General features: G+C 71.6%; 73 protein-coding genes and 7 pseudogenes. 43 read left to right on the forward strand and 37 right to left on the reverse strand.

Features of this window, described 5'->3' with window-relative positions:
• Window positions 1–79 precede the first annotated feature (79 nt).
• The 3 genes from istA to K7G61_RS29685 are packed head-to-tail and all read left to right on the forward strand — an operon-like array spanning window position 80 to window position 2,454.
• Window positions 80–1,327 (forward strand): IS21 family transposase, encoded by a 1,248-nt coding sequence (istA, locus tag K7G61_RS29675; protein ID WP_225850140.1) that lies wholly within the window; start codon window positions 80–82, stop codon window positions 1,325–1,327.
• Window positions 1,327–2,031, forward strand: coding sequence for an IS21-like element helper ATPase IstB (istB, locus tag K7G61_RS29680; protein ID WP_308190737.1), 705 nt, complete (start codon window positions 1,327–1,329; stop codon window positions 2,029–2,031). The genes istA and istB overlap by 1 nt, the downstream gene beginning before the upstream one ends.
• 36 nt (window positions 2,032–2,067) lie before the next feature.
• A complete protein-coding gene (locus K7G61_RS29685; protein ID WP_225850141.1) occupies window positions 2,068–2,454 on the forward strand; it encodes a barstar family protein in 387 nt (128 codons plus the stop codon).
• On the opposite strand, the gene K7G61_RS29690 is transcribed toward K7G61_RS29685, so the two are convergent.
• The 3 genes from K7G61_RS29690 to K7G61_RS29700 all read right to left on the reverse strand — a co-directional run bounded on the left by K7G61_RS29690 (window position 2,448) and on the right by K7G61_RS29700 (window position 5,485).
• A complete protein-coding gene (locus tag K7G61_RS29690) occupies window positions 2,448–3,443 on the reverse strand; it encodes a site-specific integrase (protein ID WP_225850142.1) in 996 nt (331 codons plus the stop codon). The genes K7G61_RS29685 and K7G61_RS29690 overlap by 7 nt on opposite strands.
• A gap of 666 nt (window positions 3,444–4,109) precedes the next feature.
• Window positions 4,110–4,424 carry a helix-turn-helix transcriptional regulator gene (locus tag K7G61_RS29695; RefSeq protein WP_225850143.1) on the reverse strand — a complete coding sequence of 105 codons (315 nt, stop codon included), beginning with the start codon at window positions 4,422–4,424 and terminating at the stop codon, window positions 4,110–4,112.
• A complete protein-coding gene (locus K7G61_RS29700) occupies window positions 4,421–5,485 on the reverse strand; it encodes a tyrosine-type recombinase/integrase (protein WP_225850144.1) in 1,065 nt (354 codons plus the stop codon). Before K7G61_RS29700 ends, K7G61_RS29695 begins: the two co-directional genes overlap by 4 nt.
• 145 nt (window positions 5,486–5,630) lie before the next feature.
• Between K7G61_RS29700 and K7G61_RS29705 the strand changes: the two are divergent.
• The 6 genes and pseudogenes from K7G61_RS29705 to K7G61_RS29735 form a co-directional block, all read left to right on the forward strand.
• Window positions 5,631–5,780 (forward strand): annotated as a pseudogene (locus K7G61_RS29705) (ATP-binding protein); the annotation flags it as partial.
• 26 nt (window positions 5,781–5,806) lie between these two features.
• A complete protein-coding gene (locus K7G61_RS29710; protein WP_225850145.1) occupies window positions 5,807–5,950 on the forward strand; it encodes a hypothetical protein in 144 nt (47 codons plus the stop codon).
• A 273-nt stretch (window positions 5,951–6,223) separates the two neighbouring features.
• The gene (locus K7G61_RS29715) at window positions 6,224–6,445 is read left to right on the forward strand and encodes an antibiotic biosynthesis monooxygenase (protein WP_225850146.1); all 222 of its coding nucleotides are present in this window, start codon (window positions 6,224–6,226) and stop codon (window positions 6,443–6,445) included.
• Between the two features lie 17 nt (window positions 6,446–6,462).
• The gene (locus tag K7G61_RS36665; RefSeq protein ID WP_308190738.1) at window positions 6,463–7,584 is read left to right on the forward strand and encodes an FtsX-like permease family protein; all 1,122 of its coding nucleotides are present in this window, start codon (window positions 6,463–6,465) and stop codon (window positions 7,582–7,584) included.
• A complete protein-coding gene (locus K7G61_RS29730; RefSeq protein ID WP_374204287.1) occupies window positions 7,581–8,300 on the forward strand; it encodes an ABC transporter ATP-binding protein in 720 nt (239 codons plus the stop codon). Before K7G61_RS36665 ends, K7G61_RS29730 begins: the two co-directional genes overlap by 4 nt.
• 28 nt (window positions 8,301–8,328) lie before the next feature.
• Window positions 8,329–8,916 carry a TetR/AcrR family transcriptional regulator gene (locus K7G61_RS29735; RefSeq protein WP_225850147.1) on the forward strand — a complete coding sequence of 196 codons (588 nt, stop codon included), beginning with the start codon at window positions 8,329–8,331 and terminating at the stop codon, window positions 8,914–8,916.
• Between the two features lie 228 nt (window positions 8,917–9,144).
• On the opposite strand, the gene K7G61_RS29740 is transcribed toward K7G61_RS29735, so the two are convergent.
• Window positions 9,145–10,749, reverse strand: a complete 1,605-nt coding sequence (locus K7G61_RS29740; protein WP_225850148.1) for a VCBS repeat-containing protein — start codon at window positions 10,747–10,749, stop codon at window positions 9,145–9,147.
• Window positions 10,750–11,195: 446 nt separating this feature from the next.
• Here K7G61_RS29740 and K7G61_RS29745 point away from each other — a divergent pair, with 446 nt between their 5' ends.
• Together K7G61_RS29745 and K7G61_RS29750 are read left to right on the forward strand one after the other, a co-directional pair.
• A complete protein-coding gene (locus K7G61_RS29745) occupies window positions 11,196–11,849 on the forward strand; it encodes a pyridoxal 5'-phosphate synthase (protein WP_225850149.1) in 654 nt (217 codons plus the stop codon).
• Between the two features lie 319 nt (window positions 11,850–12,168).
• Window positions 12,169–13,710 carry an amino acid permease gene (locus tag K7G61_RS29750; protein ID WP_225850150.1) on the forward strand — a complete coding sequence of 514 codons (1,542 nt, stop codon included), beginning with the start codon at window positions 12,169–12,171 and terminating at the stop codon, window positions 13,708–13,710.
• Between the two features lie 67 nt (window positions 13,711–13,777).
• Here K7G61_RS29750 and K7G61_RS29755 read toward each other — a convergent pair whose 3' ends face one another.
• The gene (locus K7G61_RS29755) at window positions 13,778–14,446 is read right to left on the reverse strand and encodes a TetR/AcrR family transcriptional regulator (RefSeq protein ID WP_225850151.1); all 669 of its coding nucleotides are present in this window, start codon (window positions 14,444–14,446) and stop codon (window positions 13,778–13,780) included.
• A gap of 233 nt (window positions 14,447–14,679) precedes the next feature.
• On the opposite strand from K7G61_RS29755, the gene K7G61_RS29760 reads away from it, so the two are divergent.
• The 4 genes from K7G61_RS29760 to atzF are packed head-to-tail and all read left to right on the forward strand — an operon-like array spanning window position 14,680 to window position 21,573.
• Entirely contained in the window at window positions 14,680–15,501 is an 822-nt protein-coding gene (locus tag K7G61_RS29760) for an urea amidolyase associated protein UAAP1 (protein WP_374204289.1), read from the forward strand.
• A complete protein-coding gene (locus K7G61_RS29765) occupies window positions 15,498–16,232 on the forward strand; it encodes an urea amidolyase associated protein UAAP2 (RefSeq protein ID WP_263985027.1) in 735 nt (244 codons plus the stop codon). The genes K7G61_RS29760 and K7G61_RS29765 overlap by 4 nt, the downstream gene beginning before the upstream one ends.
• Window positions 16,229–19,816: an urea carboxylase gene (gene uca / locus K7G61_RS29770; RefSeq protein ID WP_225850152.1), complete on the forward strand. Its 3,588-nt coding sequence runs from the start codon at window positions 16,229–16,231 to the stop codon at window positions 19,814–19,816. The genes K7G61_RS29765 and uca overlap by 4 nt, the downstream gene beginning before the upstream one ends.
• A gap of 59 nt (window positions 19,817–19,875) precedes the next feature.
• A complete protein-coding gene (gene atzF / locus K7G61_RS29775; RefSeq protein WP_225850153.1) occupies window positions 19,876–21,573 on the forward strand; it encodes an allophanate hydrolase in 1,698 nt (565 codons plus the stop codon).
• Window positions 21,574–22,253: 680 nt separating this feature from the next.
• Here the strand turns inward: atzF and K7G61_RS29780 are convergent.
• The 5 genes from K7G61_RS29780 to heR form a co-directional block, all read right to left on the reverse strand.
• On the reverse strand, window positions 22,254–23,159 hold the full coding sequence (locus tag K7G61_RS29780) for an SAM-dependent methyltransferase (protein WP_225850154.1): 906 nt from the start codon (window positions 23,157–23,159) through the stop codon (window positions 22,254–22,256).
• 78 nt (window positions 23,160–23,237) lie between these two features.
• Entirely contained in the window at window positions 23,238–24,344 is a 1,107-nt protein-coding gene (locus K7G61_RS29785; RefSeq protein WP_225850155.1) for an NAD(P)-dependent alcohol dehydrogenase, read from the reverse strand.
• The gene (locus tag K7G61_RS29790; RefSeq protein WP_225850156.1) at window positions 24,341–25,750 is read right to left on the reverse strand and encodes an aldehyde dehydrogenase family protein; all 1,410 of its coding nucleotides are present in this window, start codon (window positions 25,748–25,750) and stop codon (window positions 24,341–24,343) included. The genes K7G61_RS29785 and K7G61_RS29790 overlap by 4 nt, the downstream gene beginning before the upstream one ends.
• A gap of 8 nt (window positions 25,751–25,758) precedes the next feature.
• Window positions 25,759–26,514, reverse strand: a complete 756-nt coding sequence (locus K7G61_RS29795) for a (5-formylfuran-3-yl)methyl phosphate synthase (protein WP_225850157.1) — start codon at window positions 26,512–26,514, stop codon at window positions 25,759–25,761.
• 536 nt (window positions 26,515–27,050) lie between these two features.
• Window positions 27,051–27,359: a heliorhodopsin HeR gene (heR, locus tag K7G61_RS29800; protein ID WP_225850158.1), complete on the reverse strand. Its 309-nt coding sequence runs from the start codon at window positions 27,357–27,359 to the stop codon at window positions 27,051–27,053.
• Window positions 27,360–27,687: 328 nt separating this feature from the next.
• On the opposite strand from heR, the gene K7G61_RS29805 reads away from it, so the two are divergent.
• Together K7G61_RS29805 and K7G61_RS29810 are read left to right on the forward strand one after the other, a co-directional pair.
• Window positions 27,688–27,864 (forward strand): hypothetical protein, encoded by a 177-nt coding sequence (locus K7G61_RS29805; protein WP_225850159.1) that lies wholly within the window; start codon window positions 27,688–27,690, stop codon window positions 27,862–27,864.
• A gap of 111 nt (window positions 27,865–27,975) precedes the next feature.
• Window positions 27,976–28,350: pseudogene (locus K7G61_RS29810) on the forward strand (toxin Doc).
• 54 nt (window positions 28,351–28,404) lie between these two features.
• Here the strand turns inward: K7G61_RS29810 and K7G61_RS29815 are convergent.
• Window positions 28,405–28,791, reverse strand: coding sequence for a cupin domain-containing protein (locus K7G61_RS29815; protein ID WP_225850160.1), 387 nt, complete (start codon window positions 28,789–28,791; stop codon window positions 28,405–28,407).
• A 127-nt stretch (window positions 28,792–28,918) separates the two neighbouring features.
• On the opposite strand from K7G61_RS29815, the gene K7G61_RS29820 reads away from it, so the two are divergent.
• Together K7G61_RS29820 and K7G61_RS29825 are read left to right on the forward strand one after the other, a co-directional pair.
• On the forward strand, window positions 28,919–29,170 hold the full coding sequence (locus K7G61_RS29820; RefSeq protein WP_225850161.1) for a hypothetical protein: 252 nt from the start codon (window positions 28,919–28,921) through the stop codon (window positions 29,168–29,170).
• A 1-nt stretch (window position 29,171) separates the two neighbouring features.
• Window positions 29,172–29,564, forward strand: a complete 393-nt coding sequence (locus K7G61_RS29825; RefSeq protein WP_225850162.1) for a hypothetical protein — start codon at window positions 29,172–29,174, stop codon at window positions 29,562–29,564.
• A gap of 592 nt (window positions 29,565–30,156) precedes the next feature.
• On the opposite strand, the gene K7G61_RS29835 is transcribed toward K7G61_RS29825, so the two are convergent.
• The 6 genes and pseudogenes from K7G61_RS29835 to K7G61_RS29860 all read right to left on the reverse strand — a co-directional run bounded on the left by K7G61_RS29835 (window position 30,157) and on the right by K7G61_RS29860 (window position 34,469).
• The gene (locus K7G61_RS29835) at window positions 30,157–30,390 is read right to left on the reverse strand and encodes a hypothetical protein (RefSeq protein WP_225850163.1); all 234 of its coding nucleotides are present in this window, start codon (window positions 30,388–30,390) and stop codon (window positions 30,157–30,159) included.
• Between the two features lie 96 nt (window positions 30,391–30,486).
• Window positions 30,487–30,672, reverse strand: a pseudogene (locus K7G61_RS29840) (transcriptional regulator); the annotation flags it as partial.
• Between the two features lie 55 nt (window positions 30,673–30,727).
• Entirely contained in the window at window positions 30,728–31,921 is a 1,194-nt protein-coding gene (locus K7G61_RS29845) for a PP2C family protein-serine/threonine phosphatase (RefSeq protein WP_225850164.1), read from the reverse strand.
• A gap of 529 nt (window positions 31,922–32,450) precedes the next feature.
• Window positions 32,451–33,107, reverse strand: a complete 657-nt coding sequence (locus K7G61_RS29850; RefSeq protein WP_225850165.1) for a maleylpyruvate isomerase N-terminal domain-containing protein — start codon at window positions 33,105–33,107, stop codon at window positions 32,451–32,453.
• A gap of 101 nt (window positions 33,108–33,208) precedes the next feature.
• Entirely contained in the window at window positions 33,209–34,165 is a 957-nt protein-coding gene (locus tag K7G61_RS29855; RefSeq protein WP_225850166.1) for a serine hydrolase, read from the reverse strand.
• 154 nt (window positions 34,166–34,319) lie between these two features.
• Window positions 34,320–34,469, reverse strand: a complete 150-nt coding sequence (locus K7G61_RS29860; protein ID WP_225850167.1) for a hypothetical protein — start codon at window positions 34,467–34,469, stop codon at window positions 34,320–34,322.
• 226 nt (window positions 34,470–34,695) lie between these two features.
• On the opposite strand from K7G61_RS29860, the gene K7G61_RS29865 reads away from it, so the two are divergent.
• The 3 genes and pseudogenes from K7G61_RS29865 to K7G61_RS29875 form a co-directional block, all read left to right on the forward strand.
• Window positions 34,696–35,262: a hypothetical protein gene (locus K7G61_RS29865; protein ID WP_225850168.1), complete on the forward strand. Its 567-nt coding sequence runs from the start codon at window positions 34,696–34,698 to the stop codon at window positions 35,260–35,262.
• 11 nt (window positions 35,263–35,273) lie between these two features.
• Entirely contained in the window at window positions 35,274–35,669 is a 396-nt protein-coding gene (locus tag K7G61_RS29870) for a hypothetical protein (protein ID WP_225850169.1), read from the forward strand.
• 45 nt (window positions 35,670–35,714) lie between these two features.
• Window positions 35,715–36,431: pseudogene (locus K7G61_RS29875) on the forward strand (DnaJ C-terminal domain-containing protein); the annotation flags it as partial.
• Between the two features lie 65 nt (window positions 36,432–36,496).
• Here the strand turns inward: K7G61_RS29875 and K7G61_RS29880 are convergent.
• Complete coding sequence (locus K7G61_RS29880; protein ID WP_225850170.1) at window positions 36,497–36,679, reverse strand: hypothetical protein; 183 nt, start codon at window positions 36,677–36,679, stop codon at window positions 36,497–36,499.
• Window positions 36,680–36,721: 42 nt separating this feature from the next.
• Here K7G61_RS29880 and K7G61_RS29885 point away from each other — a divergent pair, with 42 nt between their 5' ends.
• Window positions 36,722–37,234, forward strand: a complete 513-nt coding sequence (locus K7G61_RS29885) for a hypothetical protein (RefSeq protein WP_225850171.1) — start codon at window positions 36,722–36,724, stop codon at window positions 37,232–37,234.
• A 104-nt stretch (window positions 37,235–37,338) separates the two neighbouring features.
• Here the strand turns inward: K7G61_RS29885 and K7G61_RS29890 are convergent, their stop codons facing one another.
• On the reverse strand, window positions 37,339–38,199 hold the full coding sequence (locus K7G61_RS29890; protein ID WP_225850172.1) for an SDR family oxidoreductase: 861 nt from the start codon (window positions 38,197–38,199) through the stop codon (window positions 37,339–37,341).
• 126 nt (window positions 38,200–38,325) lie between these two features.
• On the opposite strand from K7G61_RS29890, the gene K7G61_RS29895 reads away from it, so the two are divergent.
• From K7G61_RS29895 to K7G61_RS29905, 3 genes and pseudogenes are all read left to right on the forward strand, one after another.
• Window positions 38,326–38,730, forward strand: a complete 405-nt coding sequence (locus K7G61_RS29895) for a helix-turn-helix domain-containing protein (protein WP_225850173.1) — start codon at window positions 38,326–38,328, stop codon at window positions 38,728–38,730.
• 463 nt (window positions 38,731–39,193) lie between these two features.
• The gene (locus K7G61_RS29900) at window positions 39,194–40,369 is read left to right on the forward strand and encodes a hypothetical protein (protein WP_225850174.1); all 1,176 of its coding nucleotides are present in this window, start codon (window positions 39,194–39,196) and stop codon (window positions 40,367–40,369) included.
• Between the two features lie 9 nt (window positions 40,370–40,378).
• Window positions 40,379–41,215: pseudogene (locus K7G61_RS29905) on the forward strand (IS110 family transposase); the annotation flags it as partial.
• A 134-nt stretch (window positions 41,216–41,349) separates the two neighbouring features.
• On the opposite strand, the gene K7G61_RS29910 reads toward K7G61_RS29905, so the two are convergent.
• Complete coding sequence (locus tag K7G61_RS29910) at window positions 41,350–42,621, reverse strand: hypothetical protein (protein ID WP_225850175.1); 1,272 nt, start codon at window positions 42,619–42,621, stop codon at window positions 41,350–41,352.
• 950 nt (window positions 42,622–43,571) lie between these two features.
• Between K7G61_RS29910 and K7G61_RS29915 the strand changes: the two genes are divergently transcribed.
• Window positions 43,572–44,816: a M48 family metallopeptidase gene (locus K7G61_RS29915; RefSeq protein ID WP_225850176.1), complete on the forward strand. Its 1,245-nt coding sequence runs from the start codon at window positions 43,572–43,574 to the stop codon at window positions 44,814–44,816.
• Between the two features lie 70 nt (window positions 44,817–44,886).
• Here the strand turns inward: K7G61_RS29915 and K7G61_RS37405 are convergent.
• Window positions 44,887–45,078, reverse strand: a pseudogene (locus K7G61_RS37405) (SpoIIE family protein phosphatase); the annotation flags it as partial.
• Between K7G61_RS37405 and K7G61_RS37410 the strand changes: the two are divergent.
• The gene (locus tag K7G61_RS37410; protein WP_374204292.1) at window positions 45,029–45,175 is read left to right on the forward strand and encodes a hypothetical protein; all 147 of its coding nucleotides are present in this window, start codon (window positions 45,029–45,031) and stop codon (window positions 45,173–45,175) included. The pseudogene K7G61_RS37405 and the gene K7G61_RS37410 sit on opposite strands and share 50 nt — an antisense overlap.
• A 226-nt stretch (window positions 45,176–45,401) precedes the next feature.
• Here K7G61_RS37410 and K7G61_RS29925 read toward each other — a convergent pair.
• Window positions 45,402–46,232, reverse strand: a pseudogene (locus tag K7G61_RS29925) (LysR family transcriptional regulator); the annotation flags it as partial.
• Between the two features lie 70 nt (window positions 46,233–46,302).
• On the opposite strand from K7G61_RS29925, the gene K7G61_RS29930 reads away from it, so the two are divergent.
• The 3 genes from K7G61_RS29930 to K7G61_RS29940 all read left to right on the forward strand — a co-directional run bounded on the left by K7G61_RS29930 (window position 46,303) and on the right by K7G61_RS29940 (window position 48,526).
• Entirely contained in the window at window positions 46,303–46,620 is a 318-nt protein-coding gene (locus tag K7G61_RS29930) for a hypothetical protein (protein ID WP_225850177.1), read from the forward strand.
• Complete coding sequence (locus K7G61_RS29935; protein ID WP_225850178.1) at window positions 46,617–46,901, forward strand: hypothetical protein; 285 nt, start codon at window positions 46,617–46,619, stop codon at window positions 46,899–46,901. The genes K7G61_RS29930 and K7G61_RS29935 overlap by 4 nt, the downstream gene beginning before the upstream one ends.
• Before the next feature lie 1,157 nt (window positions 46,902–48,058).
• Window positions 48,059–48,526: a hypothetical protein gene (locus K7G61_RS29940; RefSeq protein ID WP_225850179.1), complete on the forward strand. Its 468-nt coding sequence runs from the start codon at window positions 48,059–48,061 to the stop codon at window positions 48,524–48,526.
• Between the two features lie 1,008 nt (window positions 48,527–49,534).
• On the opposite strand, the gene K7G61_RS29945 is transcribed toward K7G61_RS29940, so the two are convergent.
• Window positions 49,535–49,909 carry a hypothetical protein gene (locus K7G61_RS29945; protein WP_225850180.1) on the reverse strand — a complete coding sequence of 125 codons (375 nt, stop codon included), beginning with the start codon at window positions 49,907–49,909 and terminating at the stop codon, window positions 49,535–49,537.
• 76 nt (window positions 49,910–49,985) lie between these two features.
• Window positions 49,986–50,444 carry a hypothetical protein gene (locus K7G61_RS29950; RefSeq protein ID WP_225850181.1) on the reverse strand — a complete coding sequence of 153 codons (459 nt, stop codon included), beginning with the start codon at window positions 50,442–50,444 and terminating at the stop codon, window positions 49,986–49,988.
• A 116-nt stretch (window positions 50,445–50,560) separates the two neighbouring features.
• Here K7G61_RS29950 and K7G61_RS29955 point away from each other — a divergent pair, with 116 nt between their 5' ends.
• The gene (locus K7G61_RS29955) at window positions 50,561–51,268 is read left to right on the forward strand and encodes a sigma-70 family RNA polymerase sigma factor (protein ID WP_225850182.1); all 708 of its coding nucleotides are present in this window, start codon (window positions 50,561–50,563) and stop codon (window positions 51,266–51,268) included.
• Between the two features lie 531 nt (window positions 51,269–51,799).
• Here the strand turns inward: K7G61_RS29955 and K7G61_RS29960 are convergent.
• Complete coding sequence (locus K7G61_RS29960; RefSeq protein ID WP_225850183.1) at window positions 51,800–52,894, reverse strand: helix-turn-helix transcriptional regulator; 1,095 nt, start codon at window positions 52,892–52,894, stop codon at window positions 51,800–51,802.
• A 551-nt stretch (window positions 52,895–53,445) separates the two neighbouring features.
• Between K7G61_RS29960 and K7G61_RS37090 the strand changes: the two genes are divergently transcribed.
• Both K7G61_RS37090 and K7G61_RS29975 read left to right on the forward strand, forming a co-directional pair.
• Window positions 53,446–53,880, forward strand: a complete 435-nt coding sequence (locus tag K7G61_RS37090) for a LysM domain-containing protein (protein WP_308190739.1) — start codon at window positions 53,446–53,448, stop codon at window positions 53,878–53,880.
• Between the two features lie 58 nt (window positions 53,881–53,938).
• Entirely contained in the window at window positions 53,939–54,970 is a 1,032-nt protein-coding gene (locus K7G61_RS29975; RefSeq protein WP_225850184.1) for a hypothetical protein, read from the forward strand.
• A 213-nt stretch (window positions 54,971–55,183) separates the two neighbouring features.
• On the opposite strand, the gene K7G61_RS29980 is transcribed toward K7G61_RS29975, so the two are convergent.
• The 5 genes from K7G61_RS29980 to K7G61_RS29995 all read right to left on the reverse strand — a co-directional run bounded on the left by K7G61_RS29980 (window position 55,184) and on the right by K7G61_RS29995 (window position 57,914).
• The gene (locus K7G61_RS29980) at window positions 55,184–55,855 is read right to left on the reverse strand and encodes a uracil-DNA glycosylase (protein ID WP_225850185.1); all 672 of its coding nucleotides are present in this window, start codon (window positions 55,853–55,855) and stop codon (window positions 55,184–55,186) included.
• Window positions 55,856–55,945: 90 nt separating this feature from the next.
• Entirely contained in the window at window positions 55,946–56,092 is a 147-nt protein-coding gene (locus K7G61_RS29985; protein ID WP_225850186.1) for an alpha/beta fold hydrolase, read from the reverse strand.
• A gap of 112 nt (window positions 56,093–56,204) precedes the next feature.
• Entirely contained in the window at window positions 56,205–56,330 is a 126-nt protein-coding gene (locus K7G61_RS36670) for a hypothetical protein (protein ID WP_263985028.1), read from the reverse strand.
• On the reverse strand, window positions 56,309–56,728 hold the full coding sequence (locus tag K7G61_RS29990) for a nuclear transport factor 2 family protein (RefSeq protein WP_225850187.1): 420 nt from the start codon (window positions 56,726–56,728) through the stop codon (window positions 56,309–56,311). The genes K7G61_RS36670 and K7G61_RS29990 overlap by 22 nt, the downstream gene beginning before the upstream one ends.
• A gap of 154 nt (window positions 56,729–56,882) precedes the next feature.
• Window positions 56,883–57,914, reverse strand: coding sequence for a medium chain dehydrogenase/reductase family protein (locus tag K7G61_RS29995; protein WP_225850188.1), 1,032 nt, complete (start codon window positions 57,912–57,914; stop codon window positions 56,883–56,885).
• Between the two features lie 126 nt (window positions 57,915–58,040).
• On the opposite strand from K7G61_RS29995, the gene K7G61_RS30000 reads away from it, so the two are divergent.
• Window positions 58,041–58,688, forward strand: coding sequence for a TetR/AcrR family transcriptional regulator (locus K7G61_RS30000; RefSeq protein WP_225850189.1), 648 nt, complete (start codon window positions 58,041–58,043; stop codon window positions 58,686–58,688).
• Window positions 58,689–59,362: 674 nt separating this feature from the next.
• On the opposite strand, the gene K7G61_RS30005 is transcribed toward K7G61_RS30000, so the two are convergent.
• On the reverse strand, window positions 59,363–59,668 hold the full coding sequence (locus K7G61_RS30005) for a hypothetical protein (protein WP_225850190.1): 306 nt from the start codon (window positions 59,666–59,668) through the stop codon (window positions 59,363–59,365).
• A 781-nt stretch (window positions 59,669–60,449) separates the two neighbouring features.
• Between K7G61_RS30005 and K7G61_RS30010 the strand changes: the two genes are divergently transcribed.
• From K7G61_RS30010 to K7G61_RS30020, 3 genes are read left to right on the forward strand one after another with little or no spacing between them, the layout of a single operon-like run.
• On the forward strand, window positions 60,450–60,977 hold the full coding sequence (locus tag K7G61_RS30010) for a hypothetical protein (RefSeq protein WP_225850191.1): 528 nt from the start codon (window positions 60,450–60,452) through the stop codon (window positions 60,975–60,977).
• 37 nt (window positions 60,978–61,014) lie between these two features.
• On the forward strand, window positions 61,015–61,806 hold the full coding sequence (locus K7G61_RS30015; RefSeq protein ID WP_225850192.1) for an inositol monophosphatase family protein: 792 nt from the start codon (window positions 61,015–61,017) through the stop codon (window positions 61,804–61,806).
• Window positions 61,807–61,825: 19 nt separating this feature from the next.
• Entirely contained in the window at window positions 61,826–62,809 is a 984-nt protein-coding gene (locus K7G61_RS30020) for an Lrp/AsnC family transcriptional regulator (protein ID WP_225850193.1), read from the forward strand.
• A 63-nt stretch (window positions 62,810–62,872) separates the two neighbouring features.
• On the opposite strand, the gene K7G61_RS30025 is transcribed toward K7G61_RS30020, so the two are convergent.
• Entirely contained in the window at window positions 62,873–63,529 is a 657-nt protein-coding gene (locus tag K7G61_RS30025; RefSeq protein WP_225850194.1) for a TetR/AcrR family transcriptional regulator, read from the reverse strand.
• A 272-nt stretch (window positions 63,530–63,801) separates the two neighbouring features.
• Between K7G61_RS30025 and K7G61_RS30030 the strand changes: the two genes are divergently transcribed.
• Window positions 63,802–64,770: a zinc-binding dehydrogenase gene (locus K7G61_RS30030; RefSeq protein WP_225850195.1), complete on the forward strand. Its 969-nt coding sequence runs from the start codon at window positions 63,802–63,804 to the stop codon at window positions 64,768–64,770.
• A gap of 135 nt (window positions 64,771–64,905) precedes the next feature.
• On the forward strand, window positions 64,906–65,106 hold the full coding sequence (locus tag K7G61_RS30035; RefSeq protein WP_374204291.1) for a transposase family protein: 201 nt from the start codon (window positions 64,906–64,908) through the stop codon (window positions 65,104–65,106).
• A gap of 43 nt (window positions 65,107–65,149) precedes the next feature.
• On the opposite strand, the gene K7G61_RS30040 is transcribed toward K7G61_RS30035, so the two are convergent.
• Window positions 65,150–66,205 carry a helix-turn-helix domain-containing protein gene (locus K7G61_RS30040; protein ID WP_225850196.1) on the reverse strand — a complete coding sequence of 352 codons (1,056 nt, stop codon included), beginning with the start codon at window positions 66,203–66,205 and terminating at the stop codon, window positions 65,150–65,152.
• Between the two features lie 198 nt (window positions 66,206–66,403).
• On the opposite strand from K7G61_RS30040, the gene K7G61_RS30045 reads away from it, so the two are divergent.
• The gene (locus tag K7G61_RS30045) at window positions 66,404–67,261 is read left to right on the forward strand and encodes a polysaccharide deacetylase family protein (protein ID WP_225850197.1); all 858 of its coding nucleotides are present in this window, start codon (window positions 66,404–66,406) and stop codon (window positions 67,259–67,261) included.
• Window positions 67,262–67,524: 263 nt separating this feature from the next.
• On the opposite strand, the gene K7G61_RS30050 is transcribed toward K7G61_RS30045, so the two are convergent.
• Window positions 67,525–75,873 (reverse strand): SpvB/TcaC N-terminal domain-containing protein, encoded by an 8,349-nt coding sequence (locus tag K7G61_RS30050; protein ID WP_225850198.1) that lies wholly within the window; start codon window positions 75,871–75,873, stop codon window positions 67,525–67,527.
• A gap of 1,526 nt (window positions 75,874–77,399) precedes the next feature.
• Here K7G61_RS30050 and K7G61_RS30060 point away from each other — a divergent pair.
• A complete protein-coding gene (locus K7G61_RS30060; RefSeq protein WP_225850199.1) occupies window positions 77,400–78,713 on the forward strand; it encodes a DUF6317 family protein in 1,314 nt (437 codons plus the stop codon).
• Window positions 78,714–79,156: 443 nt separating this feature from the next.
• Here the strand turns inward: K7G61_RS30060 and K7G61_RS30065 are convergent, their stop codons facing one another.
• The 3 genes from K7G61_RS30065 to K7G61_RS30075 form a co-directional block, all read right to left on the reverse strand.
• A complete protein-coding gene (locus tag K7G61_RS30065; RefSeq protein ID WP_225850200.1) occupies window positions 79,157–79,786 on the reverse strand; it encodes a hypothetical protein in 630 nt (209 codons plus the stop codon).
• A gap of 358 nt (window positions 79,787–80,144) precedes the next feature.
• Window positions 80,145–80,702: an XRE family transcriptional regulator gene (locus K7G61_RS30070; protein WP_225850201.1), complete on the reverse strand. Its 558-nt coding sequence runs from the start codon at window positions 80,700–80,702 to the stop codon at window positions 80,145–80,147.
• Window positions 80,703–80,705: 3 nt separating this feature from the next.
• Window positions 80,706–82,922 carry a helix-turn-helix transcriptional regulator gene (locus tag K7G61_RS30075; protein WP_225850202.1) on the reverse strand — a complete coding sequence of 739 codons (2,217 nt, stop codon included), beginning with the start codon at window positions 82,920–82,922 and terminating at the stop codon, window positions 80,706–80,708.
• Between the two features lie 405 nt (window positions 82,923–83,327).
• On the opposite strand from K7G61_RS30075, the gene K7G61_RS30080 reads away from it, so the two are divergent.
• Window positions 83,328–84,416, forward strand: a complete 1,089-nt coding sequence (locus K7G61_RS30080; protein ID WP_308190740.1) for a MerR family transcriptional regulator — start codon at window positions 83,328–83,330, stop codon at window positions 84,414–84,416.
• The last annotated feature ends 477 nt before the right edge of the window (window positions 84,417–84,893 follow it).

Genomic DNA, 84,893 nt, shown 5'->3' on the forward strand with positions numbered 1-84,893 from the left:
TGAAAAGTGGACCAGTAGCGACGCTTGAAAGTTGACCCCTCCAAGGGGTCTGGCTCGTTGAGCCAGGCCGGGAGGAGTGGTGATCAGCGTGGAGGACTGGGCAGAGATCCGTCGGCTTCACCGGGCCGAGCACATGCCGGTGCGGGCGATCGCGAGGAAGCTGGGGATTGCGAGGAACACCGTCCGCAGGGCGATCGCGGACGACGCGCCGCCGAAGTACCAGCGGGCGCCGAAGGGCTCGATCGTGGACGCGGTCGAGCCGCAGATCCGCGAGCTGCTCGAGCGGTGGCCCGAGATGCCGGCGACGGTGATTGCCGAGCGGATCGGCTGGGACCGGGGCCTGACCGTGCTCAAGGACCGCGTCCGCGACTTGCGGCCGGCCTATCGGCCTGCGGATCCGGCCTCACGAACGGTCTATGAGCCGGGCGAGATCGGCCAGTGCGACCTGTGGTTCCCGCCCGCCGACATCCCGCTGGGCTTCGGCCAGATCGGGCGGCCACCGGTGCTGGTGATGGTCGCGGGCTACTCACGGTGGATCACCGCACGGATGCTGCCCTCAAAGTCGGCCGCCGACCTGATCGCCGGACACTGGCGGCTGCTGACCGAACTGGGAGCCGTCCCCAGGGCGCTGGTCTGGGACAACGAGGGCGCCGTCGGCTCATGGCGGCCGGGTGGTCCCCAACTCACGGAAGAGTGCGCCGCATTCGCGGGACTGCTCGGCATCAAGTTCCTGCTCTGCAAGCCCCGGGACCCAGAGGCCAAGGGCCTGGTCGAGCGAGCCAACGGCTATCTGGAGACGTCGTTCCTGCCAGGGCGGGTGTTCACCTCGCCCGCAGACTTCAACATCCAGCTCGCCGACTGGCTGACCAGAGCGAACCGGCGTATTCACCGCACCTTGCAGGCCCGCCCCTCGGACCGGCTGGAGGCCGACCGCTCCCGCATGCTCGCCCTGCCGTCGATCGCTCCACCAGGCTGGTGGAAGGCATCGCTGCGGCTGCCACGGGATCACTATGTCCGCCTGGACACCTGCGACTACTCGGTCCACCCACTGGCCGTCGGGCGCCGCATCGAGGTCGCCGCCGACCTGGACCAGGTCCTGGTGACCTGCGACGGAGTCGAGGTCGCCCGTCATGCCCGCAGCTGGGCCCGCCATCAGACCATCACCGACCCCGATCATGCGGCGGCTGCCGCAGCAGCCCGCAAGGCAGCCGTCGGCAAGAAGGCGGCACCGACGCCGGTCACAGTCGAAGAACGGCCGCTGGACACCTATGACCGGATCTTCGGCGTCATCGACGGCGGCCTCAGCACCGGCGAGGGAGTCGCGTGATGGCCACCAAACAGACGGTGAACAGCCGTGATGGCTCCTCCGAACTTGCTTATCTGACCGAGGCGATGAAGGCTCCGGCTCTGCGGGATGCGGCTGTCCGGCTCGCCGAGCGGGACCGGGACGAGGGCTGGAGCCACGAGGAATATCTGGCCGCCTGCCTGCAGCGTGAGGTCGCCGCCCGTGATTCCCATGGCGCCGAGGGACGCATTCGGGCGGCCCGCTTCCCCTCCCGCAAGTCGCTGGAAGACTTCGACTTCGACCACCAGCGGTCCGTGAAACGCGAGGTCATCGCCCACCTGGGGACGCTGGACTTCGTTGTCGGCAAGGAGAACGTCATCTTCCTCGGGCCGCCCGGCACCGGCAAGACCCACCTGGCCACTGGGCTCGGCATCCGGGCTTGCCAGGCCGGCCACCGGGTGGCCTTCGCCACCGCCGCCCAGTGGGTGACCCGCCTTGCCGAGGCCCACCAAGCGGGCAGACTCAGTGACGAGTTGGCCCGGCTGGGCCGAATCCCGCTGATCGTCGTTGACGAGGTCGGCTACATCCCCTTCGAACCCGAGGCGGCGAACCTCTTCTTTCAGTTCATCTCTGGCCGTTACGAACGTGCCTCGGTGATCGTGACCGGCAACAAGCCGTTCGGCAAAGCGCACATGTTCCGGCGAACACGTGCGAGGCAGCGCCTGAACAGCACGGGTTCAAAATGAAGGGAACGTCACGGAGCCGCACATATCCTGCAGACTGTGACCGCGATATACGTGCTGGACGGCAGCCAGATCAGGACTTTGGAAGACTTCTGGCGAGTCATCGGTGAGGCGATCAACGGCCCCGGTGGCTACTTCGGTAGAAATCTCGACGCCTTCGCCGACTGCCTCAGCGGTGGTTTCGGGGCGCCCGACGACGATGACTACGTGGTTGAGTGGCGGGACCATCAGGTGTCTCGCGGGTATCTGGGCTATCCAGAGACGGCTCGCCAGTTGCAGATCCGCCTGTCGCGCTGCCACCCCACGAACCGCCCAGCGGTCAGGGCCGATCTGGCCGCGGCGCGTGAAGAGCGCGGAACGACCGTCTTCGACTGGTTGATCGAGATCTTCGAAGATCGCGCCCCTGGCGTCCTGCGGCTTCAGTGATGGTGGACGCCCCGCTCCTCACCGCCTTCCATTCGTCCCTCGTCGACGCGGTCGGCGAGGAAGATCAGGGTGGCTTGCGGGCCCATGCCGAAGGCGGCGGCGACCAGCTTGGGGTCCATGGTGTTCACGAGGTCGAGGAGGCGGGTGCTGCGGATCATCCTGGGTGGGTAGCCACAGTCGTCAAGGACATGGGAAAGATAGGCAGTTGAGGCCGGGCTTCGCCCGGCCTTGGTTCCTTTGGTGACCATAACGTGCGGGTTGGCCGTCGGCCATGCTTCGCGGTGGGCCAGGCAGCGTTGCAGCACCGTCCAGGAGGCGGGATCCAGCGGGACGGTATGGGGTCGCTTGCCGAGCCGGACCGTCTGAGCCACCGCGTCGATGTCGGTGCTCTGCAGCATCCGGACCTCGGTGCTGGAGGCACCATGCAGTAGAGCGAGCATGCCGAGCAGAGCCTCGTGCGGGTGAACCTGATCGTCAGTCCTCCAGCGGCGAAAGAGCTCACGCTGCTGGTCAATCGTGAGAGTCCGGCCGCAGAAGCCGTTCCGTTCCTTCACGATCAGAGTGCGGGTCGGGTCGATCAACACGATGTGCTTGGAGCGGGCAAAGCGGAAGAACTGCCGCAGCACCACCAGACGGCGCTTGCGGGCCTTGGGCAAGGGGGCCACGAAGGCTTCGACATCCTGCACGTCGACCAGAGCCCAGTCGTCCTTGCCGCGCTGCTCAGTGAGGAAGCGGGCCAGGTCACGCAAGATGCTCAAGGCGGCTTCCAGGGTGTGGTTGCTGCGGGGGCGGGTGCCGGCCCGGCGGGCCCGGTCCTGGGCCCGCATGCGAGAGGCGTCGAAAGCGGCCACGGCCGGCCTGAGCGGTTCTGGGACGGCGCCGATGCGGCGCTTGCGCCGCCCGGCGGCAAGCCGTTCGGCCTGGTCAGTGGGCAGGGCCAGGCCGCGATGGGTGAAGAAGTCCTCAAGCGCGCGGGCGAAGGTGCCCATCGATCGTCCTGGTCGACGCGACCGTTCCAGAAGCGCCTGGGGTGAGTTGGAGTGCTCGTCCTGCAGGAGGCTGCCGAGGTCGGTGATCAGGCTGCAGGCCCTGGAGACGCAGAAGCGGGCCGCAACATGCCCAACGAAGTCGTCCAGCCACGCGGGCGGGTTCGCGAGTTGGTCGCGGAGGTGTTCGCCGCGGATGAAGGGGCGACCGGGGTGTTTCTGCCAGCAGGCTGAGCACAGGCCCAGGCCAGCATGCCGTCGCAGTTGCCCGCACTCGCGGCAGCTCCGCGGGGGCTGCTTGTCCTGCCGGGGCCGGGAGCAATGTCCGCACCAGCCGGTCTCCTCGCGGAGATATCCCTGCCTGCCACAGCGAGGGCAGGGCTGCTGGTCGGCGAGCCGCTCGGCCTTGCGCCGGCAGACTCCGCAGAACCGGTTATGGGCCGCACGGATCGAATGACCGCACTGTTCGCAGACGCGCGAGCAAGTGATGCAGCGGCCGGTGTCCTTGTGGAGCACGCGGTCCTTGCCGCAGGACGGGCATGCCGTCTTCGATGCCTGTTCCTCTATCCGGCGCCAACACCGGCAGCAGTGCTGGCGATCGAGATAGCCGACTGGGCCACCACAGGTGACGCAGTCGCGTTGTTTCTTGCCCATCGTGACGACCGCCAGTCACAGAGGCGGCATCGACCGGCCCCGGGCGGAGACGGCTTTCGGGAGGTCGGCGACGGGACGAGGTGGCGTGATGGGCCGCTCGACGGGAGCGGTGTCGACCTCGATCAGGTCGTTGGGAGTGCACTCCAGCGCGGTGCACAACGCGGCCAACGTGGTCATCTTCACCTGCGAGGGCTCCTTGCTGAACAGCGCGGACACCGACGCCGAGGACAACTCCAGGCCCGCCTTCTCCGCCAGCAGCCTCCGCAGCTCGGTCCCGGTCCACACCTCGCGCTGGGCGGCGGCCATCCTCAGCCGCCATCGGATCTTCATGCCGTGGTGTCCTTCCCGGTCAGCTCCGCCAGAGTGCTGGCGACCGCCCGCTGATAGGCATCCTCGATGAACGTCGCGGATGGCCGGACATACCGCATCGTCGAACTGACGGTCCAGTGACCAAGCATCTGCTGGATCGTCACAAGGTCGACGCCGCGTTCGTAGTTGTGGGTCGCGCAAGCCCTCCGCAGGGCATGCGGGCTGAACCTCGCGGCTGGCGGGCGTCCTTCGAGTTCCATCAGATGGCGGAGCCGGTTGCGGATAGTCCCGCGATGCAGGGCGCCGCCGGACTCATCCGCGAACAGCACAGGCGAGTTGGGAAACTTGGGCCGCACGTCGTCGAGGAACCATCGCAGCACCAGGTCCAGGCCGTCGAGCATGGGCACCCAGCGCGGACGCGGCCCGGAGGTGTGGGCTCCCTTGCCGAAGCGAACATGGAGCTTGCCGAAAGGACCGCGGGTGAAGTGCACGTCCGGCTTGTCCAGCAGCGATGCCTCCTCCGAGCGGAGTCCGGCGTGATACAGCGTCCGGAACATCGCACAGTCCCTCGCTGCGGGCCCGTACTTCCTGGCGGTGGCGATCCGCTGCTTCATGAAGTCGAAGAACTCCGCCACCCGCTCCGGCGTCGGCGGCGGCACCAAGGCCGGGCAATCGTCGCCGACATGCCGGGAAGCGTTGAACTCGTCGACCTGGCAGACCAGCCGGGCGCCGAACGCGGCCTCGATCTCGGCCGCCTTGCGGGCTTGCAGGAACCGGTGGAACCCCTTGAGGACCTGGACATACTCGCGACGCGTCGAGGTCTTGCGGCCCTTCACGGCGAGGTCGCCGACGACTCGGTCGATGTCCTCCGGGGTCACCTCCCACGCAGGCCGACCCAACGCGGCCAGCGTCCGCTCCAGAAGACCGATGTCGTTGTCGATGGTCACCGGGCTGAACCCGCGGGCCCGCCACGAAGCGACGAACGCGTCGACGCATGCGGTCTGGAACTGCCACGGATCCGTGACCAGCGGCTCCTGCGGAACGGCCCCGCTCGCGATGACCTGGAGTCTCGCCTCGGCCATCGGCACACCTTCCTCGCACCTGAATGGTTAAGGCAGCACCTTGAAAACCGGGGAGCCACCGCGAGAAGCAACGAGGACAGCAGGAACAGGAAACGGGCAGGCGGCAGCAGCAACTCTCGTGAGGGAACAAGTGCCAGCCCCAGATGAATGGGGACAAGCGTTCGGCGACGAGGTTCTGGCCACCGCCATCCTCGACCGGCTCCCGCACCACTGCGAAGTCGTCTCGATCAACGGCAACAGCTACCGGCTCAAGAACCGCCTCCAGGCCATCAAACGGGACACCGACGTGGCCTGAGCAGTGGTGCACACAACTTCGTACCGGTGGTGCACTCAAACGAGTACGCGGACAGCACCGATCCGAAGTGGGCGACCGTGCTGGTGCGGGCCCTGCTGGTCCTGACCAATCGGGAAGTCGCCCGCCGACCGGCGATCTCCACCGAAGTCACCGGCCCACCACCAGCGTGAACACCCCGACACCGACACACACCAGGCATGTGACCTGCTCCTTCACGATGCACACCGCCCACTGCGGTGAACGCCCGGGGTCCGGTCCGCGCTGGTGAACGTGATTTCGGCGACCATCCGCACGGCCCACTGCCTCGGGGCGTGAGTGCTCCTGGCGGCCACCGGAGGGATGCATCCAGCCGCACATGCTGACAGTGGCGTCGGGAACATGCCCTAGGATGCTGACATGAGCGTCGGCAAATGGTGTCGGCTCTTCGCCCGATCCGTGGAGTGATGTCAGAGATGTTTACGGTGATGAACCGGATCCCCGTTCCGGCGGCGGCTGCCTCTGGGTTCGAGGAGCAGTTCGCGGCGAGCATGGGTGCGCACCTGTCCGAGGAGGCGTTCACCGCCTGGAGGACGTCGGCTTCCTTCCGCGCCGCGCACCGGTCCTCGTCGCCGGGCATGGCCGGCGAGGTGGAGTCCTTCGAGACCGTCGTCGCCGTCGGCGCCTGAGCGAACGGGTCACCCACGTGTTCCTCGCCCTGCGCGACCTGCGGTTCGCCCGCGGTCGCTTCGCTCTCATCGGTGCCGTCGTCGCCATGATCGCGGTCCTCGGCGTCATCCTGTCCGGCCTGGCCTCCGGTCTGGCCGACTCCGGCATCTCCGCGCTGCGCGGTCTGCCGGTGTCCCATCTGGCTTTCGACGAGTCCGCCTCCGGTGAGCTGTTCTCCCGCTCCACCGTCACTCAGGGCACCTGGCAGAAGTGGGCTGCGCAGCCGGGCGTGCGCAAGGCCGAGCCGCTGGGCCAGCAGCTCATCCACGCCCAGCTGGCCGGCCCCGGTGCCAAGCAGCTGGACCTGGCGGTCTTCGGGGTCGAGCCCACCGGCTTCCTCGCCCCGTCGCCGACCTCGGGCAAGCCGCTGTCCGAGGCGGGCGCCGACGGTGTCCTGATCAGCAAGGACATCGTCAAGGAAGGCGTCCACGTCGGCGATCGGCTCACCGTCGGCCAGACCGGCACGCCGGTGACCGTCGTCGGCACCATCGGCCACGCCTCCTTCGGCCATGTCGGCGCCGTCTACGCGCCTCTGCCGCTGTGGCAGAAGCTGCGCTACGGCCTGCCCGGCAAGGTCCCGGCCGCAGCAGCACGGCAGGCCACCGTCGTGGCCCTGCAACTGGCCTCCTCGGCCGACACCGCCGCGATCGACAGGAAGCTGGGTACCAAGACCGTCGACCGCGCCGGTGCCTACGCCGCCTCCCCCGGCTACACCGCCGAATCCAGCACCATGACCCTGATCCGCGGATTCCTGTACGCCATCTCCGCCCTGGTCGTCGGCGCCTTCTTCACGGTCTGGACCATTCAGCGACGCCAGGAGATCGCCCTGCTCAAGGCGATGGGCGCGAGCACCGGATACATCCTGCGCGACGCCCTCGCCCAGGTCACCGCCATCCTGCTGGCCGGCACCGTCGCCGGTACCGCCGTCGGTCTGGCCCTGGGCGGGGCCATGAACGGCTCCGCCCCGTTCTCCCTGCAGACCGGCCAGGTCACCCTGGCCGGAATCCTGCTGATCGTCCTCGGCCTGGCCGGCGCCGCCGCCGCGGTCCGCCGCGTCACCAAGGTGCAGGCCCTCACCGCCCTGGGAGCCAACCGATGACCCGTCCCGCGCCCACGACATCCGCCGAAGCGGACGACGCCACCGCGGCTCCCGCGCTGCGCATGACCGGCGTCACACTCCGCCTGGGCTCCGACGAGCAGCAGGTCACCGCCCTGGACCAGGTCACCCTTGCCGTCACCGCGGGAGAGTTCCTCGCGGTCACCGGCCCCTCCGGCTCCGGCAAGTCCAGCCTGCTGGCTGTCGCGGGCGGCCTGCAGACGCCCACAGAAGGCACCGTCCACGTCGCCGGCGCCGACCTGACCACCCTCACCGAACGCCGGCGCACCGCCCACCGACGCCAACACATCGGCTACGTCTTCCAGAACGCCAACCTGATGGCCTCCCTCACCGCCGTCGAGCAACTCCTTCTGCCCGCCCACCTCGCCGGGCGGCTCGACAACGCTGCCCGCACCCGCGCCGCCGAACTCCTGGAAGCGGTAGGCATGGCCCACCGCGCCGACCGCCGCCCCCACCAGATGTCGGGCGGCGAACGCCAGCGCATCGGCCTGGCCCGGGCACTCGTCCTGTCCCCCGTGGTCCTCCTGGTCGACGAGCCCACCTCCGCCCTGGACCGGGCCCGGGCCCGCGATGTCGCCGACCTCCTGGCCGAGCAGACCCGCAAGAACAACACGGCCACCGTCATGGTCACCCACGACACGGAGATACTGGACGCAGCAGACCGCGTCCTGACCCTCCGCGACGGTCGTCTCATCTGATCACCAGCACGAAAGGCCCGTCGGCACCATGCCCAAGATCAGCGCCGCAACCGTTCCTGAGCACCGCGCCCAGCAGCGGGCGGCGCTGATCCGCGCAGCCGTCGACATCCTCGCCGACCAGGGCGCCACCGCCGTCACCCCGGCAGCCGTCACCGCACGCGCCGGCCTCGCCCGCCCCAGCTTCTACCAGTACTTCCCCTCCAGCGCCTCCCTGCTCGCAGCCATCGTGGAAGACGCCTTCACCGCCGCCGACACCGCCATGGCCCGGGCACTGGACACCGCGAGCGACCCCCGCGCCCGCATCGACGCCTTCGTCCGCACCGAACTCCACCTCGCCGCCCAAGGACTGCACCGCCCCGCCGCAGCCCTCATGCGCGCCGACCTCCCCACCGAATGCCGCGACCGCGTCCACGAACTCCACCACCGCCACCACACCCCCCTCATCACCGCCATCGCGGACCTCAGCGCCACCGACCCCGACCTCACCGCCCAACTGATCGGCGGACTCCTCCAAGCCGCCATGACCGCCGTCGGCCAAGGCACCGACCCCGACCGCACCGCCACCCGCACTCTTGCCCTCATCCACCAGGGCCTCCAGGGGAAGCCACGGACCTGAGAGATCGGCGCCGGCGATCACGATGGTGGGAAGGCCGGGCCGAATGCACTCTCTGGAAAATGATTCAGCGCGCCTGGCGGCCTGTGCCCACCCGGGTCGCCGCTGAGGCCGGGGCGATCGCGACAGTCCACTCTCCCGGCCGGACATCCCGTTGGTACCGCGCCACCAGTAGGTACCTCCCCGTCGGCAGGGGAGGCACCTTACCGGGCGGCACGGCACCACCATCGCTCAGTCCGCGGCGACGACCGTCGTCCAGTCCAGTCCGCCGTGCGCGCCGACCGGGGGTGCGAAGCCGCCGCCGGGGAGGCCGGCGAAGAACTTCAGGCCGCCGTGACGGGTGGCGGCGTAGAGGTCCGCGATCCCGTCGCCGTTGGCGTCGCCGCTGCTGAGGATGCGCGGATAGCGGGCGGCCGTGAAGCCCTTGCCCACCGCCGTCCGCTCGGCGGGAGCGGCGAGCGTGCCGTCGGCGTTGCCCGCGGCCAGGGTGAGCGTGCCGGAGTCGTCGTCACGGATGAGGATGTCGGGTATGCCGTCGCCGGTCATGTCACCGGGGGTGATCACCGTGCTGCGGTCGAGCCCGCTGGCCAGGACGGTGGAGGTCATTCCTCCGAACCGGCCTGCCCAGCGCAGGAGTTGGCCGTTCTCCACGGTGAGGATGTCCTGGAAGCGGGTGGAGGTGCCCTCGCTGCCCGAGGTGCCGTGCAGGATCTGCTTGGCCGCCGTCCAGTTGGTGCCGTCGGCGCGTTCCCAAGGGCCTGTTGTCGATCCGCGGGTGCCGAAGTCGCCGAGGCCGTTGTTCGGGACCCCCGTGACGTAGCCGGTGCCGCTGATCCGCAACATGTCCTGGTAGCCGTCGTAGGTGAGGTCACCGTCGCGGAGCACGCTGCCCCGGTCCCACCCGTCGCCGGTGTCCGCGTACGTGACCGCTTTCTTGAAGGTGCCGTCGCCCTTCCCGTACAGCACGTACAGCTTGCCGTCGGTACCGGTGGCCAGCAGATCGGCTTTCCCGTCGCCGTTGAGGTCCCCGGCCTTGTCCGGTTTCGCGGCGGGGGCCACGGAGAAGGTGTACTGGACGGCCCCCGAGACGTTCCCCGCCCGGTCCACGCTCTGAACGTCGAGGACGTTGGTCCCCCACTGGGTGGGCGTCAGTTTCACCTTCGCGGTGCCGTCGGGACCCACCGGCACCGAGGCGTTGCCGTCGACCGCGAGGTCGCTGTCGAGCGCGTACTCGAAGCGGACGGTGTCCTGCGAGCCGGGCCCGGACACCTTGAAGGTGAACGTCCCGGTGGTGCGGACCGGTGGCGCCGGCGCCGTGGAGCCGTCCGGTGGAAAGACCTTGGACGTGATGACCGGTGCGGCGGGCGGCGTGAGGTCGACGACGAAATGGCAGTCGCCGGACCAGTCCGAGGCCGTCCCCGACCGGTCGACGTCACGGGCGCGCCAGGTGTACGTGACCCCGTCCGCGAAGTCCGCCGCCGGCAGTACCAGTTGCCTGGTGCCGCCGCCGTATCCGGAGGCGGTGACGTCGTACGGCGCGGATCCGTCGCCCGGCTGGACGGCGAATTCGGTGTCGTACCAGACTGACGGATTTCCGTTCGACGTCGCCGAGAAGGTGATTCCCTCGCCGCCGATTCTCCCGACGTATCCGTAAGGCCGGCTCGCCCCACAACCCTCGCTGTCCGCCCCGCCCACGGGCGCGGGGCTGATGCTGAGCCCGCTCGGCGCCGGCGTGAGGCCGTCGGCCGCCTCGGCCGCGGCCGGGACCGCCGCGAACGCGCCGCCGAGCAGCAAGGTGGCCGCCGCGCCGACGGCCGCCCGCCTGAATCCGCGCATACCTGACTGTGTCGCTGTCATCCATCCCCCCAGGTGACCGGCGCGGTGTGCGGTTCCCCGCCGGTGTCCGACAGGCGCTCGTCGGTGACGACGCCCCGCTGATCAATGTTTGCCGGGGGTCCGACAACGACGACGGGATCCGGTCACTCGGCCGCGGCCGCCGCAACGTCCCCCCTCGAATCTGCGTACCGAACCCGAGAATCATCTGGCCCGCCCCCGGCGGTGGCCGGACCGCGGCAAGCGACGGCCGCGTCGGACGGCATCGGCGCCCCGGGGCGGGCCGGGTCGGCAGGTGTGCGGCCTTCGCCCGGGCGTCCGGCAGCCCTCACGGCAGGCGTGGGGCGTCATCAGCCACGGTCACGGGCGTACGGTTCCCTATCCTTGTCCTTGTCGGGCAGCCGAAGGGGACGCGGGGAGAGGCGGGCGTCGTGCACGTGGACGGGACGATGCGTGACAGGCTCAGGACGATTCCGGTGTTCGTGGGCGTGGACGCGACCGCAGGCCGCTTCGAGGACGACGGTCCTGCGGACAACCCGCTGCCCGCGATCGGCGAGTGGATCTTCGCGGCTGCCGCGGCCGGACAGCTGGAACCGCACGCCATGAGCCTGTGCACGGTCGACGCGTCGGGGGTTCCGTCCAGCAGGGTCCTCATCGTCAAGGACATCGACGACGAGCACCTGTACTTCGCGACCCCCTCCGACAGTCGCAAGGGCCTGGACATCGCGGCGAATCCCCACGTGTCCGCCCATTTCCACTGGCCCCTCGTCGGGCGGCAGATACGGATCGTGGGAACCGCGGCCGACCAAGGCCGCGCCGCCTCCGAGGACGACTTCGCCGAACGGGGCCGCGGCTCCCGGCTCGCCGCTCACCTGCACCGGCCCGGTCCCCTCCCGGACCGGCGTACCGCCCTCGCCGAGTTCGACCGCCTCGGCTCCCGTTACGGGGACGAGGTGCCGTGTCCGCCCACCTGGACGCTCTACGCCATTACCCCCGCCGAGGTGGAGTTCTGGGAGGCGAGCGCCGACCGGGTCCACCACCGGCTGGTCTACCGCAGGGACACACGCCACGCGGCCTGGCGGCGCGAGCTGCTCTGGCCTTGAGCCTGTCGTTCGGCCGGTTCGCCGGGATTCGATGCCGGCCTTGTGGTGCGCCGGTCGCTGGTGTGCCGCGTTGCCGGTGAGGACGCGTGCCACCTCGTGCCGGGCCGCGGTCGCCGGTTCCTCGAGCCGGCCCGGCGCCTGTCCGCGCGTGCCGAAGATCGTCGCACCACTCTTCCCTCACCCCGGGACCACCGCTCCCGGCGTGGCTGCGGCGCGAGGTGAGGAGATGGGCCCAGCACGGACATGAGCGCGTCATCGGGCGGAAACACCCGGTCCCTAATTTCTGTCGCCCGACAGGAATTCGGCACAGAGGGTACCCATGACCGCCACCGCACCTTCAGACATCGGCTCGCAACCCACCGACGACCGCCGGGACGCCGCGGCGCTGGCCGGCTTCGGCTACCGGCAGGAACTGCACCGCAGCATGGGCAGGTACGCGTCCTTCGCGGCCGGTTTCTCGTTCATCTCGGTCCTGACCACCGTCTTCCAGTTCTTCGCCTTCGGCTACTCCTTCGGCGGCCCCCGCTTCTTCTGGACCTGGCCGGCCGTGCTGCTGGGCCAGTTGCTGGTGGCGGCGTGCTTCGCCGAACTCGCCGCCCGCTACCCGCTGTCCGGCGCCGTTTACCAATGGGCGAGCCGGCTCGGCAACGCGGTCTTCGGCTGGTACGCGGGCTGGATCATGGTGCTCGGCCAGATCGTGGTGGTGGCCGCCGCCGCGCTGGCCCTGCAGGTGGTGCTGCCCGCGGTGTGGTCCGGCTTCCAGCTGGTCGGCACGGACACCTCGCCGGTCTCCGCCGACGGCGCCGCCAACGCGGCGGTGCTCGGCATCGCCCTGCTGACACTGACCACGGTGGTCAACCTGCTGGACAACAGGGTGATGTCGGTGGTGAACCGGGTCGGGGTCACCGCGGAGATCGCCGGCGCGGTGCTGATCGTCGTGCTGCTGTTCACACACGCCGGCCGGGGTCCCTCGGTGACCGTGCACGGCGGGGGCGGCGCGTCGGCGGTGTTCGTCGGATCGTTCGCGGCCGCGTACGTGATGATCGGCTTCGACAGCGCGGGAGAGATGAGCGAGGAGACCCGCCACCCGCGGCGGGTCGCCCCCCGTACCGTCCTGTGGGCGCTGGCCTCGGCCGGCCTCCTGGCGTCCCTGCTGGTACTGGCCGGGCTGCTGGCCGCGCCGAGCCTGACCGACGGGCACCTGGGCAGGGACGGCCTGTCGTACGTCCTGACCAGCAGGCTCGGTGGAACGCTGGGCCGGGTGCTGCTGTGCGACGTGGCAATGGCGGTCGCCGTGGCCACGCTCGCCATCCAGACGTCGGCGACCCGCATGATCTTCTCCATGGCGCGCGACCGCGCGCTGCCGTTCTCCCGGACACTGGGCCGGGTCTCCCCGAGCACCGGCCAGCCGGCCGCGCCCGTCGTGGTGGTCGGTGTCCTGTCCGCCGCCCTGCTCGTGCTCAGTTTCGCCTCCCCCGAGGCGTGGCTGGCCATCGGCACCACGTGCATCGTGATGCTCTACCTGGCGTACGCGATGGTCACCGGTCCTCAGCTGGTGCGCCGCCTGCGTGGCCAACTGCCCTCGGGAACCGACGAGTCCGGGAAACCGCTGTTCTCCCTCGGCCGCTGGGGCGTGCCCGTCAACGCCCTCGCCCTCGTGTACGGCCTGGCCATGGCGGTGAACCTCGCCTGGCCCCGCGCCGCCGTCTACGACCCCGCCGGCGGCCACTGGTACTTCCAGTGGTTCTCGCCACTGTTCGTGGCCGGAAGCCTCGCCGTCGGCCTCGCCTGGCGGACGCTCCGGCTGCGCCGGGCGCGGCCGTCCGCGGAGGCGGCCGCGCTGCCGGAGGCGGCGGGGTAGAAGGGGCAGGGCCGGCGGCACGTCCCGTGGCAAGGCCTTGGCCGGGACCGCGGCGGCGCCCGCGGCCTCAGGCGCCGCGCAGGGCAGGCAGGTCGTCCTCACACACGCCGGCGACGCGCAGCGCCGCGTCCGCCGCCGCGGCGGCGAACGCACCGGCCGAAGGCTGAGCGGCGGCCGGGGCCGGCGCGCGATGGGCCAGGATGAGGCCCTCGATCAGGGCGAACAGCAGGTCGGCGCGCAGCGCGAGTCCGGCCGGGGGCAGCGCCCGGCAGGGAGCAGTGCCGGACAGGAGCGACGCGTACGCGGACTTCAAGGCGGCGCGCGCCTCGTGGAAAGCGGCGAAACGGGGGGCCGCGACCTCGGGGAGCAGATAGAGGCCGCCGAGGTTGTACGGGCCCGCGCACAGCAGCTCCGCGTCGGAACGGCACAGTTCCCACAGCCGTACCTCCGCCGGCCGGGCGGTGTCGGCCAGGAGCCGCCGGGCCAGCCGCAGGGAGGGGGTGACCGTGCCCTCGAGGAGTGCGGCAAGCAGGTCCTCCTTGCCGCCGACGTAGTGGTACATCGACGCCTGCCGCATTCCCGCCCGCTCGGCCAGCGCCCGGGTGGTGGTCGCGGTGTATCCGCGGGTGGTGAACAACTCGGCGGCCGCCGCCAGCAGTTCCTCGCGGGGGCTCAGCCCGCTGTCCGGCCGCGGCTGCGCCCGCGGCCGCCCCACCCGTTTCCCGTTCCCGCTCACCGGCTGATCGTCGCACAGCTGCGCCGGGCCCCGGACCGGCGCCCCGCCGCCCGAGGCGCGGGCGCGGCACCCTCGACGGCGGGAGGACCGCCCCTCGGCCCGCGGTGAGCATCCGGTAACACCCCCGCAACTGCCGGGCAACGGGCCCGAATCCGCGTCCCCCTAATTTCTGTCGAGCGACAGAAACAGGAACGCGCGGCCGACCGAGACTTACGAGCCGGAGGTGCACCACCGTGGCGACCCGCCAGAACCGCAACCGCCCGCTTGCCACCGCTGACGGTGCCCGCGAGCACGCCCGCGCCCAGGAGGGGACCCGCGCGGACGCGATGCCTCGGGTGCCCCCGCCCGAGGGCCTGACCTGGGCCGAGACCGTGGCGAGCGGCGGCTACACGCACAAGACGCTGGCCCGCGGCACCGAGCTGCGACTGGCCGACCCGACCGGCGACGCCTGCGCCCACCTCCTGCTCTTCGCGGCCGGCCGGCCGTGGGAGCGGCTGAACACCGCCGACACCGTCAAGGTGCAGTGGCAGGCGTACCTCGGCGCCGGACACCTCCTGCTGTCCGACCAGGGCCAGGTCCTGGCCTCCCTGATCGCCGACACCAGCGGCCGCCACGACACCTTGTGCGGCACGTCCACCGCGGCGCGCAACACCGCGCGCTACGGGGACGGCTCGCCGCACGGTCCTTCACCCGCGGGCCGCGAGCTGTTCAAGCTGGCCGCGGCCAAGAACGGCCTGGGCCCGCGGGACCTGCCCCCCTCGCTATCGTTCTTCCAGGGCGTGCGGGTGGACCCCGACGGGGCGCTGGAGTTCACCGGCTCCGCCGGGCCCGGAACCGCGGTCACCCTGCGCGCCGAGCAGCCGCTGACCGTCCTGCTGGCGAACGTCCCGCACCCGCTCGACCCGCGCCCCGCCTACACGTGCGGCCCGCTGGAGGTCCGGGCCCGGCCGGGCGCGCCCACGGCACCGGGCGACCCGCTGTGGAACGCCAGCCCGGAAGGCCGCCGTGCCTTCGAGAACACCGCAGAGCACCTGACCGCGAGGGGGGCCGCATGACAAGCACGAGCACGACACCGCAGGCCGCGGGGGCGCCGGCGGCGGACCCGGCGGCACCGCCGCTCCCAGCGGCCGGCACCACGCAACCGGTGGTCACCGACGTCCCGGCCCGCGCCCCGTGGTCGGCGGTCGTCCCGGCCGGCGCCCTGCTGACCATCACCGACCTGCACGGCAACCAGGCGGTGGACTTCCTGGTGTACGACGCCCACGACACCGCCGTCCGCTACAGCGCGCCCGACACGGTCCAGGCGCAGGGCGGTGTCTTCCTGACCACGGGCAGCGTGCTGCTGTCGAGCGAGCACACCCCGCTGATGACGGTCGTCGCCGACACCTGCGGCCGGCACGACACGATCGGCGGCGCGTGCTCCAAGGAGTCCAACACCCTGCGCTACGGCCACCACACCTGGTCCCAGCACGCGTGCGCCGACAATTTCCTCGCCGAGGGCAGCCGTTACGGACTGGGCAAGCGCGACCTGGTGAGCAACGTCAACTGGTTCATGAACGTCCCCGTCGAGGACGACGGCACCCTCGGCATCGTGGACGGCATCTCCGCGCCCGGCCTGGAAGTGACCCTGCGTGCCGAGACCGACGTCCTCGTCCTGGTCTCCAACTGCCCTCAGATCAACAACCCCTGCAACGGCTTCGACCCGACGCCGGTACGGATGACGGTCACCGCGCCGACCGGGCGGGCCGGCACGGCCGCCACTCCCGCCGGGAGGGCCGGCGCATGACCTTCGACACGCTGCTGGTCGCCAACCGCGGCGAGATCGCGGTCCGCGTCATCCGAACCGCCAAAGCCATGGGGCTGCGCACGGTGGCCGTCTTCTCCGATCCCGACCGCGGCGCCCCGCACGTCGCCCTCGCCGACGCGGCGGTACGGTTGGGACCCGCGCCCGCCAAGGCCAGTTACCTCGACGTGGAGGCCGTGCTCGCGGCGGCCCGCGAGACGGGCGCGGGCGCGGTCCACCCCGGCTACGGGTTCCTGTCCGAGGACGCCGGCTTCGCCCGCCGCTGCGAGGCCGCGGGCCTGGTCTTCGTCGGCCCCACCCCCCACCAGCTGGAATTGTTCGGCGCCAAGCACACCGCGCGGGCCGCGGCCGAGGCCGCCGGAGTGCCCCTGCTGCCGGGCACCGGACTGCTCCCGGACTCCGCCGCCGCCCTGGAGGCGGCCGAGGCGCTCGGCTATCCGGTGATGCTCAAGGCGACCGGCGGCGGTGGCGGCATCGGGATGCGGGCCTGCCACTCGCCCGCCGAACTCGCCGGCGCCTGGGCGTCGGTGGAGCGGGTGGCCGCCGCCAGCTTCTCATCGGCCGGCGCGTTCCTTGAGCGGCTGGTGGAACGCGCCCGCCACGTCGAGGTCCAGGTCTTCGGCGACGGCCGCGGCCGGGTGCTGACCCTCGGCGACCGCGACTGCTCGCTCCAGCGCCGCCACCAGAAGGTCGTGGAGGAGGCGCCGGCTCCCGCCCTGCCCGGCGCCGTACGGCGCCGCCTGGCGGACAGCGCACGGGCCCTGTGCGCGTCGGTCGGCTACCGTTCGGCCGGCACGGTGGAGTTCGTGTACGACGCGGCGCGCGGCGAGGCGTACTTCCTGGAGGTCAACACCCGGCTCCAGGTGGAGCACCCGGTGACCGAGCAGACCCACGGCATCGACCTGGTGGAAGGGATGCTGCGGCTGGCCCGCGGCGAGACGGACCCCTTTGTGTCCGGCACCCTCCCCGGGACCGGCGCCGCCTCCGGCCCCGGTGCGGCCGTGCCCGCGGCCGGGCCGGCGACGCCGGCCGGGCACGCCGTGGAGGCCCGCATCTACGCGGAGGACCCCAGCCGCGGACACCGCCCGAGCTCCGGTGTCCTCACCCGGGTCGCCTTCCCGCCCGGCGTACGGGTGGACACCTGGGTGGAGACCGGCACCGAGGTCACCACGGCCTACGATCCGCTGCTCGCCAAGGTGATCGCGCACGGCGTCGACCGGGCCGAGGCGCTGACCAGACTCGGCGAGGCGCTGGCCGCCACACGGATCGACGGCATCGAGACCAACCTCGGACTGCTACGGGCCGCCGTCGCCGAACCGGCGCTGCTGGCCGCGACCCACCACACCGCCACCCTCGACGGCATCGGCGACCCCTCCCGCCGGATCGAGGTGGTCCGTCCCGGCACCCTGACCACCGTGCAGGACTGGCCCGGGCGTACCGGCCTGTGGCACGTCGGCGTCCCGCCGTGCGGCCCGATGGACGACCTGTCGTTCCGGCTCGGCAACCGGGCGCTGGGCAATGACGAGGGCGCCGCCGGTCTGGAGTGCACACTGCAGGGGCCCGCGCTGCGCTTCAGCCACCCCACCACCGTGTGCGTGACGGGCGCCCCCGCCCCGGTCGCCGTGGACGGGCGGGCGGTGCCCCAATGGCAGCCGCTGACCGTGCCGGCCGGGGCGGTCCTCGACGTGGGGACGCCGCGGGACGCGGGACTGCGCACGTACGTCCTGCTCGCCGGCGGCCTCGACGTCCCCGCCTACCTGGGCAGTGCCGCCACCTTCACCCTGGGCCGGTTCGGCGGGCACGGCGGCCGGGCGCTGCTCGCGGGCGACGTACTGCACGGCGGCGAGCGGGCGGCGGAACCCGGCGCGCCGGTCCCGCCCGCCCGGCGACCGGCGATCGCCACCGAGTGGGCCGTCGAGGTGGTCGAAGGACCGCACGCCGCGCCGGAGTTCTTCACCGAGGAGGACATGCGCGACTTCTACGCGGCCTCGTGGAGCGTCCACTTCAACTCGGCCCGTACCGGCGTGCGGCTCGTCGGCCCCAAGCCGCGCTGGGCCCGCGCCGACGGCGGTGAGGCCGGTCTGCACCCGTCCAACATCCACGACACCCCGTACGCGGTCGGCGCCGTGGACTTCACCGGTGACATGCCGGTCCTGCTCGGCCCGGACGGTCCTTCGCTGGGCGGTTTCGTCTGCCCGGCCACGGTCGTGCGCCGCGAGCGCTGGAAGCTCGGCCAGTTCCGGCCCGGCGACACCGTGCGCTTCGTGCCCGTGTCCGCCGACGGCGGGGCCCGGGCCGGCCGGCGGCCGGCCGTGGTGGACGGGGGTGTCCTCGCCCGCGCCCGCAAGACCGCGAGCCGCCCGGCCGTGACGTACCGGCGCAGCGGCGACGACAACATCCTCGTCGAGTACGGGCCCATGCAGCTCGACCTCGCCCTTCGCATGCGGGTACACGCCCTGGCCGAGCACCTGGCGGCCCGCCGGCTGCCGGGCGTGGTGGACCTCACCCCGGGGATACGATCCCTGCAGGTGCACGTCGACCCCGACGTGCTGCCGCCGGAGAAGCTGCTGTCCCTGGTCCAGGAGGCCGAGGACCTGCTGCCCGCCACCGACGAACTGGTCGTGCCCAGCAGGACCGTGCACCTGCCGCTGTCCTGGGACGACCCGGCCACCCGCGAGGCCATCGCCCGCTACATGGCCGGGGTACGCGACGACGCGCCCTGGTGCCCGTGGAACATCGAGTTCATCCGCCGCGTCAACGGCCTCGACTCGGTGCACGACGTGTACCGCACCGTCTTCGACGCCGAGTACCTTGTCCTGGGCCTGGGCGACGTGTATCTCGGCGCTCCCGTGGCCACCCCCCTCGACCCGCGGCACCGCCTGGTCACCACCAAGTACAACCCGGCGCGGACCTGGACCGCGGAGAACTCGGTCGGCATCGGCGGCGCCTACCTGTGCGTCTACGGGATGGAGGGGCCGGGCGGCTACCAGTTCGTGGGCCGCACCGTCCAGGTGTGGTCCCGCCGTCCTTCTCCCCGCCCCTGGCTGCTGCGCTTCTTCGACCGCATCAAGTGGTATCCGGTGTCCGCCGAGGAACTCCTGGACCTGCGGGCCGACATGGCGGCCGGCCGCCTGCGGCCGCGCGTGGAGGAGGGCCGCTTCTCGTACGCGGAGCACCGTCGCTTCCTCGCGGCCAACGCGGAGTCGATCGCGGCCTTCCGCGCCCGCCAGTCCGCCGCGTTCGCCGCCGAACGCGCCGCGTGGGCCGCCTCCGGCGAGTTCGACCGGGCCGACGCCGAACCCCCGCCCCCCGGCGGGCCCGCCGCCGCCGCACTACCGCCGGGCGCCTGCGCAGTGGAGGCCGAGTTCGCGGCGAGCGTCTGGCAGGTCGCCGTCCGCCCCGGCGACACGGTCGCCGCAGGGCAGCCGCTGCTCACGTTGGAAGCGATGAAGATGGAGTCCACGGTCGTGTCCCCGGCGCGCGGCCGCGTCACCGGTGTCCTGACCCCGCCGGGCACGCAGGTCACCCCGGGCACGGTCATGGTCGTCATCGAGCCGGGCCGATGAGCACCGCGCCGACGGGAGCCGCCCGGGCGGCCGAGGACGGGACGGGAGACCCGCACCCCATGGCAAGCGCACAGGCCCGGGTGGCCGCGGCCTACGACCGGCTGGCCCGGGAGGCGGGCACCGACAGCCCCGGAGGGGAGGCCGTCCGCACGGTGTGGATCGCCCTGCGGCCGCGCGAGGACGTGGCGGCCGAGGCCCGGCGGATCGACGAGCGGGCCGCCGCGGGCGAACCCCTGCCGCTGGCGGGCAGGCTCCTCGCGGTCAAGGGCAACATCGACGTCGCCGGCCTGCCCACGACGGCGGGCTGCCCCTCGTACGCCTACCAGCCGGAAGCCGACGCCCCGGTGGTGGCCGCGCTGCGTGCCGCGGGCGCGATCGTGCTGGGCGTGACGAACATGGACCAGTTCGCGACCGGGCTGGTGGGCACCCGCAGCCCCTACGGGGCCCCGCGCAGCATGCTGGACGGGCGGCGGGTCAGCGGCGGCTCGAGTTCCGGCTCCGCGGTGGCGGTCGCCCGGGGCTGGGTGGACCTGGCGCTGGGCACCGACACGGCCGGTTCGGGCCGCGTGCCCGCCGCGTTCAACGGGATCGTCGGGCTCAAGCCGACCCGGGGCCTGCTGCCGACCCGCGGGGTGGTGCCGGCCTGCGCGAGCCTGGACTGCGTGAGCCTGTTCGCACGTACGCTGCCCGAGGCGCGGCAGGCGTTCGCGCTGCTGGCCGCGCCCGTGCCGCCCCCGCGCCCACCCGGCCCGTGGCGCGTGGCCGTGGCGGTGCCCGACCGGCTCGGCGACCTCGACCCGGGATGGGCGCGGGCGTACCGGGCGGCGGCGGACCGGCTGGCCGGACACGGTGTGGCGCTGCGCACCATCGACCTGGGCCCCTTCGTCGAGGCCGCGGCGCTGCTGTACGAGGGGGCGTTCGTGGCCGAGCGCTACACGGCGGTCGGTGCCTTCGTCGACGGCCACAGCGGGGCGCCCGACCTCGATCCGACGGTCGCGGCGATCATCACGGCGGGCCGGGACGTGCCCGCGTACCGCCTGTTCGCCGACCGGGAGCGGCTCGCACGGCTGCGCGCCCGTACAGAGGCCGAGCTCGGGGACTGCGACGCCCTGCTCCTGCCGACCACGCCCGGTCACCCGACGCCGGCCGAGGTCGCCGCCGACCCCGTCGGCGCCAACTCCCGGCTGGGCCGGTTCACCAATTCCACCAACCTACTGGACATGTGCGCCGTGGCGGTCCCGGGCGCCGGCGGCCCGGCCGGCTTCGGCGTGATGCTGCTCGGCCCTGCCCGCACCGACGAGCGACTCACGGAGATCGCCGCCCTGCTCGAAGGGCCGCGGCGGCTGGCCGTGGTGGGGGCGCACCTCAGCGGGCAGCCGCTCAACTGCGAACTGCTGTCGCTCGGCGCCCGGCTGCAGGTCACCACCCGCACCGCCCCCGCGTACCGCCTGCACGTCCTGGACACCGTGCCGCCCAAGCCCGGCCTGGTCCGGGTACGCGAGGGCGGCGCGGCGGTGGAGGCGGAGGTGTGGGAGCTGCCGGACCGGGCACTGGGCATCCTCACCGCCGCCCTGCCCCGCCCGATGACCCTGGGCCGCGTCGAACTGGCCGACGGCACCACCGCCACGGGCTTCCTGTGCGAACCCGAGGCCCTTGAAGGAACCCGCGACATCACCGGTTTCGGCGGCTGGCGCGCCTATCTGGCCGCCGGGGGCGCGGCCCCGCCGGTGCCGGAGGAGGGGCGGCCGCGAAGGTAGGAACTGGCGTGCCCGCTCCGCCAAGGAGCGCACACGGCCGTCGGCCACGGAACGGCGACGGGGTGCGCTGAAGCCGGCTGATGTCCGGCCGCGTCACGATGTTGTCGGAGTTCACTTCGAGCCGAGGAGCCAACCGGACCTCGGCCCGGAGGGGTAACTCCGTCTGGTGGGTGAGGTACAGACTCGTCAACGTCCGCTGCAGCGCCACTCGCTGCCTCTGCTGCGGGGACTGCTGCCGCTCCACCCGCGTAGCGGGTTTCTTTCGCTTCATGGCGCTCCTCTCACATAGGTTCCGCCAAGGACGTACGGCCCCGGGCACTGCCTTCCGGATTGGCGTCTTCCGCCCGACCGGTGGTACTTCGCCCGCTGCTCTCGTCGGTGTGTGCGGGGCCCCGCCCCGGCAGCGCCCCAAGCTCAGCCGCGCTGGATGAGGCGGTGGCCGGCCGTGGAGGCCGCCGCCGAGCGACGCCGGGCTCGAAGAACCGGCGATCCGCAACTCGCCACGAGGCGGGGAAGTCCTCAGGGGAAGTCCTCACCGGCAGCCGGGCACACCGGTGACCGGACCGTCACCAGGTCGGCGTCAAAACGCGGCCGACTGGTCATCAAGGCTCACCGGCTGCCACCCCGCCGCCCTCCGTCGCAGCCCCCCCGTCCGGACGTCGTCGTGAGCGTCGCGGGCGTCATGGCGAGGGCTTGCGTGCGAACACCCACCGGTTTCCCTCCAGCGCGTCGTTGGGTTCGGGGAGGGGGCCGCGCCCGTGCCGGCGGGTGAATTCGAAGGGGGTGTGCATCGTGGTGGCCCAGCCCTTGGCCGTCAGGTCGCCCGCGGAGTCGGGTCGTGGCCCCTTGTCGAAGAGGTGGAGCAGGTCGATGCCGATCTGCTCGCGTGTCGCCGTGTAGGTCGGGCTGTCGCGGTACGCCTGCAGGTCCTTTTCCAGCTTGGCCTCGAAGGCCAGAGCGCTGCCTGGGGTGGTGAGCCTGTCGATCGTGTCGATGAGGTGCGTCTCCGCGGGGCCCGGCAGGTAGAAGAGGAGTCCCTCGGCCAGCCAGACGCTCGGGGCGGCCGGGTCGAAGCCGGTGGCGGTCAGCGCGCCGGCCCAGTCGCCGCGCAGGTCGGCCGGTACGGGGACGCGCTTGACCTTCGGGTCGGCCGGCAGGCCCGTGAGCACCCGTTGCTTGAAGGCCAGCACGCCCGCCCTGTCGATCTCGAAGACAACGCAGTCGGACGGCAGATCGAGCCGGTAGGCGCGGGTGTCCAGCCCCGCTCCCAGCAGGACGACTTGGCGGGCGCCGTCGTCGACCGACCGGAGGAGGAAGTCGTCGAGCACCCTCGTCCGCAGGCCGAAGTAGCGGGCGAACCGCCCCCACAGCGGGTTGTCGTCCCCGTCCGGAACGTGCTCGATGCGCACCGGCCAGCGCGCGCAGGCAGGGGACGCGCGCACGAAGTGTTCCGCGTAGACGTCCTGGGCCAGGCTGTCGTGGCGGTGGGTCTCGACAGCCCGGGCCGCGGCGACCAGGAGGGCGGTCAGTCCCACACCTGCGTCCACGCCTTCCGCATCTGTGTGCTGGGGCCTCGTGCCTGCCATGCTTCCTCCGTCGGGGTAAGGGGGATGCCTGATGCTCGCGCGTCGGATGGGGGGAGTCCTCGATGCCGCGTGCGCCGCTCATCGGCCGGTTCTCCTCGGCAGCAGGACGGGTTTGACCACGCGGCCCGCGTCGCAGTCGCGTTCGGCCTCGTTGACGGCGGCCAGCGGGTAGGTGCGGATCAGCTGGTCGAAGGGGAAGCGTCCGGCCTGCCACAGCTGGATCAGCCGGGGTATCAGCACTGCGGGTACGGCGTCCCCTTCGCAGATGTGGCGGATGCTGCGGCCCCGGTCGAGCGTGCCCGGTTCGAGCGGCAGCGGGGTGTGGAGTCGTGCCACCAGGCCGAGGCTGCCGGTGGGGCGCAGGGCTTGGAGCGCCTTGTTGATGAGCTGGGGCGAGGCCGTGGTGTCCAGCGCGTACTGGGCGCCGCCGCCGGTCAGTCGCCGGATACGTCCGGGCAGGTCGGGTGGGGAGGCGGGCAGGGGGGTCGCGCCGAACCGCTCGGCCGTGGCGAGCCGTTCGGGATGCCGGTCGACGGCCACGGTGACGACGCCCGCGGCGGTGGCCGCCATCACCGCGGTCAGGCCCACCGCTCCCGCCCCGAGGACCACCAGGGTGTCACCGGGGGCCGCGCCGAAGGTGTTCAGCACGGCTCCGGCTCCGGTGAGGGCACCGCAGCCGAGGGGCCCGAGCAGTTCGAGCGGTAGGGACGGGTCGACCCGCACGGCGTTGCGGGCAGGGACGAGGGCGTACTCGGCGAACGAGGACTGCCCGAACCACCGGGGTGCCAGCGCTCCGCCGGCCGCGTCGGTCAGGCGCGCCGGTTCCTCCTTACGCCCTCCGAAGAGGTTGAGGGAGGCGAAGGAGTCGCAGTAGGCGGGGGCCGCGCCGCGGCAGTTGCGGCAGTGCCCGCAGGAGTCGAAGCTCAGCACGACGTGGTCACCGACGCCGACAGCGGTGTCCGGGCCGCCGCCCGTCCGCACCACGACCCCGGCGCCCTCATGGCCGAGGACGGCCGGCAGGGGGCTGCGGCCGGCGGATCGCCTGACCGCGAGATCGGTCCGGCACATTCCGGTGCCCGCGATCTCGACCAGGATCTCGCCGACGGCGGGCTCTGTCCGCAGGACCACCTCCTCGACGGTGAACGGCTCCTCGTACGAGCGCAGTACGGCTGCCCGGAACCTCATCGTCGTTCCTCCTGCGGGCGGTGGACGACGAACGGCCGGAGGTTGCCGTACAGCCCCCACGGTCCGCCCGCGACGCCGACACCGCTGTTCTTGACGCCGGCGAAGGGCTGGGCGAGGGACAGTTCGGCGTGGTGGTTGATCCAGGCCGTGCCGCATTCGAGCCGGTCGGCCACCGCCTCGGCCCGGTCGAGGTCGGTGCCCCATACGGAGCCGCCCAGTCCGAATCCGGTGCCGTTGGCCGCGTCGACGGCCTCGTCGAGGCTCCGGTACGGCAGCACGGGCAGGACCGGTCCGAACTGCTCCTCGGTCACCACCGGGCTGTCGGGCGGGACATCGGTGAGGATCGTGGGGGCGAAGAAGTAGCCCGGACCGTCCAGCCGCCGGCCGCCGGACGCTGCCCGGGCGCCGGCCGCCAGGGCCTGCTTCGTGACCTGCTCGACCCGTGCCAGCTGCGGGGCGTTGTTGACCGGGCCCAGCCGGGTGTGCGGGTCGAGGCCCGCCCCGACGGCGACGGCCTTCGCACGCTGGGCGAGGGCTTCCACGACCTCGGCGTGGAGCCCGGCCGGGGCGTAGACGCGTTTGACCGCCATGCAGACCTGTCCGCAGTTGCGGAACGCCGCCCAGAACAGGCGGTCGGCGATCCCGTCCACCTCCACGTCGTCCAGCAGTACGGCGGCGTCGTTGCCACCCAGTTCCAGGGTCACCCGGGCCAGCGAGGCCGCGGCCGCCGCGGCAACAGCCCGCCCGGTCGGCGCCGAACCGGTGAAGGTGACGTGGCGGATGCCCGGGTGGGAGGCGAGGCGGGCGCCGAGGGGCTCGCGGCCGGTGACGACGGTCAGGACGTTTTCGGGCAGGACGGTGGCAAGGACGGAACCGAGCAGTCGCGTGGCGAGGGGGGTGTACGGGGACGGCTTGAGGACCATGGTGTTGCCCGCCGCGAGCGCGGGCGCGAATTTCGCCGCCGCGAGTTGGAGGGGGAAGTTCCACGGCACGATGGCGGCGACGGGCCCGAGGGGTCGCCAGCGGATCTCGCTGTCCACGGGCCGGCCGTCGGCGATCCGGCGGGTTCTGGGAGCCAGGTCCGCGAAGTAGCGCAGGCGGGCCGCCGTACGGGCGACCTCGGCGTACGACTCGGTCAGGGGCTTGCCCTGTTCCCGGGTGAGCAACCGGGCAAGGTCATCACCGGCCGCCTCCACTGCGTCGGCCGCCGCGCGCAACGCGGTGGTGCGTGCGACGGGGTCGGTCCGCCAACCGTGCCAGGCCCGGTGGGCCCGGTCTACCACGGCGTCCAACTCGTCCGGCTGCTGATCGGGCGCCTCGTCGAAAGCTTCCCCGGTGGCCGGGTCGATGACGGCGAAAGGTACGGCCCGGTATCCGGGGACACGATCGGCCTCAGAGGTCGGCATGTCGGTGGTCAGTGCGCGGAGGGGACGCCGACGGTCTGCTCCCGGGCGTGCCGGTCCATCTCCGCCCGGAAGGCGGCCACCAGATGCGGCTGGATCCTTCCGGTATTGCGGTCACCGCCCTCACAGACCGCTCCCCGCACGCCCACGATGTCCGTACCGATGCGGGTCAGCGGCCCGAGGTCGGCTTGCGTGACGCTGCCCGCCAGGGCCGCGAGCAGACCGGAGGCGTGGGCCAGCCGGACGAACTCGGCACAGGCGTCGGGCGAAACGTGGTCGAACAACCGCGTCCCGTCCTTGACGGCGGTGTCGAGCATGGCCGCGTCGGCGCCGGAGCGGGCGGCGATGTCGGGCACGGCGAGCGGATTGACGCAGCCGATCCGGTGCGCGTCGGCATAGCCGGAGGCAACGACGAGCGCGTCCGGGCGGTGGTCCTTCACCGCCCGGACGACCGCGCGCATGACCTCGATGCCCTGATCGGGCGTCGTGCATCCATAAAGGCCGACCTTGATGTACGTGGCCCCCGACACGACCGCGCCGAGCGCGGCCTGGGCCACCGTGCCGGGCTTGTACGGGACGTCCCCCACGGTCGCGGACACCGGCTTGTCCGCCGGGACCGCGTCGCGGATCTCCCTGATGACCCAGGGAAAGTTCGCGCCGAGAGAGCCCTCATCAGGCTTCTTGACGTCGACGATGTCGAGATGCTCCGCCGCCTTCGCACAATCGAGAGCCTCCTCGACACCGTCCGGCGAGATGAGAAGCAACACCCTGACCTCCTTCTCCGCAAGCCCACCCGGCCGAGGGACAGGGGACCGCGGATCACCTGGCTCATGTGCGGTGCATCCATCATTTCTGTCACCCTCGGGAACCGACAGGGCGCACAGAGTATTCAAGAGGTGCTCGTGCCCCACGTACAGTGCGCCGTGCATATCAAGTCAAACTCTGATACAAGCAATTATTCATCCAGTAAGGGAACAATTCAGTGCATTACCGATTTCGGCGTCTGGAGGTTTGGATCTACGTCCGACACCCGGCACACGCGAGGCAACAGGGACAAACTCGCCGCGGCCGGTGGCGACGAGCGCCACGCCGCGCATCGGCTCGATCTCCACCGCGTAGCCGCTGGGGCACCTCCCGGACCGCTACACCCGCCGTAGGGACGGGGACGAGTCGCCAATGCCGAAAAGGAGGGCATTGTGCCGGGTCAGGTGCTGATCGCGTCCCACGACTTGTCGGATCGGGTCGCGTGTGCACCGACTGCCGATGCGTCAACTGCGCCGCCAAAGCGGAGGTTGAAGGGAGTTCAGTTAGCCAGCGAGCCGGCGAAGACCTGCCACGCCAGGAGTGACTTCGCCACGAGGCTGAGGACCAGGTATGCCTTTTCGCCGTATGCGTAGTCGGACCACCGGCCGACTTCGTGGTACTGGAGCCATTGGTTGAGACCGAAGCTGAAGAAGAGGACGGCCTGGACGAGAACGATCCCGTACACGAAGCCTGGGACGGTCTGGGCAGCGACGATGTTGTACGCGATCGAGATCCACGGCGTGAGGCCTACCAGCGTCCCGAACCAGAAGGGGAGCATAGTAGTCCTTGTCCGTCCCGGCGGGTTCATCAGTTCTGGGAATCGAGGCAGTCACGCCGCCGCCCCGCAGGAAAGTCGCCCAAGTGGCGCCCGGGAATTTGCCGTACCCGCTCATCTCCGGGACAGCCGCCGGCACCCTTCCCCACCGATCTCCCCCGGGCCGGCCGTGCCTCACCGACAGCCCGCCTCGGGCCCGACGGCCGATCTCCCCAACTCACGCCGCTCAAGCCTCGACGGCCCTGAGCTGCCTCATCCAACGACCGCCGCGGTCGCCGACAGTCAAGGAGGTAGACCAGCCGAAACCGTCGGCACCGCCATCGACGGGCGACTGCGTCTGGCGTTCACCATGGCTGCGCCGGTGGACGAAGCGAGCATGGACGGCATCGACGTCGCTGCGACGATGGGCGGCCCGGAAGCCGGAGGGCGGATGCGCATCGGCGGCGCCGAACTGGTGGAACTTCCGTTACCGATCTTCAAAGGGTGGTGTCGGGAGGGGCTGACGGTTCTTGATCCCTGCGGTATGCCGACTTCATGAGGTATGCGCAAGGTGGCAGGCTGACCGACGAGCGGCGGGTCATCCGCGAGATGTTGAGGTTGGAGGCGGCCGAGCGGTTCGCCCAGGGCGAGGAGAGCACGGTCGTCGCGCATGACCTGCGGGTCGGCGTCCGGTCGGTACTGCGCTGGCGCAAGGCAGCAGCACGAAGCAGCTCTCCCCGACCAGCCGCACATCAGCGACTTCTCGGCGCTCGTGGCGGCCGTGGCACGGCATCGTGTCGACCCGCCCCCCTCGGCGTCGACCCGGACCCTTCCTGGCGCGCGGCCGCGCTGCTGCACACCCTGCTGCGGCCGCTGCCTTCCCTGAACGTCCGCTTCGCGTGCGCCGTCACCATCGCTTACATGCACGCAGCGGTGAGGGCCTGGACGCCCCTACGGCGAGCTCGTCGAACTGTGCAAGGAAGTGATCGGCGGCAAGGACAACGTGTTCGGCGCCGCCGACCGGATCCGTTCCTGGCGCCTTTGAGGTTCCGCCGCTTCGACGGCTCTCAGGTGGTCTCCTTGCCGTCCGTGATGGGTGCTACTGCGCCCACGGCGGGGTGAAGGTGCCTTCGTCCGTCACGGCCTGGCCTCTGACGGGGAAGGCCACAACGGCCTCGAAGGGCTCTTCGGCGTCGTTGGCCAGGGAGAACATTGTTCCGGCGGGAACGAGGAGAGCGTCCCCCTTGGTCAGGGGATGCCTCTCGCCGTTCACGGTCGCGGTGGCGCGGCCCGAGGTGGCGACGAACACCTCTTCACGGGTCAGGGAGTGGGGCACGCCGGGCGTGCCCGGCTCCAGTGTGAGCCGCCGGACACTGATTTCCGTCGCTCCGCGGTTCGGCGAGGCGAGACCGCGGACGGTGAGCCCGGGCAGACCGAACCGAGGTGCCTGGGAGGCTGCAATGATGGGCGAACCCCGCAACCACATCGCCGCCGCGGGGGCAGCGATGCGACCGGAACCCCCACCCCCGCAATCCGCCGGCTCCCACGGACCCGCTGCCTTTCGTGCTGACGAAGGGGGCCCAGTTTCGCCAGGACGACAGGGACCAGGGAAGATGGAGCGGCAGGCACCGACCCTCGATGTGATCAGCCGGCGCGCGGACACTCTGATGATCACCGGTCTCGTGCCTGTGCTGCTGCCGCAGCAACCCCCGCTGAGCAGGAACGATCTACGCGATCCCGGAACTTGCTACCGCTCTGTGGTGCGGCCCGTTGACGAACCTGGAGTCGATCACGCGTACCTGCACAGCCGCATCGCCGCGGTGGCCGGCACGCTTGACGGCGCGCCGGGGCGGGTATCGCCGTGACATGCTGACTACGGCCGCGGCAAGCCCTGGCAAGATCCAAGCTTGCGTCGCGGGCTTACTGGTCTTCGGCGTTGCCGTGGCCTTCGGCTTCCGGCAGAGCAGGCGGATCATCGCTCTGCGGACGAGAGGGTGCACCGCCCCGGTGACCCGGTTTTCCGGCGTATGGGCGGAATTCCATGTTCCGGATCAAGGCGCCTTCACGTGCTACCGAGGCGACGGCCGGGGCGGACTCGTCAGAGCGGACAAGCCGGTGATCCTCTACGACCCCAAAAACCCCAAGAACTGCGAGTTCCTGGGCCATGAGCCGGGCTGGCCGATGGCCATCGTGCTGTTCGTCCTTGCCTCGGCGGCGGCGGTCATGTGCATCGTCCTGATCGCGGCCATCACCGGCTGAGCGGGGCAGGACACGGGCGTACAGCGGCCCTGCCGGGGCGATTCGGGTCGCTCCTTCGAAGGCGGACCAGCGCTTCTCGAAGCGCGGCACTTTTGCCCGGCCCGACCGTCCCGGGAGGGCCGACGCAGCAATTCCGCGCCATGTTCCCCGACGTTCTCCGCGCGCGCACCCAGCCCCCGCAACAAAAGGGGGCTGGGTGCGCGCGCGGAGACGGAGGGGAAGTCAGCGCTCCGGCGGGTCCCGCTTGCGGTGTGCGGGCCGGTGCCGACGACATCACTAAATCCCGAAATCATATCGAGAAAAGGCTGGACTGTTATCGAGCAAGGGTGGGAAATGGCCGCGTGCCGGGCGGTGCTGTGGTGAGGAGGCCGAGTCTTTCGTACAGCGCCCGGTCCTTCATACAGCCCGCGGTGGCCTCCACCGGGGCGGCCAGGAGACATTCGCTCTCCCCAGGATGGCCACCGTGCGGGCATGGCCGGTCAACTGCAGGGCGATCTGCTGGTAGTCCCGGGGCGCGAGGTCCGGAGCCGTCCACGCCAGAACGGCAGGCCGGCCTCGATCAGCCCCGACGGGTCGTTGGCAGCGGTGCCGGTCACCGCTGCTGTTCCAGGTCGTCGCGGTGCCCGGCAGAGCCGCCGCCGGCCACTGCGGGGGCACGAGCGGGTTCGGGGTCGGGGTCGGCAACTTCTGCCTTCAGGAAGAAGCGGGCCAGGCCCCGGTCGGCGAGGGCCAGCAGGGCCGGTGAAGGAACGCCGTAGCGCCGTGCCTGCGGGCCGTGAGGATCCGGCTCGCAGGCTGATGCGGGAGCGGTCGTGGGCGTGGCCATGAGGTTCCGCCTTCGGTGTGGGATGTCGTCGGCGTGGTTCGACGTTGGGGATGCCCCAGGCCGCGCCTCAAGGAGATTGCGGGCAATTGCGGAAGTTCACTCCAGGGCGTCGATCGCCGCCCGGGTCAGGGCGCGGGCGGCGTCCCCGTACACGGCCGCCTGCGCCAGTCCGGCGAACGCCTTCGCGTGGTCGGCCACCTCGCGCGGCCGCGTCACGTTGATCTCCGCAGTCAGGGTCTCCACCACGGCCTGGACGTCGTCGTGGAGGTAGAACGCCTCCAGCCGTGCCGCACACCTGCCGTTTCGTCCGCCGCCGCGGGGCCGGCCCCGCGGCGTCCTAGGCAGGGCCGTTCCACTGGCAGAACAAGACGGTGGCGTCGTCTTCGAGCCGTCCTTGGTGATAGTCCAGCAAGGCGTGGACGAGCCGGCGCAGCATCTCGGCGACGGGCAGACCGGCGGCGTGGTGGCGGATGACGAAGTCGGTGAAGCGTTCGACGCCGAACTGCTGTCCGTCACGGTCGCGGGCTTCGGTGATGCCGTCGGTGTAGAGCAGGAGACGGTCACCGGGCTCCAACTGGTCGCGGCACACCATCACCGGCAGGTCCAGGCCGGTGCCCATCGGGCCGGCCGGCGGGCAGCGCGCGGTGCTCGCCCAGCGCTCTGCGCGGATGATGATCGGCAGCAGGTGGCCGCGGTTGACCCATGTCAACCCGCCCGTGGTCAGATCGAGATCGGCCAGGATGCCGCTGGCAAAGCGGGCATGGCCGAACTGCTCGGTGAGCGCTGCCTCGATCGCATGGCTGGCGTCGGCGACGCCGGCTCCCTGGCGGCGCTGGTTACGGTTGGTGGCCATGGCCAAACTCGCGGTCAGGCCGGATGAGGTGTCGTGGCCCATGGCGTCGAAGATCGCCAGGTGCGCGGTGTTCCCCGCCACCGCGTAGTCGAAGCCGTCGCCGGCGACCCGGTAGGCCGGCTCCATCGCCGCGCTGATCGTGACCTGCTCGTTGGCGAACGTCATCGGGGGCATCAGCGTCCACTGCATCTCCGCTGAGACCCGCATCGGCCGGGTACGGGTCAACCGGGCGTAGGAGTCGCTGTTGGCGCGTTTGGACACCAGCAGCAGCCCCGCCATCGACGCCAGCGCCCACCCGGCCGCCGCCCGCTCCTCGCCCACTGGGGCCTCACCCTCGCCGGCCTGCCGGGCCTGCTGCAGGCACAGCACACCCAGGCGCTCGGTACCGTCCATCACCGGCACCCACACCTGCATACCGTCGCCGCTGGGCAGCAGCTGCGCGCTCTGGTAGGCCCGGCCCGCCAGCGTTGCGTCGATCCCCAGCTCCCGCCCGCCCTCGCCGGCGTTCAAGCCACCTCCGGTGACTTCCCGCAACACGTCCTGCTGCAGATCCACCACGAACAGCCGCGCCCCGCCGAACCCCGACCGTACCGCCGCGTCCACCAGCAAGCCGGGCAGCTGCTCGAACGTCGCTTGGTGACTGGCCCGCAACAACGACGCGAGCACGGCCTCGAACACGCCCCCGGACGGCCCGGACGACCCGGTGTGGGCACCAGACCTGTGGTCCCTTTCCATGAGCGTCCCCTCGGCAGGAACCGCGCCTGCCCCTCGGCGTCATCTGCCGCCGGAGACCTCGGGCCCCCGGGCCCGAAGAGATACCACCAGCGCAGCGGGCACACCCGTCCCCGCCGGAACGACAAGGAAACAGCCCGCTCCCTTCCCAGCCTCCCCTACCCGACATTCACACGACAACCAGCCTCGCCGCGGCCGCTACGAACGCATCCCGCTCCGTGCCGAAAAGGCTCCGACCTGCCCGGCTGCGGGGGGTATCGGTGATGCGCGGTCGCTGCCGGGTCATCGCAGGGATACGGCAGGGGCCGGGGAAGTCCTCGGACAAGGCGTCCATCAGGAGCGTGTCGGCGGGCCGTCCGAGCCAGTGACAAGGCCGCACCGGCCCAACTGTTCTGGATCACGCGTGAAGAACCAGACCGCGCGGTCCTCTCCACGTCACGGCCACGCTCCCGATCCTCAACTGCCGACAACGTCGTTAGCCGAGGATGAGCGGGAGGTTTGCGGAGAGATCGTGCAGAGCAGCCTTTTCAACGTCGGTCGGCGGGCGACGTCCGGTGCCGATCAGCAACGCGTCCTTGTCGGAGAACCAGGCCGGAAACGGGGTCTCGGCGATCTTCTCCAGCAGCGTGCGAGCCGAAAGGAGGGTCTCGGCGGGCGGCTCGGCAGCCAAGGGCAGGTGTGCGATCAGGTCGAGGTGGTGCAAGGTCCATTCGAGTACGTACGCGGCTAGGTAGTCGCCGACGGTCAGCACCTTGTCCCGGGTACTGACGCGCAGGGCGGGATCGGCGAGTTCGGCGGCTCGGCTCGCGGCGGAACCCAGGTCGTCGAGGTGGAACTTGAGCCACCGCGGCCGGCCGTATGCGGCGGCCAGCCGGGGGATCAGCGCATCGAGGGGGTCCTCGCCGGTCGGTTGCTCGTCCAGGAGGTTCCAGTAGGTGACCGCGTCCGCGGTCGGTTCGGTTTCGGTGGGCGTGACCAGCGTGATCAGGACGTCCTGGGCGTCGATGGCCAGGTGGCAGACCAGGTCCCGCACAAGCCAGCCGGTGCAGCCGGACGGCCGCTCGAAGTCCTCGTCCGGTAGTTCGGCGACCGCTGTGCGCAGTGCTGTCCAAGAGAGTGAGAAGAGATCCACCACGGCACGGTAGGGCGGACTCGGAAGGGCGGACAAGCGGATTCGGACGGTCACCTCGTGTGCCTGACCGCTCTTCCGCGACGTCTTGCCGGTTGCCCCGATCAATCGCGGGGCAGCCCGTTAGCGCGGCACGGGAGGAGCGGGCGCGGAACCGTGGCGGCAGACCGCGGACCACTTCGCCGATGCGCCACGGAGCCGGCCGACAGCACCCGTCGGCCGTCGGCCGCCACCCCGCCGGCCAGCAACATCCGGCAGAAGGCCAGCCAGTCGTCGGCGGTCGAGGCCGGCCCGCCATTGCCGAGCGGTAGCGCGGGCAGGCTGCTCCACTCGCCGTCCGGGCCGTCGGCGAGCTCCAGGCTGCCGTCGTCGCATGGCCTGTAGAAGCTGGTGAACCGGCCCCGCTTGGCGGCCGGCACCTCGAACCCGGTGTCGACCATGCCCAGCGGCCCGAAGATCCGCTCCGCCAGGAACTGCGGCAGCGGCAGTCCGGTGACCCGCGAAATCAGTACCCCCCGCAGGACGGAGCAGGTGTCGTACAGCCAGGCAGCGCCCGGTTGGTACAGCAGCGGGATGCGGCCGAGCGCCGCCATCCACTCGTCGGCCGGCGGAAGATTGCTCGGCAGCCGGCCGTCCCTTTGCACCGTGAACAACTCCTGCACCGCCGGCAGTGTGAAGTCGGAAGCGAATCCGTACCCGGCCTGGGAGGCCGGCACGTCGAATACGGTGATGGGCCGGTCGGCCGGCACCACGGCGTCCACCTGGCTCACCGGCGTGCGTACGACCACCGGCTTCCCCACCTCCGGCAGCCACATCCCGACCGGGTCGTCCAATGCGATCCTGCCCTCCTCCACGAGGATCAGCAGTGCGGCGGCGGTGACGGACTTGGTGATCGAGGCGACCCGGAAGATGGAGTCCCTCGCCATCGGGGCGCCGTCTCCGGTGTCCTGCGCGCCGACGGCGGCCACCTCGACCTGGTCACCCCGGGTCACCAGGCCAACCGCTCCCGGCAGCGTACCGGCACCGACGTGGGCTTCGAGCAAGTCGGGCAGGGTCGTCATGAGGCCGCCTTCCAGAAGATTGCTGTCAAAGACAGAGTTCCGCACGGGCCGGAAATGAGGGTGATCCGTCGCATACGGGAGTCGTCCGTCGACCCGGGCACGGCGGAGAACCCGAGCCGGGCCCGGGTCTCGACGGCAACGCCCCCACTGGCGGTCACCGCACCAGCGGCTGGCGCCGCATCATCGCCGACATCGCCTCGGGCGACTGGCGCCATGAGCTGCGCGGGCCCTGGGCGCTTGCGCTGGAGTCCGGCAGGTAGCTCTCGGGTGTCGTGTCGTAGCGGGTGAGGAAGCCTCTCCCCAAAGCCCTGTGGTGAGGCCTTTCCGCGGTCGTACGGGGATCGGTCCGCCATTCGTAACGACTGCGGTACCAGTGCGCGACAGCGGGCCGACGGCCGCCGCCGGGCCCGTAGCTTGTGCGGCATGGGGAGAACCGTGCGGCTCGTGCCGCCGAAGCAGGGGCACGTCGTCGAGGGCAGCGGTACGCGCGAGGGCACGGCCTCGCCGGGCGGCGCCGGCCGGGGCGCGCGGTGAGCCGCCGTACGCCCTGGTGGGCGTGGGGCTTCGTCGCGGGTGCGGTGGCCGCGTTCCTGGGCCTGTTCACGCACTGGTTCAGTACGGTCCCGCCGGACGCGGCCCCGCTGGACAGCAGCGGCAGCAGTTACGGCGCCTTCTCGCTGGAATGGCTGGGCGTGCTCGGCCCGGTCTTCATGCTGATGGAGGGCGCGCGCTGGTTCGGGGCGCTGCGGGGCTGGTGGCGGGTGCCGGCAACGGACGACTGGCGGCGCGGTCGCACCGCACCGCCCGACCCGGACCCCGGGGAGGGCGCGGGGCCCGGCGCCCTGATCGGCCTGGCCGCCCTCGCAGTGGTCGGCGTCTGCCGCGCGGCCGTACCCACCCACCACACGGCCATCGCCATCGGCGGCCCCGACCCGGGCCGGCGCGACCTCACGTACGCGGTCCACGCCGACTTCGGCCTGTGGTGCATGCTCGTGGCCTGCCTGCTGTTCACACTCACCGGCGCGGTCGGCTGGTTCACCCGCGGCCGGGGCCCGGCGCCGGTCCGGAGCTCTGGCGCGCCCTTGGGCGATCAGTGATGCTGTTGCCCATGCTGCTTCCCGCCGCCGGTGCCAGAGCGGAGCGGATGGACGTCGTCCGTATCACCTCGGCCATGCGCAACCCGTACACGGACGACCTGGCCGGCGAGGAGGTCGAGGTCAGCGCGGCGGACCAGGTCCGGCGGCTTCTCGCGCTGATCGCGGACCTGCCCGGCGACGACATGCGCCGCTGCTTCAACCCGGGCTGGGGCATCCGCGCCCGCACCGCCACGGCTCGCCTGTTCGAGATCGCCTTCTGCTTCCACTGCCACGGCGCCCGGCTGTGGGGGCCCGAGGTCCCCGCCGAGCAGCAGGGCTTCCACCCCTTCGACGCGGACAGCCCGTCAGGCCAGGAGCTGCTCACCCGCCTCCGCGCCACCGACCAGGCATGGAACAACCCTCGCTGACCACCTCTCCACCCCTGCACCTCTCCACGTTTCGGAGGCGAGAGCATGAACGCCTTCCCCGGGCAGCCCCCGCGGTCCCCGCAGTCCGGCACGGGCGCGCGCACCCGCACCGGCCAGGACACGACGGCCCGGCTCGACCTCGGCCTCGACGAGATCGCCTCCGGCTGCGTCAAGGAGGTGGTCGTGGACACCGCCGCGGTCTGCGGCGCCTGCCACGGCGTGGGCGGCGGGCCCGGTTCCGCCATGTCCACCCCGTGCCACGAGTGCGGCGGCGAGGGCCGGGTCCCGCTACGGCGGACGCTGGCCCTCAAAATCCCCGCCGGAGTCGACGACGGCACCCGGATCCTCCTGTCCGGCGAGGGCGAGGCCGGTTCCGGCGGCGGTCGGGCCGGCGATCTGTACGTGGAGATCCGCGAGAAGGCGCACCCGGTCTTTCGGCGCCGCGGCGACGACCTGCACTGCACGGTCGTCGTCCCCATGACCGCCGCCGTACTCGGCACGAGGTTCGCCCTGGAGACCATGGACGGCCCGGCAGAGATCGACCTGCCGCCCGGCACGCATTCCGGCCGGTCCCTCGTCCTCTCCCAGCACGGCATCCCCCACCTTCGCGGCCCCGGCCGCGGCGACATCGTCGTGCACGTCGAGGTCCCGACCCCGACCGCCCTCGACGCGGAACAGGAGCAACTGGTCCGCCGGCTCGCCCACCTGCGCGGCGAGGACCAGCCGACCATCCGCCTCCAGCCTCCCCCGGCCCACCCCTGACGCGACGGTGTGCAAGGAGTGCTCGTGGTCCGGCTCGCCCTTGGCCGGGTCGGCCGGGATCGGGCCTACTGCTTCGCGGGGAAGAGGTGGAGCTGTGCGGTGCGCCCTGCGATGGCGAGAACCCTGATCGACAGGCCGTTGACGGTGGAGGGCCCGCCCTGCTCGGGGCGCTGCCCGAGCAGGGCGGAGGTGAATCCCGTAGCGTCGACCGAGGTCAGGTCCACGCCGTCGGCGCCGACGGCGGTCACCGTGAACGGTCCCGCCCCAGGCGGGCGACGCCCGGGATCTCGGTGCCCTTCGTCACGACGACGGTGCAGCTTCCGTCCGCGCAGCCGCGCAGCTCGGCCGGCGTCGACAGCTTCATCGGCTTCACCGCCGCCGGCGACGGCGACGGCGACGGCGACGGCGACGGCGACGGCGACGGCGAGGTCTTCGCGGGCGACGGTTCGGCCGTACGGGACGATGCGGCCGGCGTCGGCGCCCCCGCGTCGCCGGAACCAGAACCGGAGCCGCAGCCGCAGCCGCAGCCGGTCGGCGTGGCGGCGAGGGTCAGGAGAGCGCGGACGGTCCCCGCCGCGCCGCGCGCCGCGGACAGCCTGGCCGTACGGCGGGTCTGTCCTGCGGCGACGTCGTGCCCGCAATGGAGCAGTTCCTCGAAGCAGGGCAAATCCTGCGGCGGCGCGGCGGACATCACCAGTCATGAGCCCCCCATGAGCCTGCCGGGCGCCCGCGGTAGACGGTGCCGTCGTCAATGCTCGTGGTGTAGATGCAGTGATTGTCGGCGAACGTCGGGGCGAGAGTGAGGAGAGCTCATCGCGCGGTGCTGCGGCTGGACATGACGAAGGCCTTTTCCGGTTGGTTCACAGAGGGTGTGGTTTCCTTCGGGGTTCGCGGGCTGGGTCACATGTCAGCGCAGGGCGGCGGTGATCGCGTCGGCGAGGGTGGTGGTGGGCCGTCCGATCAGGCGGCGCAGGTCGCCGGTGTCGGTGAACAGTTCGCCGCGGCCCAGTCCGAGGTCGGAGTCGGCGAGGATCTGGGCCAGTTCGGCGGGCACGCCGGCGCCGGTCAGGGCCCGGGCGAACGCGTCTGCGGGGAGGTCGGTGTAGGTGATGGGCGCGCCGGTCGCGGCGGAGGCGGTGGCGGCCAGTTCGGCCAGGGTGAAGGCCTGGTCGCCGCCGAGCTCGTAGACGGCGCCGGTGTGGCCTTCGGTGGTCAGGACGACCGCGGCGGCCTCGGCGTAGTCGGTGCGGGCTGCGGCACTGACCGTGCCCTTGCCGGCCGCTCCGAGGAAGGTGCCGTGCTGGAGGGCCGGCGGCAGTTGGTCGGTGTAGTTCTCCAGGTACCAGCTGTTGCGCAGCACCACGGCCGGGGCGTTGCGTTCGCGCAGGTACTCCTCGGTGGCACGGTGGGTGGCGGCGAGGATCGTGCGGGCTGTGCCGGCCCGGGTCATGCTCGTGTACGCGACCAGGGACACCCCGGCGGTCAGTGCTGCGTCGATGGCGCGACGGTGATGGGCCAGGCGATCCTCCACGGGCATCGAGGCCGAGATCAGCAGTACCTTCTGCGCTCCCGTGAAGGCCACGGCAAGGCTGTCGGGGTCGGCGAAGTCCGCCCGGCGCGTCACGACACCGCGGTCGGCCAGGTCCTTGATCCTTGCGATGTCCCGGCCCGTGGCGACGATGTCCGCGGCCGGTACTCCCCGCCGCAGCAGCGCCTCGACGGTGAGCCGGCCTAGCTGGCCGGTGGCTCCGGTGACGACGATGGACATGTGAGGTTCCCCATTTCTGCCGCGGCTTTCGCGGCGCGCCCCCACTCTGACCTGGAAACTCTCCATCGGTAAGTAGCCACTTTTTGGTAAGGTAACCACCCGGACGAAAGAAACGAGGTGGGAGCTGTGACGGCTGCCGAGACTGTGACCCAAGCGACATCGTCCTGGGACCCGTACGAGCAGGGCTGCCCGTCACGGGACCTGCTCGACCGGATCGGCGACAAATGGTCGATCCTCGTTCTCGGCGAACTCGGGGAGCACGGGACATCCCGGTTCACCGAGCTGCGCAAGCGCCTGTCGGGGGTCAGCGAGAAGATGCTCACCCAGACGCTGCGCGCCCTCGAACGCGACGGCCTGGTCCTGCGAACAGTCCACCCGGAAGTGCCCGTGCGCGTCGAGTACGAGCTGACCCCCCTCGGGCACACCCTGCGCGGCCCCCTCAGGGGGCTCACGGAATGGTCCCTGCAGCACATGACCGAGGTCCTTGCAGCCCGCAAGGCATACAACACGCGCGCCGAGCAGACCGGCTGAGCCGCCCCCCACCCAGGGCAGCGCCCGGCACCGTGATCCGGACCTCCGCCACGACGGTGCCGGTCACCGATTCCTGGGCACCGGCCCCGACCGTAACCACCCGTGGTGAGCAGGACCCGGCCCAACAGCGTGGTACAGCTGGGCAAGGCCGGACCACACCCGCCAGTTGCAGTGCCTGTCCGGCCGGGCACCTGTGCACCCGCCGGTGATCCTGACCGGCGCCGTAGCCGTCACTGGCAGCAGACCCGATAGCCGCCCTGCGAGGGTTCACCAGCGGCGCAGGTCTTTAGGCCGGCCGGGGTCCTCCTCACGGCAGGCCGCAGTCCCGGACGAGGATGGCCGAGAAGGGGCCTGCCGACGGGCAGTTGTCGGCGGGATTGTGAGATTTACCCGCAAATGCCGCGTGAAGTCAGTACCTTTGGCGGTGGAACGACTACTCGTCGTGAAATTTGAGGGGGGACTTATGCCGCACTTCAACTACCAGTTCGTTGCCGGACGGCCCAACTGCCTTCCGGTCCTGGCCGCGGCGGGCATGGCGGGCCCGGGGGATCCGGCTCCGCGCCTGACCGCGCTGGCCAACTCCGCCGGAGCCGCGCTGGTGCCGAACATCGTCGGCGGGATCCCGGCTGCGGGGCTCGGCGCGATACCCGCGCTCGGCGGGTGCGCTCCGTACACGTGGGCGGCGCTGAACAATGCCGCCCTGCGCATAGGGCTGTACCCGCCAGGCGTTCACCCCGCCTACGAGGCCAACTGGCGACTGGCCACCATGCGGATGGCCTGCTACACCGCCGCCGGAGGCCTGCTCACCCGCACCCCCATCCTCGCGACGCTGGACGCCGGTGAGAAGCGGCTGCTCAGCTACTGCATGGGGGTCACGCTCGCCGTCTACACCGCCGGCGTCACCGGATTCACCTTTCCTCGGCACCTGTCCAGGCACGCCGCCGCCTACGGCGCGGCGGGAGTGGGCTACACGCTGAACGGCGCATTCGCCGCCGCGAACCTGCCCGACATCGTCTTCTTCGACGTGGCGGCGGGGACGTGCCAGGTGTGGGAGGCGAAGGGACGCGGTGTCGGAGCGCCGGGCGGCGGTTTCCCGGTCGCAAGCGTGAACGGCGTTCTGGACGGTGCCATCGACCAGACCAGGAAACTCGCCAGCGTGCTGATCCCAGGCGGCGCCCTGACCGCCCCCAACGCGCGGATCGCGTCGGTGGCGCGGATCAACCCGGCAGACGGACGCTGGCACCTGCACGTCGCCGACCCGGCCCAAAAACGTCGCAGACAGGAAGGGGACCCGGTGGGCAAGGCCCAGTTCTACGAGGAGTTCTACCGTCCCTTCGTCGAGATGATCCTCGACAGCAGGAACACCCTCGACGCCGGGGGGCAGCAGTTCGTCGTCGCTCCAGTCCCGGGATCCCAGACCCTGGTGGGCGTGGACGCGCGCATCGTCGACCTGTTCCGCCAGGGCGTGAACCGCCGCCGCCGCACGGGAGAAACCTCCAACACCGGCGCGACCTCGGACGAGGTGTGCGACCGGATCGAGCAGTACATCGCCGAGGGCTACACGCAGCCCGACGACGACACCCTCTACATCAGCCCCGAAGGCATCCTGACCCAGGCCGAGGAGGAAGACATCTTCTGAGCCGCCCCGTTGCGCTCACTGGAACTGGCCGACGAGATCACCGCCGAACTGACCGTGCTCGTCGGCTTCGACCAGGACCTCGCCGCCGAGGCCACCCGCACCTCCAACCGGATACGGGGCCTGCTCACCCAGTTCCACCCCAGCCTGGAACGCGTCCTCGGTCCCCGCCTGGACCACCAGGCCGTCACCTGGCTGCTGGAACGCCACGGATCCCCGGCCGCCCTGCGCAAAGCCGGCCGTCGCAGACTCGTCGAGCTGATCCGCCCCAAGGCCCCGCGCATGGCCACCCGGCTCATCGACGACGTCTTCGCCGCGCTCGACGAGCAGACCGTCGTCGTTCCGGGCACCGGCACCCTCGACATCGTGATCCCGTCCCCGGCCCGCTCGCTCGCTGCCGTCCACGAACAACGCCGAGCACTGGAAGCCCAGATCAACGAACTGCTGGAGGCCCACCCTCTTTCCCAGGTCCTGACGTCGCTGCCCGGCGTCGGCGTCAGGACCGCCGCAGTCCTCCTGGTCACCATCGGCGACGGTGGCTCTTTCCCCAGCGCCGCCCACCTCGCCTCCTACGCCGGCCTCGCCCCGGCCACCAAGTCCTCAGGAACCTCCATCCACGGCGAACACGCGCCCCGAGGCGGCAACCGGCAGCTCAAACGCGCGATGTCCCTGTCCGCGTTCGCCGCCCTGCACGACCCCGCCTCCCGCACCTACTACGACCGCTGCCGGACCCGCGGCAAAACCCACACACAAGCCCTCCTCCGCCTGGCCCGCCACCGCATCAGCGTCCTGTTCGCCATGTTCCGCGACGGCACCTTCTACGAACCCAGAACCCCACGACATGCTTGACGAAAGACATAGAGGCACCCCCCGGCCCAGACGCACCGGCTCGGTGTAGCGCCGGCCGCGGGCAGAGACGCGCCCGCCAACCCTGCGGAAAGGCTGCTGATCGAAGGCCCCCACAGACCGTTGGGCCGGGTCGATCAGGTCTGCGCGTCGAACGCTGTGTTGATCGCCGCTCGGAGCTGGAGCCAGGTGGGCTCTTCTGCCGTCGCGGCGTAAACCGTTGCCAGATCGTCCGAGTTCCAGGTGCGGGCTCCGTCTGTGAGGACGAGGTGCTCTTCCAGTTCGCCACCGTCAGGAACCTCGGACGTCGCAGCGAGGAACTCCGAGACCGCTGCGACCGCGGCCGTGGACACGTCCGTATCCTCCGCGGCGCGGGTCTCCTCAGGGTCGGACCGCACGGACACGAGCACGAGTTCGCCGGCACCGCTCGCGAAGACGAGCTCGCCTGCCGCCGTGGCGGCCAGCGCGGACACAGCGGATCCGGCCAGTACGTCGTGCTCGACCACGCGGGAGGTTTCGATGTCGACCTCGACCAGGTCTCCGGCAGGTGTTCCGACCCACAGGACGCCGGGCCGAGCTCCGAAGGCGAGGTTGTGCCGCGACCAGGCGTGCATCCGGTCCAGCCACTCCTGCGGATAGGGGTAGCCGGGGCTGGGCTCGCCGAGGGTCGTCGCCAGGACGCGCTGAAGCGACGGGAACGCGAACACCTCAAGCGTGTTCTCATAGGCGTTGCCCCTGACCGCGAAATGACGTCCGTCCGCGCTGAAAAGGGGTGTCTCGTAACCATCGCAGTCCAAGATCAGGGCCCGTCGCAGCAGACGCATCACACCGGGTACGGCCCCGGGATCGACCCGCGCGAACAGGCCGTGCGTCGCGCCCTGATCGCTGCTCAGCGTGACCACCAGTCCGCCGCCGGGGTGCTGGGCCACACCGGTGTCCCATGGCGGGCTCGAACTGACAGTCCCCGTAGCCAGGTCGACAGCATCAGAGCTGCCCCACCCGTCGTCGGAGGACGGCGATGCCCACAGCGTCCTGCCGTCCGGGCTGAACGCCACACTGCGGTAGCCGGCGACAGGGGGAACACCGCCCACCCCGGAAAGCCCGGAAGGAGTCCACTGCACCACGCCGCACTCGCCGCCTGCCACGACCAGCCGCGGCTCGTCGGGATGCCAGGCCAGTGCGGGCGTCCGCTCGATCCGCTCCCAGCCGAAGGCATCACCGTAACCATCCGATCCGGCACCGACACAGCCGAGTTCGCGCAACTGCCCCGCCTCGCAGCTCCATACATGAACCGTCGGACGCTCTCCATCCAGGCCGGCCACCAAAGGAAGGCGTGGATGGCACACCAAGCGCTCGACAGGACATCCACTGCTGACCCGCACACGCGCCACGGCCTCAAGATCAGTCACGCCGACACCCTAGCCATGGGTACTGACATACCAGTCGGCGAGCAGCTCTACGACAACGTTATGGCCCGTATCGGCCGGGTGTGGTCCGGGGGCTGCGGGCAGGCGTCCACCTCTTCGGGCATGGCCCAGCTGGTAGTGGCGGTGAGCGCTGCGCATCGGCCAGATCGTCGCCGGTTCAACGGACCGATTCCGTCCCCACCCTTCCAGCCCCGCCGGCACCCCCACCGACAAAGAACTCTTCTCCGAGAGCGGTATGGGCCCGGTGCACCTGATGCTGCCGACCCTCACAGCGGGCGGTGCCGGAACGCCGGGCCTGACCCGGGGCACACCGAGATGACAGAAGGACGGCGTTCCGGCCCACGGTCGCCGACGGCATCCCCGGGCCAGAACCATCGAATCCCGCGACCCTCGTGAGATCAGCAAATCGGCGCACCGCGCGTCCGAGGACGACGTAGGACGGGGTCGATGCGGACGAACGAGGGCGCTCGCCGGTCATGCCCTTCCCGGAACGATTGAGCGCGCGTGGCCGGCCGTCAACGACCTCCTCGGTGTACCACGGGACCCGGTCCACGCCGACCGCCACCACGACGTCCGCGCCGTGGAGTAGCGTGTCCAGGCGCCGCGGGCCGGCCGTGTCGGCGCCGACGACCACGAGGTCGAACCGGGCATCTGCGGCGTCCTGCCCGAACTTCTGCTCGGCCGCGTCGGAGCGGAATCCGGCGCGTGTGGGGTCCCTCGGGTTCTCGTACATGGTGTCCCGGTGGCCACGCCACTCATCGCGCGCGGGGTACGTGCAGTATGATCCGACGCCCGGGTTTCCGGTGCCGCGCAGGTAAGTCCCGGGGGGGAACATGATCGACGACACTTCCGTGCCGATATCCGGGCCGGTTTCGATGGGACCGTCGGCGGGGGACACCCCCGTGCGGACGTGCCCCCGGTGCGGTGAAGCGGTGCCCGCCGACCCACGCTTCGTGGTGTGGTGCGCGGCCTGTGGCTGGAACACCGATCCGCAGCCGCCGGACGCGCCCAAAGGGCGCTTGGAGGGCCGACGCCACCGGTTGGCCGTGCGGCACGGCGAGCAGTTGTACGGCCGCATGCAGGACGAGCTGACCGGCAAGGATGCGGCCGGGCCGCGCCTGGACGCGGCGGGGGTCGCCGCGTACGTCCTCGCCTGGGCCGTTCACCTCGTCACGGGCGCCATCGCGGTCGCCGGCCTCCTGCTGATCGTGCTCGGCCTGCCGGCCTTCCCGCCGGTCCTGCTCGGCTGTGTGCTGCTGCTCCTGGTCGCCGCGCTGCGGCCGCGGTTGGGCCGGCCGCCCAAGCACGCCGTGACGGTCGAGCGCGAGGCCGCGCCCGAGTTGTACGCCCTGCTCGACCGGGTGGCCGCCGAGGCCGGCACGCGCGGTGCCGACCTCGTCGTCCTGGACGCGCGGGGCAATGCCGGCGTCAGCGAGTACGGGCTTCGGCGGCGCCGCCTGCTGCGTATCGGCCTACCCCTGTGGCACATCCTGACCCCGCAGCAGCGGGTGGCCGTCCTCGGGCACGAGTTCGGGCACTACGCGAACGGCGACACCCGCCGGGGGCTGGTCGTCGGCACGGCGCTGAACACGTTGAGCGTCTGGTATTACGTGCTGCGGCCCGGGTCAGCCAGGGGGCGCACACTGGCACAGACCGTGGCCGCCTGGTTGATCGCGGTGCCATGGCTGGCGGCCGCCGGGTTGCTGCGCCTGCTCGACCGGCTCACCCTGCGTGCGTCGCAGCGCGCCGAGTACCGCGCGGACGCCGCGGCCGCCCGGATAGGTTCAGGAGCGGCCGCTGCGGCTGCCTTGGACCGGATGCACCTGCTGGACGCGGTCGGCCACGAACTGCGCCGCCAGGCGATCCTGGCCCGTACCAGGAACAAGGGCGCCGACCCAAAGGTGATCGAGGCGAACCTGTGGCAGAGCCTTGCCGATCACGCCGACGGCATCACCGAACACGAACACGAGCGCCTGCGCCGGGTCAGTGCCCTGCGCGGCCACAGCACCGACTCCACCCACCCGCCGACCCACCTGCGCACCGCCCTCCTCGCGTCCGCAGCCGACCTGCCCGCGGCGACGGCCCTCGACGCCGGGCGGATCGCAGCGATCGACGCGGAGCTCGCGGCCCCCGGCCGGGAACTGGCCAAGCGGACACTGCGGGACCTGCATCTGTGAAGCACACCTGCAGCACCTCCACCAGGCCGTCGGCGTGCAGCAGGACCGGCGGCGGATGCCCGGCACCGGCCACCACCAGGCGGTGCGCGATCGGGTCATGGATGGCATATACGCAGGTTGCTACGTGGTCCGGCCCGAGTCGCTGGGCGTGCTCATCCAGGTGTCGAAGAAGCTTGTCGGGTGTCTCGGCGAGCCCGGACAGGCTCTGCACGGTGGTGCGCAGCTGGCCCATGATCGCCGCCGACGTCATGGAGTGCCCCATCACGTCGCCGACCACCAGCGCCACCCGGCTGCCGGGCAGCGGGATCGCGTCGTACCAGTCGCCGCCGACCCGGGCCGACTCGGCGGCCGACAGGTAACGGCTGGCCAACCGCACGCCGGTGGGCTGCGGCGGCCTCATCCATGCTCATGCCGAACTGCAAGGGCCCGACGCCCTCCAGTGGCCTGAGCATCCAGACCGACCGAGCGCCTGCGGCGGTCTCCTGAGAGCCTTGCGACGTCATCGTCCGCCGGCACGCGCAGTCCGTCCTGCGGGGCGCACGGCACGGCGGGTTCGCGGGGGTCCGAGGGGGGCGCGGGCCGGCGCTGCCTGAGCGCGGCGGTCACGAACGCGGCGACCATCGGCCGGCGGTCCTGCCGGTTCCAGGCGAGTACGAGGCGGCTGGGCGGGGCGTCGGCCACGGGGACGCAGGTCAGGCCGGGCGGGAGCGGTTCGACCAGCGAGCGGGGCAGCACCGCGATCGTCCGGCCGAGCGTGATCATGTGGAGGAGCTGGACGACGTCGGCGACCTCGGGGCCGGTGCCGTTCCCTGCGGGGACGCCTTTCCAGGACGGCAGCGTCTCGCCCTCCAGGTCGGACAGGCACACCGAGGGCTGCCCGGCCAGGCGGTGACCGGCGGGGACGACGACCACCCGGCCCTCGGTGTGCAGCGTCTCGTGGGCGAGGCCGTCGAGGTCGTCGAAGGGCACGTAGAGCAGACCGACGTCGGCCCGGCCGTCGCGCAGGAAGTCGGTGCGGTCGGCGGGGCCGCTGAAGAGGATGTCCACCTGGCGGGCGTCGGGCCGGTGGGCGTACTCGGCCAGGAGCCCGGACAGCAGGCCGGCGTCGCCGCCGGGTTTGAGCACGAGCCGCAGGGGCGCGTGGGTCTCGCCGGCGCGCCGGGCGTTGCGGACGGCGGCGCCGACCGCGTCGAGGGCGTGCCGTCCGTGCTCCCGCAGTGCCTCCCCGGCCGGGGTGAGGGCGACGTGCCGGCTGCTGCGGACGAACAGCGGCACGCCGAGCCGGGTCTCGATCCGCCGGATCGCCTTCGACAGCGCCGGCTGGGCGATCGAGAGCCGGGCGGCGGCGCGGCCGAAGTGCAGTTCGTCGGCCACCGCGAGGACGTACTCCAGCTCCCGGGTCTCCAGTTCAACCATGCCCACAGGTTATCGCCGAAGAGCGAACGGGTCTTGGACGCGGGCGGCCCGATCGGTCGAGAATCGCACCGTGATCAACCACACGATGATTGTCTCCTTCGACAACCCCCTTCCCCAGGACGAACTGGATCAGTACCTGACGGATATCGAACGGGCCATGCTCGGCACCGGCCTCGCGGCGTCCGTCGCGACCCGGCGCCACATCCCGGTCCCCGGCGAGGAGGCCATTCCCGCACTGATCGCGACCGCAATCGTCCAGGTCGCCGTGCCCGACATCGACGCGCTCGCGAAGGCGTTCGCCGCGCCGGGCGTCCACGAGGTCATCGGCCGCTGGCGGTCACGGCACCCGTACAAGGTCGCCTGGGCGAACCACGAGGCGCTGGCATGAGCGGCGGTCCCCCCGTGCCGACCGTCGGGCAGGACGCGGTCGTGTTCGCGATCGACCACCCGTACGAGGACACCGTGGAGGCGGTCACCTCGATCGAGAAGGCGGACCTCCCGCCCCGGACGAAGGAGAAGACCATCCATGGCGACGCCAGGCGGGCCCTGGGCATCCGAAACCCCCCGACGGCCCTCATCCCGTCGGTGTACGAGCCGGTCACCGCGGCCGGGCCGAACCGAGAAGGGACCCAGCGTCAACAAGCACGTGACGCGCGGTCAATGACGTAGGCGCCGAATCCCGCGATCGTGTGCGGAACGGGCACGGCAGCCGGGGGACGGAGGGGGCGCTGCGCCCGCGCTCGCAAGACCGCAGCCGTCGCGGCTTCGACGACGGGCGCGTCGGCCTCCACCACCCCGGCGCCTGGGCTCACCGAGACGAACCTCATCGAGCACGCCAGCGGCATCGGCCTCGGTGAGAACTCTCACCCCTGAAACAGCACCGCCTCGGACCCTCGGCCCGCACGTCAGTGGAGCGAGTGTGGTCCCTGGCATCCAGATGGAGCGAGTGGGGAGTTGCACCTGTCCTCCATCAATGACACGTCAGTTCCATTTATATGCCTATTCGTAGGATTACCGACGACCATGGGGCGGTTTATGGCCGGCCTCAGCGGCGCGGACGGCACCCCGGCCGGTGCGGGCGTGCCACTCCGCTGCCGCCGCGACGCCGCTTCTTCGCCTTCGTCCTGGGGGCGTCCCGCGCCAACTCACCGAAGCGACATTGGAGCTTTTGCAGCCACTCCCACCGCTCCGGGCCGAGGACGAACTCCTGCTCCCGGTCGTCGTCCTGGTCCCCTTGGACGTCGTCGGCGACGGCCTGCCGCCCCGCGCGGGCCGGCCCGCCTGGGTCGGCGGGGCCGGGGCTCTGGAGGCTCGCATGAGGGCCTGGAGACAGCCTGTGCTCCGTCGCGGCCCGGGGTTGCAGCCTGGGCCAGGTCGACCGTGAAAAGGCCCGGTGGCCGCGAGCTTCGCACGGCCGCGGTTGTCGCCATGGCGCGCAGTTCCTCGAGCGCGGCACGGCCGTCGCAGTGGCAGGCAGCGGGCGGCGGGCCGGGTGCCGGTCGCGGTGTCGAGGGCGGTGCCGTCGGCGCGCCGCAAATGGCTCGAACCAGACCGCGTCAGTTCCCCACCCCTCCATATACTTCAAGCGTCAATTACCAGCCGTTGGCCTGACGCCCGGCCCCGTCCGTCCGAGGAATCCGTTCCGGCGCGCCACACCGGGACCGCCCCTGCAGGGCCGGTCCGGGCGAAGTACCCGCCACCGCACCCGCGGCACCCCCTTGCGCCGTGCGGCGGGCCCCGACGGGTCCCGCCCGCGCCGGTGCGGGGAGGTGCGGACCACGCCCGACGCGGCAGGCCGACGGGCCCCCCACAGAAAGGCAGCCGGCATGAAACTCAGCACCTTCGGCACCGGCATGGCAGGCGCGGCGGCCCTGGCCATGAGCGCGCTGGCCATGGCGCCATCGGCCTCCGCGGTCGCGCCCACCACCGCCACCGTCCAGGTGAACTGCGGGGACTGGGGCTCCGGCCAGGCCAGGCTCGACGCCCAGCAGAACGGTTCGGCGGCGGCCATCACCTTCTCCACACCCGTGGTGTGGGCGACCCACTCCTTCCCGGCCAACTCGATGCGGACGACGCTGACGCTGTCCGACGCGCACGGCGGCGAGGTCACGTTCACCGGACAGTCCAACCCGGCCTGGACGTTGCTCGGGCAGGCCTACAACTCCGGCCCGCTGACGGGCACCGTCACCCCGGGCGAGGCGCTGGAGGTCAAATCCCTCACGAGCACGTACGGGACATTCACCATGCACTGCACGGCCACCTCGCTGCAGAATCCGGGGCCGTTCGTCTTCTGACGGCGGTAACACGGGCGGTCCGCGCCGGCAGGAGGGTCACGCTGTGCCGGGGCCGATGCCGTTGGCACCGGCCCCGGCACAGCGAAGGCGACGCCGGCCCTCCCGATCGGCGAGGCCGACCAATCGGCCGGCGGCTGCCGCGGCTCAACCCCGCCCCGTGTCCCGTACCGACACCGCAGGGGTCCGGCAAGCTCTGCCGGATCACTTCGGTGTGCAGTTCCTCAAGCGCGGCCTGCCCGTCGCCGAACTCCTTCTCGGCTTCGCGGTGTTCGCGCAGCGCCTGGTTCCGACGGTCGATCGCGGCGCGCATCGCCGGGGTGAGCCGGTCGCCCTGCTCCGCCTTGGCGGCCTGGTGCGGCGAGCGCCTGGCGGTAGCCGTCGCAGGCGTCCTCGCGGGTGCGCACCGGCCCGGCCGGCTCCGGCGCAACATCCGGGGACACGTCGGCGGGCGCCGCCGCAGTGGGGCCGGCCCTCTCGGCCGCGCGCGGCAGGACGTGCAGGGCGCGGACGTTCGCGTCGAGGACGTGGACGCCTGGCGCCGCGACCAGAGCCTGCGCGCTCCAGCGCAGCTTGGTGCCGTAAGGCCGGCGCATCGGGGACGACGTCCAGGCGGCCGCTGTCGGCGTCGAACGCCACCGCCGTCACGTGGCCGGCGAGCTCCGGCACGGCCGCGGCGCGGATGTCGCCCCAACAGGCGAGGACGCTGCCGCCGGCGGCCCGGACGACCAGGCCCGCGCTCGGTCGTCATCATCCCGATCGCCTCGCCGAGTCCGGAGCGGTTCGCGGCCGTCGCGGCGAACCGCCTGCCGGGTGCGCCGCTTCTGCCCTTCTTCGCCGCGGCGTGGACCACATTGCCGCAGTTGGCGCACTCAGCCCCGGTGTCCAGACGGATCCCGTCGTCGCACCGCGGGTCGGAGCACGCCTGGCGCTGCGCCAGGCCCCGCCCGATCAGCCACCCGAACGGATCCCGCAGCAGGGCCTCGCCGCCGGTCTCCTCCAGTCGGCCGGTCAGCCGGTCGGCCAGCAGCTGCGGGCTGTGTCAGGCTGCATCAGCATGCCCGCCGGCCGCCCCAGCTCCGCCTGCGTCGCCTTCGTGACCCGGCGTTGCTGCCAGCGGTTCAGCTGCCGCCACAGCCGGGCGGCCGGTTCCAGCGCCACCCGCAGACGAAGATCATCCGGATGGGGAACCCGCCCCGGCTGCTGGGCCTTTCCGCCCGCAACGGTCAGCCGGCCACCGGACTCGCTGGTGGAAGCGCGTTGTCCGTCCTGCCCATCGACCGGGGAAACTTCCGGCTTTTCCCCGCGCGGCGGGCCAATCCTGGCCGTCGGCGACGCTGGTCCGGCAACGGCGCCATTGCTGTCGGCGGCCTGGTCCTCGCGCACGCACGCGCGCTCCGGCCGACGGCCTTGGCGGCCGAGGACCGCGTAGGAGACGGGGCGTGACAGAGTGGAGATCAGCTCATTCCGTGAGTTCGAAACGGTCGGCGATCTGCTCGATCAGCGCCACGTGTTCCTCCCATTTCGCGCTCCCCATGCCGAGGACGAATGCCGCGTTGCCGCGCACCGCGAAGTACTGCCGGCTCTGGTAGATGACGGCTCCATCGCGGGTTCGGTGGGTTACGAAGTCCAGCGCGGTCCCGGGCTGTCCGCCGAAGCGGACATCGGTGCGGGTGAAGCCGTCATAGCCGTGGGCTTGGAGTTTCTCCTGGGCAGTGTCCGCCACCTGCGCAGCCGTCATTGCCTTGGCAGGCACCTTGAAGACGATCAGGTTCTTGCCGGGCCCCCCGGTGGCCCGCAGGATCTCCGGACCGTTCGCGGGGACGGGAGGCAGCGCCTCCCAACCCGCCGGCACGTGCAGGACAGCCCCGTAGGGGACGATCGGGATCGCTTGCCAGGTGGCAGTGCTGAGATCGGACATGCGATGGCCTTCCAGGCTCGGGCGTTGCTCGGTCGCCACAAGGGATACCGGCAGTCAACCGCAGTGCGAACCTCGCATTGCGTGCCCGGCCCGGTATCCGTAACAGCGGCAACCCGATGGGCATCGATCCTGGGGAGATCAGCGCAGTGAGCAGTCATCAGGCAGAACCGGACGTCGCCGAGCCAGAACGCCTTGTGGCGGCGCACGGCCGCCTTGTCGAACGCGAGGTTGCTCGCTATCGCACCTGGCACATCGACCGGGCAGACCTGCGACAGGCCGGCATCCTCGGACTGCTGATTGCCGCGAGCCGCTTCGATCCCGACCGTGCAGTGCCTTTCGGGGCATACGCGCACACCTGGATCCGCAAGGAAATCCAGCGGGCCGTCGCCCGCCAGGAGTTCCCCGCCGTCGTGCCCACCGACCTCGTCGGCCGCACGGTCGCCGTGCGCCGAGCGCTCGATGAGAACGCCGACAGCCTGAGCCTGGCAGCTGCCGCCCTGGGCATCTCCCCCACGACAGTCGCCGCACTCCACCGACAACTGCATACCGCACCTGCTGACGACGCCGAGGAACTGCCCGCACCCGGCTATACCCTCACCGATCCCGAACACGCCGCTGTCGCAAGAGACTTCACCAGCACTGTCCGCATTGCCCTGACCCGCATCGACCCACGCGAGGCCGAGGCCCTGATCCTGCGGTACGGCCTGGACGACCGACCGGAAAAGTCGTTCCGCCAGATCGGCCGTCACCTGGGCGTCTCCGACCACACCGCCAGGAAACTCGTCGAAAGCGCCCAGGCCGAACTACGCCGCCTCGTCGACTGACGCGACCACGCCGTCCAACCAGGACCACTCTCGAACTTGACCCAGCCTTGGAATAGATCATCCAGGCTGCCGTGCGGGTGTCGGTGAGCGTCTGGAGCAGCGGCTCGGGCTCTGCGCCTCGGCGCTGTGCGACGCGGAACCACACCGGCCCCATCGGGCCGTGCTGCTGCAGGAGGTCCAGGGTCGTCATCACCAGCGCACCTTGCCGGTGAGGTCGAGGTAGAAGTCGCCGTCCTCGGGGGCGGTCGATCCGTAGCTGTAGTCGCCGTTTTCCTGTCCTGCCCAGAACTCGCGGGACAGGTCGCCGACCGTGCGGATCCGATTGGTGAGCGCGGTCGAGCCGGCCCGGTGAGCACGACCGCCAGCGACGGCAGGCCCGACAGGCCGGTGCGGGGGTAGAGCGTAGTGTGCTCGGCAGTCCCAGGGGGGCTGACGTCCATGGCGTGCGGGGCCCCGGCCCGCGCCGCGGGCGCGCCCGCCCATCTCCTCCATCCCACGCTGCAGATGCCCCGCGGCGGGCGTCGTAGTGGTCTACAGGGTGCTCCCCGGGGCGGGGGAAGTGCGACGGTAGCGGGTGAGGGTGACCGTCGCGGCCCAGTTGCCGTAGTCCAGGTCGATCACCTGGACGACGACGATGTCGCCGGTGGGGCGGTCGCGGAGGCAGAAACTGGTGCCCGGCGGGGCCTGCGGGAAGCGGACTCGGTTCGTGGCGTGACGGGCCAGGCCGGCGGCGCACTGGTCGGCCGTGGGCACGATACGGCCCGCCAGGTAGGCGTCGGTCATGGGCTGGAGTTCGAAGGCGCCATGGCTGTCGCCGCCGGCGTTCGTGCTCATGGTCCAGGCTCCTTCGCGGCCGACGACGGTGCCGGTGAGCAGGTCGAAGTACTCGTTGTAGTCCCGCAAGGACCGGGTGCGGCCGGTGTAGACGGCCGTGTAGTCGGAAGCGCGGGACTGCGGCGCCGGTGACGTGCGGGGCGTGGCGGTCGTGGCCGAGGGCGTCGGTGAGGGCGGAGTGCCCGAGACCGGGTTGTCCGGCGGGGCTGCCGAGGCGGTGCTCCGGCCGGTCGGCGGTGTGCCGGTCGGGGGCTGGCTCAATTCACCGCTGCCGCCGCGGTGGGACGAGACCAGGATCAGGGTCGCGATGAGGGCGGTGGCCAGGACGAGGGGCGCCGCGGCGATCTTGACCACTGGCCGGACCGTGGGCGAGGCGGACACCGGGTCCTCTTCGCCTCCCGGGGATGCGCCTGCTGCGCCGGCAGCCGCCGCAGCACCCGTCGCCGTCCCGGCTGCTGCACCCGCGGCCGCCGCTGCCGGTGTCGCTGCGCCCGGCACCGGGGGCCGGGGGGCCGGGTTGGTGCGTAACCGGGCGGCGAGCCGGTGCCAGCGGGCGCGCCACGCTTCGGGGTCGGGGGCTTTGCACGCACCGACGTACGCCTCGGTGAGCTCGAGGGAGGGCAGCGAGGTGCCCGACGTCGCCTTGGACAATGCGGACTTGGAGTAGCCGGACAGCTTCTCCAGCTCACGCAGTGTCAGGTCCGCGTCCTTCCGCAGCTGCAGCAGGTCGTCGCAGAAAGACGCCAGAGTCTCCTGCGGCCCTGCGCCGGTGCCGTCGCGTTCCTCGGCCATGTCCCCTCCCTGTTCCCCTGCTGGTCCCCCACCTGCGTGGACGCTGTCCATCCTCGGCGCCCTGTCCAGTGGACACGCGCAGTGGACAGCCACCCATGGATGGACATCGTGCCCCACCCGTACCACGGAAGCACCCCCCGCCGACCGGTCCCGACGGACCGCCTCGACCCCAGGAGCTCGCCGTGGCCGCTCACTTCGCCCCGATCCGCCTGAACCGCCCGCGCCACCCGGCCGTCGTCCGCCGCAACGGCCGTACCGGGTCCGTGCGGCACAAGGCTCCCGGGCCCACCACCGCACCGCGCCTTCCCCGGCCGGCGCGGCGGCGGTCAGGGAAAGCGCGGCACCCGCGGTCCATCCCGGCCTACCCGAGGCACCTCCTGACTTCCGTACGGCGCCGACTGCCCCGGCCCTCAGCCGCCGTGTCGGCGGTGGTGTGCTGCGTGCTGACCCTGACCGCACTTGTCCCCTCAGGCCACACCCACCGCCGGCCGGGCCACTCCCCGACACACACGGCCCCGCCCGCGCCACCCCGGCGCCCCCGGCCACCGTCCATGCCGTCGCGGCCGGCGCGCCACGGCACGCCGCACCGGCACCGGCCGGCGACCGTCACCGTACGGCTGCGCCCCGGGGACACCCTGTGGGCCCTGGCCCGAGCCGACCACACGACGGTCCGCACGCTGCAGCGCCTGAACCACCTCGGATCGTCGACCCTGATCCGGGCCGGAGCCGTGCTGCGCCTGCCCGCTTCGACCGCGCGCCGGTCGAGCGCTCCCTCCGTACGACCGGATCGGGTCGCGGCCACCAACCCGTCCAGCGGCGTCTACGGCCTGCCCCAGTCCCTGCCCGGCTCCAAGATGGCCGCCTTCGGCACCGACTGGCGCACCGACCCGGCAACCCGGCTGCGCTGGATGCGCACCTACGTCACCGCCCGATACGGCAGCGCCTGCAAGGCCTGGGCCTTCCGGCAAACCCACCGCTGGTACTGACCGGCCCACAGAAATGACCACTCTGCCCGACCCGGCAAGCCCTTTTCAGGAGGATCACATGAGTTTCATCCGCACCCGGTCCGCGTTCCCCTGGCGCGCCACCGCCGCGGCAGCCGCGGCCCTGGCCGGCATCACCGCCGGCGTGTACCTGTCCGACGCTGCTACGGTCCATCACGGTCGGACTCGCAGCGTCGGTCACGTCGCACCGGTCGCCGACGCCGCGCAGGCCGTCAACCCCGACTGGTCGGCCTTCGAAACCCTCATCAGCGGCACCGCCCGGACCTCCTCCGACGACGCCGCCAGCCCCGTCCTGTCCACCGGTCACCGCACCAGTGACGACGGCATCGTCGTCCTGCGCGTCTTCATCCCCGCGCACAGCGCGGCCGGCGGCCTCCTCAACGGGGACGACCGCGGATTCAGCGACAGCCCTTCGGCTTCCTACCGGGCCGAATTCGCCTGGGACGTCTCCACGGGACAGGCCAGGCTCGTGGTCTCCCACTCCTCTCTCTCCGTGGGAAACGTCCACATCGCCGCCCTGCCTCTCACCGTCGCGCCGCAGAACGCATGGAACCAGGCCTTGGCCGTTCGCGACCGGAGCAGGACCGACAACCGCATCGGCATCGACCCGAACACCCCCACCGGCCGGCTGCACGTGGCGCTCAGCCTGCTCAACCCGTTGACGAACCGCTGGGGAGACTTCGGCGCCTGGACAGTGGACCAGGAAGCCACCGTCACCCGGACCGCGCCCGGCACCTACCAGCTCGCCTTGCACCAGAGCAACGGCTACCCCGCCATCGAGGCCTACTACTACCCGCACTACGCCAACGGCCCCACCAGCCAGGTCATCGCCAAGCGCAGCGTCGAACCGGCCTTCCTCGGCGGCCACGTCGACAGCGGCGGTGGTGCGGCCGCGCTGGACGGCAACAGCCTGGTCGACTGCGCGGACAACGCCCGAGGCGACTTCCAGTGCCAGAACACCGCCCCCCGCACGAGCACCATCAACCCCGAAGGCAGCGGTGAGGTCACCATCTCCTCCCCCAACCCGGAGGCACCCTGGACCACCAGCGACCAGCAGGACAACGCCATGTAGCCCAGCACGGCCACCGCCCCGTTCCCGGCAGCTCGAATGCCAGGAACGGGGCGCTGTCGGTCAGGGCGCCCCAGGCGTTCTCCTCGGGCTCCCTCGACCGCTGGTCGGCCGAGTTGGCGCCTCGCCGTGGGGTACTTCCCGCGCCGAGTTCGGTTGTGGGTCCTCGGTGGACCGTCGTGCTTCCGGATGGTTCGGGCAGCAGGACGGCCGTCTTCAGGGCCCCTCGCCTCGGGCCGTGTTGTACGCGGCGAGTTGCTCGGTGAACGCGCGGGCGCCGCCTTGGGCCGGGTGGCGCAGGGGGGTCGCCTGGATGCCCGCGCGGGCGAGAGCGCCTTGTGCTTTGCGGCCCACGGCGAGGAAGTCGGTGATGCCGAACGCTCCGGCCAGAGTGAGGGCGATCGGCGCGCCGGCGGCGACTTCGGTGGCCCGTGGTGGCCGGTTGGTCGCCGGGCGTCCGGGTTCGTGCGGGTGGTGGGGGTAGACCGCCCACATCAGGGGGAGCGGTCCGCGCCAGGCGGCCAGTGCCCGCCAGACGATCGCGGAGGACTGCTCCCAGTGCGCCGCGGGGTGCTCCGGCAGTTCGAAGCCGTCGCCTTCCGGGGCGCCGGTGATCGGTCCGGGTCTGGCCGTCAGCTGCCGCATGCTGGTGAACGGCACGCCGGAGATGGTGTGTCCGCGGTAGCCGGGTGCCTCGCCCACCATCATCACCCGCGGCCCGCCGCTGGCCATCGAGGCGGAGACCAGCTCGTGGTAGCGCCGCAGATTGCGTTCGCGCAGCCGCCCGTCGGGCCCCGGCCCGTACAGGAACTCCGCGTCGTCCGGCGCCGGCAGTGCACGCAGCATCTCCCAGAATCCGCGGGTGTCGAGGGCCGTCACCTGTGTCACCGGCCTTCCTGGCGGAGATGGCCACCGTGCGGCGGCTCGGGTTGGACATCATTCCACCCGCCGCGGCAAAGGCGTGGGGGGGCGTGCCGCTCAGGCGGCCGCGCGGGATGCTCGCGTGAACTCGCGCAGCCGTTCGAGGACCTTGTCGGGCTGTTCTTCGGCGAGCCAGTGGCCTGATTCCTCGATCGGTTGGACGGTGACGTCTTCGGCGACCTCGGAGAGCATCTGCTCGGCCACCGGCAGGAAGAAGCTCGCGGTGCGACGGTCAGCAGGAGTACCGGAACGCGCCTCCCGGTGGTCGGGGGCGCGTTCCGGTGCTGCGGTGGTGCCGGCTCATGGGTTGCGGGGGTCAGGGGGTGGGCGGGGGCCAGTCCACCGGAAGGCCGGACTGGGCAAGGACGGCGTTGGGGCTGTAGAAGTCCTGGTCCGAGGCGATCCGGCGGCCGTCGAGGGTCAGGAGGGTGGCCAGTGGCACGGCGAACGGCTCGGGCGCGCCCTTGAGATGGCCGGCGTAGACGGCCTCGACGGTGATGTGGTCGCCGTCGCGGTGATGTGGTCGCCGTCGCGGTGGGTGGCGCGCACGGTGACGTGGACGCCGTCGATGAGGCTGTCGGTGCGGGCCTTCCATCCGGCGATCTCCTGGCGGCCGTGGAAGGTGACGCCTATGGCCTGGTCGGTGTAGGTGCCGTCGGTGGTGAACAGGGCGCCCAGGGCGCCGGGGTCGGTGCCGTTCCAGGCGGCGGACCAGCCGGCGACGGCCTCCGGCAGGTGCCGGTCGGCGGGCGGTGCGGCGAAGGCGGTGGTGCCGATTGCGGTGACGGCGGCCGCGGTGCAGATCAGGGTGGTCATCGCGCGGGTCGGGCGCGGCTTCATGGCGTCGGTCCTCCGGATGACGCACGTGACGATGTGGGTGCGGGGTGAGCGATACGGGTGTTCGGGTGCCTCGGGCCTGCCGCGGGGGTCGGCGGCGGTCGAGCGCGACCGGCCGGACCGGCAGTGGTGCCCCGGGGCGGTGCAGGTCAGGGGGTCAGGGGGTCAGGACGACTTTCCCGGTGACGGTGCCGGACTCCGCCAGGAGCAGGGCCTCGCAGGCCCTGGTGAGCGGCAGTTGGGCGGCGATGCGGGGGGTGATGTCGCCGCGGCGGACGGCGGCGAAGACTTCGGTGAGGTCGGTGCGCAGACGGGCGCGGAAGCGGTCCTTGTTCAGCGTCCGGCCGGCCCAGATGTTGTAGAAGTGGGCGCGGCGGCCGTTGGGCAGCGTGTTCCACAACCAGGTGCGGGCGAGGATTTTCAGCACGGGCCACTGCTTGGAGCCGGTGGCGTCGCGGGTGGAGGCGCTGCCGTAGGCGACGAGGGTGCCGCCGGGGGCGAGCAGATGCCAGGAGTCGATGACGCTGCGGCCGCCGACGTGGTCGAAGACGGCGTCGACTCCGCCGGGGGCCAGCTTCCGGACCCGGGCCGTCACGTCCGCGGCGCGGTAGTCGACCGGGGTGACGCCCAGTTCCCGCAAGCCGTCGTGGTGCCGGGCGGAGGCCGTGCCGATCACCTTCGCGCCCCTGGCGCGGGCGAGTTGGGCCAGGACGGTGCCGACGCCGCCGCCGGCGCCGTGGACCAGGACGGTCTGCCCGGCGCGCACCCGGGCTGTGCGGTGCAGCATCTGCCAGGCGGTGACGCCGTTGACGACGACGGTCTCGGCCTGCGCCGCGGTCAGGCCGTCGGGGACCTCGACCGTGTCCTTGGCGTCGACCAGTACGTGGCTGGCCCAGCCGCCGACCTTGACCAGTGCGGCCACCCGCCGTCCGGCCAGGTCCGGGTCGACGCCCGGTCCGGTCGACAGCACCCGGCCCACCAGGTCGTAGCCGGGCACGAAGGGGAACGGCGGCTGGTCGTAGTAGCGCCCGCGGCGCATCTGCTGTTCGGCGAAGGAGACGCCGGTCGCCTCCATGGCGATCAGCACGTGTCCCGGGCCGGGATCCGGCACGGCCGCGTGGCGGATCTGCAGGCCCTCCGGGGCCACGACGCCGGGCAGGACGATCTGGACGAGGCGTTCGCTGCTCACAGCCGCCCCTCCTTTCGATAGATTGCGTTGCGTTCGTTAGATGTTATAACCACTCGCTCCGTGAGAGTCAAACGCGTCAGTGATAACCTCTAACCAACAGTGTGACGAGAGGACGGGAGACAGGTCGTGAGCGAGCCGGATGCGAGCACTCCCAGGCAGCGGTACCGCGCCCAGGTACGGGAGGACATCAAGAAGCACGCCTGGGAGCAGATCGCCACGGCCGGAGCCTCGGCCCTGTCCCTCAACGCCATCGCCAAGCAGATCGGCATGAGCGGACCGGCCCTCTACCGGTACTTCGCCAACCGCGACGAACTGATCACCGAGCTCATCAAGGACGCCTACCGCAGCCTGGCCGACGCCTTCCGCGCCCGCGCAGAAGCCGGCACCGACCTCGGCGACCTGGCGCACACCCTGCGCAGGTGGGCCCTGGACGACCCCCAGCGGTACTTCCTCCTCTACGGCACCCCCGTGCCGGGCTACCGGGCCCCCGAGGACACCACCCGGATCGCCTCCCAGATCATGACCGTCCTCCTCGACGCCTGCGCCGCCGGGCAATCCCCCGCCACCCGGCCGTCACCACTGCAGACGCACCTGGACGAGCACCGGGACCGGGCCGCACCGCACCCGGCCACGCCGCCGGCGCTGCACCGCGCCCTCACCTTCTGGACCCGCCTCCACGGCGTCCTGTCCCTCGAACTCGCCGGCCACTTCACCGGCATGGACTTCGACCCCGCCCACCTCTACACCGCCGAAGCGGAGGCCCTCGCACACTGACACCCGGACCAGCGCGGACGCGCCGGCACGACGGGACACCGGCGGAGGACCCGCACCCCCGGCCGACGCCGGCCCCACCCACCGCCCGTGGTCCCTGCCGGACCCACCAGCCCCGCAAGACACCCAGGCCCCGGCCCCGGGCGCACCGAGGGGGCCGGCCACCGGGGACCACAGGCATCACGGCGGCCAACTGCCCGCGTCACCCGCACGGACAACCGGGACCCCCGGCACAGCGGATCCCCACCGCAACCGCCCCAGCAGAGACGCCGGGGCCGCCGGCCCTCCCGCCGCCCGGTCGAGGGTGGCGTGGTCCTCACGCCGGCGGGTGAGATCGACCTGTCCGGCATCGGTGTCCTCGCCGACGCGCTGCCCCTGGCCGCCGATGCCGCACCGGTGGGGGTCGTCGCCGACCTGACTCCACGCGCGTCAGCCATTCCTGCTGGCGCGCGAGGACGTACTCGCTGTCGTCGCCATGGAGGGCGTCGAGGACGGGCACGGTCGCGCCCGGGCGGGCGATGAGCTCCGGCACCCGGACCGACCGGGGAAGGCAGGGGCGGGTGCCCTCCGAGGCGAGGCGGCGCATATCGGCGTCCGGTGACGCCGTCCATCCGGCGACGATCCCGAGCGCCCGGTCCAGGTCCCCCGCGGCAGGACACGCAGGACGAACTCGGCGGTCAGGGCTCGACGTGCTGGAGGACGGTCGTGAACTGCCAGTCGACGGTGGCGTGGTCGATCGCGTCGTGCACGGGCGAGCCGCCCATCTCGCCCGTGATCCCGGCGGCGCCCGAGCGGGCATGCTCGATGCTGTCGTAGGCGACGATGTCGAGGATCGTGCCGTCCTCGCGCACGACGATCCGGCGCCACTGGAAACCGGGCCGGCCCCTGAGGTACTCGTTGATGTCCGCGTTCGCCGCGACGAAGTCCTCCGGCGTGAGGCCGGGCGCGGGGCGCAGGGTGGTCACTTCGAGTATCTCGGGCATAACAGGCCGTCCTTTCCGACGGGATGGAGGTTGCTTGCGGCTCGGCGGATGCCGTCCGCTCGCGGGTTGTCCGGCGCGCGTGCCGGCCGGTGGGCGGGAAGCTCAGACCCGCCGGGGTGCACCGCGCCCGGGAACGGGCCGCGGTCCAGGCGGGGCGACCGGAGGCTCAGGCCGACCCCGCCATCCGTGGCCGGCCCACAACGCCCAGAACTGCGGCAAGCCCCCACCGAGAACGGCAACCAGGCCGGTGACCTCCGCGTCGTCCCGGAAACGTCCCGCGCCCAGGCCCAGCGCGTCTCATGGGCGGCGCGGGCGGCGCGTGGCCGCCGGGGCCCGTCCTGGCGAAACTCCGCACGACCGCGTCGTCGGTGAACAGCGCCCCCTGGGTCTTGCCGTCGCGCTGGTCCGCGGGCCGTACGCAGCGCGCCAGAGGGACCCTGCGCTCGTCGCTCATGGCGGTCCTCTCCCACCGTACCGGGAGACCCGTCCGGGCTCCGGCCGGCGTCTCCCACCGGTTCGCCCAGCCTCCACCCGCGCCCCATGGCGAAGAAGGGTGCGTGAGCCTGGGTGTGCGGCACCCAGGCTCACGATCCCTTTCCCGACTCCCGACGCTGCGGTGAAGTCGAAGGAGCGGCAAGCGCCGCTTTGGCACATCCGAAGGAGTGCACAGGGACATATCGGCAGAGCGGATGATCGACGTCGACCTGCGCGGTGTGCTCCACGGGATCGCCGCCGTGCTGCCCCGGAGGCGGCGGCAGGCAGGCGGCCACACTCGTCAACGGTGTCGGGGCACCGGGTGGATCCGACGGCCGCCGTCTGCAGTGCCACCAAGTTCGCCGCGGCCGCCGTGTCGGACGGACTGCGACAGGAGAGCCGGGACATCCGGGTCACCGTCGTCAGCCCCGGATTCGCCCGGAGCGGGTTCACGCACCGCGGTGGCTCGCCGCGAGCCCAGAGCGCGGCCCGTACGGCGGCTGAGCAACTGGCGATCCCGGCCTCGGCCATCGCCGAGGCGATCGCCTTCGCCATCGGCCGGCCGGCGAACGTCGACGTCGACGAACTCGTCGTGCGCCCCACCGCACAGGACCGACGGCCGAGGCGCCGCAGCCGCCGCGTGGCCGGTGGCGAGATGGTGGGCCGTGCCGTCGGTGGTCACTGCACGGGTGGCGGGCCGCGGCCACGGCGGCGCCGCAGGGATCGGCCCGGGCGGCAGAACCGCTCATCATGTTGGCCGTTCGCACATGATTCGACCACGAAACGACTTCCTGACGGCGTGTACCGCCTGCCCGACGGCAGGCTCGTCCCGTAACCCCGCAGTGCATGACCGTGACCGGAGGGACCCCGCCATGTCAGCCGCCGACCGTCAGCTCCTGGAACCGATGACCGAGGCCGTTCACGCCGTCGGCGTGCTGGTGCGCACGCTCGACCTGCCTCCCGAGCCGGCCCGGGACCGGGAGGAGTTCCTGCGCCGCTTCAGGGCCGTCGACGTGCCCGCGCTGGCCCTGATGCGTGAGCGTCTCGGCCCGCTGCGGCCCGGTGCCGTGTGGGCGGACGAGTTGGACACCCGGCTGCCCGAGCGAGGAGAGGTGTGGGTCGCCGACGCCGTGGACGGTGCGGTGCAGTTCCTGCAGGGGCTACCGCACTGGTGCGTGTCGCTCACCCTGGTGCGGGAGGGCCGGGCGGTGGCCGCGGTGCTGCACAGCCCGTTGCTCGGCGAGACCTGCAACGCGGTTTCGGGCGGCGGTGCCCGGCGTGACGGGCGGCCGATGCGCCCCTCCGGCAAGCGCACGCTCGACGCCGCCCTGCTGGGCACCAGCCAGCCGCCGGGGATCGCCCGCGAGCCCGAGGCCGTACGGGGCGCCGGCCGGTCGCTGAGCGCACTGCTCCCGAAAGTGGGTGCGGTCCGCAATCTCGGTGCCACCTCCTGGCAGATCACCGACACCGCGGCCGGCCGGATGGACGGCTTCTGGCAGTACGGCACCGACGACGCCAACCTGGTCGGCCCGGCCCTGATCGCCGCGGAGGCCGGCCTGGTCGTGACCGACCTCGCCGGGCGGCCGTGGCGGGCCGGCGCCGACGGCTTCCTCGCCGCGCCGCGGCCGCTGCACCCCCTGATCCTCGACGCGATCCTCGGCTGACCCCGCCACACTTCAGGGTGTGAAGCACTACGGAACCAACCACGGCGGCGCCCCCGGCGCGGCTGACGCCGACGTCCTGTCGGGCGCCGACCAGCGTCTGATCGCCGCCCTGCAGTGCGACGGCCGCGCGGCCGCGGAACGGCTGGCGGACGTGCTCGGCATGAGCACACGCGAGGTGCACCGGCGGCTCGGGTCCCTGGCCCGCCACGGCGCCGTCCGCATCCGCGGCCGCCTGACGCAGCCCCCCGACCTGGGAGCGGTACAGCTCCGCATCCGCGTGCTGCGCGGCAGGCTGGAACAGATCGTCGCGGCGCTCGCCGCCCGGGACGACATTCCGTTCCTGGACGTGTCCGCCACGGGGGACGAGATCCACGCCATCCAGTTCACCCGCGGGTCCGCCGCCCGGCGCAACCGCCTGCTCTTCGAGCAACTGCCCGCCACCAGCGCCGTCACCTCGGTGGAGGCCCAGACGGTGCTGCACGCCTTCCGCCAGGCCCACGAGTGGCGGCTGGACGTGCTCGACCCGGCCGAGCGGCAGGCCCTCACCCCGCCCCACGTCGCCCCCGCGTGGCGGGAGCCGGACGAGGTCGACCGGGCCGTCGCGGCCGCCCTGGCCGAGGACGGCCGGTCGTCCGCGTCGGCTGTCGCCGAGCGCACCGGTCACCCGGCCTCGACGGTCCGCCGACGGCTGGCCGCGCTGTTCGCCGAGGGCCTGCTGCGCACCGAGGTCGTGGTCGACCCCAGGCGCCTGGGCCTGCAGGTCGACGCCAACGTGTGGCTGCAGGTCCCGCCCGACCGACTGGACACGACCGGCCGCACCCTCGCCGCGCACCCGGCCGTGCACGGCGCGCTGGCCGGCACCGGACGCAGCAACCTCTCCGTGGCCCTGTGGCTGCCGGACACCGCCGCCCTGTACCGCTTCCTCAGCGAGGACCTCACCGGCCTCGGCGTCACCGCCGCCGAGACCTTCCTGGTCGGCCGGGCCGTGAAGCGCCCCGGGTGAACGCGGATGACGCGGACGGCGTGGACGGCGCGGACGGCGCCGACGACCTGCCGCCGCCGGTGGTCACGCCCCGCGGGTCATACCGTCCGCCAGAGCGCCGACGAGGCGGATCAGGGTGGGTTCGAAGGCGATGCCGAGATGGGCCAGCTCGGGCTCCTCCGCGTAGAGGCGGGTGAGGGTTTCGGCGGGGTGTGCGGCTTGCCACAAGGGTGCGGCCATGGCGATGACCGCGATGACCAGGTCGCCCGCCTGTGCCTCGTCAAGTGCGCCGGCCGAGCTGATGGCGGTGACGAGGGTCTCCACGCCGGCGAGGGCAACGGTCTTGAAGGCGTGGACGCGCTCGTAGGTGACCTCGCGTTCGAGGTTGAGGGGCACGTGCGTCAGCAGGTCGCAGAAGAGCGGCCGCTCGGCGAGCGAAGCGGTGAGGGTGCGGGCCAGCTCGTCCGAGGTGACCCGGCGTCCTGCCAGCCGCGCGGCGACGTCCTCCGACCAGTCGCGGTATCCCTCTTCGGCGAGGCTGAGCAGGATCTCTTCGCGTGAGGAGTAGTAGCGGCGGACCGCCGAGGCGTGCAGGCCCGCATGTCCGGCGATGGCCGTCAGGGTGACCGCCCGGACGCCCTCGCGGGTGCCCAGGACGCGGGCCGCCTTCAGGAGGTCGGCGGCCCGCTGTTCCTTGTGGTGGCGGGAGTAGGCGCGCTGGAAGGAGTTCGGGTGCGTCATAGGTCCCGATCCTAGCAACGCAATACGATTGCGTTAGACAACGCAAGGTGGTTGCGTTACTGTCGGTGGGGTGGCCGGCAAACAGACCTGTCCTCTTCTCCGCAGGCTCCGCAGGCTCCGCGGGATGCGCGGGCCAGGCCGGAAGAGCGTCCCTGCGGTTCGACAGCCCCGCCCCCGGCGCCGCCCGAAGATGTTCGGCCCGGTCCCGGTGCCCGGCGTAGGACAGCGGCCCCTCCCACAGACCCCGAAGCAGGAGAGTTCCCATGCGTGCGATGACCATCAGTGAGTTCGGCGGGCCCCAAGTCCTGGTCCCGGTCGACCTGCCCGACCCGAAGCCGGGTGCCGGGGAGATCACCATCGACACGACCCACGCCGCAGTCGGCCTGGTTGACGTCATGTTCCGCCGCGGCGACCTGGCCGACCGGCCCGGCTTTCCCCAGCCGCCCTTCGTGCCCGGTCTGGAAGTCGCCGGAACGGTGCGCGAACTGGGCGAAGGCGTCACCGGATTCCAGGTCGGCGAGCCGGTCGTGACCCTGTCCCGGATGAGCCTGGGCGGGTACGCCACCGTGACGTCGGCCCAGGCCGCGATGACCGTTTCCCTCAAGGAAGTCGACGTGGACCCGGCGCAGGCCGTCGCGGTGCTGCCCAACGCGGTCACCGCCTACCTGGCACTCACCCGCGTCGCACACCTACGGCAGGGAGAGAGCGTGCTGGTGCACGGAGCCGCCGGGGGGCTGGCCGCCACTTTTCCCGCCGTCGCCCGCTCCCTGGGCGCCTCCCGCATCACCGGCACCGTGAGCTCACGGGCCAGGATCGCCGACACCGCCCACCTCGGCTACGACGAGATCCTCACCAGCGACCACTTCGTGAAGGCCTTGGACGGCCGCCCGGTCGATGTCGTGGTCGACCCGGTCGGCGGCGAGGTCCGTACCGCCAGCCTGGACGTCCTGGCTCCGCTTGGCCGCATCCTCCTCCTGGGCCACGCCGCCCGCACCCCGGACACTCCGATCACTGGCGACGAACTCTGGGGCAGGAACGCGGGCATGCTCGGGTTCGCCGTCGGCCCCTACCTCCAGACCGACGCGTCCGCCGCAGCATCCGCCACCGCACACGTCATCCCTCTCCTCGCCGACGGCAGGCTGACCCAGCGCATCGACGAGGTCCGCCTCTCCGAAGCGGCGGAAGCACACCGCCGGCTCGAGGCCCGCGAAGTCACCGGCCGCATCGTCCTCACCATCTGATACCGAACGGGGGGGGACGCCTCGGCGCAGTCGGCGGAACACGTTCCAGCGCCCGCCGGAATATGTCGTGACCACTGCCCATCCCGGGCCGCCGCCATCCCCCTCTCCTTCGCCCTCGCGCTCGCCGCGTGCGCGGTGCCGGGCGGCGCGAAATCGCTGACGGCGATCGCTGAATGGGCGGCCGACGCACCGGCCTGCGTGCTCACCGCGCTCGGCGGTCCGAACCGCGAACCCGCCGGCCCCAGCGCCCCGGCCGAGGCCACCGTGCGCCGGGTCCTGCGGGCAACCGACGGCGACGCCCTCGATGCGGCGGTCGGCGCCTGGCTCGCGGGCTGACCGGGTGGGGGCTGATCCGCCGCCGGGTCGGCGTCACGGTCGGCTACGCGGGGCCGCCGGCCGCTCTGACCATGGCCGGGCCGTGCCCGTACCAGCGGTGGATCGCCCGGCGCAGTGACCGGGAGTCGGTGAACCCGACTCTGCTCGCGATGGCCTCGACACTGAGCTGTGTCTCCCGCAACAGGCATGCCACCCGCCGCCGGCGCAGTTCCTCCAGCTCCTCTCGCCAGCTCGTACCCTCCTCGCGCAAGCGGCGCTGGAGGGTACGAGGGCTGATCGCGAGGTGGTGGGCGATCCGGTCGAGGCTGGGTGGGCCTTCCGCGACCGAGGACTCCAGGACGGCGTGGAAGCGGTCCAGCCACCCGCGTACCGGTCGGGCGGCAGCGGTGGCCAGGCGCGCGTGGTCCGCGAGGATCGAGGCAAGGGCGGGGTCCGAGCGGGGCAGGGACTGGTCGACGTCGGCTTCGGCGAAGGTGATCGACGGGTGGTCGACTCCCACGTCGATCCGCCTGGTGTGGTACAGCTCGCCCGCCCTGTCGGCCGTGAGGGACCTGCTGTCGGGCAGTCCTACGCGTACCGGCACCAGCCTGCGGCCGGCCGCGGAGCCGGCCACCGTGAGCAGCATGTGCGGCACGAACTGCGCGATCCGCGGGTACTGCGCGTGGTCACGGTAGGGCCCCTGCCAGCTGACCGTCAGCCCCTCCTGGCTGCGGACCACCTGCAGCCTGTCGGCGGGGTCGGCGATGGCGTTGAAGTGTGTACCGGCCGTCCTGAACGCCTCGTCCAGCGTGCGCGAGACAGGCAGCAGGTACTCCCACACGCCCAGCGCGCCCGGCTGCCACAGCTTCATGACCTGGGCGATGCTGCCCGCTGCCGTGAGCCGGCCGGAGAGCAGTTCCCACACCTTGAGGATGGTGCCGGTGGGGATGCGGATGCCGTCCTCGTGCAGCACGTGCAGTCCTGGAATCCCGGCGAGGCGCGCGCGTTCGACACCGGCCGTCGCGCCCGCTCGTACCAGCAACCGGGTCAGGTGCGGTGAGACGGTGTCGTGCGCGGCCCCGATCACCGGACCCCGCCTGCCTGCCGAGCTGCCGTCCACGTGAGCGGCCTTCCTTCCCCGGACCACCGAACGTCTTCCCCGGCCATTGGAGTACGCGGCACCACGATCCCGCAACGCGCTTGTCGCCTTCGGCCCACCCGGTGGCGTCTTCTGCCCTCCTGATGAGCCCCGTGTGCCCTCTACCGTCATCGACCGGCAAGCCGGAACCGGCTTGCGCGAAGCCGGAAAGGAACCCCCATGGAGAACACGCTGTTCGATTACAGTCCGATCCCCGGACGCGCTGCGATCCGCTGGCCGGGCGGCGCCCGCGTCGCCTTCTACGTGGGCCTGAACGTGGAGCACTTCACCGTGGACCGCGCCTCGACCAGCATCAACGAGGCGACCGCCGCGCTGGTGCCCGATCCGCTGAACTACGGTTGGCGCGACTACGGGCCCCGGGTGGCGATCTGGCGCCTGATGGATGTGCTGGACCGGCACGGGATCCGGGCGAGCGTGCTGCTCAACGCCGACGTGTGCGAGCGCTATCCGCAGATCGTCGAGGCCGGCAACGCCCGGAACTGGGCCTGGCTGGCGCACGGCAAGAACAACTCCACCCTTCAAGCGGACGTCGCCGACGAACGCGCCTACTTGACCGAGGTGGTAGCCACCATTGAGAAGTCAACGGGCCGCAGGCCGCGCGGCTGGCTCGGCCCGGCGCTGACCGAGACGTTCGACACCCCTTCCCTGCTCGCCGAACTCGGCCTCACCTATGTACTCGACTGGACCAACGACGACCAGCCGTACCGCCTCAACGTCCCCGGCATGCTGAGCCTGCCGTACTCCCTGGAACTCAACGACCTGGGCATCTTCACCATGCACGGCGCGAGCGGCGCCGAGTTCCTGCAGATGGTCACCGACCAGTTCGACCAGCTCTACGCCGAGTCCGCCGACAGCGGCCGCGTCATGGCGCTGGCACTGCATCCGTTCGTCATCGGACAGGCCTTCCGGGCGAAGTACCTGGACCAGGCGCTCGCATACATCGCCGGCCACGACGGAGTGTGGCTGACCACGAGCGACGAGATCGCCGAGCACTACCTGGCCGGTACCGGCGGCTGAGGCCCCGCCACGCGCCGGGCGGTGTGTGGCGGGGAACCCAGACGAGGGCAAGCGGGGGCGCCGCGGGCACGGCAGGCAGTCCGACGACGCCTTCGCAGCCGGCCTGGCGCACGCCACCCGGTACGCCCGCGACCACGGGAACCTCGCCGGTCGTCGTCGTGTCGGCGGAAGATCCCGGAGAGCTCGCCGTTCTCGATCAGGCCACCACGGTCGGCCCGACCATCTCAACCGGGATCCTCGGCCACACTCCTGCTCGCGACACTTCAGGAGGAGGACTGGGTTGACGCGACGCTATGCACCCAAGAGGTGGTCATTTCGCCTCCGTTGAGCGACAAGGTGCTCACGCTCACGCCGGGGAATTCCTGCATGAACTGACGGATGACATGGCCGCAGGACGCGCAGACCGGGTTCCATGTGTAGAGTCCGATGCGGCCCTGGATTTGATCCGCTTGAGTACCGGAATATCGCAGGAAGTTTCCGATGGCCTCCAGCAGCTTGTGTTCCGTGTCGTGGATCCTGTCGATCTCCTCGATGGTCATCGTTTCGTACGCAGAGGTTTCCTGCGTCAAAGCGGGCACCATTCCCTCAGCATCTCTTCCGCCGCTGATGGATTCAAACCCGTACACCTCGCCGCCCAGGCTCAGCAAGGCCACCGCGATATTGCGCTTTTTCTCCACTGCGTACTGCTCAAAGGTCAACTCCCCCGCCGACACCCGCGCAGCCAGCTCAGCCAACATCACCTGCCTTTCGGTCCACATTTCCTGGCCCCGCTGCTTGGCGATTTCCAGCAGCAGATCGGGCGATTCGAGATCGACGGCGGGCGCCGCCGCCGGTTCGGCCTCGGCAGGCGCGGCCACAGACTCCTCAACCGCGGGTTCTGCGGGCTCCCTTTTCCGCTTGCGGCCCAGCCCACTGGGGTCGGTCAACAGGACCGGATTGTTTCCGGCGTAGGTGTAGAGGGCGAGGTTCAACGGGTCGTAGGCGCCGCTTTCGGGGGTGCCGTCGAGGTAGGTGGTGAGGGCGGGGTCGGGGTTTTGCCAGAGTTGGTGGCGGGGGTCGTAGTAGCGGGCGCCGTAGTAGTAGAGGCCGGTTTCGGGGTCGAGTTCCTTGCCCGTGTACTGGTAGGGGATGGGCTGGGAGGGGTGTTCTTCGACCCAGGTCTCCCCGGCGGGCAGGTACTGGACGTGTTCTGTCAGGCGGCCGTGGGCGTCGGTGACGAACTGGGTGGAGTCGAGGTGGTCGCCGTGGGTGTAGTACTGCCGGTCCTCGGTGCGTTGTGGGGGTTCGACGGTTTTGGTGAGGAGGCGGGTGTCGCCGATGTAGATGTTCTTGAAGGACTGGTTGCCGTCGGTGGCGTAGTACTGGTTGGGGTGGACGTGGAACTGGGCGGCGTCCTTGACCACGCGGTTGCCCTGGTCGTCGTAGCGGTAGCGGGCGGCGTTGGGGGTACCGCCGGCGTTGTCGCACGACTGGGGTGCCTGCGGCAGGGTGGGGCGCTGGACGTTTTCGTGGGTGCATTCGAGGCGGTTGTTCTCGTCCCAGATGAGCTGGCGGCGGGGGCCGGGTTGCTGGTCGCGGCTGATCTGGTTGCCGTTGGCGTCGTAGGTGAGGGTCTGGTCGCCGACGGTGGTGGGGGCGTGGGGGTGGGCGGTGGTGTAGGTGTAGGGGCTGGTGTAGGTGAGTTTCCTGTCGGTCGTGGTGGTGCCGCCGGTGACGAGTTGGTGGACTTGCGTTTTGTCGGTGATGTTGCCGGTGGTGTCGTAGCGCAGGTCGAGCCGGTAGGTGTCGGTGTGGGGTGGTGTGCGGGGCTGGTAGGTCCCTTCGGCGTGGGTGAGTTGGTCGAGGTCGTCGTACTGGAAGGTTTCGCTGGTCGGTCCGCCGACGGGGAATCCGGCGTCGGGGTCGGTGGGTGGGGTGGTGTCGTTGCGCAGGGCGGTGATGTCGCCGACGTGGTCGTAGCGGTAGTTGAGGTTCTGGAAGACGTAGCCCTGGGCGAGGCGGGCGGTGAGGTTGGCCAGGCGCAGGTTGGCCGGGTCGTAGGTGTAGGTCGTGCGGGTGCCGTTTCCGGTGTCGAGCAGGACGGGCTGCTCGAACTTGTCGTAGTCCAGGCGGGTCAGGTAGCGGTAGGTGTGGTCTGCTTTGGTGCCGGTGGCCTGGTCGACCTGGCCGCCGCTGTTGTAGTGGTAGGCGAGGGTTTCGCCGTCGGGGTAGGTGAGGTCGAGCAGGCGGTTCCAGGTGTCGTAGCGGTAGCGGGTGGTGAAGCTGCGGGTCTGGTGGCCTTGGGTGGTGACGGTGCGGGTTTCCCGGGTGACTTCGCCGAGGGGGCCGTAGCCGCGGGTGAGGGTGCCGGCGCCGTCGGTCTGGGCGGTGACGCGTCCGGCGGCGTTGTTCGGGGCACCGGGCGGGCCGTAGGTGTAGTGGACGTCGTTCGCCTCGAAGACGGGGTAGCGGACGTCGGTGAGGCGGTTGTAGTCGTAGTCGTAGTCGATGGACCGTCCGGCCGCCGCGAGGTTGGCGGTGATCGTCCGGACGGGGTTGCCGGCGAGGTCGTACGCGGTCCGGGTGGGTCCGGTATCGGGGTTGTCCAAGGTGGTGCGGCGGCCGAGGTTGTCGTAGGTGGCGGTGGTGGTGTGGTGGTGGTCGTCGGTGACGGCGGTGAGCCGGCCGAGCGGATCGTAGGCGTAGCTGGTCCAGATGACCGGCTGTCCCGCGACCGGGTTGAATTCCTCCACGGCGGCGGTGCGCCTGCGGACGTCCTGGTAGGTGCGGGCGGGGTGGCCGTTGGCGTCGGTGTCGGTCGTCTGGAACTCGGTGTTGCCGTCGCGGTCGGGGCCGAAGGCGTAGGCGCTTTCGGTGTGGGTGGCATCGGGCAGGTCGGTGCGGGTGGTCCGGTCGAGGACGTCGTAGGTGAGGACGGTGGGGGTGACGGTGTCGATCGTGGGGTTGAAGGTGGTGTTCGCTGGGGACTTGGGTTCACTGACCGGGTGGTACTGCCGGACCGGGCGGCCGAGGAAGTCGTAGTCGACGTGTCCTGAGACGGTCATCGCGTCGGCGGGCGCGGTGTCAGGTCCGGTGTGGAGGGCGGCGTCCTTCTTGGTCTGGATGGGGCGGTCCAGGCCGTCGGTGAAGGTGATGGTGTCGAGGGTGTCGTCGCGGACGGTGTCGTCGGCCTGCCGGTCGATGTTGTGGGAGACGGCGTAGGGGACCGGCGCGTCGGGATGGTAGTCGAAGGCGATGGTGACGTGGCCGGTGCTGGTCTCGTAGGGGCCGGTGACGGTGGCGGGGCGGCCGGCGGCGTCGTAGGTGGTCCGGGTGACCTGGCCGTTGATGTCGGTGACGGTCCCGGGCAGGCCGAATCTCAGGTCCGTGGTGGTGTGGCTGTGCAGGCCGAAGCTGTCGGTGACGTCGGCGACGTGGGTATGGACGTCCGGGTCGTAGGTGTAGTCGAGCCGGTACCGCTGGCCGCGGCGGTTGGGCGGGTCGATGACGGTGCTCAGGTTGCCGTCGGGGAAGTACGCGAGGTCGGTGACCGCGCCGGCGCCGTCGGCGAGGTCGGCGCGGATCCGGGTGACGTCGCCGTTTCCGCAGTCCACGGTGGCCTGGCGGTGGCGCATGAGGGTGGTGCTGCCGTAGACGTCGACGGCTGTGGGGATGCCGGTGATGTGCGTCGCCTGGCAGGCGGGGTCGTCGGCGGAGTAGCGCGTGCGGGTGTCGGTGTCGTCGGCGGGGCCGCTGTCGCCGGCGTCGAACGACCGGGTCACGTTGCCGGCGTCGTCGTACTCCATGGTGGTGTAGGTGGACTTGGCCGGCGTGGGGGCGCCTTCGTAGAAGTGGCTGTCGGTGCGGACGAGGTGGGGGAAGATCGTCGCTGTGGTGCTGGCGGGGTCGGCGGCGCTGTCAGGCGCGTTGATGTCGCGCAGGGCGTAGGTGTGGTCGGTTTCCAGGTAGGGGTGGTCGCCGGCGTCGACGGTGCGTTCGCGGGTCATCAGGCCGCGGGTGTAGTGGCCGTCGGTGCGGTAGTCGCGGATGACGCTGCGGTAGACCGTGTCGCCGTTGCCGTGGTTGCGCCGGCGTTCGATGACCTGCCCGTATCCGTCGAACTCGCGCTCCAGCCGGTCGAAGACGCCGTCGTGGTATTCGTAGGTGGTCAGCTGGATGTCCTGGCCGTCGCCTCGGTGTCCGTCGTCGACGGCGACGCTGGTCAGGTCCCAGCGGGAGTGCGGCTGCTGGTAGGTGTTGCCGTCGCGGGTGTAGTCGAAGTCGAGGGTTCCGCCGAGCGGCCGGGTGACGCTGCGCAGCAGGTTGGTGCGGCCGGTGGTGTTCAGGCGGGCGGTGAGCTGGTCGTCGGCGGTGGATTCCAGCTGGTCGACGTTCCCGTCGCCGTTGATGTCGGCCAGCATCTGCTGGGTGCGGCCGACGCCGGTGGAGGCGTTCGCGCCGGGGTTGATGACGACGCACAGCCCGGGGAGGACGCAGATGGGGATGGTGGCATAGGCGCCGCCACTGAGCTGGGCGTTCTGGTCGCGGTTGATCTGCGGCAGGCTCCCGGTGAACGGCACGGCCGGGTCGAAGCCGCTTCCGGTGTTGACGGCGACCTCCATCGGGCCACCGTGGTCGCCGGCGAAGACGCGGTCGGGCAGGCCGTCGCCGTTGACGTCCTGGAGCGTGGCGGTTGCCGAGGCGGTGTTCTGGCTGTAGGAGGCGCCGCCGGCGAAGCCGTAGAAGTCGGTCTGGAAGCCGAGGTTGACTCCCCAGCTGGTGCCCTTGCCGGCGTTGAGCGGCGCCGGGTTGCGCCACGGTTCCTTGGCTCCGAACCGGTAGCCGAGGTTGAGGGCGACGTTTCCGTCGTCGTAGACGCGGTCGGGCAGTCCGTCGCCGTTGATGTCGAGCAGGTCGGTGGTGGCGTCGGAGGTGTTGGCTCCGAGGTCGCCGCCGACGCCGAGCGGGGGCAGTTCGTTGCCGGACTCGGCCGTATTGGCGGTTCTGCGGCCGGTCGGTGCGGCGTCGCCGCGGCCGGTGCTCAGGGTGCGCGCGGCGCTGCCCGCGCTGACGTTGCCGGCAACGTTCCAGTTCGTACGCGCCGCGGCATCGGGCAGCCGGCTGTGGGTGTCGCCGAGGCCGCCGACCGGGCTGGAGTACTGGATGCCGCCGGGTGAGACGACGTCGGGGAACTGGTCGCCGTTCATGTCCAGGAAGTCGATCAGGCCGGCGCTGCCTCCGGTGGAGATGCTCCCGCCGAGGGTGGTGCCCGAACCGACGGATCCGGTCAGGGACAGCTGGTTGCTGTAGGCGAGACGGGGCACCGCGATCCCCCCGGCCCACTGACTCGGTTCCGGCACGCTGATCGTGCCCGAGCCCAGGCGGGAACTGCTCGCACCGCCCGCCGAGGCCCACGAGTCCTGGCCGCTGCTCCATCGCCGGTGTTGCGGGTCGGGGACGAAGGGGATGACCTTCGGGGGATCGATCCGCGGGTTTGCTTCGAAGGCGTCCTTGTCCGCCTGGGGGTCGACGGACCGGGGCAGCTGGTCGCGGTAGGAGGAGTCGATGACCAGGTCGCCCTGCCTGATCGGTGCGGTGGCACGGTCCTCGTTGCCGTTGTAGCCGACCGCCCCCCATCCCCGGTACGGCTGGGGGAACGCGCCCTCCTGCGCGGGGCTGTGGAAAGCGCTGGGGACGGTGACGGTGACGGTGTGATCGCCGCTGCCGGTAGTGACCGTCACCGACTGGCCGGTCAGGTGGCCGCGCAGCCCCGGGGCCCTGGTGCTGAAGTCGAAGAAAAGGTCGTCTCCCGCTCGGGCGTCCACCGTGAACGGGGGCGGCGCGTCGACCCTCTCGCCGTGGACGGTGAAGTAGCGTTTGGCGATCAGTTCACCGCGGCGTTTGACGGTGAAGGCGACGCGGGCGTCGGGTGCGCCGGGGCCGACGGACAGACGGGGGGTCACGGTCATCGGCCCGTCGGTGTCGACGTGGTGGAAGCCCTGCGGCGCGGTGAGTCCGTCCACCGGGTACATGTCCACGCTGTAGGGCGGGTCGAGGACGATCAGTGGGTTGCCGTCGCCGTCGGTGACCCGGTCGACGCCTTCGGCGCTGGTGTAGACGGCCCGCGGCGTCCAGCCGATCCTGCTCAGGTCGACGGGTGAGTCGGCGGCGATCCGCCACTGGAGCGTCTGCCCCTTGCGGACATCGATGTCGAGAGCGACCGGCACCGTCCCGGTGGTCGCCCCGGTGAGTGTGTGCTCCAGCACGGGGGTTCCGTCGCGGGTGATCAGCGCGGTGACGTCGTCGCTGGTGGCGCCGGACTTGGTGACGTCGCCGCTCAGGTGCATGACCCCGGTGTACGGGGCCGTGATCCGCGCGTCGCGTCCGCCCAGGGTGAAGTCCCGCGAGGCCTGGTAGCGGTAGACCGGCAGCCCGTTGACGTCGTCCTGGTCCGCGACATCCAGATAGGCGATGCGCGGGTCCCAGTCGACCTGGTCCAGGCTGCCGTCGGAGACCGACTGGACCCGGAAGTACAGGCGCTCACCGCGGGCGACCGTGATCCGGTCGACGCCGGTGGGCGTGTGCTCGCTGTCGTCCCGGGCGGTGATGCGGTCCGCCCACAGCTCGGTGCCCTCGTGCTGGATCGCGACCCGGACCCCGTCGGCGGTCTGCGAGGCGGCACGGGCGCCGGCGGTCTCCGGTGCCAGGCGGACCGCACCGTCGATGCGGACCGTGCCGGAGTAGGGGGCCACCCAGCGGCGTACGGTGTCCAGCAGGGCGTTGGAGTGCGCCAGCCGCTGCCGCTGCTCGTCGAAGCCGGGGAATCCGCTCGCGTCGACGCTGCCGCCGCCGACCGGGACGGGTGTGCCCTGGCTGCTGAGGCCGTAGACCGGCCGTCCGTCCGCGCCGATCCGGCCGAACAGCACGCTGGTGCCGTCGACCAGGTCGGTGATGCCGTCGCCGTTGACGTCGCTGAAGTACCGGTCGGTCACGGAGAAGGTGTTGACGTCGTCGAGCTGCGCGGCAATCGCCCCCGGGTAGCCCTCGACGCCGACGGTGAACGACAGTGCGTGTTCCCGCGTGAAGCCGGGCAGGTCGAGTGTCTTGGTCTCGGCGGAGAACGCCGCCTGACCGTTCGGGCCGGACAGGTTCTTGCGGTACTCGATCGTGTCGCCGTGCCGGAACACCTTGTCCGGCAGGCCGTCGCCGTCGACGTCGACCAGGGCCAGCAGGCCGTTGTCCTGCGCGTAGCCGAAGCCCAGCTTGTCGCCGACGGACCCGGACTTGCTCGGCTCGGCTCCGATGCCGACGTACAGGTGGCCGCCGCCGCCGGCACTGGTGTTGGCGTTCAGGGCGCCGGCGCGGCCGACGTGGTCCGGGGGCAGGTCGAGCGGGCCCTGGCTGAGACCGTCCGGGGGCGAGGTCCACGGCACCTGTTTGAACGCCTGGTAGCCGCCGTGGGCGTCGCGGATGTCGTCGTAGTAGTCGAAGCGGTGCCGGTTGAACAGGCTGCCGTCGGCGTCGTACTGGCTGATCGACTCCAGGAGGGTCTTGTCGAAGGCGCCGGTGGTGTACGTGAACTCGTAGGAGCGGATCGGCTTGCCGTCCAGAGCCACGTCGATGCGGCGCAGCCGGTCGGCGGTGACGCGTTTGAAGCCGCCGCGGGCGTCGATGGTCTTGTCCGCCCGCAGGGGTTCGCCCAGCTCCCGGTCGCGGGTGAAGGTGACGGAGTAGCGGCCCTCGCCGGTGCCGGTGCAGGTGTCGGTGCAGGTGTAGGTGATCCTGCTCAGGTAGAGGTTGCTGCCCGGCTCCGCACCGCCGTCGACGCCCGGGTCCTCGACGCGGGCGTACTGATAGCGCATCACGTTGTCGTGGGCATCGCGGACCTCGGTCAGCGCCCACTCGAAGACGTTGCCGGAGCCGTCGGTGAGGGTCGCGTCCGCCTGCGGACCCTGACCGCCGGCCGGCGCCCCGTAGAACCAGTGCGTCCCGGACTTGTCCGTGACCTCCCACGTGTAGCCCGCGGGACCGCTGCCGTGCCGGACGATACGGGCGAAGTCCCCCTCGGTGCGGGTATGGAACACCTTCTCCCCGGCGCGCTGCCGCGGTGGGCCCCGGTGCGCCAGAGGCGTCAACTGCTCGCCGTTGAGCAGATACGTCTCGGTTTCCGTACGCGCGTCGTAGCGCGGCACGCCCCACCGGGTGTCCACCGTGACCACCGGGACGGCCAGGTCCCAGCCCACCCCCATCCACCCGTCGCCACCGCCGGAGTCGTAACCGACGCTGAGGTCCGGCTGCAGACCCTGCCGGCCCGGCGGCACCTCGATCGGGTACGACAGCCGGTTGTCCCCCTGGTTGTCGGCCCGGGGAGGTTCGATGAGGTCGATCCCCGCACCCGGATCGGCGGAGGCGATCCCGCTCAGCTGGTTCGCGTCGAACGAGGCGACGTCCGGATGCTCGGGCACCGCCACCGCGTCGCCGCCCGCCGCGGACGGCACGGGGAACACCTCAGCGGCAGGAGCCGCGGACAGCAACGCGATCATCAGCAGCAAGGCGACGGCAGGCGCCGTGAACCTCGTGCGGCGCCGGCTGCGGGTACGGGGCCCGCGGCCGCCGGTAGGAGATGTGCGCATCCTTCGGACCCCCGTCCGATGTGGGGCTGAACGGCAAGAACGAGGCATCCGTCCAGTGAGTCCGGACCGGCGCGAACACGCCGGGCCCCTCACTCACGGCCTCGGTGACAGCCCACGCCGGCCGGCGCGCATGCGGCGTCAGTACCCGCCTCGGGCTTGGAGAACGCAATCACTGGTGTAAACGGCGTGCGGGCCGGCAACGCCCGCGAGGGTCCGCACCGGCATCCATCAGACGAGGCGGAACCCACCCTGATGCCCTATCCGCGAGACCCACGGTAAGCAGCACACCGTCACATGTCCGCATTCCTACGGGCATTCCACCCGAACGGCGCAACGCCTGGGGACCCAGCGCGTCCCACGGACGCGAGACCAGACGTGCGCCGGCACCGCCCACGCCCCGCTCCCCCACGGCCGCACCGCCCGCTCCACACCGGCCTCCCCGCGCTCGCCGTCACCTGCCTGGCGGCCGGGCAGCGGGCCCCGGCAGCCCGTCGAAGTCGCCGGGCACGTCGGCCCGCCCCGGGCCGGGCCGGAGGTGTAGGTGCAGGTGTAGGTGCAGGCGAGGTCCACCAAGGTGGTGGAGCCGTCGCCGGCGCCGCGACCGCGCCGGCCACGATGTTGCCCGACCTCCTGCGAGTGCTGGGCCCCGACAACCCCCCACGCTTCCTTCGCCCGTGGCAACCTCGCCGCCGTCCGCCGCTCAACGCCGTCTCTACGGCGGCGATCTCCCGAACCGGTGACCAGCGGCGCCTTTCGTCAATGCGGCCGCACCATTTCGTCGAATATCCATGAGGACATCGGGGACTGCCGCGAGGGGGGCGCCTACTGCGACTGGAACGCCCTGATACGCACCGCCGGACCGTCGGAACCGCGGGTCACGTGCGGCCGGGGTCGTGGGTGCCGTAGTCCTGCCTGCGCCCGAGCGGGGGAACAGCACGAGTTCGGGGCGGGTGGTGCGGTGGCCCTTCGTTCAGGTCGCGGGTACGACCTGTTCCGCAAGTGGCAGCGCGACGGCACCTGGAAGCGGACCCTGGAGCAACCGCAGGTCCGGGCCGATGCGCAGGGTCCGATCACCTGGGACGTGAGCGTGGACTCGACGGTCTGCCGTGCGCACCGGCACGCCGCCGGCGCGCGTAGAAAAGGGATCTGCAGCGCGGGCCGCCCGGCGGGATCGGCACCGAGCCGGTCGACCACGGTCTCGGAAGCTCCCGAGGCGGCCTGACCATGAAGATCCCCCTCGTGGCCGAGCAGAGGCAAAAGGGCGTGCACGAGGTGGGCCCGGGCCCGGATGATCGTGCGGTCGAGGAATTCGCTCAGCCTCGCAGGAGGGTTGTGCGGGCGCGTGCGGCGGCGCAACCATGGGACAGAGACATGGAATGCGGCATTGCGTCATGCGCGCCGGGCGCCGAACGCCGGATAACCGGGGCCGGCGGCGTCCCGGGCGAATGCAGGCCGCCGCACGGAGCGGGCGCGACAAGCCCTTTGCCAACCGCGGGCTCGTCCACCAGCAAGGAAAGGCAATACATATGACCGATGGATTCCGCGTCTTCTACCAGGGTCTCCTGACGGCCGCACACGCCTTCGCCCAGCAGGCGACGAACTACGAAAGCATCATGCCGGACGGCGGTTTCGGCTGTCCTCGCGGCGGTGACGACGAGATCGACCGCATCATGAACCTCTTCGTCATCGCACTGGGGAACGTACACAGCGCGATCGCCAATACGATCGAGAACCACGGGTGGAAATTACAGGAGACCCACGACGACTACCACCTGGGCGAGAGCAACGTCGTCGCGGGCATCCTGCGTGTCGCGTACGAGCAGGGCTACCCGCTGGAGTCCAACCCGTCGGCCGGCACCGGCGGCAGCACCTTCGTCCCGTACCCGACACCCGGGGGGAAGACGATCCTCCCCCACCCCCTCTCTGTCCCGCGCTACCTGGCGGACACTCCCCCGCAGTGGGCGGACCTGAGATACCCGAGCTTCGAGACGCTCGGCGGTGCCGGAAGCCCCAGCCAGGACCCCTGGATCGGCGGCGACCTGCGCGGCATGTGGGACCTCGCCGAGAAATTGCGGACCTTCGCCTACCAGAGCGGCCACAGCGGGCCGGGCAACGGCTCGGTGGTCGAGCCGGGGACAGTGGTGGGCGAGCTGACCATGTCGGTACGGAAACTCCTCACCGAGGCCGGCCAGGAGTGGAGCGGCACCGCCGCGACGAACTTCGGCCGCGCCTACGCCAACGACGCCGCGATGGCCACGGTGGTGGCGAACGCCGCCTGGGACACCGCCGACGCGCTCATCGGGCTGGTCTGGATGCTGTACGAATTCCAGTCGCAACTGGAGGAATACGCCCAGCTGTTCGTGGACCGCGGCTACCGTATCGTCTTCGACCCCGGCGCCGACGACTCGAACCCCTTCCAATTCGTCGCCACCTCGGCGGTCACAAAGGCCTGGGACTGGCACTCGGCCCGTGATGAGCTGGGACAGCTGTACCACGACCTCAGGTCACGGGCCCGCGCGAACCGCAAGAACGCGGCGAAGACCCTTAGTCACCAGTACGAAATCCTGGCCGGCATCCTGCAGAGCCTGCACGACGACAACGACGGCCGCGTCCACACACCGAACATGAACGACCGCCAGTGGGAGTCCCTCAACGACAACATGAGGAAACTGGAGTCGATGCAGAAGTCCCCCGACTACAAGAAGGCCGGCTCCGGCCTCGGCCTCGACTGGGTCGGCGGCGGCAAGGCCGCCCTGAGTGTGGCGGCCTCCCACGGCAAGTGGAAGGATGTCGCCGCCCCGATCGCCTCCATCATCCTGGCCTTCATCACGGCGGCCTGACCGGGAGCCCGGTCGTGCCCGGGCGGTTCCTCCAGTCCCTCCGCGCAGGCCTGGCGGCGGGCTGCAGATGCCCTCCCGCGAGCCGGCGCGGACACCCCCGGTCAACCCGCAGTGGTTGCGCGAGACAACAGAGGGCACCACCTGCCTGCGGCGGCGCCGGACGGTGTCTCCGGCCCGAGGCGCCAACGGCCCGGCGGCCGGCCACCGGGCGCCTCGGCAGCGGTGGACCGGGCGGGGGAAGGACCGGGCGCGGGGCAGTTGGCCGGTCCGGGGCGGGCTGCCCCGCTGTCCCCGGCGCGTGCGGCCGCCGGCGGTGCGGCGGACACGCCGGAACGCGTCCGGTCTTCGGACCGGCGGGCCGGAGCGGACAGGTCGTCAGCGGGTCCGGCCTCCCCCGGAACCGCCGACGAGGAACGCCCCCCACCTGCGGCCCCGAGGTGGGGTCAGCGTGCGGACCTCAGCCTGCCGAGGACGAGACTCTTGGCAAAGACCAGTTTCATCCCGCTGTCGTCACATTCGGAGGTGCCCACGGCCAGGGCTCCGCCGAACCGGGCGATGTCCTGCTGGACGACTTCCGGCGGGTCCGAGTAGCGGCCGCCCCTGGCAAGGCTGAAGAAGCCCGGCATCACCGCTTCGTCCGGGTGCGGCCGGCCGAGGAGCGCAGACGGGGAAGCGGGGAAGGCCGGACACGGTTCAAAGCGGTGGACATAGCGGGTGCGCATCGGGAAGAGCCCGGTCCGTTTCTGCGCCTTCTTCGTCTCCACCAGCAGGGTGCCGTCGATCGTGATGCAGAACAGGTAGCCCACGACGTTGAAGCTCCAGCCTCCGGGGTTGTCGATGACGTCGTCCCAGTTGCCCCGGTCCTCCATCCGGTACCGGCCGACCACCGTCTGCCCGGTGACGGGCTGCAGCCCGCTGCGCGGGGCGAGTTCGGCGAACTCCTTGCAGTACGAGAGGAAATCGGCCCACACCTTCGAGGCGGTCCGGTAGGTGGCCTCCAAACGCTGGAGTTCGACGGCCTCGTCCGCGTCGCCGGCCGAGTTCAGGCGGTTTATGTCGTCCTGCAGTCCCATGGCCGGAGTGTACTGAGCTGACCCCGGTTTCCTGGAGTCCCTCCGACAGCCGGGCGCTGTTCCTCCCACGGGCCCTGATGGTCCGGCCACAGTTCACCGTGAGCGCCTTCGGACCGGTCTTCCCGACAGACGTGCGCCACTGGACGCCATGCGCGGCCGGGCGGCTCATGGCCACCGGGCTGCTGCTCGGTGACGGGACAGGCACTGCGGACCGGAAAGATCGAAGTGCGGCGGTCACCCTCCGGGACCGGGCTTTCGCCAGTGAAGGCCCCACGGCGCTCCGCCGACTCGCACGCTCATCAGCCACCTGAAGCGCTCGGTCACACGCATCCGCGTCCAGGTCCACGCCGGGGCATCCTCAGAAGTCCAGCTCGATGTAGTCGATGTCGGTGAACTCCACCTCCAGGCCCTGGGCGCGGCGGCCGCGGTCCTTGAAGTAGATCTCCTGCAGGCCTTCGGCGGCGATGGCCTGGAGTTGCTGTTCGGTGGCGCCGGCGGTCTGCGCGTCGAACAGCCGGGCCGCGTAGGCGGGGGGCAGGTGCTGGGTGATGCGCCGCATCCTCGCGTCGTCGGTGGAGCCGGGGGCTGCGGTGAAGCCGAACCGGGCCCTGGTCTCGATCACGATGCCGGTGGCCGTGGCGGCGCGCTTCTTCGCCCGCTGCCGTACGCGCGGCTGCCAGTCGCGGCGGATCTCCCGTTCCAAACGGGCCGCCAGGTCCTTACGGGGGCGCCGCAAGGTGCCCTTGAGGTAGCGCTCCACCGTGCGCTGGGTCACCCCGAGCCGTTCGGCCACGGCCCGGGTGGAACCCTTCTCCGACTTCACCAGGAACCGCATCTGTGCCTGCGCGGACTTCGGGATGGGGCGGGTCGCGGTGCCCGCGGCCGCCCGGTTCAGCGCGTCGTCGATCTCGCCCACGCTCTACTCCCCGTCGTCCTCGGCGTCGTCGCCCTTGATGTGCCGGGCCGGATTGTGCTGCTGCTCCAGCAGTTCCACCGCCCAGTACATCGGCTGGGTGCCCTCGTGCTTGACCATCCCGGGCGAGACCCCGAGCCGGAACGTGCCCGGCGCCGGCTTGCCGTCCCGCCCGTAGGGCAGGACGTCCAGCGGCGACGGCCCGGCGGCCGGGTAGACGGCGCAGTCCGACAGCAGCGCGACCGGCAGCAGCGCGTCCTCACCGAACACCAGCGAGCCGGCCGGGACAGGCGCGCTGCTGGTGGCGAGTGCGGTCTTGACCAGCTTACGGTGCATGTTCACCCGGGCCGCCGAGATCACCGCCGCCCGGATGTCCGGGCGCCAGGTGGGCCGCTCCAGAGCCGGCCACCGCTCGCCTGGGCGGTACGTGGCTCCCTGCGGCCGCTCGCGCAGCTTGCCGATACCGCCCTTGACGGTGGACTTGATCGCCGACAGCACCGCGGCCATGCCCGGGTCGGTGGCCTTGTGCCCGGCCATCGCCTTGAGGAAGTCGGCCGGGGCGAGGTCGGCGGTCACCCCGAGGTCGGCCATCGTCTGCTTGTAGGCCTCGGCCAGGTGCTTGTACCAGGGATCCAGATACGGGCCCGCCTCACGGCGTACGAAGGCCTCGATCGGGCGGAGCTCCACCGGCAGCCCGAACTGGTCGATCAACTCCTGCGCGTAGGCGACGGTCGGGGTGGCGTACCAGGCCGGGCCGGTCGGGCGGCCGCCTTGCGGCGTGAACGGCGACGGCAGGCGCGGGTCGATCTCGATCCCGGACAGATCCACCAGCCACGCCCCGGGCACGGTCTTGTCGAACCGCGGCGCGCGCACGTGCTCCGGCCCGGACAGGCCCACCGGCAGCCGGTTCGCCGCGGCGAGGAACGCGGTGTTCACATCCACGCCGACCGCATACGGCTTCACGCACTCGGCATCGGTGAGCAGCTCGGGATCGCGGATCCAGTCGTACGCCTCCTCGTCCAGGACCTGGTCCGGCGTGCGCTGGTGCGTGCGCGGGAACAGCGCGGTCACGACGGGGTGTTCGTCCGGGGCCTCCGGCGGCGCCGGATCCACCGGCCGCGTGAGCGAGCCCGGCACCGGCCCGGACACCCACGTCCCGCTCGTCTCGTCGCGTACCGCGCGGGTCGGCGGCCGAAGCGCCGTCATCAGCTCCAGACCCGCCACCGCGGTGGAACCGCGCGGGGTGAGCACCCGCGCCGCGTAGGCGGTCAGCACCCGGGCGAGCTCCGCCGGCGGCAGCTCACCCGCGCTCCCCCACGCCCGGCTGTCCAGCGCGTCCCACGGCAGGACCGCCAACTGCACACAACGCCGCTGATCGCCCTGCGCGGGCCGGTAGATACGGGCCCACGGCCCGAACCCCCGCTTCGTCAACTGCCACTTCGCCCGTGCGATCTGCTTGACCACCTTGTGGTCCTCCGGCAGCCGCATCGACCGCCGGTCCTCCAGCCGCTCCGGCAGTCCCAGTCGCACGGCCGCAGCCTCGGTGACCACGATCAACGGGTCGGAGTCCTTCCCGGAGCGGTGCGGTCGCGGCGCGCCGAGCCGGGCTTCGGCCAGCGTCCACTCCACCAACTCCGGCACCGTACCGGCCGGGCACTCCAGCACCAGCCCACCCGCGCAATACAGCGAACCGTCGCCGTCCAGCACGCCGAGCGGGCCGTGCGCGAACCGCGGATCCACCGCCGCAGGCGCGGCCGACGCGGGCGCGGGCTTCGCGGCCCCCGCGCGCGCGGCCGGGCGACGCGACATCGACGCGGGCTCAGCGGCGACCGTCGGCCGCGGCGCCGCGGCCGGAGCAGAGGCGGAAGCGGGCGCGGTGTTCTCTCGGGTCGTCCGCACCGCAGCGTCGGGCGCCGGGCCGGTGGACGACGCTCGCGGTTCCGCAGACTGCCGCGGGTCGGCCGGCGCAGCCGGAAAGCGCGCGGCGAGGCCTTCCAACAGCCGGGCGTAGGCGGCGCGCTGCGGCGGCCGCGGCTCGGTGCGCCCAGCCTCCCAGTTCCCCACCGCCTCACGGCGCGTACCCAGCGCCGTGGCGATCTGCGTCTGACTCAGCCCCGCGGCCTCCCGCAGCCGCCTGCGCTCAGCAGGGGGCGGCAGAACCTCGGACGGCACCTGCTCCAGCAGCGCATCCACCGCACTGAACAGCTCGTTCTCAGCCGGCACCGAGCTCACCTCCACACCGCACCCTACCGCGGATCGCACACCGGATCGCATGTGAATCGCGCGATCCCATGAGAGGTCGCACCAAGGGAACGCCGCAGGTCGGAGCACTACTCGCGTGAGGGCTCCGCCAGTTGACGTGCGGCAAGAGGTCTGGGCCACGGCCGGCCACCGCTGCGGCACGCTGCCGCTGACGGTCGGGACCTCCCAGGCCCGCTCGGCGACTGGCCTGCCTGCCGCCGGCCCAGAGCATCGTCCGCGGGCGGGCAACACGTTCGCGGCCGCCGTTCGCCCGCGGGCCGCGGCGCCGGGCCGCACCGGGACAGGGGAGCCACGCGTTCGACTTGACCCTCACGTGGCGTCATGCCGCACTGTCGGCGTGTGGAGGAACACCTGACTGTGGGGCGCGTGGCCGAACTGGCCGGCGTGAGCGTCCGTACGCTGCACCACTACGACGAGATCGGCCTCGTCCGACCGTCCGCGCGGACCGCGGCCGGGTACCGGGCCTATTCGGTGGATGACGTGGAGCGGCTGCGGGAGGTCCTCGCCTACCGGCGGCTCGGCTTCGGCCTGCGCGAGATCGCGGATCTGGTGGACGACCCCGCCACCGACGCGGTCGCCCGCCTGTACCGGCTGCGCGGCCTGCTGCTGGAGCAGCGCGACCGCGCCGCCGCCATGGTGACGGCCATCGACAGGGAACTGACCGCGCGCGCGGTGGGGATCACGACGACATCGGAGGAGCGACTCAGAATGTTCGGAGCGCAGTTGTACGAGGCCATCGGATCCGCCTACCCGGCGACGCGGCGCACCGAGCCGCGGATCGCCGCGAAGATCTGGGACGCGCTCGGGGACGCGGCCACGGTGCTCAACGTCGGGGCGGGCACCGGCTCCTACGAGCCGCCCGACCGCGATGTCACCGCGGTGGAACCCTCGGCGGTCATGCGGGCCCAGCGTCCCGCGGGCGCGGCGCCGTGCGTGGCCGCCGGCGCGGAGAACCTCCCGTTCGAGGACCGGTCCTTCGACGCGGCGATGGCGGTCAGCACCGTTCATCACTGGCCGGACCCGGTCGCGGGCCTGCGGGAGATGCGGCGCGTGGCCCGCCGCGTGGTGGTGCTCACGTACGACGCGAGCAGTACCGGCCGGGGCGAAGGGTTCTGGCTCGCCCGCGACTACCTGCCCGAGTTCGCCGGCCTCCTCGTCGACTGGCCGTCCCTGGCCGACCTGACCGACGCCGTCGGCGGCCGCGCGGAACCGGTACTCATCCCCTGGGACTGCGCCGACGGCTTCTTCGAGGCGTACTGGCGCCGCCCCGAGGCCTATCTGGACGACCGCGTGCGCCGCGCCGTGTCGGTATGGACCCGGGTCGGACCGGAGGCCGAACAGCGGGCGGTGAACACGCTCCGCGGCGACCTCTCCTCGGGCCGGTGGGCCGAACGCAACCGCGACCTCCTGGCCCTGGACGCGGCAGACCTGGGCCTGCGCCTCATCGTCACGTGAACCCCGGGCGTGGGAACCCCGCGAGGGTACGAAACGCCGGTGCCCGCCCGCGCGGCTCCCGGGCAACCCCTTGCCCGGAAAGAAGCACCCAGGGACCGCGCGCGTACGACCGCCCCCGCCACGCGAGGACTCGGCAGTACCTCCGGCCACGCAACACGAGGAGCAGACAGGGCGGGCGTGGCTGCGGCCCGGCGCCCCGACCCGGCCCCGCCCGGGGAGCAGCCCACAACGAGGACCCGTACTGAGAAATCGAATTCTCAAGGACGGGCAACTCCCCCGGCTCGGATCAACTCCCGCCCGCCCGCGGCAAAGTGCCCGTGCGCGATCCCTTGACCCTCGCTCGGAACGCTCCTACATTGTGCGCTGGAAAAACCGTTGCTCATTTGCGCAGCGGTACGTGCCGTGCACAGGACGGTGGGGCGCCGTAGGACGGGCGGCTCTCCCCCGACCGCGTTGCCGGCTGTCGTCATGCTCTAC

It is taken from the genome of Streptomyces sp. HPF1205, assembly GCF_020400825.1.
Taxonomy (GTDB): domain Bacteria; phylum Actinomycetota; class Actinomycetes; order Streptomycetales; family Streptomycetaceae; genus Actinacidiphila.

Excerpts from the sequence above, each read along its gene's own strand:
- istB (WP_308190737.1), top strand. The coding sequence starts at position 1,327 with ATGGCCACCAAACAGACGGTGAACAGCCGTGATGGCTCCTCCGAACTT.
- K7G61_RS29690 (WP_225850142.1), bottom strand. The coding sequence starts at position 3,443 with ATGGGCACCTTCGCCCGCGCGCTTGAGGACTTCTTCACCCATCGCGGC.
- K7G61_RS29695 (WP_225850143.1), bottom strand. The coding sequence starts at position 4,424 with ATGAAGATCCGATGGCGGCTGAGGATGGCCGCCGCCCAGCGCGAGGTG.
- K7G61_RS29700 (WP_225850144.1), bottom strand. The coding sequence starts at position 5,485 with ATGGCCGAGGCGAGACTCCAGGTCATCGCGAGCGGGGCCGTTCCGCAG.
- K7G61_RS29715 (WP_225850146.1), top strand. The coding sequence starts at position 6,224 with ATGTCAGAGATGTTTACGGTGATGAACCGGATCCCCGTTCCGGCGGCG.
- K7G61_RS29730 (WP_374204287.1), top strand. The coding sequence starts at position 7,581 with ATGACCCGTCCCGCGCCCACGACATCCGCCGAAGCGGACGACGCCACC.
- K7G61_RS29735 (WP_225850147.1), top strand. The coding sequence starts at position 8,329 with ATGCCCAAGATCAGCGCCGCAACCGTTCCTGAGCACCGCGCCCAGCAG.
- K7G61_RS29740 (WP_225850148.1), bottom strand. The coding sequence starts at position 10,749 with ATGCGCGGATTCAGGCGGGCGGCCGTCGGCGCGGCGGCCACCTTGCTG.
- K7G61_RS29745 (WP_225850149.1), top strand. The coding sequence starts at position 11,196 with ATGCGTGACAGGCTCAGGACGATTCCGGTGTTCGTGGGCGTGGACGCG.
- K7G61_RS29750 (WP_225850150.1), top strand. The coding sequence starts at position 12,169 with ATGACCGCCACCGCACCTTCAGACATCGGCTCGCAACCCACCGACGAC.
- K7G61_RS29765 (WP_263985027.1), top strand. The coding sequence starts at position 15,498 with ATGACAAGCACGAGCACGACACCGCAGGCCGCGGGGGCGCCGGCGGCG.
- uca (WP_225850152.1), top strand. The coding sequence starts at position 16,229 with ATGACCTTCGACACGCTGCTGGTCGCCAACCGCGGCGAGATCGCGGTC.
- atzF (WP_225850153.1), top strand. The coding sequence starts at position 19,876 with ATGGCAAGCGCACAGGCCCGGGTGGCCGCGGCCTACGACCGGCTGGCC.
- K7G61_RS29780 (WP_225850154.1), bottom strand. The coding sequence starts at position 23,159 with ATGGCAGGCACGAGGCCCCAGCACACAGATGCGGAAGGCGTGGACGCA.
- K7G61_RS29785 (WP_225850155.1), bottom strand. The coding sequence starts at position 24,344 with ATGAGGTTCCGGGCAGCCGTACTGCGCTCGTACGAGGAGCCGTTCACC.
- K7G61_RS29790 (WP_225850156.1), bottom strand. The coding sequence starts at position 25,750 with ATGCCGACCTCTGAGGCCGATCGTGTCCCCGGATACCGGGCCGTACCT.
- heR (WP_225850158.1), bottom strand. The coding sequence starts at position 27,359 with ATGAACCCGCCGGGACGGACAAGGACTACTATGCTCCCCTTCTGGTTC.
- K7G61_RS29815 (WP_225850160.1), bottom strand. The coding sequence starts at position 28,791 with ATGTGGTTGCGGGGTTCGCCCATCATTGCAGCCTCCCAGGCACCTCGG.
- K7G61_RS29820 (WP_225850161.1), top strand. The coding sequence starts at position 28,919 with ATGGAGCGGCAGGCACCGACCCTCGATGTGATCAGCCGGCGCGCGGAC.
- K7G61_RS29825 (WP_225850162.1), top strand. The coding sequence starts at position 29,172 with ATGCTGACTACGGCCGCGGCAAGCCCTGGCAAGATCCAAGCTTGCGTC.
- K7G61_RS29835 (WP_225850163.1), bottom strand. The coding sequence starts at position 30,390 with ATGGCCACGCCCACGACCGCTCCCGCATCAGCCTGCGAGCCGGATCCT.
- K7G61_RS29855 (WP_225850166.1), bottom strand. The coding sequence starts at position 34,165 with ATGACGACCCTGCCCGACTTGCTCGAAGCCCACGTCGGTGCCGGTACG.
- K7G61_RS29870 (WP_225850169.1), top strand. The coding sequence starts at position 35,274 with ATGCTGCTTCCCGCCGCCGGTGCCAGAGCGGAGCGGATGGACGTCGTC.
- K7G61_RS29890 (WP_225850172.1), bottom strand. The coding sequence starts at position 38,199 with ATGTCCATCGTCGTCACCGGAGCCACCGGCCAGCTAGGCCGGCTCACC.
- K7G61_RS29900 (WP_225850174.1), top strand. The coding sequence starts at position 39,194 with ATGCCGCACTTCAACTACCAGTTCGTTGCCGGACGGCCCAACTGCCTT.
- K7G61_RS29935 (WP_225850178.1), top strand. The coding sequence starts at position 46,617 with ATGAGCGGCGGTCCCCCCGTGCCGACCGTCGGGCAGGACGCGGTCGTG.
- K7G61_RS29940 (WP_225850179.1), top strand. The coding sequence starts at position 48,059 with ATGAAACTCAGCACCTTCGGCACCGGCATGGCAGGCGCGGCGGCCCTG.
- K7G61_RS29950 (WP_225850181.1), bottom strand. The coding sequence starts at position 50,444 with ATGTCCGATCTCAGCACTGCCACCTGGCAAGCGATCCCGATCGTCCCC.
- K7G61_RS29955 (WP_225850182.1), top strand. The coding sequence starts at position 50,561 with ATGGGCATCGATCCTGGGGAGATCAGCGCAGTGAGCAGTCATCAGGCA.
- K7G61_RS29960 (WP_225850183.1), bottom strand. The coding sequence starts at position 52,894 with ATGGCCGAGGAACGCGACGGCACCGGCGCAGGGCCGCAGGAGACTCTG.
- K7G61_RS37090 (WP_308190739.1), top strand. The coding sequence starts at position 53,446 with ATGCCGTCGCGGCCGGCGCGCCACGGCACGCCGCACCGGCACCGGCCG.
- K7G61_RS29975 (WP_225850184.1), top strand. The coding sequence starts at position 53,939 with ATGAGTTTCATCCGCACCCGGTCCGCGTTCCCCTGGCGCGCCACCGCC.
- K7G61_RS29990 (WP_225850187.1), bottom strand. The coding sequence starts at position 56,728 with ATGAAGCCGCGCCCGACCCGCGCGATGACCACCCTGATCTGCACCGCG.
- K7G61_RS30005 (WP_225850190.1), bottom strand. The coding sequence starts at position 59,668 with ATGCCCGAGATACTCGAAGTGACCACCCTGCGCCCCGCGCCCGGCCTC.
- K7G61_RS30015 (WP_225850192.1), top strand. The coding sequence starts at position 61,015 with ATGTCAGCCGCCGACCGTCAGCTCCTGGAACCGATGACCGAGGCCGTT.
- K7G61_RS30025 (WP_225850194.1), bottom strand. The coding sequence starts at position 63,529 with ATGACGCACCCGAACTCCTTCCAGCGCGCCTACTCCCGCCACCACAAG.
- K7G61_RS30030 (WP_225850195.1), top strand. The coding sequence starts at position 63,802 with ATGACCATCAGTGAGTTCGGCGGGCCCCAAGTCCTGGTCCCGGTCGAC.
- K7G61_RS30045 (WP_225850197.1), top strand. The coding sequence starts at position 66,404 with ATGGAGAACACGCTGTTCGATTACAGTCCGATCCCCGGACGCGCTGCG.
- K7G61_RS30050 (WP_225850198.1), bottom strand. The coding sequence starts at position 75,873 with ATGCGCACATCTCCTACCGGCGGCCGCGGGCCCCGTACCCGCAGCCGG.
- K7G61_RS30060 (WP_225850199.1), top strand. The coding sequence starts at position 77,400 with ATGACCGATGGATTCCGCGTCTTCTACCAGGGTCTCCTGACGGCCGCA.
- K7G61_RS30065 (WP_225850200.1), bottom strand. The coding sequence starts at position 79,786 with ATGGGACTGCAGGACGACATAAACCGCCTGAACTCGGCCGGCGACGCG.